Origin of the sequence: Kribbella sp. NPDC050470, from assembly GCF_044458365.1 — a bacterium.
Lineage (GTDB): Bacteria > Actinomycetota > Actinomycetes > Propionibacteriales > Kribbellaceae > Kribbella.
On record NZ_JBITHV010000003.1, the window covers coordinates 333811 to 445713 of the forward strand.

General features: G+C 69.2%; 113 protein-coding genes and 1 pseudogene (2 of these 114 cut by a window edge). 68 read left to right on the forward strand and 46 right to left on the reverse strand.

Annotated features, from left to right (window positions below; translation table 11 throughout):
• The 6 genes from kdpB to ACIBGM_RS10095 all read left to right on the forward strand — a co-directional run.
• A protein-coding gene (gene kdpB, locus ACIBGM_RS10070) for a potassium-transporting ATPase subunit KdpB (RefSeq protein ID WP_396385127.1) crosses the window boundary here: on the forward strand, positions 1–1484 show its 3' portion. It extends 595 nt beyond the left edge of the window; 1484 of the gene's 2079 nt are visible here — the last part of the coding sequence; its start codon lies off the left edge, out of view; the stop codon is at positions 1482–1484.
• A gap of 13 nt (positions 1485–1497) precedes the next feature.
• On the forward strand, positions 1498–2076 hold the full coding sequence (gene kdpC, locus ACIBGM_RS10075; protein ID WP_396385128.1) for a potassium-transporting ATPase subunit KdpC: 579 nt from the start codon (positions 1498–1500) through the stop codon (positions 2074–2076).
• 12 nt (positions 2077–2088) lie between these two features.
• The gene (locus ACIBGM_RS10080) at positions 2089–4668 is read left to right on the forward strand and encodes a DUF4118 domain-containing protein (protein WP_396385129.1); all 2580 of its coding nucleotides are present in this window, start codon (positions 2089–2091) and stop codon (positions 4666–4668) included.
• Positions 4665–5342, forward strand: coding sequence for a response regulator (locus ACIBGM_RS10085; protein WP_396385130.1), 678 nt, complete (start codon positions 4665–4667; stop codon positions 5340–5342). The genes ACIBGM_RS10080 and ACIBGM_RS10085 overlap by 4 nt, the downstream gene beginning before the upstream one ends.
• 561 nt (positions 5343–5903) lie before the next feature.
• Positions 5904–6746 carry a hypothetical protein gene (locus ACIBGM_RS10090; protein ID WP_396385131.1) on the forward strand — a complete coding sequence of 281 codons (843 nt, stop codon included), beginning with the start codon at positions 5904–5906 and terminating at the stop codon, positions 6744–6746.
• A 118-nt stretch (positions 6747–6864) separates the two neighbouring features.
• Positions 6865–8076: an SGNH/GDSL hydrolase family protein gene (locus ACIBGM_RS10095; protein ID WP_396385133.1), complete on the forward strand. Its 1212-nt coding sequence runs from the start codon at positions 6865–6867 to the stop codon at positions 8074–8076.
• Here ACIBGM_RS10095 and ACIBGM_RS10100 read toward each other — a convergent pair.
• The 3 genes from ACIBGM_RS10100 to ACIBGM_RS10110 form a co-directional block, all read right to left on the reverse strand.
• On the reverse strand, positions 8073–9485 hold the full coding sequence (locus ACIBGM_RS10100; RefSeq protein ID WP_396385135.1) for an aromatic amino acid lyase: 1413 nt from the start codon (positions 9483–9485) through the stop codon (positions 8073–8075). The genes ACIBGM_RS10095 and ACIBGM_RS10100 overlap by 4 nt on opposite strands.
• Before the next feature lie 158 nt (positions 9486–9643).
• Entirely contained in the window at positions 9644–9889 is a 246-nt protein-coding gene (locus ACIBGM_RS10105; protein WP_360514656.1) for a type B 50S ribosomal protein L31, read from the reverse strand.
• The gene (locus ACIBGM_RS10110; RefSeq protein ID WP_396385137.1) at positions 9886–10992 is read right to left on the reverse strand and encodes a CobW family GTP-binding protein; all 1107 of its coding nucleotides are present in this window, start codon (positions 10990–10992) and stop codon (positions 9886–9888) included. Before ACIBGM_RS10110 ends, ACIBGM_RS10105 begins: the two co-directional genes overlap by 4 nt.
• A 73-nt stretch (positions 10993–11065) precedes the next feature.
• On the opposite strand from ACIBGM_RS10110, the gene rpmG reads away from it, so the two are divergent.
• Together rpmG and rpsN are read left to right on the forward strand one after the other, a co-directional pair.
• On the forward strand, positions 11066–11233 hold the full coding sequence (gene rpmG / locus ACIBGM_RS10115) for a 50S ribosomal protein L33 (RefSeq protein WP_360449989.1): 168 nt from the start codon (positions 11066–11068) through the stop codon (positions 11231–11233).
• Positions 11233–11538, forward strand: coding sequence for a 30S ribosomal protein S14 (gene rpsN / locus ACIBGM_RS10120; RefSeq protein WP_360514662.1), 306 nt, complete (start codon positions 11233–11235; stop codon positions 11536–11538). The genes rpmG and rpsN overlap by 1 nt, the downstream gene beginning before the upstream one ends.
• 93 nt (positions 11539–11631) lie before the next feature.
• Here the strand turns inward: rpsN and ACIBGM_RS10125 are convergent, their stop codons facing one another.
• From ACIBGM_RS10125 to ACIBGM_RS10140, 4 genes are all read right to left on the reverse strand, one after another.
• A complete protein-coding gene (locus ACIBGM_RS10125) occupies positions 11632–13047 on the reverse strand; it encodes a carboxylesterase family protein (protein WP_360515117.1) in 1416 nt (471 codons plus the stop codon).
• Between the two features lie 257 nt (positions 13048–13304).
• Positions 13305–14063, reverse strand: a complete 759-nt coding sequence (locus tag ACIBGM_RS10130; RefSeq protein ID WP_360514665.1) for an IclR family transcriptional regulator — start codon at positions 14061–14063, stop codon at positions 13305–13307.
• Positions 14064–14086: 23 nt separating this feature from the next.
• Positions 14087–14281 (reverse strand): hypothetical protein, encoded by a 195-nt coding sequence (locus ACIBGM_RS10135; RefSeq protein ID WP_360514668.1) that lies wholly within the window; start codon positions 14279–14281, stop codon positions 14087–14089.
• A complete protein-coding gene (locus ACIBGM_RS10140; RefSeq protein WP_360514671.1) occupies positions 14278–15174 on the reverse strand; it encodes a GNAT family N-acetyltransferase in 897 nt (298 codons plus the stop codon). The genes ACIBGM_RS10135 and ACIBGM_RS10140 overlap by 4 nt, the downstream gene beginning before the upstream one ends.
• Positions 15175–15279: 105 nt before the next feature.
• Here ACIBGM_RS10140 and hutH point away from each other — a divergent pair, with 105 nt between their 5' ends.
• From hutH to hutI, 9 genes are all read left to right on the forward strand, one after another.
• A complete protein-coding gene (gene hutH, locus ACIBGM_RS10145; RefSeq protein ID WP_360514674.1) occupies positions 15280–16827 on the forward strand; it encodes a histidine ammonia-lyase in 1548 nt (515 codons plus the stop codon).
• Between the two features lie 16 nt (positions 16828–16843).
• Entirely contained in the window at positions 16844–18499 is a 1656-nt protein-coding gene (gene hutU, locus ACIBGM_RS10150; RefSeq protein ID WP_360514681.1) for a urocanate hydratase, read from the forward strand.
• A gap of 128 nt (positions 18500–18627) precedes the next feature.
• Entirely contained in the window at positions 18628–19626 is a 999-nt protein-coding gene (locus tag ACIBGM_RS10155; RefSeq protein WP_360514684.1) for an ATP-binding cassette domain-containing protein, read from the forward strand.
• A complete protein-coding gene (locus ACIBGM_RS10160) occupies positions 19623–20282 on the forward strand; it encodes an ABC transporter permease (protein WP_360514687.1) in 660 nt (219 codons plus the stop codon). Before ACIBGM_RS10155 ends, ACIBGM_RS10160 begins: the two co-directional genes overlap by 4 nt.
• 1 nt (position 20283) lies before the next feature.
• Positions 20284–20934 (forward strand): ABC transporter permease, encoded by a 651-nt coding sequence (locus ACIBGM_RS10165; protein WP_360514690.1) that lies wholly within the window; start codon positions 20284–20286, stop codon positions 20932–20934.
• A gap of 97 nt (positions 20935–21031) precedes the next feature.
• Complete coding sequence (locus ACIBGM_RS10170) at positions 21032–21964, forward strand: ABC transporter substrate-binding protein (protein WP_360514693.1); 933 nt, start codon at positions 21032–21034, stop codon at positions 21962–21964.
• A complete protein-coding gene (locus ACIBGM_RS10175) occupies positions 21961–23148 on the forward strand; it encodes an allantoate amidohydrolase (protein ID WP_360514696.1) in 1188 nt (395 codons plus the stop codon). The genes ACIBGM_RS10170 and ACIBGM_RS10175 overlap by 4 nt, the downstream gene beginning before the upstream one ends.
• Positions 23145–24455 carry a formimidoylglutamate deiminase gene (locus ACIBGM_RS10180; RefSeq protein WP_360514699.1) on the forward strand — a complete coding sequence of 437 codons (1311 nt, stop codon included), beginning with the start codon at positions 23145–23147 and terminating at the stop codon, positions 24453–24455. The genes ACIBGM_RS10175 and ACIBGM_RS10180 overlap by 4 nt, the downstream gene beginning before the upstream one ends.
• Positions 24452–25615, forward strand: a complete 1164-nt coding sequence (gene hutI / locus ACIBGM_RS10185) for an imidazolonepropionase (protein WP_360514702.1) — start codon at positions 24452–24454, stop codon at positions 25613–25615. Before ACIBGM_RS10180 ends, hutI begins: the two co-directional genes overlap by 4 nt.
• 19 nt (positions 25616–25634) lie before the next feature.
• On the opposite strand, the gene ACIBGM_RS10190 is transcribed toward hutI, so the two are convergent.
• From ACIBGM_RS10190 to ACIBGM_RS10200, 3 genes are all read right to left on the reverse strand, one after another.
• Positions 25635–26549 (reverse strand): DUF559 domain-containing protein, encoded by a 915-nt coding sequence (locus tag ACIBGM_RS10190; protein ID WP_360514705.1) that lies wholly within the window; start codon positions 26547–26549, stop codon positions 25635–25637.
• Between the two features lie 145 nt (positions 26550–26694).
• Positions 26695–27126 (reverse strand): phosphoribosyltransferase, encoded by a 432-nt coding sequence (locus tag ACIBGM_RS10195; protein WP_360515120.1) that lies wholly within the window; start codon positions 27124–27126, stop codon positions 26695–26697.
• Between the two features lie 145 nt (positions 27127–27271).
• Positions 27272–27745 (reverse strand): GNAT family N-acetyltransferase, encoded by a 474-nt coding sequence (locus ACIBGM_RS10200; protein ID WP_360514708.1) that lies wholly within the window; start codon positions 27743–27745, stop codon positions 27272–27274.
• A gap of 232 nt (positions 27746–27977) precedes the next feature.
• Between ACIBGM_RS10200 and dnaK the strand changes: the two genes are divergently transcribed.
• The 6 genes from dnaK to clpB all read left to right on the forward strand — a co-directional run bounded on the left by dnaK (position 27978) and on the right by clpB (position 35844).
• On the forward strand, positions 27978–29843 hold the full coding sequence (gene dnaK / locus ACIBGM_RS10205; protein WP_360514711.1) for a molecular chaperone DnaK: 1866 nt from the start codon (positions 27978–27980) through the stop codon (positions 29841–29843).
• Entirely contained in the window at positions 29840–30553 is a 714-nt protein-coding gene (gene grpE, locus ACIBGM_RS10210; RefSeq protein ID WP_360514715.1) for a nucleotide exchange factor GrpE, read from the forward strand. Before dnaK ends, grpE begins: the two co-directional genes overlap by 4 nt.
• Before the next feature lie 27 nt (positions 30554–30580).
• Positions 30581–31753 carry a molecular chaperone DnaJ gene (gene dnaJ, locus ACIBGM_RS10215; RefSeq protein WP_360514718.1) on the forward strand — a complete coding sequence of 391 codons (1173 nt, stop codon included), beginning with the start codon at positions 30581–30583 and terminating at the stop codon, positions 31751–31753.
• Complete coding sequence (locus tag ACIBGM_RS10220) at positions 31753–32208, forward strand: heat shock protein transcriptional repressor HspR (RefSeq protein ID WP_360514720.1); 456 nt, start codon at positions 31753–31755, stop codon at positions 32206–32208. The genes dnaJ and ACIBGM_RS10220 overlap by 1 nt, the downstream gene beginning before the upstream one ends.
• A gap of 251 nt (positions 32209–32459) precedes the next feature.
• Positions 32460–33008 (forward strand): GNAT family N-acetyltransferase, encoded by a 549-nt coding sequence (locus ACIBGM_RS10225; RefSeq protein ID WP_360514723.1) that lies wholly within the window; start codon positions 32460–32462, stop codon positions 33006–33008.
• A 253-nt stretch (positions 33009–33261) separates the two neighbouring features.
• Positions 33262–35844: an ATP-dependent chaperone ClpB gene (clpB, locus tag ACIBGM_RS10230; protein ID WP_360514726.1), complete on the forward strand. Its 2583-nt coding sequence runs from the start codon at positions 33262–33264 to the stop codon at positions 35842–35844.
• Positions 35845–35959: 115 nt separating this feature from the next.
• Here clpB and ACIBGM_RS10235 read toward each other — a convergent pair whose 3' ends face one another.
• A complete protein-coding gene (locus ACIBGM_RS10235; protein WP_360514729.1) occupies positions 35960–36847 on the reverse strand; it encodes a hypothetical protein in 888 nt (295 codons plus the stop codon).
• 142 nt (positions 36848–36989) lie between these two features.
• Positions 36990–37493, reverse strand: a complete 504-nt coding sequence (locus tag ACIBGM_RS10240) for a hypothetical protein (RefSeq protein ID WP_360514732.1) — start codon at positions 37491–37493, stop codon at positions 36990–36992.
• Positions 37494–38134: 641 nt separating this feature from the next.
• On the opposite strand from ACIBGM_RS10240, the gene ACIBGM_RS10245 reads away from it, so the two are divergent.
• The gene (locus tag ACIBGM_RS10245; RefSeq protein WP_360514735.1) at positions 38135–38644 is read left to right on the forward strand and encodes a hypothetical protein; all 510 of its coding nucleotides are present in this window, start codon (positions 38135–38137) and stop codon (positions 38642–38644) included.
• Between the two features lie 226 nt (positions 38645–38870).
• Positions 38871–39308 carry a hypothetical protein gene (locus ACIBGM_RS10250; RefSeq protein WP_360514738.1) on the forward strand — a complete coding sequence of 146 codons (438 nt, stop codon included), beginning with the start codon at positions 38871–38873 and terminating at the stop codon, positions 39306–39308.
• A gap of 133 nt (positions 39309–39441) precedes the next feature.
• On the opposite strand, the gene ACIBGM_RS10255 is transcribed toward ACIBGM_RS10250, so the two are convergent.
• The 3 genes from ACIBGM_RS10255 to ACIBGM_RS10265 all read right to left on the reverse strand — a co-directional run bounded on the left by ACIBGM_RS10255 (position 39442) and on the right by ACIBGM_RS10265 (position 43375).
• Positions 39442–40593 carry a pyridoxal phosphate-dependent aminotransferase gene (locus ACIBGM_RS10255; protein WP_360514741.1) on the reverse strand — a complete coding sequence of 384 codons (1152 nt, stop codon included), beginning with the start codon at positions 40591–40593 and terminating at the stop codon, positions 39442–39444.
• Between the two features lie 24 nt (positions 40594–40617).
• The gene (locus ACIBGM_RS10260) at positions 40618–42576 is read right to left on the reverse strand and encodes a glycosyl hydrolase family 28-related protein (protein WP_396385143.1); all 1959 of its coding nucleotides are present in this window, start codon (positions 42574–42576) and stop codon (positions 40618–40620) included.
• A 97-nt stretch (positions 42577–42673) separates the two neighbouring features.
• Positions 42674–43375: an FCD domain-containing protein gene (locus ACIBGM_RS10265; RefSeq protein WP_360514747.1), complete on the reverse strand. Its 702-nt coding sequence runs from the start codon at positions 43373–43375 to the stop codon at positions 42674–42676.
• Between the two features lie 197 nt (positions 43376–43572).
• Between ACIBGM_RS10265 and ACIBGM_RS10270 the strand changes: the two genes are divergently transcribed.
• From ACIBGM_RS10270 to ACIBGM_RS10280, 3 genes are read left to right on the forward strand one after another with little or no spacing between them, the layout of a single operon-like run.
• Positions 43573–44886, forward strand: coding sequence for a sugar ABC transporter substrate-binding protein (locus tag ACIBGM_RS10270; protein WP_360514750.1), 1314 nt, complete (start codon positions 43573–43575; stop codon positions 44884–44886).
• Between the two features lie 4 nt (positions 44887–44890).
• Entirely contained in the window at positions 44891–45841 is a 951-nt protein-coding gene (locus ACIBGM_RS10275) for a sugar ABC transporter permease (RefSeq protein ID WP_360514753.1), read from the forward strand.
• Positions 45838–46674 (forward strand): carbohydrate ABC transporter permease, encoded by an 837-nt coding sequence (locus tag ACIBGM_RS10280; protein ID WP_360514756.1) that lies wholly within the window; start codon positions 45838–45840, stop codon positions 46672–46674. Before ACIBGM_RS10275 ends, ACIBGM_RS10280 begins: the two co-directional genes overlap by 4 nt.
• On the opposite strand, the gene ACIBGM_RS10285 is transcribed toward ACIBGM_RS10280, so the two are convergent.
• Positions 46632–47303 carry a pyrimidine 5'-nucleotidase gene (locus ACIBGM_RS10285; RefSeq protein ID WP_360514759.1) on the reverse strand — a complete coding sequence of 224 codons (672 nt, stop codon included), beginning with the start codon at positions 47301–47303 and terminating at the stop codon, positions 46632–46634. The genes ACIBGM_RS10280 and ACIBGM_RS10285 overlap by 43 nt on opposite strands.
• Positions 47304–47357: 54 nt before the next feature.
• On the opposite strand from ACIBGM_RS10285, the gene ACIBGM_RS10290 reads away from it, so the two are divergent.
• The gene (locus tag ACIBGM_RS10290; RefSeq protein WP_360514762.1) at positions 47358–48146 is read left to right on the forward strand and encodes an SDR family oxidoreductase; all 789 of its coding nucleotides are present in this window, start codon (positions 47358–47360) and stop codon (positions 48144–48146) included.
• Here ACIBGM_RS10290 and ACIBGM_RS10295 read toward each other — a convergent pair.
• Entirely contained in the window at positions 48119–48715 is a 597-nt protein-coding gene (locus ACIBGM_RS10295) for a helix-turn-helix domain-containing protein (protein ID WP_360514765.1), read from the reverse strand. The two genes, ACIBGM_RS10290 and ACIBGM_RS10295, sit on opposite strands and share 28 nt — an antisense overlap.
• A 70-nt stretch (positions 48716–48785) precedes the next feature.
• On the opposite strand from ACIBGM_RS10295, the gene ACIBGM_RS10300 reads away from it, so the two are divergent.
• On the forward strand, positions 48786–49466 hold the full coding sequence (locus ACIBGM_RS10300) for an NAD(P)H-binding protein (protein WP_360514768.1): 681 nt from the start codon (positions 48786–48788) through the stop codon (positions 49464–49466).
• A 43-nt stretch (positions 49467–49509) separates the two neighbouring features.
• Here ACIBGM_RS10300 and ACIBGM_RS10305 read toward each other — a convergent pair whose 3' ends face one another.
• From ACIBGM_RS10305 to ACIBGM_RS10315, 3 genes are read right to left on the reverse strand one after another with little or no spacing between them, the layout of a single operon-like run.
• Positions 49510–49830 (reverse strand): hypothetical protein, encoded by a 321-nt coding sequence (locus ACIBGM_RS10305; protein ID WP_360514771.1) that lies wholly within the window; start codon positions 49828–49830, stop codon positions 49510–49512.
• Positions 49831–49879: 49 nt separating this feature from the next.
• On the reverse strand, positions 49880–50773 hold the full coding sequence (locus tag ACIBGM_RS10310; RefSeq protein ID WP_360514774.1) for a LysR family transcriptional regulator: 894 nt from the start codon (positions 50771–50773) through the stop codon (positions 49880–49882).
• Positions 50730–50987 carry a hypothetical protein gene (locus tag ACIBGM_RS10315; RefSeq protein ID WP_360514777.1) on the reverse strand — a complete coding sequence of 86 codons (258 nt, stop codon included), beginning with the start codon at positions 50985–50987 and terminating at the stop codon, positions 50730–50732. The genes ACIBGM_RS10310 and ACIBGM_RS10315 overlap by 44 nt, the downstream gene beginning before the upstream one ends.
• A gap of 99 nt (positions 50988–51086) precedes the next feature.
• On the opposite strand from ACIBGM_RS10315, the gene ACIBGM_RS10320 reads away from it, so the two are divergent.
• Positions 51087–51980, forward strand: a complete 894-nt coding sequence (locus ACIBGM_RS10320; RefSeq protein ID WP_360514780.1) for a LysR family transcriptional regulator — start codon at positions 51087–51089, stop codon at positions 51978–51980.
• Positions 51981–51997: 17 nt separating this feature from the next.
• On the opposite strand, the gene ACIBGM_RS10325 is transcribed toward ACIBGM_RS10320, so the two are convergent.
• From ACIBGM_RS10325 to ACIBGM_RS10335, 3 genes are all read right to left on the reverse strand, one after another.
• Positions 51998–52822, reverse strand: a complete 825-nt coding sequence (locus ACIBGM_RS10325) for an aldo/keto reductase (protein ID WP_360514783.1) — start codon at positions 52820–52822, stop codon at positions 51998–52000.
• Positions 52823–52884: 62 nt separating this feature from the next.
• Positions 52885–53970 carry a winged helix DNA-binding domain-containing protein gene (locus ACIBGM_RS10330; protein ID WP_396385145.1) on the reverse strand — a complete coding sequence of 362 codons (1086 nt, stop codon included), beginning with the start codon at positions 53968–53970 and terminating at the stop codon, positions 52885–52887.
• A 31-nt stretch (positions 53971–54001) separates the two neighbouring features.
• Positions 54002–54562 (reverse strand): hypothetical protein, encoded by a 561-nt coding sequence (locus tag ACIBGM_RS10335; RefSeq protein WP_360514789.1) that lies wholly within the window; start codon positions 54560–54562, stop codon positions 54002–54004.
• A gap of 135 nt (positions 54563–54697) precedes the next feature.
• Here ACIBGM_RS10335 and ACIBGM_RS10340 point away from each other — a divergent pair, with 135 nt between their 5' ends.
• Both ACIBGM_RS10340 and ACIBGM_RS10345 read left to right on the forward strand, forming a co-directional pair.
• Positions 54698–55249, forward strand: a complete 552-nt coding sequence (locus ACIBGM_RS10340; RefSeq protein WP_360514792.1) for a hypothetical protein — start codon at positions 54698–54700, stop codon at positions 55247–55249.
• A gap of 48 nt (positions 55250–55297) precedes the next feature.
• Positions 55298–56263, forward strand: coding sequence for a hypothetical protein (locus ACIBGM_RS10345; RefSeq protein ID WP_396385147.1), 966 nt, complete (start codon positions 55298–55300; stop codon positions 56261–56263).
• 3 nt (positions 56264–56266) lie between these two features.
• Here ACIBGM_RS10345 and ACIBGM_RS10350 read toward each other — a convergent pair whose 3' ends face one another.
• Complete coding sequence (locus ACIBGM_RS10350; RefSeq protein ID WP_360514798.1) at positions 56267–57451, reverse strand: glycine C-acetyltransferase; 1185 nt, start codon at positions 57449–57451, stop codon at positions 56267–56269.
• Complete coding sequence (gene tdh, locus ACIBGM_RS10355; protein ID WP_360514801.1) at positions 57451–58500, reverse strand: L-threonine 3-dehydrogenase; 1050 nt, start codon at positions 58498–58500, stop codon at positions 57451–57453. The genes ACIBGM_RS10350 and tdh overlap by 1 nt, the downstream gene beginning before the upstream one ends.
• Positions 58501–58723: 223 nt before the next feature.
• Here tdh and pyrE point away from each other — a divergent pair, with 223 nt between their 5' ends.
• The 6 genes from pyrE (at position 58724) to ACIBGM_RS10385 (ending at position 65859) form a co-directional block, all read left to right on the forward strand.
• Entirely contained in the window at positions 58724–59266 is a 543-nt protein-coding gene (gene pyrE, locus ACIBGM_RS10360; protein ID WP_396385148.1) for an orotate phosphoribosyltransferase, read from the forward strand.
• Positions 59266–59982 (forward strand): hypothetical protein, encoded by a 717-nt coding sequence (locus tag ACIBGM_RS10365; protein ID WP_396385150.1) that lies wholly within the window; start codon positions 59266–59268, stop codon positions 59980–59982. Before pyrE ends, ACIBGM_RS10365 begins: the two co-directional genes overlap by 1 nt.
• A gap of 91 nt (positions 59983–60073) precedes the next feature.
• Entirely contained in the window at positions 60074–60919 is an 846-nt protein-coding gene (locus tag ACIBGM_RS10370) for a LemA family protein (protein WP_396385151.1), read from the forward strand.
• Positions 60920–61134: 215 nt separating this feature from the next.
• Positions 61135–64119, forward strand: a complete 2985-nt coding sequence (locus ACIBGM_RS10375; protein ID WP_360514813.1) for a BTAD domain-containing putative transcriptional regulator — start codon at positions 61135–61137, stop codon at positions 64117–64119.
• Between the two features lie 114 nt (positions 64120–64233).
• A complete protein-coding gene (locus tag ACIBGM_RS10380) occupies positions 64234–64611 on the forward strand; it encodes a hypothetical protein (protein ID WP_396385152.1) in 378 nt (125 codons plus the stop codon).
• 21 nt (positions 64612–64632) lie between these two features.
• Positions 64633–65859, forward strand: a complete 1227-nt coding sequence (locus ACIBGM_RS10385; RefSeq protein WP_360514819.1) for a hypothetical protein — start codon at positions 64633–64635, stop codon at positions 65857–65859.
• Here ACIBGM_RS10385 and ACIBGM_RS10390 read toward each other — a convergent pair.
• Positions 65849–66544, reverse strand: coding sequence for a VTT domain-containing protein (locus ACIBGM_RS10390; protein ID WP_360514822.1), 696 nt, complete (start codon positions 66542–66544; stop codon positions 65849–65851). The two genes, ACIBGM_RS10385 and ACIBGM_RS10390, sit on opposite strands and share 11 nt — an antisense overlap.
• A gap of 105 nt (positions 66545–66649) precedes the next feature.
• On the opposite strand from ACIBGM_RS10390, the gene ACIBGM_RS10395 reads away from it, so the two are divergent.
• Together ACIBGM_RS10395 and ACIBGM_RS10400 are read left to right on the forward strand one after the other, a co-directional pair.
• Positions 66650–67270 carry a TrmH family RNA methyltransferase gene (locus tag ACIBGM_RS10395; RefSeq protein WP_360514825.1) on the forward strand — a complete coding sequence of 207 codons (621 nt, stop codon included), beginning with the start codon at positions 66650–66652 and terminating at the stop codon, positions 67268–67270.
• Positions 67271–67399: 129 nt separating this feature from the next.
• The gene (locus ACIBGM_RS10400) at positions 67400–67588 is read left to right on the forward strand and encodes a hypothetical protein (RefSeq protein WP_360514828.1); all 189 of its coding nucleotides are present in this window, start codon (positions 67400–67402) and stop codon (positions 67586–67588) included.
• On the opposite strand, the gene ACIBGM_RS10405 is transcribed toward ACIBGM_RS10400, so the two are convergent.
• The 6 genes from ACIBGM_RS10405 to ACIBGM_RS10430 are packed head-to-tail and all read right to left on the reverse strand — an operon-like array spanning position 67577 to position 73992.
• Complete coding sequence (locus tag ACIBGM_RS10405) at positions 67577–69316, reverse strand: FAD-dependent oxidoreductase (RefSeq protein WP_396385153.1); 1740 nt, start codon at positions 69314–69316, stop codon at positions 67577–67579. The two genes, ACIBGM_RS10400 and ACIBGM_RS10405, sit on opposite strands and share 12 nt — an antisense overlap.
• Complete coding sequence (locus ACIBGM_RS10410; RefSeq protein ID WP_396385154.1) at positions 69313–70197, reverse strand: intradiol ring-cleavage dioxygenase; 885 nt, start codon at positions 70195–70197, stop codon at positions 69313–69315. The genes ACIBGM_RS10405 and ACIBGM_RS10410 overlap by 4 nt, the downstream gene beginning before the upstream one ends.
• On the reverse strand, positions 70194–71384 hold the full coding sequence (locus ACIBGM_RS10415) for a thiolase family protein (protein WP_396385155.1): 1191 nt from the start codon (positions 71382–71384) through the stop codon (positions 70194–70196). The genes ACIBGM_RS10410 and ACIBGM_RS10415 overlap by 4 nt, the downstream gene beginning before the upstream one ends.
• Complete coding sequence (locus ACIBGM_RS10420; protein WP_396385157.1) at positions 71381–72421, reverse strand: maleylacetate reductase; 1041 nt, start codon at positions 72419–72421, stop codon at positions 71381–71383. The genes ACIBGM_RS10415 and ACIBGM_RS10420 overlap by 4 nt, the downstream gene beginning before the upstream one ends.
• Complete coding sequence (locus tag ACIBGM_RS10425; RefSeq protein WP_396385159.1) at positions 72414–73169, reverse strand: CoA-transferase subunit beta; 756 nt, start codon at positions 73167–73169, stop codon at positions 72414–72416. Before ACIBGM_RS10425 ends, ACIBGM_RS10420 begins: the two co-directional genes overlap by 8 nt.
• Positions 73162–73992, reverse strand: coding sequence for a CoA transferase subunit A (locus ACIBGM_RS10430; protein WP_396385160.1), 831 nt, complete (start codon positions 73990–73992; stop codon positions 73162–73164). Before ACIBGM_RS10430 ends, ACIBGM_RS10425 begins: the two co-directional genes overlap by 8 nt.
• 61 nt (positions 73993–74053) lie before the next feature.
• Here ACIBGM_RS10430 and ACIBGM_RS10435 point away from each other — a divergent pair, with 61 nt between their 5' ends.
• A complete protein-coding gene (locus ACIBGM_RS10435) occupies positions 74054–74836 on the forward strand; it encodes an IclR family transcriptional regulator C-terminal domain-containing protein (protein WP_396385161.1) in 783 nt (260 codons plus the stop codon).
• Positions 74837–74947: 111 nt separating this feature from the next.
• On the opposite strand, the gene ACIBGM_RS10440 is transcribed toward ACIBGM_RS10435, so the two are convergent.
• Both ACIBGM_RS10440 and ACIBGM_RS10445 read right to left on the reverse strand, forming a co-directional pair.
• Entirely contained in the window at positions 74948–75430 is a 483-nt protein-coding gene (locus ACIBGM_RS10440; RefSeq protein ID WP_396385162.1) for a VOC family protein, read from the reverse strand.
• A gap of 63 nt (positions 75431–75493) precedes the next feature.
• Positions 75494–76513: an SIS domain-containing protein gene (locus tag ACIBGM_RS10445; RefSeq protein WP_360514856.1), complete on the reverse strand. Its 1020-nt coding sequence runs from the start codon at positions 76511–76513 to the stop codon at positions 75494–75496.
• Positions 76514–76652: 139 nt separating this feature from the next.
• Between ACIBGM_RS10445 and ACIBGM_RS10450 the strand changes: the two genes are divergently transcribed.
• The 3 genes from ACIBGM_RS10450 (at position 76653) to ACIBGM_RS10460 (ending at position 79119) form a co-directional block, all read left to right on the forward strand.
• Positions 76653–77375, forward strand: a complete 723-nt coding sequence (locus tag ACIBGM_RS10450; RefSeq protein WP_360514859.1) for a GntR family transcriptional regulator — start codon at positions 76653–76655, stop codon at positions 77373–77375.
• A 192-nt stretch (positions 77376–77567) separates the two neighbouring features.
• Positions 77568–78593: a class II fructose-bisphosphate aldolase gene (gene fbaA, locus ACIBGM_RS10455; protein ID WP_396385163.1), complete on the forward strand. Its 1026-nt coding sequence runs from the start codon at positions 77568–77570 to the stop codon at positions 78591–78593.
• 79 nt (positions 78594–78672) lie between these two features.
• A complete protein-coding gene (locus ACIBGM_RS10460; protein WP_396385164.1) occupies positions 78673–79119 on the forward strand; it encodes a hypothetical protein in 447 nt (148 codons plus the stop codon).
• Positions 79120–79139: 20 nt separating this feature from the next.
• Here the strand turns inward: ACIBGM_RS10460 and ACIBGM_RS10465 are convergent, their stop codons facing one another.
• On the reverse strand, positions 79140–80126 hold the full coding sequence (locus ACIBGM_RS10465) for a type IV toxin-antitoxin system AbiEi family antitoxin domain-containing protein (protein WP_396385165.1): 987 nt from the start codon (positions 80124–80126) through the stop codon (positions 79140–79142).
• A 95-nt stretch (positions 80127–80221) separates the two neighbouring features.
• Positions 80222–80665 carry an HNH endonuclease gene (locus tag ACIBGM_RS10470; protein ID WP_360514871.1) on the reverse strand — a complete coding sequence of 148 codons (444 nt, stop codon included), beginning with the start codon at positions 80663–80665 and terminating at the stop codon, positions 80222–80224.
• A gap of 144 nt (positions 80666–80809) precedes the next feature.
• Here ACIBGM_RS10470 and ACIBGM_RS10475 point away from each other — a divergent pair, with 144 nt between their 5' ends.
• From ACIBGM_RS10475 to ACIBGM_RS10485, 3 genes are all read left to right on the forward strand, one after another.
• Positions 80810–81217 (forward strand): DUF3151 domain-containing protein, encoded by a 408-nt coding sequence (locus ACIBGM_RS10475; RefSeq protein WP_360514874.1) that lies wholly within the window; start codon positions 80810–80812, stop codon positions 81215–81217.
• Positions 81218–81259: 42 nt separating this feature from the next.
• Entirely contained in the window at positions 81260–82006 is a 747-nt protein-coding gene (locus ACIBGM_RS10480; RefSeq protein ID WP_396385166.1) for a 2-phosphosulfolactate phosphatase, read from the forward strand.
• Between the two features lie 151 nt (positions 82007–82157).
• Positions 82158–83363, forward strand: a complete 1206-nt coding sequence (locus ACIBGM_RS10485) for an MFS transporter (protein ID WP_396385167.1) — start codon at positions 82158–82160, stop codon at positions 83361–83363.
• Here the strand turns inward: ACIBGM_RS10485 and ACIBGM_RS10490 are convergent.
• Positions 83350–84168, reverse strand: coding sequence for a helix-turn-helix transcriptional regulator (locus ACIBGM_RS10490; RefSeq protein ID WP_360514883.1), 819 nt, complete (start codon positions 84166–84168; stop codon positions 83350–83352). The two genes, ACIBGM_RS10485 and ACIBGM_RS10490, sit on opposite strands and share 14 nt — an antisense overlap.
• 57 nt (positions 84169–84225) lie before the next feature.
• Here ACIBGM_RS10490 and ACIBGM_RS10495 point away from each other — a divergent pair, with 57 nt between their 5' ends.
• Positions 84226–84726 (forward strand): VOC family protein, encoded by a 501-nt coding sequence (locus ACIBGM_RS10495; protein ID WP_360514886.1) that lies wholly within the window; start codon positions 84226–84228, stop codon positions 84724–84726.
• 382 nt (positions 84727–85108) lie between these two features.
• Entirely contained in the window at positions 85109–86389 is a 1281-nt protein-coding gene (locus tag ACIBGM_RS10500) for an adenylosuccinate synthase (RefSeq protein WP_396385168.1), read from the forward strand.
• Between the two features lie 6 nt (positions 86390–86395).
• Here ACIBGM_RS10500 and ACIBGM_RS10505 read toward each other — a convergent pair whose 3' ends face one another.
• Positions 86396–88435, reverse strand: coding sequence for a serine/threonine-protein kinase (locus ACIBGM_RS10505; RefSeq protein WP_396385170.1), 2040 nt, complete (start codon positions 88433–88435; stop codon positions 86396–86398).
• 116 nt (positions 88436–88551) lie between these two features.
• Between ACIBGM_RS10505 and ACIBGM_RS10510 the strand changes: the two genes are divergently transcribed.
• Entirely contained in the window at positions 88552–88872 is a 321-nt protein-coding gene (locus ACIBGM_RS10510) for a DUF1330 domain-containing protein (RefSeq protein ID WP_360514894.1), read from the forward strand.
• A 77-nt stretch (positions 88873–88949) separates the two neighbouring features.
• Complete coding sequence (locus ACIBGM_RS10515; RefSeq protein ID WP_396385171.1) at positions 88950–89552, forward strand: DJ-1/PfpI family protein; 603 nt, start codon at positions 88950–88952, stop codon at positions 89550–89552.
• Here ACIBGM_RS10515 and ACIBGM_RS10520 read toward each other — a convergent pair.
• Complete coding sequence (locus ACIBGM_RS10520; RefSeq protein WP_396385172.1) at positions 89528–90448, reverse strand: SAM-dependent methyltransferase; 921 nt, start codon at positions 90446–90448, stop codon at positions 89528–89530. The genes ACIBGM_RS10515 and ACIBGM_RS10520 overlap by 25 nt on opposite strands.
• Before the next feature lie 52 nt (positions 90449–90500).
• Positions 90501–91202 (reverse strand): SDR family oxidoreductase, encoded by a 702-nt coding sequence (locus tag ACIBGM_RS10525; RefSeq protein WP_396385174.1) that lies wholly within the window; start codon positions 91200–91202, stop codon positions 90501–90503.
• Positions 91203–91293: 91 nt separating this feature from the next.
• Between ACIBGM_RS10525 and ACIBGM_RS10530 the strand changes: the two genes are divergently transcribed.
• The gene (locus ACIBGM_RS10530; protein WP_360514906.1) at positions 91294–91884 is read left to right on the forward strand and encodes a TetR/AcrR family transcriptional regulator; all 591 of its coding nucleotides are present in this window, start codon (positions 91294–91296) and stop codon (positions 91882–91884) included.
• Between the two features lie 44 nt (positions 91885–91928).
• Here ACIBGM_RS10530 and ACIBGM_RS10535 read toward each other — a convergent pair.
• Positions 91929–92129, reverse strand: a pseudogene (locus tag ACIBGM_RS10535) (glycoside hydrolase family 88 protein); the annotation flags it as partial.
• Between ACIBGM_RS10535 and ACIBGM_RS10540 the strand changes: the two are divergent.
• Together ACIBGM_RS10540 and ACIBGM_RS10545 are read left to right on the forward strand one after the other, a co-directional pair.
• The gene (locus ACIBGM_RS10540) at positions 92077–92397 is read left to right on the forward strand and encodes a hypothetical protein (RefSeq protein ID WP_396385397.1); all 321 of its coding nucleotides are present in this window, start codon (positions 92077–92079) and stop codon (positions 92395–92397) included. The pseudogene ACIBGM_RS10535 and the gene ACIBGM_RS10540 overlap by 53 nt on opposite strands.
• A 246-nt stretch (positions 92398–92643) precedes the next feature.
• Complete coding sequence (locus ACIBGM_RS10545; RefSeq protein ID WP_396385175.1) at positions 92644–93747, forward strand: alginate lyase family protein; 1104 nt, start codon at positions 92644–92646, stop codon at positions 93745–93747.
• Between the two features lie 45 nt (positions 93748–93792).
• On the opposite strand, the gene ACIBGM_RS10550 is transcribed toward ACIBGM_RS10545, so the two are convergent.
• Complete coding sequence (locus tag ACIBGM_RS10550) at positions 93793–94611, reverse strand: siderophore-interacting protein (protein WP_396385177.1); 819 nt, start codon at positions 94609–94611, stop codon at positions 93793–93795.
• A 145-nt stretch (positions 94612–94756) separates the two neighbouring features.
• Here ACIBGM_RS10550 and ACIBGM_RS10555 point away from each other — a divergent pair, with 145 nt between their 5' ends.
• From ACIBGM_RS10555 to ACIBGM_RS10565, 3 genes are read left to right on the forward strand one after another with little or no spacing between them, the layout of a single operon-like run.
• Positions 94757–95827 (forward strand): FecCD family ABC transporter permease, encoded by a 1071-nt coding sequence (locus tag ACIBGM_RS10555; protein ID WP_396385178.1) that lies wholly within the window; start codon positions 94757–94759, stop codon positions 95825–95827.
• Positions 95824–96867, forward strand: coding sequence for an iron chelate uptake ABC transporter family permease subunit (locus tag ACIBGM_RS10560; RefSeq protein WP_360514918.1), 1044 nt, complete (start codon positions 95824–95826; stop codon positions 96865–96867). The genes ACIBGM_RS10555 and ACIBGM_RS10560 overlap by 4 nt, the downstream gene beginning before the upstream one ends.
• A 3-nt stretch (positions 96868–96870) precedes the next feature.
• Positions 96871–97866, forward strand: a complete 996-nt coding sequence (locus ACIBGM_RS10565) for an ABC transporter ATP-binding protein (RefSeq protein ID WP_396385179.1) — start codon at positions 96871–96873, stop codon at positions 97864–97866.
• Positions 97867–97913: 47 nt separating this feature from the next.
• On the opposite strand, the gene ACIBGM_RS10570 is transcribed toward ACIBGM_RS10565, so the two are convergent.
• The 3 genes from ACIBGM_RS10570 to ACIBGM_RS10580 form a co-directional block, all read right to left on the reverse strand.
• Positions 97914–98528, reverse strand: a complete 615-nt coding sequence (locus ACIBGM_RS10570) for a hypothetical protein (RefSeq protein WP_396385180.1) — start codon at positions 98526–98528, stop codon at positions 97914–97916.
• 184 nt (positions 98529–98712) lie between these two features.
• Positions 98713–99084 (reverse strand): FKBP-type peptidyl-prolyl cis-trans isomerase, encoded by a 372-nt coding sequence (locus ACIBGM_RS10575; protein ID WP_360514927.1) that lies wholly within the window; start codon positions 99082–99084, stop codon positions 98713–98715.
• Between the two features lie 376 nt (positions 99085–99460).
• Positions 99461–100306: an SMP-30/gluconolactonase/LRE family protein gene (locus ACIBGM_RS10580; protein WP_396385181.1), complete on the reverse strand. Its 846-nt coding sequence runs from the start codon at positions 100304–100306 to the stop codon at positions 99461–99463.
• 78 nt (positions 100307–100384) lie between these two features.
• Here ACIBGM_RS10580 and purD point away from each other — a divergent pair, with 78 nt between their 5' ends.
• The 7 genes from purD to ACIBGM_RS10615 are packed head-to-tail and all read left to right on the forward strand — an operon-like array spanning position 100385 to position 105730.
• Positions 100385–101662: a phosphoribosylamine--glycine ligase gene (gene purD, locus ACIBGM_RS10585; RefSeq protein ID WP_360514932.1), complete on the forward strand. Its 1278-nt coding sequence runs from the start codon at positions 100385–100387 to the stop codon at positions 101660–101662.
• Between the two features lie 7 nt (positions 101663–101669).
• Positions 101670–102422, forward strand: a complete 753-nt coding sequence (locus tag ACIBGM_RS10590) for a class I SAM-dependent methyltransferase (RefSeq protein WP_396385183.1) — start codon at positions 101670–101672, stop codon at positions 102420–102422.
• Between the two features lie 36 nt (positions 102423–102458).
• Positions 102459–102953 carry a SigE family RNA polymerase sigma factor gene (locus tag ACIBGM_RS10595; protein ID WP_396385184.1) on the forward strand — a complete coding sequence of 165 codons (495 nt, stop codon included), beginning with the start codon at positions 102459–102461 and terminating at the stop codon, positions 102951–102953.
• The gene (locus tag ACIBGM_RS10600) at positions 102946–103494 is read left to right on the forward strand and encodes a hypothetical protein (RefSeq protein WP_396385185.1); all 549 of its coding nucleotides are present in this window, start codon (positions 102946–102948) and stop codon (positions 103492–103494) included. The genes ACIBGM_RS10595 and ACIBGM_RS10600 overlap by 8 nt, the downstream gene beginning before the upstream one ends.
• A gap of 12 nt (positions 103495–103506) precedes the next feature.
• Positions 103507–104952 (forward strand): adenylosuccinate lyase, encoded by a 1446-nt coding sequence (gene purB, locus ACIBGM_RS10605; protein ID WP_396385186.1) that lies wholly within the window; start codon positions 103507–103509, stop codon positions 104950–104952.
• 3 nt (positions 104953–104955) lie between these two features.
• On the forward strand, positions 104956–105312 hold the full coding sequence (locus ACIBGM_RS10610) for a hypothetical protein (protein WP_396385187.1): 357 nt from the start codon (positions 104956–104958) through the stop codon (positions 105310–105312).
• A 1-nt stretch (position 105313) separates the two neighbouring features.
• Positions 105314–105730 (forward strand): hypothetical protein, encoded by a 417-nt coding sequence (locus ACIBGM_RS10615; RefSeq protein WP_360514950.1) that lies wholly within the window; start codon positions 105314–105316, stop codon positions 105728–105730.
• Here ACIBGM_RS10615 and ACIBGM_RS10620 read toward each other — a convergent pair.
• Positions 105689–107092 (reverse strand): FAD-dependent oxidoreductase, encoded by a 1404-nt coding sequence (locus tag ACIBGM_RS10620; RefSeq protein WP_396385188.1) that lies wholly within the window; start codon positions 107090–107092, stop codon positions 105689–105691. The two genes, ACIBGM_RS10615 and ACIBGM_RS10620, sit on opposite strands and share 42 nt — an antisense overlap.
• A 144-nt stretch (positions 107093–107236) precedes the next feature.
• Here ACIBGM_RS10620 and ACIBGM_RS10625 point away from each other — a divergent pair, with 144 nt between their 5' ends.
• The 3 genes from ACIBGM_RS10625 to ACIBGM_RS10635 form a co-directional block, all read left to right on the forward strand.
• Entirely contained in the window at positions 107237–108469 is a 1233-nt protein-coding gene (locus ACIBGM_RS10625) for a glycosyltransferase (protein ID WP_396385190.1), read from the forward strand.
• Position 108470: 1 nt separating this feature from the next.
• Positions 108471–110534, forward strand: coding sequence for a glycosyltransferase family 39 protein (locus tag ACIBGM_RS10630; protein WP_396385191.1), 2064 nt, complete (start codon positions 108471–108473; stop codon positions 110532–110534).
• Between the two features lie 1147 nt (positions 110535–111681).
• Positions 111682–111903, forward strand: the 5' portion of a protein-coding gene (locus ACIBGM_RS10635) for a hypothetical protein (RefSeq protein WP_360514962.1). It continues 201 nt past the right edge of the window; only the first 222 of its 423 coding nucleotides appear in the window; it begins with the start codon at positions 111682–111684; its stop codon lies off the right edge, out of view.

Here is a 111903-nt window from a genome sequence, read left to right on the forward strand (position 1 = left end):
CCGGCGAGAGCTTCATCGACCGGATGATCGCCCTGGTCGAGGGCGCGTCGAGGCAGAAGACGCCGAACGAGATCGCGCTGAACATCCTGCTGGCCAGCCTGACGATCGTCTTCATGATCGCCACGGTGACGCTGCCGACGTTCGCGAACTACGCCCGCACCGACCTGAGCATCGTGATCCTGGTGGCCCTGCTGGTCTGCCTGATCCCGACCACGATCGGCGCGCTGCTGTCCGCGATCGGCATCGCCGGGATGGACCGGCTGGTGCAGCGCAACGTGCTGGCGATGTCGGGCCGGGCGGTCGAGGCCGCGGGTGACGTGAACACGCTGCTGCTGGACAAGACCGGCACCATCACGCTGGGCAACCGGCAGGCGTCGGAGTTCATCCCGGTCGACGGCGTGACCGACACCGAGCTCGCGGACGCTGCCCAGCTGTCGAGCCTGGCCGACGAGACGCCGGAGGGCCGGTCGATCGTCGTACTGGCGAAGAACGGGTACGGACTGCGTGAGCGGCACACCGGAGAGTTGCCGCACGCAACGTTCGTGGAGTTCACCGCGCAGACCCGGATGAGCGGCGTGGACGTGGACGGCCGGCAGGTCCGCAAGGGCGCGGCCGGTGCGGTGAACGCCTGGATCCACGGTCACGGCGGGACCACCGACCCGAAGCTCGGCGAGATCGTCGACGGCATTTCGGCCTGCGGCGGAACCCCGCTGGTCGTCGCCGAGGCGATCGGCGGTACGGCGCGCGCGCTCGGCGTGATCCACCTCAAGGACGTGGTCAAGGAAGGCATGCGGGAGCGGTTCGACCAGATGCGCGCAATGGGCATCCGGACCGTGATGATCACCGGCGACAACGCGCTCACCGCGAAGGCGATCGCCGAGGAGGCCGGCGTCGACGACTTCCTGGCCGAGGCGACGCCCGAGGACAAGATGGCGCTGATCAAGAAGGAGCAGGAGGGCGGCCGGCTGGTCGCGATGACCGGCGACGGCACCAACGACGCGCCGGCGCTGGCCCAGGCCGACGTCGGGGTGGCGATGAACACCGGCACGTCGGCCGCGAAGGAGGCCGGCAACATGGTCGACCTCGACTCGAACCCGACCAAGCTGATCGAGATCGTCGAGATCGGCAAGCAGTTGCTGATCACCCGGGGTTCGCTGACCACGTTCTCGATCGCGAACGACGTGGCCAAGTACTTCGCGATCCTGCCGGCGTTGTTCGCGGCGGCGTACCCGGGCCTGGACAAGCTGAACATCATGGGACTGCACTCGCCGGAGTCGGCGATCGTGTCCGCGATCGTGTTCAACGCGCTCGTCATCGTGGCGCTGGTGCCGTTGGCGCTGCGCGGGGTCCGGTACAAGCCGTCCTCGGCGTCGTCGATGCTGCGGCGCAACCTGCTGGTGTACGGCGTCGGTGGCCTGATCACCCCGTTCATCGGCATCAAGCTCCTCGACCTGGTGATCTCGCTGATCCCCGGTCTCCGCTGAAAGGTAGTTGTTCATGGCAAGCAATCTGCCCGGCTCGGTCCGGCAGTTCGGGGTCGCCGTACGGGCCCTGCTGTTCTTCACCGTTGCCCTCGGCATCATCTATCCGCTGGTGATGACCGGGGCGGCGCAGGCGCTGTTCCACGGGAACGCCAACGGCTCGATCGTCCAGGTCGACGGCAAGGACACCGCATCGGACCTGATCGGGCAGGCCTATGGCAAGGAGTGGTTCCAGACCCGTCCGTCCGCTGTGGACTACAACGCGATGGGAAGCGCGGCCTCGCAGTACGGGCCGAACAACCCTGAGCTGCTGAAACTGATCGACCAGCGGCGCCAGGAGATCGCGACGCTGAACGGTGTCGACCCGTCTCAGGTGCCGCCGGACGCGGTCACGGCGAGTGGCAGCGGCCTCGATCCACACATCAGCCCGGCGTACGCCGCTCTGCAGGTGAACCGGGTCGCGCGGGAGCGTGGGTTGCCGGTGGCCACGGTCGAGAAGCTCGTGCAGGACAACACGGAGGGTCGCACCCTCGGCTTCCTCGGTGAGCCCCGGGTGAACGTGGTCAAGCTCAACAACGCGCTGGCCGCACTCTGAGAGCATGGACATATGAGCAGTAGCGGCCGTGGGCATCTGCGGATCTACTTGGGTGCCGCGCCCGGCGTCGGGAAGACTTACAAGATGCTGGGCGAGGGCCAGCGGCGGCGCGACCGCGGCACCGACGTCGTGGTCGGGTTCGTGGAGACGCACGGCCGGGTGCACACCGCCGAGATGATCGAGGGCCTGGAGGTGGTGCCGCGGCGGATCATCGATTACCGCGGCGCCAGCTTCACCGAGATGGACGTGGACGCCGTACTGGCCCGGCGTCCGGAGGTGGCGCTGGTCGACGAGCTGGCCCACACCAACGTGCCGGGCAGCCGGAACGAGAAGCGCTGGCAGGACATCGAGGAGCTGCTGGCCGCCGGGATCGACGTGATCTCGGCGGTCAACATCCAGCACCTGGAGTCGATCAACGACGTGGTCGAGAAGATCACCGGCGTACCGCAGCAGGAGAAGGTGCCGGACCGGGTGGTCCGCGCGGCCGACCAGATCGAGCTCGTCGACATGACCCCGGAGGCGTTGCGCCGGCGGATGGCGCACGGCAACGTCTACGCGGCGGACAAGGTGGACGCTGCCCTGGGCAACTACTTCCGGGTCGGCAACCTGTCCGCTTTGCGCGAACTCGCGCTGCTCTGGCTCGCCGACCGGGTGGACGCGGGCCTGCAGCAATACCGTGCCCAACATGACATCGACTCGACCTGGGAAGCCAGGGAGCGGGTGGTGGTCGCCCTCACCGGCGGCCCCGAGGGCGAGACACTGATCCGGCGTGCCGCCCGCATCGCCGCCAGGTCCTCCGGTGGAGACCTGCTCGCAGTCCACGTCGCCCGCTCCGACGGTCTGACCGGCGCCAACCCGAAGCGCCTCGCCGAACAGCGCAACCTGGTCGAGAGCATCGGCGGCACGTACCACCAGGTCGTCGGGGACGACGTACCCGCGGCCCTGCTGACCTTCGCCCGGGCCGAGAACGCCACCCAGCTGGTGCTGGGCGGCAGCCGGCGCTCGCGGTTCAGCTCGCTGCTCACCGGGCCCGGGATCGGGGTCAGCACGATCCGCGACTCCGGCGACATCGACGTACACATCGTCACTCACTCGCAGATGGGCCGCGGCCGGTTGCCGCGGCTGCACGGCAGTCTGTCCCGGCGGCGCAGGATCCAGGGCTTCGTCCTCTCCGTCGTACTGCCGCCAGTCCTCGCGCTGCTGCTCGGGCTAGGCGGCGACACCCTGAACCTGACCAGCAACGTGCTGGCGTTCCTGCTGGCGGTCGTCGTGGTCGCCCTCGTCGGCGGGATGTGGCCGGCGATGGTCACCGCGGTCGGTGGTTCGCTGGTCCTGAACTACTTCTTCACTCCGCCGACGCGGACGTTCACGATCGCTGAGCTGAACAATGCGCTCGCGCTGGTGATCTTCGTGCTCGTCGCGGCGATGGTGAGCTCGGTCGTGGACCGGGCAGCCAGACGGACCAGACAGGCCGCCCGAGCGGCGGCCGAGTCGGAGACGTTGGCGACCCTGGCCGGGTCTGTGCTGCGGGGCGAGACCGCGCTGCCTGCCCTCCTCGAGCGGGTCCGCGAAGCCTTCGGGATGACCGGGGCGTGCCTGATGGAGCGGGTGGACGACGACGAGCTGACCGAGGTCTGGCGGCCGTTGGCGACGGCCGGCACCATGACCTGCGGCCGCCCGGAGGACGGCGACGCGGAGATCCCGGCACGCGAGAATCTCGTCCTGGTTCTGCAGGGGCATCGGCTGGCCGCAGACGAGCGCCGCCTGGTCGGTGCGTTCGCTGCGCACGCTGCCGCGCTGGTGGACAAGGCCCGGCTGAGCGAGGCCGCCGCCGAGGCCAAACCGCTCGCTGAGGCAGACAGGCTCCGTACGGCGTTGCTCCGCGCCGTCGGCCATGATCTTCGGTCACCACTCGCTTCGGCGAAGGCGTCGGTGACCAGCCTGCGCAGTGACGACGTCGAGTGGAGTGAGTCGGAGCGCGCCGAGCTCCTGGAGACCGCGGACGAGTCGCTGGACCGGCTGACGCGTCTGGTGGACAACTTGCTCGACCTGAGTCGCCTGCAGGCCGGCGTACTCCCCGTCTTCACTCGGCCGATGGCGCTGGACGAGGTGATGCCCGGCGCACTCGCGGAGCTCGGCGACGACGGCGACAAGGTGACGGTGGACATCCCGCACACGCTGCCGCTGGTCGAAGCCGACCCGGCGTTGCTCGAGCGAGTGATCGTGAACCTGCTCGGGAACGCGCTGCGCTACTCGCCTGCGGGGCGTCCGCCGTTGCTGACCGGGAGCGCGCTCGGCGACACCGTGGAGATCCGGGTGATCGATCGCGGTCCAGGGATCCCGCGCGAGCACCGGGACCGGGTGTTCGCGCCGTTCCAGCGGCTCGGCGACACCGACAACACCGTCGGCGTCGGCCTCGGCCTCGCGCTCGCCCGCGGTCTCGCCGAGGCGATGAGCGGGACTCTGCAGCCGGAGGACACGCCCGGCGGCGGGTTGACCATGGTGGTTGCGATCCCGACCGCAACCCTGCGCCCGGCCGACGCGCCGGTGCCGGGCGCCCGCGAACGCTCTGCGCCGGAGGTGCATGAATGACCCGCGTCCTGGTGGTCGATGACGAACCACAGATCGTGCGGGCGTTGCAGATCAATCTGCGGGCCCGGGGGTACGAGGTGCATCTGGCCGGCTCGGGTACGGCGGCGTTGAAGGTCGCGGCGCAGCACCCGCCGGAACTCGTGATCCTCGACCTCGGGCTGCCGGACTTCGACGGAGTCGACGTGATCCGCGGCCTGCGCGGCTGGACCGAGGCGCCGATCCTGGTGCTGTCCGGCCGAACCGACCAGACGGACAAGGTCGAGGCGCTGGACGCCGGCGCCGACGACTACGTGACCAAGCCGTTCGGGATCGACGAGCTGCTGGCCCGGATGCGTGCCGTACTGCGCCGCAGCAATCCCTCCCAGGACCAGCCGGTCGTCACAGTCGGCGGCGCGTCGGTCGACCTGGCCGCCAAGCGGGTCACGCTCGGGAACGGCGAGGACATCCGGCTCACTCCCACCGAATGGCACCTGCTCGAGGTCCTGGTCCGGCACCCGGGCAAGCTGATGTCCCAACGGCAACTCCTCACGGAGGTCTGGGGCCCGGGCTACGAAACCGCCAGCGGCAACCTCCGCTTCTACATGGGCCAACTCCGCCGCAAACTCGAGCCGGACCCGGCCCGCCCCAAACACCTCCTCACCGAACCAGGCATGGGCTACCGCTTCGAACCGTGAACGTGGTGTGAGCCCACGCGTGCTTCGCGGTCGCTCCTGCGTCGCGCCCGCTGCGCGCGCTCCCTCCCGCCCCCGGCTTGACGCCGTGCATTCTTTGCCCGGCTGCCGCCGGGCGGTTTGCGGGATGCCGCCCGCGGTTGACGGCGTGCTTTGGTGGGGTGGGGCGGACTGCGGTGCGTGGTGGTGTGGTGTGGAGGCGCTGGAGAGGTGTGGTTGGTGGGACCGGCCGCGATTGGGGTGCGGATGGTGTGAGCGCACGCATGCTGTCGGCCGGGGTGAGAGTCGACGTGGCTACAGCCGGGGGTCTGCGGAGGGACTGGGGAGCTTGCACAGGTTGTTTCGTGTGTAAGTCCACGGCAGGGTGGGCAAGCCCCCGAGAGCTGCCCCGAGAGTTGCGCCGGCTGGCCTTGCTCCGGTAGCGGAACGGCTTCGGGCGTTGGGGGTGATCGGGACTCCCTGTCGAGCAGGAGGAAGCCCGTCCCCGGCGGAGGCGGCGGGCGAGGGGGCGGGGTTGTCTGTTTTGTTCAAGAGATTGGGGGTGGGGTGCGTCAAGGTGGGGGTATGGACATCTTGGGTGCGGGACGGGATTTCGTACGGCGGGAAGGGCGGCTGCTCGAGGGGCGGGTGTTCGCGACGGTCTTCGAGGGGGCCAACTCGGCTGGGGTTGTGGACGCGTTGCGCGGCTACCGGAACGTGGATGGTGGGTTCGGGCACGGGCTCGAGCCGGACAAGCGGTGTCCGGACAGTCTGCCGCTGGACGTGCAGGTTGCGTTCGAGACGATGCTGACGGCCGGGGCGCGTGACGAGGAGATGATCCGGCGGGCCGTCGACTGGCTGCAGTCGATCGCGACGCCCGATGGTGCGGTCCCGCTCTGCGGCCCGGCTGTCGAGGGCTACCCGCGGGCCGAGCACATCAGCGAGTGGACCTACGAGCCGAGCCTCAACCCGACGGCCGGCCTGGTCGGGCAGCTCTACCGGTTCGGCTTCGAGCACCCGTGGCGGGACAAGGCCGCCGCCTGGTGTGCCGCCGAGCTCGCGAAGGGCTTCCCGGAGGATGCCCACTCGATGCATGTCTCGATGGAGTTCCTCGAGCACACGGACGACGTCGACCTCGACAAGATCCGCGACTGGCTGCCCAAGCTCAACTGGTACCGCGCCGACGCCGCGGATCCGACGTACGGCGTCACCCCGCTGCACTTCGCCCCGACCCCGGACAGCTTCTGGCGGCCGCTCTTCGACGACGCCCAGATCGAGGCCCACCTCGACCGCCTGATCGCCGACCAGCAGCCGGACGGCGGCTGGGCCCTGACCTGGGAACCTCCGAGTCAGGCCGCCACCCTCGAGTACCGAGGCGTCGTCACCATCGCCGCCCTCCGCACTCTGAAGGCGTACGGCCGACTCTGAAAGGATGTGCGTTCGGCTCTGAAGATCGACCGCTCACCGATGACCGGTTGCGAGTGAGTGGCGACTCTGGGTGAGATCGAAGGGAACACCCCGTTTCCGCCCAGACGAAGGTGGTCTCATGCGTCGTCTCAAACAGCTCGTCGCCGCTCTGGCGCTGCTCGCGATCCCGCTCACTCCCACCGCCTCGGCCTCGCTGTCACCCGACTGGATCGGCAGCTGGGCCGTCGCCGTCACTCCACCGGGTACGTCGGGTCTCTCGGCGACCGGTGTCACCAACACGACCCTGCGGCAAGTGGCTCACCTGAGCGTCGGTGGCTCGGAGCTCCGGCTGCGGTTGTCGAACGTCTACGGCACATCCCCGCTCGTCGTCGGCAAGGTGACGCTGACGCCGCGTGGTGACGACCTCGCCGGTACGCCGACGGTCCAGCCGGCCAAGCTGGTCCCGGTGCTGTTCGGCGGCCAGCCGTCGGTGACGATCCCGGCAGGTGCTGAGTGGGTGTCCGACCCGGTGCGCGTCGCCGTACCTGATGACACCGACCTGGTGATCAGTACGTACTTCCCCGGTCCGACGGGCCCGCTGACCCAGCACCCGGCCGGGTACGCGACGGGTTTTCTGGCCACCGGTGACCAGACCGGCGGCGACGGGTCGCAGTACCAGGCGATCTCCGGGATGGCCCGCTACATCATCGAAGGTGTCGACGTGCGGAGCCGAGTGCGCGGCTCGGTCGTGCTGTTCGGCGACTCGATCACTGACGGCGTGGTGTCGCCGATCGACCAGAACCTGCGGTACCCGGACCAGTTGGCCGACCGGTTGCTGGCCCAGCCGGCGCACCACGAGCTCGGCATCCTCAACGCCGGGATCAGCGGCAACCGCCTGCTCAACAACGCCGGTACGGCGGGGGACTCGACGCTGGCGCGGTTCGACCGGGACGTGCTCGGGCAGGCCGGCGTGCAGACCGTCGTACTGCTCGAGGGCATCAACGACATCGGTGGCAGCCGCGGCGCGGTCGAGCCGGCGGCGTTGATCGCGGTGCACCGGCAGTTCGTCGAGCGGGCGCGCCAGGCCGGGCTGAAGGTGATCGGCGCGACGCTGACGCCGTACGAGGGCGCCGGCTACTACACACCCGAGGGGGAGGCGGACCGGCAGGCGCTCAACCACTGGATCCGGACGTCCGGTGAGTACGACGCCGTCGTCGACTTCGACAAGGCGGTCCGCGACCCGGCCGCGCCGTCCAAGATGCTGCCGGCGTACGACGTCGGCGACCACCTGCATCCGAACGCCGAAGGCTTCAAGGCAATGGCTCAGGCGTTCAACCTGAAGGAGCTCTAGCCCGCTTCGGCGGGATGCTCGACCTGGCGATCGCCCCACTGCGTGAGCAGGCCGCGGGCGATCTCCAGGTCCTCCCGCAGCGATCGGTCGGTGAGATCATCCGGCAATGCGGCCAGCGCGTCGGCCAACCACGGTCCGACCGCGGCTGGCGCAAGATCGTCAGGCGTCCAGCCTGCAAGGCGAATCGCCCGTACGGCGGTGACCAGCTCACTGGCCAGCACTTCACGAAGTGCGTCGAGGAGTTGAGCCGTCAGTACGGCGGCTTGTGGCGCGAAGCTGGCGTGGTGCTCGGCTCCGCGGGACAGTGTCGCCGTACCGAGAGTCGCGGGCTGCGCCGCCGAACGGACCGCGGCCAGCGCGTCGTGGGCGACGTACTCGATCATCATCACGCCCGAGCTCGCCTCCGCACCGCTGGCCAGGAACCGGCTCAGCCCGGTGAACTCGGGGTCGACCAGGTTCGCGACTCGGGACGTCGACAAGGTCGCGACGCTGTGCAGGCTCAGCCGGAGCGAGTCGAGGGCGAGTGCGATCGGCATCGCGTGCCAGTTGCCGTTGTGGAGCACGGTGTCGCCGGCCACCAACGGGTTCTCGGCGGAGGCGTTGATGTCGATCCGGAGACTGTTGCCGAGAGCATCCACATGGTCGACGGCCGGTCCGAGGACCTGCGCGAACGCTCGGAGCCCGAACGGATCCTGGACCCGGGCGGGTGTGATCGGCAGGCCGTCGAGCAGCCCGCGCATCCGGCGTGCGACCCGGACCTGGCCTGGCTGCGGGCGGGCTTCGTGCACGCGGACGTCGTACACCTCGGCGTTGCCGCGCAGGGCGACGTGCGACAGGGCGCCGACCAGCGGTACGACGTTGATCAGCGTGGCGGCCTCGACGTACGCGAGGCAACACTCGGCCAGGGTGAGCGCGTTGCTGGAGAGCAGGGGGAGTGCGCTGGTCCCGTCGACGACCGCGCCGAGCGCGAGGCCGAGCTCGGCGAGCGGCCCGAGATCGCCGGTCCCGATTGCGCCGCCGCGGTGCAGGTCGGGCAGTTCGTCGTCGTTGAGCAGCGCGACGATCGCGTCGGCGACCTCAGGCTCCAGGCCGGATCCGCCGGACGCAAGCTGGTTGACCCGGATGAGCAGCCCGAGCCGGACCACATCCTTCGGGTACGACGTCGTACCGGTGGTGGAGTGCGATCCAAGCAACCGCGCGCCGTGCTCGGGGTCGGAGGTCAGCACGTCGCGGTTGGCGCCGACCCCGGTGGTCCGCCCGTACACGGGCCGCCGCTGAGCGACCTCGGCCACCGCCAGCGCCGACTCGTGCATCCGCTTCCGCGCGACGTCACTCAACCGCACCGCAGTCCGCCGCTGCCCGAGCGCCACGGCCTCCAACGGGGTCAGTCCAGCCCCGAGAATCTCCACCGGCTCCACAGTCCTCAGTGTGAGCCGCCGCACCCCTCCCGGGCAGCAACCTGGCTGAGGTCGCCGTCTCGGATCCGAGACGCTGCGAGAGTCCGGACATGAAACAGGGACCTCGGACAGCTGGTCAGCTGTCCGAGGTCCCTGAAAGGTGTCCGGGGTTACGCCTTGCCGTAGCGCTTCTTGAACTTCTCGACCCGGCCCTGGGTGTCCATCACGCGCTGCTGGCCCGTGTAGAACGGGTGCGTCGCGGCCGAGATCTCGACGTCGACGACCGGGTAGGTGTTCCCGTCGTGCCACACGATGGTCTCGTTGCTCTCGCGCGTCGAACCGGTGAGGAAGCTGAAGTCGCCGGACTTGTCCCGGAAGACGACCCGGCGGTAGTCGGGGTGGATGTCCTTCTTCATGCTGCAGTACTTCCTTCCAGATAAGGGGCGAACGGGTCGGTCAGCGGGTGGACCGCTTCGTCCGCACGCAGGACACAACCATCGAGGCGCTCGCGTAATTCCCGGACGTCCAGCCCGACCCCGGTGATGGACAGGTACGACGCCCGGTCGCCGTGATCGGGGTGCCACTCGAGGGCCGACCTGGCCTGGTGCTGCTGCCCGACCCCGGCCCAGCGGTCGGCCGGGAGGTCGGCCAGCCATGGACCGAGCACGCCGATCGAGATGTTGGTGCCGAAGCTGTCCCAGCTCAGCCGGTTGCGGTGCTGGGTCGCGATCCACACCGTCCCGCGGCCCCGCGCCGTACCGGCGACGAGCTCCTCCAGGGCGTCGTAGAGCCGCTCCGGGTGGAAAGGCCGGTCCGCCTGCCAGACCAACGTCCGGACCGGGCCGCTCTCGGTGGTCGCGCAGATCGAGCCGGGCTCGGTCCAGGTCTCGGCAGCGTCCGGATCGTGCAGCCGTACGCCGAGAAGCCCGGCCGGGGTGGTCCGGACCAGAAGCTGTGGATTGATCGCCTGGGTCAGCGCCCGGACGGTCTCGTCGTCGCTGCTCAGCACGGCGGCGTTCGCGTACTCGAGTTGGCGGGCGACCACCTCGGCCATCGCGCGGCCGTCCTCGGCGGCGGTCGGGATCCCGCGACCCTGGATCAGCTGGTCGCCGGTGAGGTCGTCGATCACGCTGCCGGTGTCGACCGTGGTCACGACCGCGTCCACCCGGAGCTCGCCGCCGCCGTCGCGGGCGATCTCCTCGGCGATCGCCTGCGTGTCCCCGGCGCCGGGCACCGACACGATCGCGGCGTCGTACCGCTCGACCGCCGCGATGCTCACCAGCAGGGCGACCAGGGAGCCGCGCATCGCGCAGGACACGCACGGGTGGCTCATCCGGATCACCTCGCGGTCGATCACGCCGCCGGCGGTCCGGGCGATCCGTACGACGGACCCGTCGGCCAGGCCGCTGACGTCGTACTCGACCAGTACTCCGCGTGAGCCGGCTGCGGCCAGCAGGTTGCCGGCCACCGCGCCGCGGAACCGCTCGTCGATCCCCGTGAGCAAGGTCACCGGCAGCATCCATACTCCCTTATTGAAAATGATTACCAGTACAACGTACACTGTGGATCGCAGTTGAGGAAAGGAACCCAGCATGGCCAAGCGCAACGACCTCCGCCCGATCGTCAAGCTCCGCAGCACGGCGGGCACCGGCTTCACCTACGTAACGCGCAAGAACCGGCGGAACAATCCCGACCGCCTGGTGATGCGCAAGTACGACCCCGCCGTCCGGCAGCACGTGGACTTCCGCGAAGAGCGCTGATGGCGAAGACCAGCAAGATCGCCAAGAACGAGCAGCGCAAGCGGACCGTCGCCCGGTACGCCGCGCGCCGCGCCGAGCTGAAGCGGATCATCGCCGACCCGCGGTCGTCCTTCGAGGACCGCGGCGCGGCCCAGCTCAAGCTGCAGCAGCTGCCGCGGGATGCGAGCCCGATCCGGGTGCGCAACCGCGACGTCGCCGACGGCCGTCCTCGGGGGTACCTGCGGAAGGCGGGCATCTCCCGAGTCCGTTTCCGCGCGATGGCCCATCGCGGCGAGCTCCCGGGCATCACCAAGTCTTCCTGGTAGTGCCCGCCCCGCGACGTGGATGCCGCGGCCTGGGCGTACGACGGCCCTCCCCGAAGTCAGGTGGCTTCGCGGAGGGCCGTCGTACGTTGTCGATCACTGCCAGAAGCGGATCCGGTGGTCGGCGACGAAGTCGGTCCGGGTGGTGCCGGTCGGAGTGAGGGACTGGACGGTCCGGTCGCCCGGGCGGGTGCGCGGCCAGGGGGTGGTGCCGGTGCGGGCGAAGTCGGCCCAGGTGGTGATGAGTTGGTCGGCGTACTCCTGCTGCGGCGGCTCGAGGACGGCCAGGTCGAAGAAGTAGGCGACGTCACTCAGGTGGTGCGAGCCGACGGGCCAGGTCGGCTTGGGCGCCCCGGCGTACCAGGGCGCCTCGCCGGCGAACTCAACCGCGTACGTCGGCATGCGTGTCGACAGGATGCGGTTGGTCCTAGCGGCGGGGGTGGACCAGTGCGAGTCGGTCATGACGGTCGCGAGGGCACGGCCGGCGGGGCGGACGTCGGCGTACTCGGCCAGGATCTTGTCTGCCTTGGCACCGAAGGTTTCGCGTACGGCGGTTTCGTACTCCGCCTGCGTGATCGGCTGGGCGAAGACCTCTTGAGCGCCGTACCGACCGGACTCCTCGTCGTGGTTGACTGCGTGCAAGACCGGGACGTTGTTGACCATCTTCTTGGCCGGGTGGTGCGGGAGGACACGCCCACCGAGCACCGGACCGAACTCGTCGTCCGCGGTCGCTGCGAGCAGTTCTTCTGCGGGGATTGCTCTCATGCAGGCCGCAGTGGTGCAGCCCAGCTCGGTCGCGAGGTTGCTGCTGTAGTGGTTCGCGACTGATCGCGGTCTGGGTGCCGCGTAGTTGATGGCGGAGTACTCCTGTGCGCAGGGTCCGCTCTGGATGATCGCCCGATCGAAGAGCCCGGCCGCGGTCGGGGAGGCCAGGTGGTCGCAGACGCTGTAGGCGCCGGCCGACTCACCCATCACGGTCACGTTCCGCGGATCACCGCCAAAGGCCTGGGCGTTCCGCCGGACCCAGCGGAGTGCGGCCTGCTGGTCCTCCAGCCCGTAGTTGCCCGAGTCCTCGCCGAGCAGCGGACTGGCGAGAAACCCGAACGCGCCCAGCCGGTATTGCACCTGCACCACGACAACCTCACCGCGGCCGGCGAACCTGTCGGGCCCGTACACGCTGTTGGCACCGTTGGTGAAGCTGCCCCCATGAATCCAGACGACGACCGGCCGCTTCTTCCCGTCGCTCCTCGGCGTCGTCACGTCCAGATACAGGCAGTCCTCATTTGTGCTCGCCATGCCAACCGGATGCTCAGGCTGCGCACAGCTGTCTGCGTGCTCCGTCGCGTCGCGTATCCCCTCCCAGGGCCTGGCCGGCCGCGGCGACCGCCACCGCTCCGGAGGCGCCGCGTACGGAATCCCCCGAAAGGTCCGCACATCCTCCTGGACCATCCCCCGAACCAACCCACCTTCCGTCCGCACAACCTCCCCACCACCGGCCGCCGCAGGCACCATCCCCACAGCCCCGACCCCAACAGCCCCAACCAACGCAACCACACCACGCACCACGGTCTCCTCCTAGACGTCCGGCAGACCTCAACCCTTCCGCCCAACCGCCCCCCACACAGTCACCCCACGTCCCCACCCGAGGTGGTGCTAGCCCCACTCAGTTGCCGTGACGCCCCCGAGCCCGCCGCGACGACCGCGTCCCGCCACGACGTGTCCACGCTCCGGCAGCAGGACCGCGGGCTGGCCCGACCACGCGCGGGGGACTACCCGTGGAGCCGCCGGGTCAGCGCGGTGGCGGCCTGGCGGGTTTTGTGGGCGAGGAGGCGGCGGTCGGTGGGTGGTACGACGTCGGTGCGGAAGGTGATGCTGATGGCGGCGACGGGGTGGCCGGCGTGGTCGACGGCTGCGCTGGCGACCGAGGAGAAGCCGGGGCTGATGAAGGAGTCCTCGAGCGCGAAGCCCTGGCGCTTCTCGTCGGCCAGCAGGCGCCGCAGTTGGGTGAGCGTCTGCGGTCCCAGGTCCGTCCGCCGTACGAAACTCTCCGGGTTGGGGAACAACGCCCGTACCTGAGCCGCCGGCAGCTCGGCGAGCAGCGCGCGCCCCGACGCGGTCAGCGTCGCGGGGAGGCGTACGCCGACATCCGTCACGAGCGTCACCGGCCGCGGCGGCTGCTCCTTCAGCAGGTAGACGAGCTCCCGCCCGTGCAGTACGCCGAGATGCGCAGTCTGACCCACCTCAGCCACCAACTGAACGAGCAACGGCCGAGCCAACCGCTCCAGCGGATCATGCCGCAGGTACGCCGACCCGATCTCGAACGCCGCCACGCCGAGCCCGTACCGCTTCTCCTCGGGCAGGTGCACCACGAAGCCCTCATCGATCATTGCTCGCAGCAAGTGGTACGTCGACGAGCGCGGCAGGCCGACCGCGGAGGCGATGCGCTCCATCGGCACCGGTCCGGGCTGGGTGGCCAGGAACGTCAGGACCCGCAGCGTGCGGGTCGAGGCGGGAACGTTGCCGCTCACAACGGCAGCGTAACCGCGAAGTCTCAGATTCCGGACGATTCCCGGGACTTGGCGCGGCTGCGGCGCAGCCACTGCCGGACTCCCTCGCCGGCCAGCGCGACCCCGAACAGGCTGCCGGTGATCGCCCAGTCGATGTCCTGGTCGTCGCCGGACGTGAGGATCCCGACCACCACCGCGAGGACGCCGAAGAACGTGAGGGACAGAACGATTCGAGTCACAGGGCCTTCTCCGCGGTCCAGGCGCTCGACGACACTTCGTAGCCGAGCCAGGTGTTCACTGCGAGCATCGGGGCGTTCCCCGCGTCGTTGCCGGTGTACGCAACGACGAAGCCCGCGTCCCGGGCCCGCGCCAGCGCGGCCGACTTCACCACTTTCGCCAGCCCGCGGCCGCGCGCGGACGAAACGGTGCCGGTCAGGTTCGACCAGATCACCTTCCGGTCCGGGTCGGCCGTCGTGGTGACGAACGACAGCACGGTGTCGCCGTCGAGCACGGCGAAGCTGAGATCGCGCCGGAGATCCGGGTGTCCCCAGTCGACGGCCAGCCATTCGTCGTACGGCAGCGAGAACGACAGCCCGCTCGGATCGCCGCCGGTGACCGCGACGACCGCCTGCCACAGTGCCCGCGGATCGACCTGGTCGTAGTCGGCCAGGCGCAGCCCGGCAGGTAGGGCGGCCGGCGGCGGTACGGCGCTCAGATCGGCTCGGGACTGGGACATCCGGCGGCCGATGGTGAACCCTCTCCGGGTCGCGAACTGCTTCGACTCGGCCTCGTCCGCGACGACGACCAGCAACGCGACCGCGCCCGCCTTCACCGCTTCGGCACCGACCGCCTCGGCCAGCGCGCTGCCGATGCCGCGCCTTCGCGCCGCCGGCGGGACCTGTACGGCGATCCGGACCCGTGGGCCTCGTTCGTCCGGGTCGGGCAGGTAGACGGTCCCGAAACCGGCCACGTCCCGGCCGTCCACTGCGACCAGGACCACCTGGCTCTTGCCGGTTCGCAGTTGCGCCTCGATCCCGCGGGCCGTCTTGACCAGTTGCGGCATCGTGGCTGCCCAGACTTGGGCGATCCCCACCGCGTCCTCCGGCCGGGCCGGCCGGATCTCGAACACCATTCCTTCACTCTATGTGTCGGGCGGTCCATCGACGTGTCTCAGATCCGAGACAGAAAGTGCCTGGCGCTGCTGTCGGTTGTCCGTGTAGCGCGGTGCAATGATCGGGTGGATGAGCAGAACGAGATAGTCGTCGGCGTCGGGCCGCTGACCGCGGCCGACGTCGTGGCGGTGGCACGGCACGGCGCCCGGGTGCGGATCGGCGACCAGGCGCTCGAGGAGATCGCGAAGTCGCGGGCCGCGATCGAGGCCCTGGCGCACGCGGACACCCCGCACTACGGGGTCTCGACCGGTTTCGGCGCTCTCGCGACCCGGCACATCGCGCCGGAGTTGCGGGCGCAGTTGCAGCGCAGCCTGGTCCGGTCGCACGCGGCCGGCTCCGGGCCCGAGGTGGAGACCGAGGTCGTCCGCGCCCTCGCCTTGCTCCGGCTGTCGACGCTCGCGACCGGCCGAACCGGCGTGAAGGTCGAGACGGCCCAGGCGTACGCCGGTCTCCTCAACGCCAACCTGACTCCGGTGGTGCACGAGTACGGCAGCCTCGGCTGTTCCGGTGACCTCGCGCCGCTGTCGCACGTCGCGCTCGCGGTGATGGGTGAGGGTTTCGTACGCGATGCCGAAGGCAACCTTCTGGATGCCGGCGACGCATTGCGGACCCACGGCCTGACTCCCGTCGTACTCGCGGAGAAGGAAGGGCTCGCGCTGATCAACGGCACCGACGGCATGCTCGGCATGCTGGTGCTCGCGCTGGCCGACCTCGACCGGCTGTTCAAGACCGCCGACCTCGCCGCCGCGATGAGCGTCGAGGCGCAGCTCGGCACCGACCGGGTGTTCGCCGACGACCTGCAGGCGCTCCGGCCGCATCCCGGCCAGCGTTCGTCCGCGGCGAACCTGCGCGCGATCCTCGCGGACAGCGCGATCGTCGCGAGCCACCGCGGTCCCGAGTGCAACCGGGTCCAGGACGCCTACTCGCTGCGTTGTTCGCCGCAGGTGCACGGCGCCGCTCGCGACACCGCGGCGCACGCGGCCACGGTCGCCGACCACGAGCTCGCCGCCGCGATCGACAACCCGGTCGTGCTTCCGGACGGCCGGGTCGAGTCGAACGGCAACTTCCACGGTGCTCCGGTCGGTTACGTGCTCGACTTCCTCGCGATCGCCGTCGCGGACCTGGCCAGCATCAGCGAACGCCGTACCGACCGCTTCCTCGACGTCGCCCGGAACCACGGGCTGAACGCGTTCCTGGCCGACGACCCCGGGGTCGACAGCGGTCACATGATCGCGCAGTACACGCAGGCCGCGATCGTGTCCGAGCTCAAGCGGCTCGCCGTACCGGCCAGCGTGGACTCCATCCCGAGCAGCGCGATGCAGGAGGACCACGTCTCGATGGGCTGGTCGGCCGCACGCAAGCTGCGCAAGGCGATCGACGGGCTGCAGCGCGTCCTCGCCGTCGAGATCCTGACCGCCGCGCGGGCGCTCGACCTGCGCGCGCCGCTCACCCCGGCGCCGGCCACCGCCGCCGTCCGGACCGCCCTCCGGGAGTACGTCGAGGGGCCGGGCACCGACCGGCACCTGGCCCCCGAGATCGAGCACTCCGTCCGCCTTGTTGCTGACGGCACCTATATCCACGCGACCGAGGCCGTCACCGGCCCGCTCTCCTAGAAAGGCTGGATCACCCATGTCCGGACCCCGTCCTGTGCGCGCACCCCGCGGCACCACCCTGACCGCCCGCGGCTGGCAGCAGGAGGCCGCGCTGCGGATGCTGCAGAACAACCTCGACCCCGAGGTCGCCGAGCACCCCGACGAACTGGTCGTGTACGGCGGTTCCGGCAAGGCGGCCCGGGACTGGAACTCCTTCGACGCGATGGTGCGGACCCTGACCACGCTGAAGGACGACGAGACCATGCTGGTGCAGTCCGGCCGCCCGGTCGGCGTGATGCAGACGCACGAGTGGGCGCCGCGGGTGCTGATCGCGAACTCGAACCTGGTCGGCGACTGGGCCACCTGGGAGGAGTTCCGCAAGCTGGAGGCGATGGGCCTCACGATGTACGGCCAGATGACGGCCGGCTCGTGGATCTACATCGGCACCCAGGGCATCCTGCAGGGCACCTACGAGACGTTCGGCGCGGTGGCCGAGAAGAAGTTCGGCGGCTCGTTGGCCGGCACCATCACGCTGACCGCCGGGCTCGGCGGGATGGGCGGCGCCCAGCCGCTGGCGGTGACGATGAACGACGGTGTGGCGATCTGCATCGACGTCGACTCCTCGCGAATCGACCGGCGGATCGAGCACCGGTACCTCGACGTCCGGGCCGGCTCGCTGGAGGAGGCGCTGCGGCTGGCCGAGGAGGCCAAGAAGGCCCGGCGGCCGCTGTCGATCGGTGTCCTGGGCAACGCTGCCGTGATCGTGCCGGAGCTGCTGGAACTGGGCGCCCCGATCGACATCGTCACCGACCAGACCTCGGCGCACGACCCGCTGATGTACCTGCCGGTCGGGATCGAGTTCGACGACTGGGCGACCGCACGGGAGAAGGACCCGGCCGGATTCACCGAGCGCGCACAGGCCTCGATGGCCCGGCACGTCGCCGCGATGGTCGGCTTCCAGGACGCGGGCGCCGAGGTGTTCGACTACGGCAACTCGATCCGCGACGAGGCCCGCAAGGCCGGGTACTCGCGCGCGTTCGAGTTCCCGGGCTTCGTGCCGGCGTACATCCGGCCCTTGTTCTGCGAGGGAAAGGGCCCGTTCCGGTGGGCGGCGCTGTCCGGCAACCCGGCCGACATCGCCAGGACCGACCAGGCCATCCTCGACCTGTTCCCGGACAACGAGCACCTGACCCGGTGGATCAAGATGGCCGGCGAGCGGGTCGCGTACCAGGGGCTGCCGGCCCGGATCTGCTGGCTCGGCCAGGGTGAGCGGGACAAGGCCGGGGTCCGGTTCAACGAGATGGTCGCGGCCGGCGAGCTCGAGGCGCCGATCGTGATCGGCCGGGACCACCTGGACACCGGCAGCGTCGCGTCGCCGTACCGGGAGACCGAGGGAATGCTGGACGGCTCGGACGCGATCGCGGACTGGCCGTTGCTGAACGCGATGGTGAACGTGGCCAGCGGCGCGTCGTGGGTGTCGATCCACCACGGCGGCGGCGTCGGCATCGGCCGGTCCATCCACGCCGGCCAGGTATCGGTTGCCGATGGCACCGAGTTGGCCCGGCAGAAGCTGGAGCGGGTGCTCACCAACGACCCGGCGATGGGTGTCATCCGGCACGTCGACGCCGGGTACGACAAGGCAGCAGAGGTTGCGGCCGAACGGGGAGTCAGAGTTCCGATGCAGGAGGTCTGATCGCAGAGTGCGACCGTGACATTGTCTATTGTTACGGTGCACTTTCCCGGGAATGAGAATCGCGTGGCTTCGGTCTCTCGTTCCGCTAGGGTCGATCGGGCGACCGACGACGAGCGCGAAGGGGCGCCATGATCGAGTTCGAGGACGTCACCAAGCAGTATCCGGACGGCACCGTCGCCGTCGACAAGCTGTCCCTGCAGATCCCGAGCGGTCAGATCACCGTGTTCGTCGGGCCTTCGGGCTGTGGCAAGACCACGTCGTTGCGGATGATCAACCGCACCATCGAGCGCACCAGCGGAACGATCTCGATCGACGGCGAGGACATCAAGGGCAAGGACCCGGTGACGCTGCGGCGCGGGATCGGGTACGTGATCCAGCACGCCGGGCTGTTCCCGCACAAGACGGTCGTGGACAACATCGCCACCGTGCCCAAGCTGCTCGGCTGGGACAAGCGCAAGACCCGCGCCACCGCGATGGAGCTGCTCGAGCGGGTCGGCCTGGACGTGAAGCTGGCCGAGCGGTACCCGGCCCAGTTGTCTGGTGGCCAGCAGCAACGAGTCGGCGTTGCGCGGGCGCTGGCGGCCGACCCGGCGATCATGCTGATGGACGAGCCGTTCAGCGCCGTCGACCCGATCGTCCGCCACCAGTTGCAGGAGGAGCTGCTCCGCCTGCAACGCGACATCGGCAAGACGATCGTGTTCGTCACCCACGACATCGACGAGGCGATCAAGCTCGGCGACAACGTCGCGGTACTGCGGGTCGGCGGCAAGCTGGCCCAGTTCGCGCCGCCGTCCGACCTGCTTGCGAACCCGGTCGACGACTTCGTCCGCGGCTTCGTCGGGCAGGACCGCGGCTACCGCGCGCTCACCTTCGTCCAGCCCGACGAGCTGCCGCTCAAGCCGTTGCCGCCGGATCTCGTGCTGGACGACGACAACAAGCCGGTCGGCTGGCGGAACGATCACGAGATCCAGCCGATCGGCGCCGTCTTCCAGCGGGGTGACTCGTTGCGTGCCGCGCTGGACGCCGTACTGACCTCGCCGAGCGGCTGGGGCGTCTGCGTCGACGCCGCCGGCAGGGCAGTCGGAGTCGTCGACCAGTCGATCGTCGCAGAGGCACTCCGATCATGACCTGGGTGGCCGACAACCTCGACCTGATCTGGGAACAGCTGCGCGAGCACATCTACCTGGCGATCATTCCGGTCGTTCTCGGACTGCTGATCTCGCTGCCGCTCGGCTACGTGGCGACCCGCTTCTCCTGGCTGGCAAACCCGTTGATCGCGTTCGGCGGCGTGCTGTACTCACTGCCCTCGATCGCGCTGTTCATCGTGTTGCCGGCGATCCTCGGCACCAAAGTGCTGTCCCCGGTCAACATCGTCGTGGCGCTGACCATCTATACGGTCTCGCTGCTGATCCGGAACGTGATCGACGGATTGCGCTCAGTGCCACCCGACGTCCGGCAGTCCGCGATCGCGGTCGGCTACGGCTCCCTGCACCGACTCGTCGCGGTCGATCTGCCGATCGCGGTACCGGTGATCTTCGCGGGACTGCGCGTCGTCACCGTCGCGAACATCTCGATGGTGAGCGTCGGCGCGGTGATCGGGATCGGCGGACTGGGTGAGTTGTTCACCTTGGGTTTCCAGCGGGACTTCCTCACTCCGGTCGTGGTGGGCGTGGTGCTCTCGCTGCTGCTGGCGCTGCTCGCAGACCTGATCCTCGTCGGTCTGCAGCGGATCCTCACACCGTGGTCCCGCGTGATCGCCGCACCGCCGGTGGAGGTGGCCTGACATGTGGGAATACCTGAGCGACCCCTTCAACTGGTCCGGTCCGGAAGGGATCTGGGCCCGGATCCTCGAGCACATCTGGTACACGTTTGCCGCTCTCGGGCTGTCCGCGGCGATCGCGTTGCCGGTGGGGCTGCGGATCGGCCACACCCGGCGCGGGGCCTTCCTGGCGATCAACCTGGGCAACGCGGCCCGGGCGCTACCGAGCCTCGGACTGCTGATGATCGCGGTGCTGCTGACCGACCAGATCGGCTTCCTGCCGGTCCTGATCGCGCTGGTCGCGCTCGGAATCCCGCCGATCCTGGCCTCGACGTACGCCGGTCTGTCCGGTGTCGATCCGGCCACGATCGACGCCGCCCGGGGGATGGGCATGACCGGACGCGAGATCCTGACCAAGGTGGAGATCCCGATCGCGATGCCGCTGATCATCTCCGGCCTGCGCGGCGCGACGCTGCAGATCGTCTCGACCGCGACGATCGCCGCGCTCGTGTCCCTCGGCGGCCTCGGTCGCTACGTGGTCGACGGGCTGAAGCTCCGCGACTTCCCGCAGATGTTCACCGGCGCCCTGCTGGTCGCCCTGCTCGCCATCCTGCTCGACGTGATGTTCGCCCTTTTCGGCCGGGTCGCCGTGTCCGACGGGCTCAAGACCGACTGAACTGTCCGACGTACCTGATGAACTTGCCGAAGATCATCCGCCCCATCGAAACATCCGCCGGCAGCGGCCGGTGGCTGACGAGACACTGGAGGCTCTCGTGTTGAGATCCACGCTCATCCGTACTGCGATCGCCGGGGTGGCCGTGCTCGGCCTGGCCGGCTGTGGGGGTGGGGGCGATCAGCTGGGCGACAGCGACGCGGGTTCCTCGCCCGCGCCGGAGAAGGTCACCAGCCTCACCGTCGGGTCCGCCGACTTCTCCGAGAGCCAGCTGCTCGCGGAGATCTACGGCCAGGCGCTGGCAGCGAAGGGCATCGAGGTCAAGCAGAAGCCGAACATCGGCAACCGCGAGACCTACATGGCCGCGATCAAGGACGGCTCGGTCGACCTGCTGCCGGAGTACACCGGCGCCGCGCTGCACTACTTCAAGACCGACGCCACCGAGACCGAGGACCAGGCGACGTACGACGCCCTGAAGGCGTCCCTGCCGTCCGGGCTGGAGGTGCTGGAGAAGTCGCCGGCCGCCGACGAGGACACCATCGTGGTGACCAAGGCGACCGCGGACAAGTACAGCCTGAAGTCGCTCGGCGACCTGAAGGACGTCGCCAAGGACATGGCCGCGGGCGGTAGCTCCGAGTTCAAGGTGCGCGACGCCGGGCTGAAGGGCCTGAAGGAGAAGTACGGCGTCGAGTTCGGCAAGGAGTACAAGACGCTGGACGCCGGTGGTCCGCTGAGCCTGAAGGCGCTGCTGGACGACCAGATCCAGGTGTCGAACTTCTTCACCACCCAGGCGCTGATCAAGGACAACAACCTGGTCCAGCTGGAGGACCCGGAGAACATCCTGCCGCCGAACAACATCGTTCCGCTGATCCGCACCGACCACAAGTCGGACGACGTCGCGGCCGCGCTGAACGCGGTCTCGGCCAAGCTGACCACGGAGGCGCTGACCGACATGGTGAAGCGGATCGACGTCGGCAAGGAGTCGCCGAACGCGGTCGCCAAGGACTGGCTGTCGAAGAACCCGCTGTCTTGAGCTTCGAATCCCTGTGGGCGTCCCAGTCCGCCATCGGCCGCAGCCCCGACACCGGCGGCTACCACCGAGGCGGCTGGACCCCCACCGAACGCGAGGCGACGCACTGGTTCACCGACCAGTGCGCCGCCCGCAACCTGACCCTCGAATCGGACGGCATCGGCAACCTCATCGCGTGGTGGGGTCCCCCTGGTGAGTCTGGCGTGGTGACCGGGAGTCACCTCGACTCGGTGATCGATGGGGGTGCTTTTGATGGGCCGTTGGGGGTTGTGAGCGCGCTTGCTGCTGTTGATCGGTTGCGGGCTGAGGGGTTTGTGCCTTCGGTGCCGATCGGGGTGGGTGCGTTCGTGGAGGAAGAAGGGTCGCGGTTCGGGATGCCTTGTCTGGGGTCCCGGGTGGCGGCGGGAGTGTTGCCGCCGGAGCGCGCACTGGCGTTGACGGATCGGGCCGGGGTGACGTTGGCGGCAGCGTTGGAGGAGGCGGGGATTGATCCGGCAGGAGTCGGGCCGTCGCCGTTGCTGCAGAAGATGGGAACGTTCGTCGAGTTGCACGTCGAGCAGGGGCGCGGGCTGACCGCTCCGGTCGGGGTGGCGAGCTCGATCTGGCCGCACGGGCGGTACCGGTTCACGTTCGGCGGTGAGGCCAACCACGCCGGCACCACGCTGATGGAGGACCGGCACGACCCGATGCTCACCTATGCGATGACCGCGCTGGCCGCCAACAAACAGGCCCGCCTGGCCGGAGCCCGCGCGACCTTCGGCCGGCTCTCCGTCGAGCCCAACGGCACCAACGCCGTACCGTCGCAGGTCACCGCCTGGCTCGACGCCCGGGCCGCCGACCAGGCCACTCTGGAGTCGTTGCTCGCGGCAATCACCAAGCAAGCGACGGAAAGAGCAGAACGAGACGGTACGACGCTCGAGGTCGTCCCCGAGTCCGTGTCGCCGATCGTCGACTTCCCGGCCGGTCTGCGCGACCGCCTCGTCGACGTACTCGACGGCGCCCCCGTCCTGCCGACCGGCGCCGGCCACGACGCCGGCGTGTTCTCGGCCGCCGGGATCCCGACCGCGATGCTGTTCGTGCGCAACCCGACCGGCATCTCGCACTCGCCGGCCGAGCACGCCGAGATGGACGACTGCCTGGCCGGCGTGGACGCGCTGGCCGCCGTACTGAAGGATCTCGCGAAGTGACGTCGTACTGGTGCTCGCGCGCCCTGCTGCCGTCCGGGGTCGCCGAGCGGGTGCTGGTGACGATCGCCGACGGACGCTTCACCGCGGTCGAGGCCGACGCGGACCCGGGCGACGCGATCCGGCTGAACGGACTCGTGCTGCCCGGCCTCGCGAACTGCCACAGCCACGCCTTCCACCGCGCCCTGCGCGGCCGCACGCAGACCGAGCGCGGCACGTTCTGGACCTGGCGCGAGCAGATGTACGCCGTCGCGTCGATGCTCACCCCCGAGTCGTACTACCGCCTCGCCCGCGCCGTGTACGGCGAGATGGTGCTGGCCGGGATCACCGCCGTCGGCGAGTTCCACTACCTGCACCACGCTCCGGGCGGACGCCACTACGACGACCCGAACGCCATGGGTACGGCGCTGATCGCCGCCGCCCGCGACACCGGCCTTCGGATCACCCTGCTGGACACGTGTTACGTCGCCGGCGGGATCGACCAGCCGCTCAACTCCATCCAGCAACGCTTCAGCGACGGCGACGCCGCAGCCTGGGCCTCCCGGGTCTCGCTGCTGGCCGGCGCCGACGACGTAGTAATCGGTACGGCGGCGCACTCGATCCGAGGTGTGCCGCACGAGCAACTCGGCGCAGTCGCCGCCGCCCTGCCCGACGCACCCCTGCACATCCACCTGTCCGAGCAAGTCGGCGAGAACGCTGCCTGCCTGGACGCCTACGGTCGTACGCCGGCCCAGGTCCTCGACGAGACCGGCTTCCTCAGCGGCCGGACGAGCGCTGTCCACGCGACCCACCTCACCGACGTCGATGTGGGTCTGCTCGGCAACTCGGCGACGTACTCGTGCTTCTGCCCGACCACCGAGCGCGACCTTGCCGACGGCATCGGACCGTCGTCGGCGTTGCGTGACGCCGGGTCGCCGTTGACGCTCGGGTCGGACAGCCACGCGGTGATCGACCTGTTCGAGGAGATGCGCGCGGTGGAGCTCGACGAGCGGCTCGCCTCCCACGAGCGCGGCCACTGGTCCGCCGCCGAGCTCCTCAAGGCGGCGACTGCCGACGGGCACCGGTCGCTCGGCTTCGAGGACGCGGGGGTGATCGAGGTCGGCGCTCGGGCGGACCTGGTCGCCGTACGGCTGGACAGCGTGCGTACGGCGGGGACCGGAAACACTGTGGAGACAGCCGTTTTCGCCGCCTCGGCGGCTGATGTGACCGACGTCGTGGTGGGTGGACGCCAGATAGTTGCGCAGGGCAATCACCTGAAGCTGGACGTGGCCGGTGAGCTGGCGGCGGCGATCGAGGCGGTGACCGAATGAGCTCGCTGCTGCTGACCGGTATCGGTTCGCTGGTGACCAACGACCCGGCGCGGGGCGACCTGCTCGGCGAGGTGCGGGACGCGGCGCTGGTGGTCGAGGGCGGCAAGGTCGCTTGGGTGGGTGCTCGGCGCGAGGCTCCGGCCGCCGATCAGGCTGTCGACCTGGGTGGCCGGGCGGTGATCCCGGGCTTCGTCGACTCGCACGCGCACCTGGTGTTCGCCGGCGACCGGGCCGAGGAGTTCGCCGCCCGGATGACCGGTACGCCGTACTCCGCGGGCGGGATCCGGACGACGGTCGCGGCGACCCGGCAGGCCACGGACGAGGTGCTGACCGCCAACGTGGCGCGGCTGGTGACCGAGATGCGCCGGCAGGGCACGACGACGGTCGAGATCAAGTCGGGCTACGGGCTGACGGTCGCCGACGAGGCGCGCGGGTTGCAGATCGCCGGTCAGTTCACCGACGAGACCACTTATCTGGGGGCACACGTCGTACCGGCTGAGTACGCCGAGGATCCGGCCGGCTACGTGTCACTCGTGACCGGGCCGATGCTCGAGGCAACGGCGCAGTACGCGAAGTGGGTCGACGTGTTCGTCGAGCGCGGCGCCTTCGACGGCGACCAGGCGCGGGCGATCCTGACCGCGGGACAGGCGAAAGGCTTGCAGGCTCGGGTCCACGCCAACCAGCTCGGCGAGGGTCCGGGAGTCCAGTTGGCCTGCGAGGTTGGCGCCGCGGCCGCGGACCATTGCACTTACCTCACCGACGCCGACATCGACGGCCTCGCCTCGACCGGGGTCGTCGCGGGGCTGCTTCCGGCGGTCGAGTTCTCCACGCGGTCGCCGTACCCGGATGCTCGGCGGTTGATCGACGCCGGAGTGACCGTAGCCCTGGCCACCGACTGCAACCCGGGCTCCGGCTACTCCTCGTCCTTGCCCTTCTGCATCGCCTTGGCCGTCCGCGAGATGCACATGACCCCAGCCGAGGCCGTCTGGTCCGCAACCGCCGGCGGCGCCGCCTCCCTCCGCCGCACCGACATCGGCCACCTGACCCCCGGCGCCCGCGCCGACCTAGCCGTCCTCGACGCCCCCTCCTACATCCACCTCGCCTACCGCCCGGGCGTCCCGCTCGTAACCCAGACGATCGTGGGCGGGCGGCTGGGGTGAGGGCCGGATCTCCAGGCCATCACAATCGTCGCAGCAGTCGCCCACGCCGACTCACGCCGGCTGTCTTTCGTGAATTGTGATGGCCTGGAGATCCGGCCACTGCCCGCCGAACCACCTCCACCACCCACGGAGGGTCGAACATCACGTCCTCCCACGAGAAGCGGAGCAGACGCCAGCCGCGGACGGTGAGGTTCACGTGCCGGCGGCAGTCACGGGTGAGCGCCTGCCGCGTGCCGTGATGGGCGAAGCTGTCCGCCTCCAGAGCAATCAGCAGCTCGCGGTGGCCGAGATCGATCCGGGCGGAGAAGCGGTCGTCCTGAACGACGACCTGAGGCTCGAAGCCTTCGATGCCCGCCTCGATCAGGAGGGAACGGAGGGCGGACTCCAACGCCGACTCCGCCCGGCCGTCGGCGGCGGCCGCGACTCGGCGGGCGCGCCGGGAGCCAGGACCGCTGAGCTCAGCCGCCGCGACCATCAGCTGGGAGCGATCCACGGCGCCATGCCGCAGCGCCGAGTCCGCGACGGTGACGGCTGCGGCGAACTCGAGAGTGCGTGCGCAGTCCAGCACCGTTCGGAGCTTGCCGGTGCACCAGCCGTCGGATGGGACGTCGTCCGCCCAATGCAGGTCACAGTCGATCGGGCTCAGTCGGCGGTGCTGACCGCGCGGAACGGTGATCTGGGGCTTGTTCGGCAACTCGAGCGCCGCGAAGCCGTGCAGTACGGCGGCGCTCAGGTGTGACACCACCCCACCCTGGGCACGTGCGGCGGCCAGCGGATCCGCATCCGGCGGAATGGCGTAGACGCCCTTGGCGATCCGCCGGATCGCGCCGTCGGCCAGAGCTCCCCGGATGGCACGACCCGAGACGACGGCGCGAAGCTCCGCGAACGTCGCCGTACCCGCGCGCCGGTGCAGTACGTCGAGGACCTCGGACATGCCGAGATGATGGCCGAAGCCGGGCCGGATCCGCCGAGCGTCATCCACAGGCGGACCGCCAGGCCATCACAACGCAGCATCCGCGCGAGAGTTTGCGCTTGGCTGCGGTGGCCGCTGGTCAATGTGATGGCCTGGCGGTCCGGGGCTACAACCGCCGTACGTCGAGTAGGGCGCGTAGGGGGAGGTCGTGGCGTAGGTGGGGGTTGGTTAGGGCGTCGACTATGCAGGCGGCGCCGATCCAGTGGGCACCGCAGTCTTGGATGAGGGCGCGGGCTACCAGTGCGGTGGCGCCGGTGTCTGCCCAGTCGTCGACCATCAGGACGTGGTCGCCGGACTTGACCAGGCCGTGGCGGAAGCCGAACACGACGTGTCGGTCCTGGTAGTCCGGGCCGGTCGTCCGCTGTATCCAGCGATCGCTGTCCGTTGCCGGGCCGCAGTCCTTCCGGATCTCGACGAAGCCGACTCCCAGTGCGGCCGCCGTCAGCGCGCCGAGCATCGACCCGCGTGACACCGGACCGACCACGACCGTCGGAGTGACGTCGTACAGGCGGGCCAGCGCAGGGCCCAGATCACGCAGTACCTCAGCGTCGCGCCACCAGCCGGTGACGTCGGCGTAGCTGCTTCAGACGCTGCGATCCGTCCGCCAGACGAAGGTCTCGCGCAACCGCTCCTGGATGGTCATGGCTCCAGGGTGACCGGTCCTCGACGGCCCCGCACCCGATTTAGTCGGTGGCGAGCTCCTTCGAGCAGAGCGCCGTGGTGGTCCCGTCGGGGCGGCGGAGCTTGCCGACCTCGACGAAGTCGCGACCGGCGTGGAAGGCGAGGCCGGCGATGTCCGGCGGGTCGGACCTGATGCCGCACACCAGCCGGTCGAACGGCCTGGCGGACCGCTCGACCGCGCGGTAGACGGCGGTCGCGATACCGGTACGGCGGTGCTGCTCGGCGACCACGATCCGGTCCAGGTGCAGGAAGCGGTCGGCGTACGTCTCGGTGAACCACTGGAACTCGAGGCCGTCGTGCGCGGACCCGGGGGCGAAGGTCAGGACGAACCCGGCCACCTCGCCGTCGAGGTCGATCACGGCGGCGTGTGCGGCGATCAGCCGCAGCCAGTCCAGGCGGTCCGGACCGAGAGGCTCGACCAGGCCCTCCGCGGCGGCGTTCAGGGCGAGAACCGCGGTGTCGTCAGCGGAGGTCATGGGGCGGAGCTTCACGGTTACACCCTCCCACGGAAAGCCTTTGCCGCGGCAGGGGTCGCCCTGGGCACACCCTGGCCTGGACCCCGAAATCAGGGGGTCGAGGTTGGGAATGGCCCGGCCGTATGCCATGTTGAGTCAGGTGTACTCAAGTTTGTTCAGTCACGGATTTGAAACCCGGGCGGCAGAACGGCAACATTGAGTCCGCATCACTCAACTTCGTGGAGGTAAGCACATGGCCCGCGCGGTCGGTATCGATCTCGGTACGACGAACTCCGTCATCGCCGTACTGGAAGGTGGCGAGCCCACCGTCATCCCCAACGCCGAGGGAGCGCGCACGACGCCCTCGGTGGTGGCCTTCGCCAAGAACGGCGAGGTCCTGGTCGGCGAGGTGGCAAAGCGCCAGGCCACCACGAACGTCGACCGCACCATCCGCTCCGTCAAGCGCCATATGGGCGAGAACTGGAGCGTGGACATCGACGGTAAGAAGTTCTCCGCGCAGCAGATCAGCGCCTTCGTGCTGCAGAAGCTGAAGCGGGACGCCGAGGCGTACCTCGGGGAGCAGGTCACCGACGCGGTCATCACCACGCCGGCGTACTTCACCGACGCCCAGCGCCAGGCGACCAAGGAAGCCGGTGAGATCGCCGGCCTGAAGGTGCACCGGATCGTCAACGAGCCGACCGCGGCCGCGCTCGCGTACGGCTTGGACAAAGGTCACGAGCAGACCATCCTGGTCTTCGACCTCGGTGGTGGCACGTTCGATGTGTCCCTGCTGGAGATCGGCGACGGCGTCTTCGAGGTGAAGGCGACCAGCGGTGACAACCACCTCGGCGGTGACGACTGGGACAGCCGGATCGTCCAGTGGCTGGTGACGCAGTTCAAGAACAAGAACGGCACCGATCTGTCCGGTGACAAAATGGCCATGCAGCGGCTCACCGAGGCCGCCGAGAAGGCCAAGATCGAGTTGTCGGCCGCGGCCGAGACGACCATCCACCTGCCGTACCTGAGCCTGACCGAGTCCGGCCCGCTGCACCTGGAGGAGAAGCTCTCCCGGGCCGAGTTCCAGAAGATGACCAACGACCTGCTGGAGCGCGCCCGCGCCCCGTTCAAGGCCGTCATCAAGGACGCCGGCATCGACGTGGCGAAGATCGACCACGTCATCCTGGTCGGCGGCTCGACCCGGATGCCCGCGGTGGCCGACCTGGTCAAGGAGCTGACCGGCGGCAAGGACGCGTTCAAGGGCGTGAACCCGGACGAGGTCGTCGCGGTCGGGGCCTCCCTGCAGGCCGGTGTGCTGAAGGGTGAGGTCAAGGACGTCCTGCTGCTCGACGTGACCCCGCTGAGCCTCGGCATCGAGACCAAGGGCGGCGTGTTCACCAAGATCATCGAGCGCAACACCACGATCCCGACCAAGGGCTCGGAGATCTTCACCACGGCCGAGGACAACCAGCCGTCGGTGATGATCCAGGTCTACCAGGGCGAGCGCGAGATGGCCCGGGACAACAAGTCGCTGGGCAACTTCGAGCTGACCGGCCTGCCGCCGGCGCCGCGGAACGTGCCGCAGATCGAGGTCACCTTCGACATCGACGCGAACGGCATCGTGCACGTGAACGCCAAGGACCTGGCCACCGGCAAGGAGCAGCGGATGACCGTCACCGGCGGTTCCGCGCTGCCGAAGGACGACATCGACCGGATGGTCCGCGACGCCGAGCAGTACGCCGAGGAGGACCACAAGCGCCGGGAGGCGGTCGAGAACCGCAACCAGGCCGAGAGCCTCGTCTACCAGACCGAGAAGTTCCTGTCCGAGAACGAGGACAAGGTCCCCGACGACGTCAAGACCGAGGTCAAGGACGGCGTCGCCGAGCTGAAGAAGGCGCTCGAGGGTGACGACGCCGAGGTGATCAAGGCCGCCTCGGAGAAGCTCGCCCAGTCCAGCCAGAAGATGGGCGCGGCGATGTACGCGAACGCCCAGGCCGCCGGCTCCGGCTCCGCCGACGAGAGCACCTCGACCTCCGACAGCTCCACGAGCAACGACGACGACGTGGTCGACGCCGAGATCGTGGACGAGGACCGGCCGCAGGACAAGACGGAGGACAAGTGACGGATCGACCGACTGGCAGCGAGTTCGGCGACGGTGACCCCGTCGTCCGGGACAAGCGCCGGCTCGACCCGGACACCGGCGAGCTGCGGAAGCCGTCCCTGTCGGACGCTCCCGCGGCCGGCGCCGCACCGGGCATGCCGGGCACCCCGGGCGCGCAGCCGCCGAGGGACCCGTCGGACCTGATCGGCCCGTCCGCGCAGGAGGCTCTGCTGACCGAGGCGCTGGCCGAGCGTACGGCGGACCTGCAGCGGCTGCAGGCCGAGTACGTCAACTACAAGCGCCGGGTGGACCGCGACCGGGAGGCGTCCCGGGAGCTCGTGATCGGCTCGGTGCTGACCGAGCTGCTCGGGATCCTGGACGACATCGGCCGGGCCCGCGAGGCGGGTGAGCTGGAGGGCGCCTTCAAGGCGGTCTCGGAGTCGCTCGAGCGGGTCACCGAGAAGCTCGGCTTGGTGAAGTACGGCGAGAAGGGCGACCCCTTCGACCCGCGCATCCACGAGGCCCTGCTGCACAACTACTCCGACGAGGTGGACGGCCCGACCGCGACGATGGTCATGCAGCCGGGGTACCGGCTCGGCGAGCGGGTCCTGCGTCCGGCCCGGGTGGCCGTCTCGGAGCCGACCGAGCAGCTCCCGGCCGACGCTGCGCAGGACGGCGTACCGGTGGAGAACACAGATGACGACAAGTCCGCAGACACGTCTGCGGAGTGAGCGACACGACGGGAGGGGAGGCGTCGGATGAGCACGAAGGACTGGCTCGAGAAGGACTTCTACAAGGTTCTCGGCGTCTCCAAGACCGCCGAGGCCGACGAGATCAAGAAGGCCTATCGCAAGCTGGCGCGCAAGTACCACCCGGACTCCAACGCCGGTGACGCGACCGCGGAGGCCAAGTTCAAGGAGGTCTCCGAGGCATACGACGTCGTCGGCGACGCCAAAAAGCGCAAGGAGTACGACGAGGCGCGCCGGCTGTTCGGCAGCGGCGGCTTCCGGATGCCGGGCAGCGGTGGTTCGGGCGGCGGGTTCAACTTCGACGTCGGCGACCTGTTCAACCGCAGTGGCTCCGGCGGCGGGGCCGGTGGCGGCCTGGGCGACATCCTGGGCGGCATGTTCGGCGGTGGTGGCCGGACCACGACCACCACGTCGACGGCCCGCCCGCGGCGCGGCGCGGACATCGAGACCGAGGCGACGATCGAGTTCGCCGAGGCCGTGAACGGTGTCACCGTGGCGCTCCGGATGACCAGCGACGCGCCGTGCAAGACCTGCCGTGGCACCGGCGCGAAGTACGGGACGGTGCCCAAGGTCTGCCTGAAGTGCGAGGGCACGGGCATGCAGACCTCGGTCCAGGGCGGCGTGTTCGCCATGACCGAGCCGTGCACCGAGTGCAAGGGCCGCGGCCTGGTCGTCGACGAGCCGTGCGAGACCTGCCACGGCTCCGGCCGCGGCCAGTCGAGCAAGACCATGCAGGTCCGCATCCCGGCGGGCGTGCAGGACGGTCAGCGGATCCGGCTGAAGGGCAAGGGCGCGGCCGGCGAACGAGGTGGCCCCGCGGGCGACCTCTACGTCACCGTGCACGTGAAGCCGCACCGGATCTTCGGCCGTCAGGGCGAGCACCTGACGCTGAACGTCCCGGTGAGCTTCACCGAGGCCGCGCTGGGCGCCGAGATCAAGGTGCCGACCCTGGACGGCCTGCCCGTCACGGTCCGGATCCCCGCCGGTACGGCGAACGGCAGCAAGCTGCGCGTCCGTGGCAAGGGATCGGTCCGGCGGGACGGCACCAAGGGCGACCTGCTGCTCACCCTCGATGTGCAGGTTCCGCACGAGCTGAGCGACGAGCAGCGCGCCAAGCTGCAGGAGTTCAGCTCCGCGTCGGACCAGCCTGACCTGCGGGCCGGGTTGTTCGGGAGCTCGTGATGGGCATCCCGTTCAGCCAGGTGCCGACCTGGGACGACCGCACCCCGATCTACGTGATCTCGGTGGCGGCCCAGCTGGCCGGCATGCACCCGCAGACGTTGCGCCAGTACGACCGGCTCGGATTGGTCACGCCGAGCCGGGCGTCCGGCCGCGGCCGGCGGTACTCGGCGTACGACGTGGCGAAGCTGAGGTACGTGCAGCACCTGTCCCAGGAAGAGGGTGTGAACCTGGCGGGAATTCGGCACATCCTCGCGCTACAGTCCGAAGTGGAGGATCTGCGCAAGCGGGTCAACCAGCTGCTGGCAGAAGTCCAGCGCGGTGTCGGCGCGTCCCGGCAGACGACCGGAAGCCGGGTGTTCTCGGCCGGTCCGGCCGGCGACGTGATCGCCATGGGCCGGCAGCAGACCACGACACGCTGGATCAGGACCCAGCCCTTGGAGCTGGGCCCCCGCTGAGAAAGCCTGGGCTCAGGCAGTTGTGCTGAGCTCACCGAAACCAGGGTTCGGACTTTTCGAGCCCATGAATCCGGAGGCGTCCGACTCCCCCTTCGGAGCCTCCGGTCAGTGGAGACGTCGTCCCCCCGATGTCTCCACCGCCGAAGGCGCGCCCTCCCCCCGGGCGCCCTTCGGCCCCCGCAGGGTGGTCCTCCCCCGGACCGCCCTGCGGTTCTCTCGTCTGGCCACACTCGCCGACCTACTCTGGCAGGGTGACGCTCACCCTGCAGACGGACCGGTTGCTGATCCGGGACTGGGAAGAAGACGACGCACAAGCCGCGCTCGAGATCTACGGCTCTCCTGACGTGGCCCCCTGGCTCTCACCGGCCATCGACCAGGTCACCGATTCGGCCACGATGCGCGCGATCCTGCAGGCCTGGATCGAGGCCCAGCCGAACTTCGTCCCGCCGGCCGGCCGCTGGGCGGTCTCCCGCCGCGAGGACGGCGAGGTCGTCGGTGGCCTGCTGATCCGGCTGCTCCCGCCGTACGAGGAGGACCTCGAGATCGGCTGGCAACTGCGGCCCAGTGCCTGGGGCAACGGATACGCGACCGAGGCCAGCCATGCGCTGATGCGCTGGGCGTTCAAGGAGGGCGACGTGGACGAGATGTTCGCGGTCGCCCGGCCGAACAACAAGCGCGCGATCGCCACCGCCGGCCGACTGGGTATGGAGTGGGTCGGGGAGACGGACAAGTACTACGACCTGACGCTGCAGGTGTACCGGATCCGGGCCTCGGAGTTCACCGAAAAAGTGAGCGGTTGACTACCAGGGTGGTTGGCTGAAGGATACCTGCGACGCCGCTGTATCTCCGGCGTAACTCACTGGGACGCGGGCGCGTACCAGTACTGACAGTCTGTGACGGCTGGGGCAGCTCGACGCCGCCCCAGCCGTTCTGTTTGTCCAGGTGAACCCTGAGATCTCCCCAGGATTTTCCAAAGTTGAGTGGAATGGACTCAAGTTTGGATAGGTTGTACCCAGTGATTGCTGTTGGCTGAGCTTGAAAGGCTGGAACCAGATGGACGTTCAGCGGTTGACGACGCTGGCCCGGGAGACCCTGTCGGTCGCGATCCGTCAGACCTCCGCGGCGGGCAACCCGACCGTGGAGCCCATTCACCTACTGTCCGCGCTGCTCGCGCAGCCGGAGGGGACCACCGTCGGCCTGCTCGAGGCGGCCGGCGCCGACGTCGACGCCGTACGCCGGCGGACCGCCGAGTTCCTGCGCCGGCTGCCTAAGGCGAGCGGCGGCAGCGTGCAGGCGCCGAGCCTGTCGCCGAAGACCACCGACGTGCTGAACCAGGCGGAGCAGCGGGCCCTCGGGCTCGGGGACGAGTACGTCTCCACCGAGCACCTGCTGATCTCGCTCGCGACCGTCGAGGGCAACGCGAAGACCGCGCTCGGCGTGACCGCCGACGCGCTGCTGCAGTCGTTCGACAAGATGCGCGGCAACCGCCGGATCACCTCCCCGGAGGCCGAGGGCACCACCAAGACCCTCGAGAAGTACGGCGTCGACCTGACCGAGCGGGCCAAGGACGGCAAGCTCGACCCGGTGATCGGCCGGGACTCCGAGATCCGGCGGGTGGTCCAGGTGCTGTCCCGTCGTACCAAGAACAACCCGGTTCTGATCGGTGAGCCCGGCGTCGGCAAGACCGCCGTCGTCGAGGGGCTGGCCCAGCGGATCGTGGCCGGTGACGTGCCCGAGTCGCTGCGCGGCCGGCGGCTGATCAGCCTCGACCTCGGCGCGATGGTCGCTGGCGCGAAGTACCGCGGTGAGTTCGAGGAGCGGCTGAAGGCCGTGCTGACCGAGATCAAGGAGTCGGACGGCCAGGTCATCACGTTCATCGACGAGCTGCACACCGTCGTCGGCGCCGGCGCCACCGGTGACAGCTCGATGGACGCGGGCAACATGCTGAAGCCGATGCTGGCCCGCGGCGAGCTGCGGATGATCGGCGCGACCACTCTGGACGAGTACCGGACCCGCATCGAGAAGGACCCGGCGCTGGAGCGCCGCTTCCAGCAGGTGTTCGTCGGCGAGCCGTCGGTCGAGGACTCGATCGCCATCCTGCGCGGCCTGAAGGAGCGCTACGAGGCGCACCACAAGGTCGCCATCTCCGACAGCGCGCTGGTCGCCGCCGCGTCGCTGTCCCACCGCTACATCACCGGTCGCCAGCTGCCGGACAAGGCGATCGACCTGGTCGACGAGGCCGCGTCCCGGCTGCGGATGGAGATCGACTCGTCCCCGGTCGAGATCGACTCGCTGCGCCGTACCGTCGACCGGCTGAAGATGGAGGAGCTCGCGCTGTCCCGCGAGGAGGACCCGTCCAGCCAGGAGCGGCTCGAGCGACTGCGCGCCGATCTGGCCGACCGCGAGGAGGAGCTGCGCGCGCTGGAGGCCCGCTGGGAGCGGGAGAAGTCCGGCCTGAATCGGGTCGGTGAGATCAAGGAGCGGATCGACGAGTTGCGCGGCCAGGCCGAGCGCGCCCAGCGCGACGGCGACCTGGAGACCGCGGCCCGGATCCTGTACGGCGAGATCCCGCAGCTCACCAAGGAGCTGGAGGCGGCCGACGCCGAGCCGGAGGTCACCGAGGGTCCCGACGCGATGGTCAACGAGGAGGTCGGCCCGACCGAGATCGCCGAGGTGATCGCGATGTGGACCGGTATCCCGACCGGCCGGCTGCTCGAGGGCGAGACCGGCAAGCTGCTCCGGATGGAGGACGAGCTGGGTCGCCGGCTGATCGGCCAGCGCGAGGCGGTCAAGGCTGTCAGTGACGCCGTACGCCGGGCTCGCGCCGGGATCTCCGACCCGGACCGGCCGACCGGCAGCTTCCTGTTCCTCGGCCCGACCGGTGTCGGCAAGACCGAGCTGGCGAAGGCTCTCGCGGACTTCCTGTTCGACGACGAGCGCGCCATGGTCCGCATCGACATGTCCGAGTACGGCGAGAAGCACAGCGTCTCGCGGCTCGTCGGCGCCCCGCCCGGCTACGTCGGGTACGAGGAGGGTGGCCAGCTGACCGAGGCCGTCCGGCGGCGCCCGTACTCGGTGATCCTGCTCGACGAGGTGGAGAAGGCGCACCCCGAGGTCTTCGACATCCTGCTGCAGGTGCTGGACGACGGGCGGCTGACCGACGGCCAGGGTCGTACGGTCGACTTCCGCAACGTGATCCTGATCCTGACCAGCAACCTCGGCTCGGCGTACCTGGCCGATATGGCGCTGGACGACAAGGTGAAGCGGGACCAGGTGATGGCGGTCGTGCGGCAGTCGTTCAAGCCGGAGTTCATCAACCGGCTGGACGAGATCGTGCTGTTCGACGCGCTGGGCAGCGAGGAGCTGACCCAGATCGTCGCCCTGCAGATCACCGCGCTGCAGCGCCGGCTGACCGACCGCCGGATCACGCTCGACGTCGAGGACGGCGCGATGGAGTGGCTCGCGATGACCGGCTACGACCCGGTCTACGGTGCCCGGCCCCTCCGCCGCCTCGTGCAGTCCGCGATCGGCGACGAACTGGCCCGCGGCCTGCTGGCCGGCGAGATCCGGGACGGCGACACCGTCCAGGTGATTCTCAACGAGGCCAAGGACGCTCTCGAGGTAGCCCGCGCCTGACACCGTCGGCAGGCGCAGCCGGGCCCGGTTCCCCGACCGGGCCCGGCCGTTGCGTTCTGAGATTCCGGGACGACCGAGCTACAGTACGAGTGGATCGTTCGCGGGCACGGGGATCTCAGCGCGTGTGCGTGGCGATGAAAGCGCCGACGGCACGCCGTAGGGTCGGATCGCCGTCCTGGCCGATCAGGGCGACACCGTGCAAAGCGCCGGGCACGATGTGGAGCGCTTTCTGCGATTTGGTTGCCGCATGCAACAGTCTTCCGGCCGTGCCGAACTCACCGTCGTCTGCTGCTGCGCCATAGAGCACCGGCACGCGGAGCATGCCTGCCGCGGTGCGGGCGTCGATACCGTTGTACTCCGCCGGGGAAGACAGGCTGACCACTGCGGCGACGCGGGGTGTGGTGATGGCAGCGGCGGCCAGTGACGCGTTCGCGCCCATCGAGGCGCCGACGAGGACGACCGCGGCCGCACCCTGCTTGCGTAGATAGCCTGCAGCCGCCGAGACGGACAGACCGAGCGGATTGGCTTGCACGCCTTCGTACTGCACGTAGCCAGATGTCGTCAGGTCGAGGTCGAGTACGAGGTAGCCGGCGCGGGCCAGTTCTCGGGCGTAGGGAAGCCACTGGCACAGGTCCCCGTCGGATTGATGGACAAGGACCACACCGCGCCGCCCACCACCCAGCAAGGCAGCGGTGAGCTGTGCGCCGGAACTCGTTGGAATGACTACGCGGCGTGCCCGGTCGGACGGCTGCAGGCACGCGGCACCGACGGCGGGCAGTGGTGATGGTGGGACCGTCGCCGTGGGCTGACCGCTCGGTGTGATCGGACCGAGCGGTTTGACAGAGGGACTGGGCGAATCGTACGTCGCAGTTGGCGACGGGACCGATGTCGGCGCCGCCGATGGCTCGACCGACTCGCTCGTTTCCGCGTCAGCGCTGCAGCCGGTCAGCCCCACCACAAGGGCCATGAGCAGGCCCAGCGCGGCGACCCGTTTCTGTGACATGGCCCCGAATATAGGGCTGGCACCGGTCAACAACGCGCGTCATCGCGGACAGCACGGCGAGGAAACGGCGAACTGTCCCGGACGCGCGGGATCAGAGCCCAGCGCGACGTGCTCTCCGTCGCGCTGGGCATCGCGCATGCGTTCAGCAGCCGGGCTCCGCAGGGATCAGCAGCGATCCCTCCGCTGGTGCTTCGAAGAACGTGCCCATCAGCACGGTCACCCCGCCAGTGCGGTTGAACGCGGTGTGAACGTGACCGTGGCCGAGGTCGACGAACGCGGTCCCCGCGGGGTACGGACGCTCGACGCAGTCTTCCGAATCGACGTAGACCAGCTCCCCCGCGACGACGTTGACGATCACGGGACCGTAGTGAGTGTGCCAGGGGAACCTCGCACCAGGCTGGATGGTGAACTTCGCTGTCACGGTCCGCGATGGATCCTTCAGGTTCACGACCTTGGTCGACTGGCCGGACAGCTTCACCTTGAACTTCAGATCTACGTTGTCCGTGAATACCGACCGCGGACTCAGGATCTCCGTCGCGATCGGCGGTGGTGGTTCCTGCGCCGCCGACGGCTGCAGGAGGCTTGCGGTGGCCAGCAGCAGAGCGATCAGGCCCGCCCCCACCATGGATAGTCGCTTCTTGCTCATCTGTGCTCCCCTCTCCGATCGGGGAGGGCGCAGCCGACGGCCGACGTGTCCCCCCGGATCGCTTGTGAGCATGGCGAATCCTGCTTCGACGGCACCACCAGCGCGGGGGATTGTCAAGGACGCGGGGCGGTCGCGCGGACGTATCAGCCGGATCGATCAATGTACTCAGCGGAGTGTGCTCAGGTGCTCAACGCTGCGTCGAAGGACTCGGAGCAAGCTTGCCCCGAGCAACGTCAAGTCGCTGGCGTGGGCCAGAACGCAAGAGACTGTTCGACTGTGATCCGTCGCCTTGCGAGCTGGAGCGGTTCTTGTCCGTAGAAGACGCGGACGTGGAGCCTGATGCCGAGGCGTAGCCCTCGAGCGAGTGCCGCACGGCGTTCGTGCAGCTACAGCACGTGCTGACGTTCCTCCGTCAACGGATCGGCTCCAAGCAGCGCGACAGGCCTGGGCCCGACATCAGTTGGCTGTAGGTCCGGTTGCCCCTGCGGCCCGCGTCCCCGGCGCGGGGCTGACCGCCGATGACCTGCGCAGCTCGGGGGCCTTCCCCACTCGACATCCGGGTCGTCACCGCGTTCTGAGTGGTGAGGTTTGGCCGATCTGCGAGGATCGGAGTTGATCTGGTGGAAGGAACTCTTCGAGGCATGACCGAGCAGCAGGGCAACAACGCCGGCGACGACCGCCCCGGTCCGTACCAGGGCGTCTTCGGCACACCCGGAGGTCCGCCCGCTCCCGGACCGCAGCCGTCGTACGGCGCTGGACAGAGTCCTTACGCTCAGCAACCAGGCCCGCCGAAGCAGGTGACCATCGCCTCGGTGATCTCGCTGGGCCTCGGTGCCCTGTGCGTCCTCCTTGGCGGCCTGACGCTCACCTCCGCAGGCGAGCAGGTCGCCGAGGTCGTCGCCGGCTCCAAGGACGCGAAGGGCCTGGTCGTCGCGGTCATCCTGGTCTGCGCGGTCGCGTACATCCTCCCGGCCGTCTACATCCGCAAACGCCGCGCTTGGGCGCGCTACATGCTCATCGCCGTCGCCGCGACCGGCATCGCCGGCGGCCTGATGGCCCTTCCCAACAGCATCCTCGGCCTCGCCATCCACGCGACGCTGCTGGTCCTGATGCTCCAGCAACCCACCAAGCTCTGGTTCCACCACCGCTGACCGAAGGACTGCACTCCGTGGAGATCTGGATCAACCCCGCCTGCTCGAAATGCCGAGCCGCCACCAAGGCCCTCGACGAAGCCGGCGTCGCGTCACCGCCGACGACAACACCACAGCAATAGCCAGAGACCCCCAAACCCTCGCCCACTTCCTGCCGAAGTAGCAGAAACCCCACGCCCCGAACCATCTGCCCCGTCAACCCTGTGGATGGACGAAGGCGCAATCGATGAGCGCCGTACGGCTCCACTGGGTGGCTGAGTCCGCCAAGCGGAGGGATCTGATCGCCGAGACCGTCGCCGGGCTGGGGGTCGTGGCCATCGTCGTGGTCGGCTCGCCTGTGCACCGGCTGAAGCAGGAGCGTGCCAGGCGTTGCTGCCTCGAGCGTCTGTTCTACGAGCTGGATCAGCTTGGCGTCAGCGAGATCTGCCTCGAGTCGCGTGCGCCGTCACAGGACAATCGGGATCGCAGCCTGGTCGACAGTGCCCGCGACAAGAGCCTGTTGTCGAGGGGAACCTCGGTCGAGTTCGCGCGACCACTGCAGGAACCGATGCTCTGGCTGCCGGATGCGGTCGCAGGCGCCGTGACGGCGGCCAACCTTGGGGAGCCGAGGTGGCTGCTGGCGTTGTCCGAGATGGTCGTCGTCCATCACATCGCGGTCCGCTAGAAAGCGCGAAAGCTGGGCCCCATCATCCGGTGGGAATCCCAGCTTCACTTCTCGCCAAGCAGCACCTGGCGAGCTACCGCAAGTATGCCACAAGCAACCGGCGGCTGTCCTGCGCCATCCACACACCGGGCCGTCAGAGTTTTTGGAGGCGGGTTAGGGCTTCTTGGAGGATTTCGGGTTGTTTGCAGAAGGCCCAGCGGACCAGGGGGCGGCCGGAGGCGGTGTTGTCGTAGAAGACCTGGTGGGGGATGGCTACGACACCGGTGCGTTCGGGGAGCATGCGGCAGAAGTCGATGCCGTCGGTGTGGCCGAGGGGGCGGATGTCGGTGGTGACGAAGTAGGTGCCTTGCGGGCGGTGGACGCCGAAGCCGAGCTCCTCGAGGCCGTCGCAGAGCAGGTCGCGGCGGGACTGCAGGTCGGCGCGCAGGCCGTCGAAATACTCGTTGCCTAGGGCAAGCGCACCGGCGACGGCGGGCTGGAACGGCGCGCCGGAGGTGAAGGTGAGGAACTGCTTGGCAGTGGTCACTGCGGTCACCACGTCGGGGCTCGCGGTGACCCAGCCGATCTTCCAGCCGGTGACGGCGAACGTCTTGCCGGCGCTGCTGATCGACACGGTGCGTTCGGCCATTCCGTCGTACGACGCCAGCGGGCGGTGCTGGAGTCCGTCGTACGCGAGGTGTTCGTAGACCTCGTCGGTGATGACCACCAGGTCGTGCTCGATCGCGATGCTGCTGATGCCGCGCAGTTCGTCGTCGGTGAGGACGGTGCCGGTCGGGTTGTGCGGCGAGTTGATCAGCAGGACCTTCGTACGCGCGGTGACCGCGGCCCGCAGCTCGTCGAGGTCGAGGCGGAAGTCCGGCGCGCGCAGCGTGACCGGGACGCGGCGGCCGCCGGCGAAGGCGATGCCGGCGGCGTAGGAGTCGTAGTACGGCTCGAGAGCGATCACCTCGTCACCCGGCTCGACGTACGCGAGCAGCGCGGCGGCGACGGCCTCGGTCGCGCCCGTGGTCACCAGGATCTGCGTGTCAGGGTCGTACGACAGGTCGTAGAACCGCTTCTGGTGATCGGCGATCGCTTGCCGCAACGCCGGTACGCCGCGGCCCGGCGGGTACTGGTTCGCGCCGGCCCGGATCGCGCTGATCGCGTCCTCGAGCAGCGAGTCGGGCCCGTCCCGGTCCGGAAACCCCTGCCCGAGGTTGACCGAGTTCGTCGCCACCGCCCGGGCCGACATCTCCGCAAAGATCGTCGTCCCGAGCCCCGTCAACCGCTGAGCGTGTCCGCGCATGCCCCCGACACTAGCGCGACACCATCAGTTCCAGGGAGCAGGCGGCGGGGGCGGTACGACGGCCGGACGGTCCTCGCACCAGGTCGCGCCGGTCCAGCCGCCGTCGTTGCCAGACAGCAGGCGTACCTCGAACTCGGGCGTGCCGTCGAACTGGAACGTGCCGCAGTTGTTGACGAACGGCGCGCCGACGTTGCGGGCGTCGACGTTCTCGAAGGTCGCCCAGCCGCCGACCCGGGCGTTGACCACGTTGGTCCCGGTGCCGTCCACCTTGATGTTGCTCACCGCAACGTTCTCGATCGCGTAGGTGTCCTTCACCGGCCAGTCGACGACGAACAGCATCGCGTTGTACGTCGAGTCCAGGAACGCGCTGTCCCGGATCTCGATCCGCCCGGACATCGTGGACTGCAGCGCGTACAGCCAGATCGCGCCGAGACCGAGGTCCCAGTTCAGGTCCCGCGGTCCGCCGCGCACGGTGGTGTTGCGGGCGAACGTCAGCGTCCCCTCGAACGGCGTCGAGTTGAACCGCGAGCCCGCATGCAGAGTGGAGCCCTCGCGGATCGGATCGGCGACGAGATTGTCGGTGACGGCGTTGTCGCGACCGCCGTAGATGGCGATGTTGTTCGCCAGGACCGGCGTCTGGACGGTGTTGTGGTCGTAGACGTTGTCGTGGTTGACCAGGCCGTCCGGGTTGGCCTCCGACCACATCGCGAGCCCGTCGTCCCCGCTGTTGCGGACGAAGTTGTTCGTCGCCCGGACGTTCGAGACGCCGAGGTGCAGGTTCATCCCGTCGGCGATCGCGTCGGTGATGATGTTGTTCCGGATCAGCAGCCCGTCCATCGGGCCGTCCAGCCAGATGCCGACCTTGGTGCGGTGCAGGTAGAGGCCTTCGATGACCGAGCCACCGCCGATGGCGCCGCCGATCCCGTTCACCTGGTCGGTGTCGATCCGTTCCCGGATGTCGCTCTCGATCGCGAAGTCGGCCAGGTGGACGCGGGTGCTGCCGCCGTCCGCGGCGTACTTGCCGTAGAAGCCGGGTGCGCTGTGCACCGACTTGTCCGGCGCGGGCTCGGGCAGCGGCAGGACCTTGCCCCTGATGATCGTCCACCAGTTGCCGGCGCCGCGGACGGTCACCTGGTCGACCACGATGTGCCGGTTGACCTGGTACGTGCCCGGCGGGATGAACACCGACCACCCGATCTTCTTGGCCGCGGCGATCGTCCGCTCGATCGCGGGCGCGGCGTCGCGCCGCCCGGTCGGGTCGGCGCCGAACCACTGCACCGACAGCGACTTCCGCGGTTGGTGCTTCGGTGCGCCGACCAGTTCGAAGTCGGCGAGGTCGAGCACGTACCAGGCGGCGGGCGTGTTCCGCGGTACGGCGAACCGGACCCGGTCGCCGGCCTGGTAGGTCCGGCCGAGCAGCAGGCGTTGCTCGTCGTAGAAGTGGTTCGGCCGGAACGGCTTCGCGACCGGGTCCGGCTCGGGCTTCCACCAGCCGGGGATCGGGTCGACGTTCGGGTCGTTCGAGAACGGATACATGCCGTACAGCCAGGCGTACTCCGATGTCAGCGTCATCGTCTGCCGGTGCTTGCCGTTCACGGTCACGTCGAGCGGAGCCTGGATCCCGCCGCCGGCGGGCGCGTCCGGGATGCTGTAGCGCAGGGTCAAGGCGTTGGCCGGCTCGGTCAGCGTGAACTCGACGTACTGCGTCGAGGTCAGTCGTACGGCGGTCCGTCCGGAAGCCTCGGCGGGGAGCGTGTAGGCCTCGCGACTCGGGCCGAGCTTCTCGCCGGTGTGGAAGGCGTTCTCGGCTTCCTGCTCGACGAAGGCGGCGTCCGCGCCGCGACCGGCGACCAAGGCGGGATCGAGTCCGGCGCGGGTGATCCGTGGGGCCGGGCGACTTGCCTCAGCGGGGGTGACGAGAACGGCTCCGAGCAAGGCGGTGGTCAGGACGACGGCGACGGCACGTAGGCGTGATCGGGACATTGGCGGATCCCCTCCAGACGAACAACCGGCGCCTGGAGGTTATGCAGAGGGACAGCACTGCGCAAGATCTCGACAGTCTTGAGAAAATTCGTGCCAGTCAGCTCGTGGGTTCGACCTGTGGTTCGGGGCGGAGGGCTCGGAGCCAGAGCTCGGTCTGGGCGATGTGGGCGGAGGCGGCGGTGGCTGCGGCCGCCGGGTCCCGACGGGCGATGGCGGCCAGGATCGCGCGGTGGCCGCGGTCGCTGGTCTGCTTGATCGCGTCGAAGTCCGCGCCCGGCTCGAAGATGCGGTAGTGGCCGCCGCGACCCCGGATCACGCCGGTCAGGGCGGTGACGGTCGGGTTGCCGCCGGCCGTGCAGATCGCGCCGTGGAACTCGGCATCCAGGATCTGGATCTCGGTGGCGTCCGTGGTCGCCTCCAGCTTGTCCAGGATGTCGCTCAGTCGCCGTTCCAGGTCCGGGTCCTGGCGGGCGGCGGCCGCCGCGGTGGCGTGCGCCTCGAGCACTCGCCGTACCTCCATCAGCTCGAGCACGCCCTCGAGCGGGATCAGCTCGACCGAGAGTGAGAACCGGCTGATGATCTCGGCCGGGTCGAGCGCCGACACGTACGTCCCGGAGCCGTGCCGGGACTCGATCACGCCGAGCGCGGCCAGCGACCGGACCGCCTCGCGCAGCGAGCTGCGGGACACGCCGAGGTGGTCGCACAGCTCGGGCTCCGGCGGGAACTTGGCGCCCGGCCCGAGCTCGCCGGACGCGATCATCTGGCGCAGGCCGGCCAGGGCCTTGTCCGTGGCTGCCATCTGCCACCTCCTCGGGTCTCCACCTAAAAGAGTAAGTCCTCAGACCACTCGTGGTCACATTCTCGCCAACATCTTGTCGTTCCCGCGTGCCGGTCGCTAGGGTGCAGGAACGGTCGACCGATTCATCAGATGTCAGGCCAAAATCATCTGATGCCCTCCAGTCATCCCCTGGCCCACATCCCCTGAGGAGACGTGCCATGCCCCACCGGCCACGCACGATGTTCGCACCGCTCGCCGCCGCGGCGACGGCCGCCGCGCTGCTGCTCACCGCCTGCGGTCCCGGCCCCGCCGAGAAGGCCGACGGCCAGGTCACGCTGCAGATGGTCGAGAGCCTGACCAACCCGACCCGGACCACGCTGCTGAAGAAGCTGATCGCCGACTTCGAGGCGAAGAACTCCGGGATCAAGGTGCAGCTGATCTCGCCGCCGACCAACCAGGCGGACCAAAAGATCCAGCAGATGCTGCAGTCCGGCAAGGGTGTCGACGTACTCGAGGTGCGGGACACCACGGTCGGGCCGTTCTCGACCAACAAGTGGATCTACGACATGGCGCCCGACCTGAAGGGCTGGGACGGCCTGCAGGCACTCACCCCGAACGCGCTCAAGGTCGCCCAGGAGGGCGGCAAGTCGTACATGGTCCCGTACGGCTTCTACGGCCTGTCGCTGTTCTACCGCAAGGACCTGGTCCAGCAGGCCGGGTTCGGCGGCGCGCCGAAGAGCTGGGCCGAGCTGGTCGAGCAGGCGAAGAAGATCAACAACCCGTCCAAGAACGTCTACGGGTACTCGTTCCGCGGTGGCCTCGGCGCCGGCGGCAACGCGATCGCGGTCATCTCCGGCTACGTGATCGACGACATCAACCGGGACAACGCGTTCAAGCTGACCAACGGCAAGACGATCTTCTCGTCGCCGAAGGCGGTCGACGCGCTCAACCTGTACGTCGACCTGTTCAAGAACGCTGCCCCGCCGTCCTCGGTCAGCTGGGGCTACCCGGAGATGGTGCAGGGCTTCACCTCCGGTACGACGGGCTTCCTGCTGCAGGACCCCGAAGTCATTGCGACCGTCAAGCAGTCCAAGACGATCAAAGAAGACCAGTGGGGTACGGCGCCGCTGCCCGTCGGACCGACCGGGAAGGCGGCTCAACCGCTGGCGAACGCAGGCTGGGGTGTCGCGCAGGGCAGCACGCACAAGAAGGAGGCGGTCGAACTGGTGAAGTTCCTGACCTCCGGCGACTCCGCGATGACGTTCTCGAAGGAGAACAGCCTGGTGCCGATCCTGAAGTCGGCGGCCGACGACCCGTTCTTCAAGGACGGCCCATGGGCGTCGTACGTGGCGATGAACGAGTCGCCGGACACCTACGTCGTGGTGACGCAGCCGCGCGGCGTGCCGTGGTCGACGGAGTGGGGCAACAAGGCCGATGCCGACGTACAGAAGCTGATCACCGGGAAGGCCCAGCCGGCCGAGATCCTGAAGAGCTGGGACGAGTACTGGACGAAGAAGTGGGCCGGGAACTGAGCAGATGGCTTTGACGGAAACTGACCGGCCGGCTGTGCAGCCACCCGCGACCAGGCGGCCGGTCAGCAGGAAGCGGTTCACCGGGCGGACCGCGCTGGTGCTGTTCGCCTTCATGCTGCCCGCGCTGGTGTTCGTCGGGTTGTTCACCTACTACCCGCTGCTGAGCGGGATCCAGATGGCGTTCCGGAACTACAACCTGAACGACCTTTCGGACACGTCGTGGGTCGGCCTGGACAACTTCCGGACGCTGCTGGACGACGAGATGTTCCGCGGCACGGTGCAGAACTCAGTCGTCTGGGTGGTCGGCTCGCTGGTCCCGCAGTTCCTGATCGGCTTCACGATGGCGCTCTGGCTGCGCCGGAAGTTCCGGTTCCGCGGGACGTACCAGGCGCTGGTGTTCTTCCCGTGGGCGGTGTCCGGGTTCCTGATCGGCATCCTGTTCCGCTGGATGTTCAACGGCGAGTTCGGCGTGGTCAACGACCTGCTGATGAAGACGCACCTGATCGACACCCCGGTGCCGTGGCTGGCCGACGCCCGGTACGCGATGTTCGCGGTCATCGTCGCGAACGTCTGGTACGGCGTGACGTTCTTCGCGATCATGATCCTCGCGGCCCTGCAGTCGGTGCCGGAGGAGTTGTACGAGGCGGCCGCGATCGACGGCGCCGGCAAGGTCCGGACGCTGTTCAGCATCACCATTCCGTCGATCCGGACGACGCTGGCGCTGACCGTGCTGCTGCGGGTGATCTGGATCTTCAACTCACCCGAGCTGATCTTCGGCATGACCGGCGGCGGCCCCGCGAACGAGACGCACATCGTGACGTCGTACATGATCCAGGTGACCCAGGAGGGTGACTACGGACGCGCCTCGGCGATGGGCGTGATGGTCGTGTTCGTGCTGCTGCTGTTCGCCGTCTTCTACCTGATGGCGATCCGGCCCAGGAAGGCACTCAGATGATCCGCTCCGAAACCCTGGCCGGCCGGATCGTGAAGTTCGGCGGGCTCGGGATCTGCCTGCTCTTCACGGTGTTCCCGCTGTACTGGATCCTGATCACGTCGTTCAAGGACCCGGGCACGATCTTCGCCTACCCGTTGAGGTACTGGCCGAGCGCCTGGTCGCTGGAGAACTACCGCGGCCTGTTCGGCACGTCGAACTTCGGGGTCTTCGTCGGCAACAGCCTGATCGTGTCCACGGTCGCCGCCGCGCTGGCCACGGTGGTCTCACTGCTGTCGGCGTACGTGCTGGCGCGGTTCGAGTTCGTCTCCAAGGGCGCGGTGATGGGCGCGTTCCTGGTGACGCAGATGATCCCCGGGTTCATCGCGCTCGGCTCGCTCTACATCCTGATGACCCGGATGTACCTGGTCGACAACCGCTGGGGCCTGGTCCTGGTGTACGTCGCGATGTCGATCCCGCTGTGCACCGTGATGCTGCGCGGGTTCTTCGAGAACGTGCCGGCCTCGCTGGAGGAGGCCGCGATGGTAGACGGGTGCTCGCGGCTGTCCGCGTTGTTCCGGGTGCTGGTGCCGGTGATGACGCCGGGGATCGCGGCGTCGTACATCTTCAACTTCGTGAACTGCTGGAACGAGCTGTTCCTGTCGGTGACGCTGCTGAACAGCGACAGCAACAAGACGATCCCGGCGGCGCTGAACGGGTTCATCAGCAGTTACAACATCGACTGGGGCTCGATGTCGGCGGCCGCCGTACTGAGCATCGTGCCGACGATGATCCTGTTCGCCGTCGCCAGCCGCTACATCGTGGAGGGCCTGACCGCGGGCGCCGTCAAGGAGTGAAGGAAGGCCGCCAACTCGCTGACCCGCCAGTGCCGCGGGCTGATCTCCTCGTACGGCGTACCGACCGCACCGTCGACCAGGATCGTCGCCATGCCCCGGGCCCGCGGAACCTCGAGGTTGACCGGGAGATCGTCGAACATGGCGGCGCGCCCCGGATCGACGGTGAAGCGGGCCAGAAAGGCGTCGAAGCTCTCCTCGTACGGCTTCGGGATCAGGTCGCCGGCGAGGATGTCGAATATGCCGTCGAAGCAGGCGGTCAGGCCGAGCTGCCGGAGCGCCTGCTCGGCGTGGTACGACGAGCCGTTCGTGTAGACGTACCGGCGTCCCGGGAGCGCGCTGAGCGCCTTGGCGAGGGTCGGGTCCGGGCTGAGCACGGTGTAGTCGATCCGCCGCTCGAAGCTGAGGAACTCGTGCGGGTCGATGTCCCGCGTCGTCATCGCGCCGCGCAGCGACGTGCCGTACTGCGCGACCAGCTCGGCCTGGATCCGCCGGGCGCCGGCCACGTCGGTGCCGTAGAACTCGGCCACCGACGACAGGATGCCGTGCGTGACCTGCTCGGCCAGCGCCGAGCCCGCCGGGTAGAGCGTGTTGTCGAGATCCAGCACCCAGGTGTCGATGTCCGCCAGCACCCGTCCAGAGTAGTGACAGACTGGGAACTGTCATCGACGGGAGGATGCGAGAACGTGGCGACTGCGCTCATCACCGGGCCGGCGACCGGGATCGGCCGGGCGTTCGCGGACAAGCTGGCGCTGGAGGGCTACGACCTGGTGCTGGTGTCGCGGGACGAGGCGCGGCTGAAGGAGACGGCCTCCGAGCTCACCCGGCTGCACGGCGTCGCCTGCGAGGTGCTGCCGGCCGACCTCACCGACCCGGACGACCTGGCCAAGGTGGAGGAGCGGTTCCGGTCCGGGCCGATCGAGGTGCTGGTCAACAACGCCGGGTTCGGGCAGAAGAAGCCGTTCTGGGCGAACCCCGTCGAGGTCGAGGAGAAGCAGTTCGACCTGCTGGTCCGGGTGGTGCTGCGGCTGACGCATGCCGCCGTACTGCCGATGATCGAGCGCGGGTCGGGTGCGGTGATCAACGTGTCGTCGATCGCCGGGTTCCTGCAGCGGGGCAGTTACAACGCGCACAAGGCGTGGGTGACGACGTTCTCCGCCGGGCTGGCGACCGAGCTGCACTCGAAGGGTGTCGCGGTGATGGCGCTGTGCCCGGGGCTGGTGCACACCGAGTTCCACGACCGGATGGGGATGGACAAGTCGGTCATCCCGTCGTTCATGTGGCTGGACGCGGCCGACATGGTCGACGCCGCCTGGCAGGACCTGATGCGCGGCAAGGCGATCTCGATCCCGACCCGCCGCTACAAACTCCTCACCGTCGCGGCCCGCTACGTCCCCCGCACCCTCATCGCCCGCATCTCCACCGTAGGCCTCGACGGCCGCCGCCGTTATCTTGCCGGACGGAGGGACTCGTAGAGGGTCTTGGCGAGGGCGGTTGCGAAGGTGTCGAGCTCGGCCTCGGTCGGGTTGGCGCCGGTGAAGTTGATCTCGAAGCCGCGTTGGAAGCAGGAGCCGAAGAGCAATGCCGCGGCGGCTGAGAGGTCGGCGGTACGGCGGACGCGGCCGAGCTTCTGCTCCGCTCGGAGATAGGCGACCAGGCCCTCCTGCGCCTTGTGCGGACCGGCGTTCAGCTCGTGCATCCGGACCCGGTGGGTGGCGAGCAGGTCCCGGGAGGAGAACAGCGAGACCATGATCGGGAAGCTCTCCGCGTAGAAGTCGATCGCGGTGCGGGCCAGCAGGGTCAGGTTGCTGCGCACCGTGCCGCTGCCGGCGCTGGTGATGAGTGCCATCAGCGACTCCGCCAGATCGGGAAGCCGTTCGTTGAACACTGCGAGCACGATCGCGGTCTTGTCGGCGAAGTGCTTGTAGAGCGCAGCCTCGGAGTAGCCCGCGACCTGCGCGATCGACTTGGTCGTCGCGCGCGCGTAGCCCTGCGTCCGCATCACCTCCGCGGCCGCGTCCAGGATGTCGTCCCTGGTGCCCACCGGACCTCCTCTCGCCTGCAGGCAGCCTACCTTGACAGGTTGGTGAGTGTTCACTAACCATGGTTAGTGAGTGTTTACTAACCTGGAGGCGGAGACGATGAAACTCGTGGTGTTCGGGGCGTCGGGCCGGATCGGAACCGAGTTGGTGCGGCAGGCGCTGGCGGCTGGGCATGAGGTGACTGCGGTCGTGCGGGAAGGCTCGACGGTCGACGTGCAGGTGCCGGCGGGGGTTGGAGCGCACGGCGGTGCGCTCGAGGTGGTGAGTGCGGAGGTGATGGACCCGGCCGCCATCGCTTCGGTGATCTCCGGGCAGGACGCCGTACTGTCGGCGCTGGGGCCGCGTGGGCGTGGGCCGACGACTGTCTGTGCGGACGGGACCCGCAGCATGGTCGAGGCGATGGGTCAGACCGGCGTACGGCGTTTGCTCGTGGTCAGCGCCGCCGCGATCCACACCACCGGAGACGATCCGTTCACGAAGTACGTCGTGAAGCCGATCCTCGGCCGGGTCCTGAAGGACTCGCTCACCGACTCCCGGCGGATGGAGGAGCTGGTCCAGCCGGCCGACCTGGACTGGACGATCGTGTGCCCGCCCCGGCTGACCAACGCCGCGCCGAAGGGCCGGATCCGCAGCAACACCGAAGGCACCGTCCGCGGCGGCTTCAGCATGACCCGCGCCGACGTCGCCACCTACCTCCTGCAGGCCGTCGCCGACGAGTCGGTGATCCGCCGCACGGTGGTGATCGCCAACTGAGTTCCAACCAACTCGGCCCTGGCCGGGCAGTCGACGGTGAGGGTCACGACGACGCCGCCGTCGGCGGAGCGGTCGCTTCCGGAGCCGGCGGAGACGCCGTCCGCGGTGCCGAAGCGGCGAAGATCGTCGCGACGATCAAGTCCTGCAAGGCGCTCGATCCCGCGCCGACGCACGCCCGCGAGCTGACCGAGAACCGGACGCTGCCGGTCGGCGACGCGACCGTCATCCTGCGCTGGTACGACTGCCCGCTCCCGTCCGACCCGGGCAGCGAGCCGGGCGGCTTCCCGTACGCCGTCACCCGCGACGGCGCCGTCGTCTCGGTGCTCGCCTTCCGCGAGATGGGCGACGGGGTGAAGGCGTCCAACTTCGAGAAGCTGGCCCGTACGGCGGCCGACCGGCTCAGCTGAGCCGGATCACAGCTTCTCGGCGACCTCGGTCAGTACGGCGAGAGTCGCGGTGACGAGCGGGTGATCGGCCCGGCTCGAGCGCACGGCGGCGTAGACGCGGCGGGTGGGCACGGGCTCGGTCAACGGCCGGACGACCGCCTGCGCAGGGACGGCGAGCCGGGGGACGAGGGAGACGCCACCCCCGGCCGCGACCAGGGCGGCGACGGCGCGGAAGTCGTCGGACTGATGGACGACGCGAGGCTGGAAGCCGGCCTGTTCGCAGGCCAGCAGGACGACATCGCGGATCGGGTTGCCGGGCGACGGCATCACCCAGTCGTCCCCGGCGAGCATCGGCAACTCGATCACGTCGGCCGCGGCAGCCGGGTGGGACGGCGGCAGTACGGCGACGAACGGCTCGGCGTACAAGGGGATCCGGACCAGGCGCTGGTCGTCCGCGCGGGGGGAACCGCGGTGCTCGACGGCGATGGCGATGTCCGCGTCGCCGTCGAGCAGCTGGGTGACGCCCTGGTGGCCTTCGGCATCGCGGACGACGAGGTCGAGGCCGGGGTTGGTCTCGCGCAGGCGGGCCAGGGTGGGCGCGACCAGCAAGGTGATCGCCGTCGCGAACGCGGTGACCCGGACCTCGCCGGTCGCGCCGTTCGCGTGCAGCCGCATCGCCTCCTCGGCCCGCTCGACCTCCGCGAGGATCGTGTCCGTGTGGGCGAGCAGCAGGCGCCCGGCCGAGGTGATCGCGACGCGTCGGCCGCGGCGTTCGAGCAGTTCCTGGCCGACCTCGGTCTCCAGGGCTGCCAGTTGCTGCGAGACCGCCGAGGGCGTCAGGTGCAGCACCTCGGCGGCCGCGGTCACGGTGCCGTGATCAGCAAGCGCGCGCAGCACCCGCAACCTTCGAACCTCGATCACGAAGCTCAGCTTCGCACAGCTCGTGATCGGCACCGGTCACCAGCGCCAGCGTGGGACGCGGCTGCACGGCCCGGCCCCGCAGCGCACGCCGTACGGCGCGGATCGGGTGCCGGCGCGGACGCTGCGGCGCCTGCGGGATCACCGGGGCGTTCGGGAACGCCGAGTGGGTCTCTTCGTGGATGGTCTTGAGCACGTTGTAGGGGACGTAGATCACGGTGTTTCCTTTCGTCCCTTCGACGGTAAGAACTCACTCCTTCATGCGTCCAATGAAATCTGCTCGCAGAGTTGATGTGTCTGGTGCATGATCGGAGGTATGGAACTCCGCCAGCTCAGATCGTTCGTGGTGGTGGCCGAGGAGATGAACGTCGGCCGGGCCGCCGTACGGCTGCACCTGACCCAGCCGTCACTCAGCCGGCAGATCGCCGCGCTGGAACGGGATCTGGGCGTCGAGTTGTTCGCCCGGGTCAAGCGCCGGTTCGTGCTGACCGCGGCCGGCGAGAGTTTCCTGGCCGATGCGCAGGACCTGCTCCGGCGGTCCGACGAGGCGGTGCGGACCGCGCAGCGGACGCAGCGGGGTGAGCTGGGGACCTTGCGCCTGCGGTTCGTGCAGTCGGCGACGTTCGAGGTGCTGCCGCGGTTGCTGGGCACGTTCCGGCAGGCGTACCCGGAGGTCGTGCTGGATCTGGAGAGCGTGACGACGATCCGGCAGACCGAGGCGTTGCGGGACGGCCGGATCGACGTCGGGCTGATGCGTCCGACGACCCCGGAAGGTGCCCGGGCCACGGCCGGGAGGATGGACGGCCTGCTGACGCGGGTGGTGTCGAACGACTCGCTGGTCGCCGTACTTCCGGCAAGACATCGGCTGGTACGGCGGAAGCGGATCCGGCTCGCGGAGCTCGCGGAGGACCCGTTCGTCTTCTACACCCGGTTGAGCGGACCCGTCGTCCACGACTCGATCGTCGGCTACTGCCGCGCGGCCGGGTTCACTCCGCGGATCGAGCAGGAGGCGGCCGACGTGCAGACGATCGTGTCGCTGGTGGCTGCCGGACTCGGGGTCTCGCTGCTGATCGGACCGACCCCGCCGTCGAACCCGGACGCGGTCGTCTACCGCGAGTTGTCCGACGACCTACCACCCTGGCAACTGTCCATCGCCTGGTCGCCGGACAACCGTTCCCCGGTCCTGGCCCGCTTCCTGGAGCTGGCCTAGCTCGCCTCGGGCACGCCTCAGCCGAAGGTGTCCGGGTCGCCGCCGGTGCGGACGCCGGTCTCGAGGTCGGCGATCGCGGCCATGTCGTCGTTGTCGAGCTGGAAGTCGAAGACCTCGAAGTTCTCCTGGATCCGGCTCGGCGTCTTCGACTTCGGGATCACCACGTTGCCGAGCTGCAGGTGCCAGCGGATGACGACCTGGGCCGGCGTCTTGCCGTGCTTGTCGGCCAGCGTCTTCAGGGCCGGCTGACCGAGCAACTCGCCCTGCGCGAGCGGGCTCCAGGCCTGCGTGACGATGTCGTTCTCCGCGTTGAACGCGCGTAGCTCGTCCTGCGGCAGCGCCGGGTGCAGCTCGATCTGGTTCACCGCCGGCCGGATCGTGGTCTCCTCGAACAGCCGCCGCAGCGCCGGCTCGTGGAAGTTCGACACCCCGATCGCGCGGATCCGCTTGTCGGCGTACAGCTGCTCGAACGCCTTCCAGGTGTCGACGTACTTGTCCTTCTTCAGCGACTGCCAGTGGATCAGGTACAGGTCGACGTACTCGAGGCCGAGCCGCTCCAGGCTCTTGTCGAACGCCGCCAGGGTGGTGTCGTAGCCCTGGTCGCTGTTCCACAGCTTGGTGGTGATGAAGAGGTCGTCGCGGGGCAGGCCGGACGCGGCGATCGCCCGCCCGACGCCGGCCTCGTTGCCGTAGATCGCGGCCGTGTCGATGTGCCGGTAGCCGGTCTCGAACGCGGCGGACACGACGTCGGTGACGAGATCGTCCTCGATCTGCCAGACCCCCAGGCCCAGCTGCGGGATCTCGACGCCGTTGTCCAGGGTGGTGGTGGGGACTGTGCTCATCTGTCCATTCCACCGGGCCGAGGGGTTCCGGCCCAGTCATCCGACGTGTGACAACTACCTCATCAACCGGCCGTAACCACCTCATGGGTCTTCGCATCCGGCTCCAGGAACCGCAGCAGCCCTGCTCCCTCGCGCTCCAGCTCGGCCAGCGTCTTCTTCGTCGTCCGCCCGAACGGCGTGAGCGTGAGAGTCGCCACACCACGCTTCGCCACGGCCGTCCACAGGCCCGCGACCAGGCCGTCCACGGTGTACGTCGCCTTGACCCGGAGGTTCTTGGTGAACACCGCCGGCTTGTGCTCGTCGGCGATGATCCGCTCCCGCTTGGCGTGCGCGAGCAGCAGGTTGTCGAACTCCGGGAGGAACCGGACCGGCGCCGGCGTGTCGGGATCCGGCCGCGGCCCGTCCGGTACGTCGTACAGCGTCTTGCCGGCCTCGTCGGTGAACTCCTCGAGCTCGAGGCCGTCGAACAAGGGCTTCGCCTTCGGCAGGCCGGACCAGGTCTGGAAGTCCGCGGGTGTCGCCGGGCCGAACGCCTCCAGGTAGCGGACGACGAGCTCCTCCGCCTCGGGCTTCGGGTGCAGCTTCCCGCCGATCCACTCCTCGGCCGGGGTGAAGCGCGCGTTCGCCGGCCAGCTCCAGCGGGTGCCGGTCGGGTGGATCACCAGCGGCACCATCATCCGGGTGCAGAACCCGAGCGCCCGCTCGTTCACCGCCGGGAACTCCTTCTGCAGGGCGTCCCGGACCTCGGTGAACGTCAGCGGCTCCCTGGCCAGCAACTTCCGCGCGGCCTTCACGACCTTGTCCGGCTCGAGCCCTTCGCCGCGCTCCTTGAGCATCTTCAACCCCGCCTCGAGCACCGGCGCCAGGGTGGTCCTGAACCGCAGGTAGTCCTCGGCGGTCACCAGATGCAGCGTGCCGCGGAACAACGTCGCTCGCACCACTGAGCGATCCTCGACCGCCCGATCCAGGTCCTCCTCGGCGAACCCGTCGACCCGGGACCACAACCCGACGTACGGATGCTTGGGCTCCTGCCCCTGCATCCCCACCAGCCGCCCGACAGCCTCGGCCGCGGACACGTCGGACCGCTCCGCCAACAGCTGCCGCGCAAGCGTCGCCCGATTGACTGCCTTCGCACTCAGAACCGCCATGCAGGAATCCTGCCCGGCAGCACCGACAAAGTCAGCTGTAGTCCTTCTCGTCGTACTTCGGCAGGCCGAGGAGCCGGCGGATCTCGGCGGCCGGCGCCTTGCCGCTCTCCGCAGAGGCGAGCTTCACGTTGCGGGCCATCTCCGAGAGGCTGTCCGCCGCCGCCACCCGCAGCCAGTGCGGCCGGGCGGCTGCGTCGGCACGCGCGAGCGCCTGGATCTGGGCCGACACCTTGGTCGGCCAAGCGATCGACCGCAGCGCCTTGGACTCCGCGAGATTCGCCGCCGCAACAGCCCGCGCCCGCGCCTGCAGCGTCGCCACCGACGCCCCACTGTTGGCGGCCTTCTCGAACCGCTCCAACGCCACGTTGTACGGCCGAGTCACCGCCAGGTACCGCTCTCCTGCCGCGGCGACCGTCAACCGTGCAGGCTTGGCCGTCGCCGGCGGAGTACTCGCCACCGGAGCACTCGGCACCGCAGTAGGCGTCACCACACTCGGCGCGCTCGACGACGTAGCCGCAACTGGCTGGTCCTCACCACAGCCCGCGACGCACAACAACACCACAACCCCAGCAGCAACCAGCACCCGACGCATGACGCTCCCTCACCCGGACGAACCGGGATCACCTTAGACGGAGCGTCCGAATATCGCCCCAGGTGGATGAGGCCGGGGCGCGGCCGAGGTGCGATGTTCGTTCGGACAGGACGAGCCGACAAGGGGGAAACTCAGATGGCGATCGACACATTTATCGCCTACGTCGGGGTCTACGACGATCTGCGCGACGCGGAAGCGGACTACGAGGTCGTCAAGAAGCTGCACACCGATGCCGGACTGATCGACGCGTACGACGCGGCCGTCATCGAGCGACGTGATGACGGCAAGGTGAAGATCGCCCGCAAGCACGAGACACCCACCCGGGCCGGAGGGGTGCTCGGCGGTGGCGTAGGGCTGGCGACCGGGTTGGTCGTGGCGCTGTTCCCGTTCGCAGCGATCGGCGGTGGGCTGCTCGCGGCCACGACGGCCGGCGGTGCGGTCCTGGGGTCGGTGGCAGGCCATGCGGCGGCGGGCATGAGCCGCGGCGACCTCAAGGAGCTCGGCGAGCATCTCGACGCCGGCCAAGCGGGGCTCGTGGTCGTCGGCGTCTCGGACATGGGCGCCAAGGTCGAGCGGGCGATGAAGCGTGCGAAGAAGACCGAGGCGAAGCAACTGAAGGCCGACACCGCCGAGATCGAGCGCGACGCCCGCGCCGCGGGCGGCGACGGCAGTGAAGACGGCAAGTAGTACGCGCCAGAGGGTGACCAGGGAACGGAGGCCGTTCCGGTGCCGCTGATGGTGCGAGCAGCTGGTCTGGCGGTGGCCGTCCTGCTGCTCGGCTCCTGCGGAGACACCGGATCGGCCGACCGGCCGGCTCCGACGTCGACGCGATCGGTGGCGTCGCCGACGGCGACGCTCCCGGATCCCACCCGCTCACCGGACCGCGAGGAGACGGCCACCGCCGAACCCACCCGCACCCGGTCGCCCGAACGCGAGGAGACCACGGCCACCTCCGAACCGGAACGCGAGGAGACCACGACCACTTCCGAGCCGGAGCGCACCCGGTCGCCGGAACGCGAGGAGACCACGGCCACCTCCGAACCGGAGTCCCCGCGGTCTTCGGTACCCCAGGCAGCCCCCTCGCCGACCCAGCCGGCGCCACCACCGAGCCGCACCGAGGCGGCCCCGTCGCCGACGCAGCCTGCGCAGGAACCGACCTCGGATCCCGAGCAGACGATCGCTCCAACTGAGGCGGAAACCCCGGCAGGCCCGCCGCCGACCAGTTCGCCGTCGGTCCAGCCCACGTCGGCCGAGGCGGACGGCACGCCCACCTGGTTGTGGTGGACGCTGGGGGCGATCCTGGTCGCACTCGCCGTCGGCATTCCGCTTCTCGTCAGGGCGAGCCACCGCCGGGACTGGCGGGCCGACCTCGCGTCCGCCGAGGAAGAGGTGGCGTGGTTCGCGCGCGTGCTCATCCCGGAACTCCGCTCGCAGCCGTCGCCCGAAGAAGCCGCCGGCGGCTGGAACATCACGGAGAGCCGGATCACAGCGCTCGAGGATCGACTGACCGCTCTGGAGCCGACGGCCCCGGACGAGTCCGCGCAACAACGGGCGCTCGCCCTGCGCGACGCCGTACGTGCGGCACGGGCCGATATCCGGCGCCTGCTGGAATCCGGTAGCCCGGACACGATCGGCCAGGACCTGGACGCGGTTGCGGCCCAGCTCGAGCAGGTCCTCGGCGTACCGGACCCGTTGGCGTGACGTCTACCCGGCGAGCGCCGCGCGGGCCTCGATGAAGGCGGCGATGGCGCGCTCGACGTCTTCGGTGGAGTGGGCGGCCGAGAGCTGGACGCGGATCCGGGCCTTGCCGTGCGGTACGACGGGGTAGGAGAAGCCGATCACGTAGACGCCGAGCTCCAGCAGCTTGTCAGCCAGGCGGCCGGCTTCGGCGGCGTCGCCGATCATGACGGGGGAGATGGGGTGGTCGCCGGGGAGTACGTCGAAGCCGGCTTCGGTCATCTTGGTGCGGAACAGCTTGGTGTTGGCGGTGAGCTTGTCGCGCAGGTCGCTGGAACCGCCGATGAGCTCGAGGGCCTTCAGGGACGCGGCGGTCACCGACGGGGCCAGGGAGTTCGAGAACAGGTAGGGGCGGGAGCGCTGGCGGAGCAGCTCGACGATCTCGCGGCGGCCGGAGACGTAGCCGCCGGAGGCGCCGCCGAGGGCCTTGCCGAGGGTTCCGGTGATGACGTCGACGCGGTCCTTGACGCCGAAGAGCGACGGGGTGCCGGCGCCGTCGGGGCCGACGAAGCCGACCGCGTGCGAGTCGTCGACCATGACCAGGGCGTCGTACCGTTCGGCCAGGTCGCAGATCTCGTCGAGCGGGGCGACGTACCCGTCCATCGAGAAGACGCCGTCGGTGGCGATCAGCCGGTAGCGGGCGTCGGCGGCGTCCTTGAGCTGGGCCTCAAGGTCGGCCATGTCGCGGTTCTTGTAGCGGTAGCGCTTCGCCTTGGACAGCCGGATGCCGTCGATGATGCTGGCGTGGTTCAGCTCGTCGGAGATGACCGCGTCCTCGGCGCCGAGCAGCGTTTCGAACAGGCCGCCGTTGGCGTCGAAGCAGGAGCTGTAGAGGATCGTGTCCTCACTGCCGAGGAAGTTGCTCAGGGCACCTTCCAGGTCCTTGTGGATCTGCTGCGTGCCGCAGATGAACCGCACCGACGCCATCCCGAAGCCCCACTGGTCCAGGGCGGCCCGGGCAGCCGCGATCACCTCGGGGTGGTCGGCCAGCCCGAGGTAGTTGTTCGCGCAGAAGTTCAGTACCTCATTGCCGGTGGCAACGGAGATCAGCGACTGCTGCGGTGACGTGATCACCCGCTCGGACTTGTACAGCCCGGCGTCCCGGATCTCGCCGATGGTCGTCGTCAGGTCGTCCCGCATCCGCCCGAACATCAGTGCTTCTCCTCCAACGTGTCGCGAGTCCAGTCCATGATCACCTTGCCGCACTGCCCCTGCCGGGCGACCTCGAAGGCGTGCTCGAAGTCGCCGTACCCGAACCGGTGGGTGATCACCGGGGTCAGGTCCAGGCCGCGTTCCAGCATCACCGACATCGAGTACCAGGTCTCGAACATCTCCCGGCCGTAGATGCCCTTGATGGTCAGCATGTTGAGCACCACCGTGCTCCAGTCGATCGCGATCTCGTCCGACGGCAGCCCGAGCATCGCGATCCGGCCGCCGTGCGTCATGTTCGCGAGCATGTCCCGCAGCGCGGCCGGCTGCCCGGACATCTCCATCCCGACGTCGAACCCCTCCCGCATGCCGAGGGCCTGCTGCGCGTCGGCGATCGACTCCTCGCCGACGTTGACCGCGCGGGTGACGCCGATCTTGCGGGCCAGGTCCAGCCGGTACTCCGACAGGTCGGTGATCACCACGTTGCGCGCGCCGGCGTGCAGCGCGACCGCGGCGGCCATCACGCCGATCGGCCCGGCGCCGGTGATCAGCACGTCCTCGCCGACCAGCGGGAACGACAGTGCGGTGTGTACGGCGTTGCCGAACGGGTCGAAGATCGCGGCGACATCCAGATCGACCGGGTCCTTGTGCACCCATGCGTTGCTCGCGGGCAGAGCGACGTACTCGGCGAAGGCGCCTGGGATGTGCACACCGAGGCCGCGGGTCTTGATGCACAGGTGGCGGCGGCCGGCCCGGCAGTTGCGGCAGCGGCCGCAGACCAGGTGACCCTCGCCGCTCACCAGGTCACCGATAGCGACGTCGCGGACACCGACGCCGATCTCGACCACCTCGCCGACGAACTCGTGCCCGGTCACCATCGGCACCGGCACGTTCTTCTGCGCCCAGTGGTCCCAGCTCTGGATGTGCAGGTCGGTGCCGCACAACCCGGTGCGGAGCACCTTGATCAGCACCTCGTCGGCCTCGATCTTGGGCTCGGGCACGTCCTGCAACCACAGGCCGGGCTTGGCCTCGGCCTTCACGAGTGCCTTCACGGCACACCTCCACCTTCGACGATCGTCCACATCGTCGTCCCGGGCAACCACCGGCGTCCATCGACACGTCGTACACAGCCTTTGCAGTTCAACTGCATACTTGTCGCCATGCGGGGAGTCATGCGGGGACTGTTCCACTCTCCGGACAGATCAGTTGCTTTCGGTCACTTGGTGAACGTGAGCAAGAAGGCCTGAACTGTCCCGTGATCTAGGCTTGTGCGCCATGAGCTACGACCGGGACGCGCTGCTGGAGCAGGTGAAATCCAAGGCCGTCGTGCACGGCAAGGTGACCTTGGCGTCGGGGAAGGAAGCCGACTACTACGTCGACCTGCGCCGGATCACGCTGGACGCCGCCGCGGCCCCGCTGATCGGCCCGGCGATGCTCGAGCTGACCAACGATCTCGAGTACGACGCAGTCGGCGGACTGACCCTCGGCGCCGACCCGGTCGCGATGTCGATGCTGCACGCGGCCGCCCAGACGGTCCGTCGCCTGGACGCGTTCGTCGTACGCAAGGCCGAGAAGACGCACGGTCTGCAGCGGCGGATCGAAGGCCCGGACGTGAAGGGCCGCCGGGTCCTCGCGGTCGAGGACACCTCCACCACCGGCGGCTCGGTGCTGACCGCGGTCGAGGCGCTGCGGGAGGCCGGCGCCGAGGTGGTCGCGGTCGCGGTGATCGTGGACCGGGCGACCGGGGCGCAGGAGAGGGTGGAGTCGGAAGGCCTGGAGTACCGCTCGGTGTTCGGCCTCGAGGACCTGGGTCTCTGATGGAGCTCAACCCGGTCGTGATGGTCCTGATCGCCGTCGTGGTCGGCGCCGGGATCTTCTACTTCAACTACATGGCGGCGAAGAAACGCCGCGAGCAGTTCGCCGCGTTCGCCGGCCAGAACGGCTGGTCGTACGTGCCGGCCAACAACGGGCTGGCCAACCAGTGGGCGGGCACGCCGTTCCAGGCCGGTGACAACCGGCGCGCGACGAACGTGCTGTCCGGCGCCTTCAACGGGCACCAGATGGTTGCCTTCGACTACAGCTACCAGACCCACACCAGGAACTCGAAGGGCCATCGCCGTACGACGACGCACAAGTTCGGCGTCGTCGTGCTCCAGCTGCCCGGTGTGCTGCCGCACCTGGAGGTCACCCACGAGGGGATCTTCGGCGGGGCGGTGGCGAACGCGTTCGGGTTCCGCGACATCCAGTTCGAGAGCGACCAGTTCAACCGGGCGTTCCGGGTGAAGGCGGACGACGAGCGGTTCGGGCACGCGGTGGTGACACCGCGGATGATGGAGCTGCTGCTGGCCCGCGGCGAGATCGGCTGGCGGGTGGAGGGCAACTCCCTGGTCGGCTGGGACCAGGGCGCGCACAACCCGGCCGAGGTGATGAACCGGCTGTCGCTGCTGCAGCAGGTTCTCGAGCAGGTCCCGCCGTACGTCTGGCGCGACTACGCAGGCGTCGACCCGCGCGCTCCGCAGCCGCCGCAGACATAGAGGGCGTCTGAGAACCCTGCGACGCCCTCTTCCTGACACGGATCAGCCGTAGAGTCGCTCCTGAGCATCGCCAACACTCGGGAGCAGGGGAATGCTGACCTTCGTCATCATCGCGATCGTTGCGGTCGTCGTGATTGTGGGACTCGCGCTGATCGTGTCGTACAACCGGTTCGTCAAGCAGCGGAACCTGATCCAGGAGTCCTGGCGGCAGATCGACGTCGAGCTGCACCGGCGCTACGACCTGATCCCGAACCTGGTCGAGACGGTCCGGGCGTACGCCGCGCACGAGCGGCACGTGTTCGAGGAGGTCGCCCGGCTGCGCACCCAGGCGGTGAACGTGCAGGGCGCCCCGCCGGAGCAGCGGGCTGCGGCGGAGAGCGAGCTGTCCGGTGCGCTGCGTCAGCTGATGGTCTCGGTCGAGGCCTACCCGCAGCTGCAGTCGAACCAGAACTTCCTCAACCTGCAGCGCGAGCTGACCGACACCGAGGACCGGATCGCGGCCGGCCGGCGGTTCTTCAACGCCAACGTGGGCGACTACAACACCCGGGTCGAGGCGTTCCCGTCGAACCTGATCGCGAACGGCTTCAAGTTCGAGAAGGCCGGCTACTTCGAGGTCACGGACGAGCAGGTCCGATCGGTCCCGCAGGTCTCGTTCGGCACCATCGGCTCGGTCGCCGGTGAGCAGGCGCCGCCGCAGATGCAGCCGGGGCCGCAGTCGTCCGGCCAGATCCACCCGCAGATTCCGGGTGACCAGGGCAACTACCAGGGGCAGCCGCAGTTCCCGGGCTACGAGCAGCCGGGCCAGCCGCCGTACCAGAGCCAGCCGGGTCAGTACCAGGGCCAGCCGGGGTACCAGGGCCAGCCACCGGTGGGCGGCCCGCCTGCGGGTTCCCCCGCGCCGCAGGACGGACAGCCGCCGTTCACCGGTGACCGGTAGGCACCGGTTCCCCGTGGTCCGGGTCCCCCGAACCCGAACTCTCGCCCAGTGCCAGACCCGGGAGCGACGGCGGTCAGTCGTCACACCCGGGCCTGCCCTCCCCCCGGTACCTGTGTCAACAGTGCCGCAGTGAGATACATCCGGCGTACATCGGCCTTTCCGGCGGGTACGGCGGGATGCCAAAATGGGCCGGTTCGAGCGGAGAGGGCAGGCGAGTGGACAGTCTGAGGTACGGAATCCTCGGACCTCTGCGCCTCGTCCACGTCCAGGGCCAGCCGCTCCGGGCGGCCAAGCCGCGGCAACTGCTGGCAACGTTGCTGCTGCACCCTAACCGGTTCGTCTCGACCGATCTGATCGCCGACGCGCTCTGGGAGAACACTCCGCCGCGCTCGGCGACGGCGAACATCCGCACCTACGTCCGGGCGCTGCGTGGTGTCCTGCAGGATGCCGGGCTGCCCGCGCCGATCGACACGTCGGCCGCCGGCTACAGCATCGAGGTCGGTGTCGACGAGCTCGACGCCAGCCTGTTCGAGTCGCTGCTGGCCGAGGGCGGTCACCTCCGCGACGCCGGTGAGGGCCGCCAGGCCATGCAGGTGCTGTCGCGGGCCTACGCGCTCTGGCGTGGCCGTCCACTCGAGGACCTGTCGATTCCGGCCGCGTGGGAGGGCTCGCTGGCCCGTCTGGAGGCGCAGCACCGCGGTCTGGTCGACTCGCTCCTGGATCTGCGCCTGGAGCTTGGCGACGCGAGTGGTGCGGCCGTCCTGCTCAGCGCACGCCTCACAGACGACCCGTATGACGAGCAACTCTGGCGGCGACTCGTCGACGCGCTCCTGGCCGCAGGACGGGTCGGTGAAGCGCGGGCGGCGTACGCCAAGGCTCTGCAGACTCTCGCGGACGAGCTCGACATCAAGCCCGGTCCGGAGCTCGAGGCCGCCGGTGCCCGCGCCCAGAACGGCCGCTCCGCCAACTGGCCCAACCCCGGCATCCCAGCCGCGCGTACGACGGAACGCGGCCAGCCGGACGCCACACAGCCAGGCCCGATGGCGGCGCCGGAGCTGACCGACCCGCAGCGACCGCCGAGTCAGCTCCCGCTCGACCTGCCCGACTTCAGTGGTCGCCAGGACCAGCTGGACCAGCTGCGCGACCTGGTCTGTGGCCGTGACCCGGTCCGTCCGCCGATTGCGGTCATCTCTGGTGCTCCCGGGACCGGGAAGACCTCGTTGGCCGTTCGGCTCGGCCATCTGGTCCGGGAGTACTTCCCGGACGGGCAGATCTACCTGGACATGCACGGCGCGACGCAGCCGCGGGATCCGGCGGCAGCGCTCACCGATCTGCTGCTCAGCCTCAACCTGCCCGATTACGCGATCCCCACCGACCCCGAGCGGCGGTCGGCGATGCTGCGGTCCGAGCTGGCCAGCCGCCGGGTGCTGATCATCCTCGACGACGTTGCCACGGCGAGTCAGGTGACGCCGCTGATGCCCGGTACCGGCGCGTCCGCGGTCGTCGTCACCAGCCGGAACCGGCTGATGGACCTGGCCGGTGCGGACAGCATGCCGCTGGACACGTTCGACGACGCCGAGGCGGCCGCGCTGCTCGACCTGGTGGCCGGCGCCGGCCGCGTCGACCGGACGTCGCCCGCGGCCGAGGAGATCCTGGCTGCCTGCGCGAACCTGCCGCTGGCGATCCGGATCGTCGGCAGCCGGCTGGCTCAGCGACCGGACCTGAGTCCGCGTGAGCTGGCCCGGCGGTTGCGCGACGAGACGTCCCGGCTCGACGAGCTCAGCATCGGCGAGCTCGCCGTACGGACCAGTGCGGATCTCAGCTACGACGCGCTGAACCCGGGGGAGGCCCGGCTCTACCGGCTGATCGGCCACTTCGCGGTCGGGGTGTTCTCGGCTCGTGCGCTCGAGGCGGTCGCGTCGGAGGCCGCCGTACGGCGCAGTCTGGACCGGCTGATCGAGGTCAACCTGGTCCGGATCAGCTCGGTCGACCACCGCGGTACGGCGCGCTACCGGGTCCACGACCTGCTCCGGCTGCACGCGATCGGGGTCGGTGACGAGGAGCAGAAGGCGCAGGCAGTCCGGGACGTCACGACCGTGCTGGACGCGATCCTGAACAAGATCCGCCGGGCCAACGCCGCGCTCGCCTTCGTGTACTTCGGCGTCCTGGAGCACACCGGGCCGGTGACCGGACCGGACCCGTCGCCGTTCACCGAGACCGACGCGATCGCGTGGTTCGACAGCGAGCGCAGCACGTTCGTGCCGGCGATCCGGGCGGCCGCGCAGAACGGGTTGCACGACCAGGCGTGGCGGATCGCCTCGGCATGGGCGCCGTACCTGGACATGCGGGCCGGCTTCGACGACTGGAACGGGTCGCACCAGCAGGGTCTGCTCAGCGCGAGCGCCTGCGGGGACCGGCGAGGCGAGTCGATCATGCACCGCAACCTCGGCCAGCTCGCGCTGTACCAGGACGACTGGGACACCGCCTGGCAACACCTCGATAGGGCCGCGCAGCTGTCCACCGAGGTCGGCGACCGGCTCGGCGAGGGCATCGCGAAGGTCGGCCTCGGGACCTGGCTGCGCGAACGCGGCCGGCGGGACGAAGCGCTCACGCAGTACGAGAGCGCGGTCGAGGCGTTCGTCGAGGTCGGCAACGCGAACGCCGAAGCCCTGGCCCGGACCGCGATCGCGAACATCTGGCTGGCCCGCGACGACACCGTGACGGCCGGGCGCTACCTGGCCCAGGCTTTCCTGATCGCCGTACGACGGGTCGACAGCCACCGCGAGGCCAAGGTACGGCGTCGGATCGCGGCAGTGCGGGCGCGCCAGGGCAAGTACGACGAGGCCGTCCGGCAACTGCGGGTGGCGCTGAAGATCTTCAACGGCATGGGCGACGACCACTGCGCCGCGTACACCCGGGCCGACCTCGGGCAGACGCTCATGGAACGCGGTGAGGTGGCGGCCGCGCGGAAGATGCTGCTCGACTCGATCGACATCGGGCATCGGCTCGGCGACCGCAGCGTCGAGGGCCAGGCGGCGCAGCACCTCGGGCAGCTGTACCTGTCCACGGGCAACCTCGACGCAGCCCGCCGTACGCTCGACCGGGCCGCACGGGTCTGGCAGCAGGCCGGCAACGACATCCGCGCCGCCGAGTGCCGGCGCGAGCTCGCCACCTTCGACACCACAACCGCGGCCGGCTGAATGTACGGCGGGTGTATCCCCGTCGACCAGGATCTGTCCCACCACGGCAACACAGGCCGGCGGGTTCGGGGGCGCGGGGGAAGGAACTTGGCTATGGCCTGGGGGGAGGTTGTCGTGGAACGGCGGGTGGCGAACCCGCGGGACACCGAGGCCGCACTGAACTGGCAGCTGGAGCGGGTGGGATCGACGGCCTGGCAGGACTGGCCGCTCAAGTTCCAGCGGATGGCCTTCGGCTACGCCCAGGACAGCGGCTGGCACGATCCCGCCGACGCGGTGCGCTGGCTCGGCCACCATGCCCTCCTCGAAGAGGGCGCGGCGCCACGGGGGGCGCTGGTCTGGTACCAGGCGGCAGACCGGATCCGAGTGGCCTGCTCACTCGACTCCGGCCAGGTGGTAGGCCCCCTCCTCCGCCCCGCAGTCGAAGTAGCCCTCTTGACCACCCTCACCACCGACTGGGTCTGGTCCCACCCCCACTTCCCCTTCGCGCACTGACAGCCCTGATAATTGCGCCTCGTGGGAGACATCGAGACGGCCGGTTCTGCTCCGGTTCAGCCGATCCGGCACGGGACGCGACTGTGGTTGCGGCATCGGTTCTCGGCCTCGTGGGGCTGGGCGCGACTGCTGCTGGCGAAGAACTGGGCGGTGATGGCCGGTACGGCGTTGTCGTTGGCCGGTGTGCTTGCGCTGGGCGTCGACAGCCTCGGGACCGGCGTGATCGCGATCGTGCTGGCCGTGCTGGGTCTGATCCCGCTGGTCAGCGACTGGATCGACGTACGCAAGGAGCTCAACGACCTGTACACGATCGACCAGCCGATTCCGGACGTCGTCCTGCAAGGTGACTGGCAGCTGGTCCGTTGTTCGCAGGGTCGCGTGGTCACCAGCCCGTCGGTCGACCGCAGCCTGGACCGGCCGGTCGTGCTCGATCCGCGGCAGTACTCGCTTCCGCCCGACCTGGCGGCGATCAAGCCGGCCGTGATCGCGCTGGCCCGGTCCCAGCGGTCGCGTACGGCGGCTCCGCCGTTCGACGGACTGAACATCGGCCTCGGCGAGGATCCCGATCCGGCCGGCGGCGCCGTCCACCTGCAGCCGGTCCGGTACTTCGACATGATGGCGTCGAACTACCTGGCCGGGCACCAGTGGATGAGCCGGCGGCTCGGGCGGTCCGTCGCGGACATCACCCGGCACCTGATCGCCGACGACGGCCGGCTGATCCCGCTGACCGCGACGGAGCTCGGCAACCAGGTCGGTGTCTCCACGGTCGCGCTGACCTCGGACGGCTGGATGGTGCTGGTGCACCAGGGCGTCGGGTCGCGATCGTCCGCGGGCCTGGTCGCCCCGAGCGGTTCCGGGAGCCTGGAGCCGCTGGACGTCGAGGGTCGCGATCGGCTGACCGACGTTGTGGCGGCCGGGATGGAGCGCGAGCTGCGCGAGGAGCTCGGCCTGGTCAGCGCTGCCATGCGCGAGGTGCCCATCGAGACCACGGTGCTCGGGTACGGGCGCTGGCTGGAGAAGGGCGCGAAGCCCGAGTTCTACGGCGTCTCGCGGATCCAGGCTCAGCTGAGGGAGCTCGACGTACGGATCGACGTGTCCGAGCGGCAGTTCGTCAGCAAGCACGCCCGGATCAGGCCGGACGACGTCCAGCGGCTACTGGCCGGAGAGCCGTTCGAGGCGCTTGGCCAGGGAGTGCCGTCGGTGCCGCTGGAGTTGTGTCTGGCGCGGTGGCGCGAGATCACTCGCTGACGTTGTTCGCCGCGTGCTTGGGGGCGTCGGCGGCCGGCTCGGCGGGGGCGTTGCGGGCGCGGCGCTTGGCGAGGAACCACTCGACGAACATCGGGACCACGGAGACCAGGACGATCAGCAGGATCGCCGACTCGAGGTGCTCGTGGATGAACTTGACCTGGCCGAGGGCGTGGCCGAGCAGGGTCAGGCCGGTGGCCCAGAGGACGGCGCCGACGCCGGTCCAGACGAAGAACTTCCGCGGGTCCATCTTGCCGGCGCCGGCCACGACCGTGATGAAGGTGCGCACGATCGGGACGAACCGGGCCAGCACCAGCGCCCGCGGGCCGTACTTCTCGAAGAACGCGTGCGTCTCCTCGATGTACTTCGGCTTCAGGAACCGCGCGTTCGGGTTGGTGAACAGCGTGGTGCCGAGCACCCGGCCGATGTAGTAGCCGGACACGTTGCCGAGGAAGGCCGCGACGGTCAGGATCACGCAGGCCAGCCACAGCGGCACGTCGATCGTGCCGTGCGCGATGAACAGGCCGACGGCGAACAGCAGCGAGTCACCGGGCAGGATCGGGAACAGCAACCCGCACTCGATGAACACGACCGCAGCCGTGCCCCAGAGGGACCAGTCACCCAGCCAGGTCAGCAGGTACTCCGGGTCCATCCAGTTCGGCATCAGCATCGCGACAAGAGAAAGCACGCGGACAGGGTAGCGTCCCAACCTGTGCATGAGCTTCCTGGAGACTCAAAGCGGGACCTGATCGGTGCAGACGACCGGGGCGGTGGGGCGGGGAAGGTATCCGACATGGTCGGCCCGAACGAGGTCGGCGTGGGCCCGTGGCAGGGCGATCTGCCTGACGATCCACGGTTCGACCCGGAACTGCTCGCACACGGCGATCGACGGAACGTGGTCGACAAGTACCGGTACTGGACGCTCGAGGCGATCGTCGCGGACCTGGACACGCAGCGGAATCCGTTCCACGTCGCGATCGAGAACTGGCAGCACGACCTGAACATCGGCTCGGTCGTCCGGACTGCGAACGCCTTCCTGGCCGCCGAGGTCCATATTGTCGGCAACCGCAAGTGGAACCGCCGCGGCGCGATGGTCACCGACCGCTACCAGCACGTCAGGCACCACCCGCGCCTCGGGGACCTCGCGTCGTACGCCGCCGAGCATCGGCTGCCCGTGATCGGCATCGACAACCTGCCCGGCTCGGTCCCGCTGGAGACCTACGAGCTCCCGGCGGCCTGCATCCTGCTGTTCGGCCAGGAAGGCCCGGGGCTGACGGACGAGGCGCACGCGATCTGCAGCGCCGTACTGTCCATCGCCCAGTTCGGCTCCACCCGCTCCATCAATGCCAGTGCCGCCGCCGCGATCGCCCTGCACGCCTGGATCCGCCGCCACACCTTCGACCAGAAGCCGTAACCCCGGCGGCTCGTTCCACGTTGTTGAGGTGGAAGTGAGGCTTCTCGACCAAAGTCAGCCCCAACTCGGGCGGGGCGGCGTGCATCGTGCATGCCGTACTGGGTTTGTGACGGGAAAAGGGGGTAGTTGATGAGTTCTCTGTGGGACGAACTGATCCATGAGCTCGGGACCGTGCGCGCCCTGAGCGCAGCGGCGCTGGAGGCGCGCACGGAAACCTCGCGGGTGGCCCTGATCACCCTGCTCGACGCCGAGACCGCCGAGATCGCGGCGATCCTCGACCGAATCCTCCGGGAGGCCCAAGCAACCTCAGCGGCCTAGGCCGCCTAGCAGTGTGTTCATCACCTGTTCGAGTACGTCGGTGGCGTCCTCGGGGAGGTCGAACGCGCGGTAGGCGATGTGCGCGTCCGGGCGGACCAGGAGACAGCCCTCGTCCGGGATCTCCCGCGCCCGGGCCCAGTCGCCGTACAGGTCGTCCAACTCGTGACCCGGGCCGACCACGAACGGCTCGATCGGTACGCCGAGGCGCTCCGAGACGGACTGTGCCGCTTTCACCCACGCGCCGCCGCCGATCCCGGTGAGCAGCGTGAACCGGCCCTTGCCGACGACGTCGAGGGTGCTCACGGTCTCCGAGCCGCGGGTCAGCCAGCAGTGCGGAATCCGGGCGCCCGGCCAGGTCGTCGGGTGGTAGTACAGCTCCGGATCACGCTCGTACGACGGTTCCGCCGTACCGTCGGCGATCACCGCAGCCGACCGATACCGCTGGCCGAGCTCGACCCCGTGGGCGTTGAACTCGTAGTCCTTCAGCTCGATCGCCGTCCGCAGCTCATCGCGCTGGGCGGCGCCCTCCGGGGTGTCGTCCTTGCGAGACTCGATCGTCCGCCCGGCCGGCGCGTCCGGCGTCATCCCGAGGGCCCGGAAGATCTGGCCGAACTGGGTGCGGCTCTTGTTCGCCCGCTCCACGATCTGCCGGGCGATCGGCACGCGTTCCTCGTCGTACGTCGTCAGCAGGCCCGGTGAGGCGTGCCCCTTGAGCACCAGCGAGAGCTTCCAGGCCAGGTTGTACGCGTCCTGGATCGAGGTGTTCGAGCCGAGGCCGTTGCTCGGCGGGTGCCGGTGGATCGCGTCACCCATGCAGAACACCCGGCCGACCGTCGCCTGCTCGGCGTACATGTGGTTGACGCTCCAGACCGACGTGCTCTTCAGCTTCACGTCGATGGTGTCGTCGCCGACCAGGTTGTGCACGATCTCGGTCGCCATCGCTTCGTCGACCACGGGCGCCGGCTGGTTGATGTCGTACCCCCAGACGATCAGCCACTCGTTCCACGGCCGGACCATCCGGATCAGCCCGGCGCCGATCCCGCCGATCTGCGCGCCCGGTTGCAGCACCCAGTACAGGACGCTCGGGCGATGGGCGACGTACCTGGACAGGTCGGCCTCGAAGACGATGTTCATCGAGCCCTCGATGTCCATCGCGCCGGCCATCGGCAGGCCGACGTCCTGCGCCACCTTGCTCCGGCCACCGTCCGCGCCGATCAGGTACTTGGCGCGGATCTGGTACGTCGTGTCGCTCAGCCGATCGCGGACCGTCGCAGTGACACCGTCGTCGTCCTGCTCGAGGCTCAGATACTCCGTGTTGAATCGCAGTCGGGCTCCCCGGCTGGCCGCAGTACTGAGCAGAATCGGCTCGAACAGCGTCTGCGGCAGGTCGCAGGGGAGCGTCGGACTCGCCTCGGTGTAGTCGGCCAGCCGGCGCGGATGCGTGCCCCAGGTGCGGATCCGGCCGATCTCCTCGCCGGCGAGGCTGGTGCAGAACGCGGTCTGACCCATCAGCGCGTGCTCGGTGCCGTTGTCCATCACCTGGTCCTCGATGCCCATGTCCCGCATCAGCTCGATCGTGCGCTGGTTGGTGATGTGCGCGCGCGGCGTGTTGGCGGTCCAGCCGTACCGGGTGAGGACGACGTTGTCGACGCCGTACGTGGACAGGAACAGCGACGCGGCGCCGCCGGCCGGGCCACTGCCGACGATCAGGACATCCGTGGTGATCACTGCGTCTCCTCGGTGGTGGCGAGCACCAAGTCGTAGTGGACGGTGAAGTAGGGCTCGTCGGGGGTCGTGCCGTCCGGCGCGGGGGAGCCGGCCGGGTGCTCGGTGAAGTCGGCGATCAGCGAGTCCTTGACGCCGAACACGGCGTCGTTCGCGAGGTACTCGTCACCGGCCGCAAACACGTGGGTGATCAGCCGGGCGTACCCGGGGGCGGTGACCATGAAGTGGATGTGGGCCGGCCGCATCGGCCCGCGGCCGCCGGCCCGGAGCAGCTCGCCGACCGGGCCGTCGTCCGGGATCGGGTAGGCGACCGGCTTCACCGCCCAGAACGCGTAGTTGCCGTCGGCATCGGTCGCCAGGTGGCCGCGGTTCTGCGGTCCGTCGAGGTCCTTCTGGACGTCGTAGAAGCCTTCCTCGTCGGCCTGCCAGGTCTCCACCTTCGCCTTGGCGACCGGCTCGCCCTTGGTGTTCAGGACGCGCCCACTCACCAGGCAGGGCTGTCCGGGGGCGCCGTTCGCGATGTCGCCGCCGAGCTCGACCTCCGGCGATCCCTCGACGAAGAAAGGCCCGAACACGGTCGACTGGGTGGCCTCCGGCGGCTTGCGGTTCTCCAGGCCGACGGTCAGCATCGACAACCCGAGTACGTCGGCCAGCAGCACGAACTCCTGTCTGGTGCCGGTCGAGATCTGGCCGGTCCGGGTGAGGAAGTCGATCGCGGTGAAGTACTCCTCCTCGGTCAGCTCCACCTCCCGGGCGAACGCGTGCAGGTGCCGCACGAGCGCGCTCATCACGGTCTTGGTGCGCGGATCGACGCTCTGGTCGAAGCTCGCGACCACCGCCTCGGTCAGGTCGTCGCCTTGCAGGTCCATCTGGTTGCTCCTCATGCTTCGATCACCATCGCCAGGCCCTGGCCGACGCCGATGCACAGCGTGGCCAGGCCGAAGCCACCGCCGCGGCGGACCAACTCGTGCGCGAGGGTGGTGAGAATGCGGGTGCCGGAACTGCCGAGCGGATGGCCGAGAGCGATCGCTCCGCCGTTCACGTTCACCTTGGTGCGGTCCAGCTCGGGCCATTGCTGCAGGCACGCAAGGCTCTGGGCCGCATAGGCCTCGTTGAGCTCGACCAGCGTCAGGTCGTCCCAGCCGATGCCTGCTTTCCGCAGAGCCTTGTTGGACGCCTCGACCGGCCCGATCCCGAAGTACTGCGGATCGACCGCGTGGACCGCCCTGCTGACGATCCGCGCCATCGGCGTGATGCCGAGCCGGTCAGCTGTTTGCCGACTGCCGATCAGCACAGCCGATGCGCCGTCGTTCAACGTCGAGGCGTTGCCGGCAGTCACGGTGCCATCGGGTCGGAACGCCGGCTTGAGTCTGGCCATCGTCTCGGGGGTGCCGCCGTCGCGGATCGACTCGTCCCTGGTCAGCGGCGGTCCGGCCACGTCAAGGCGGTCCCAGGGCACGAGCTCGGCCTCGAAGGTCCCGGCGGCCCACGCTTTGGCGGCCTTCTCGTGACTCTCGAGCGCGAAGACGTCCTGCGCTTCGCGGGTGATGTTGTGCTTCTCCGCCAACCGCTCGGTCGCTTCGCCGAGCGAGATCGTCCAGTCCTTCGGCATCTTCGGGTTGACCAGTCGCCAGCCGAGCGACGTCGACTCGGCCGTCAGACTGCCGTGCGGGTACGCGCGGTCCGGCTTCGGCAGCACCCAGGGCGCTCGGCTCATCGACTCCACGCCGCCGCCGATCACCAGGTCGGCGTCGTCCGTCTCGATCGCCCGGGCCGCCTGGATCGCCGCTTCGAGTCCGGAGCCGCAGAGGCGGTTGACCGTCGTACCGGGAACGGAGGTGGGGAAGCCGGCGAGCAGCGCGGCCATGCGCGCGACGTCACGGTTCTCCTCGCCGGCGCCGTTCGCGTTGCCGAGGAAGATGTCGTCCAGCTCTTGCGGGTCGAGCTGCTTGCGGGCCGCGAGCTCCTTGAGGGTGGCGGCGGCGAGGTCGTCGGGGCGGGCGGACGCGAGGGCGCCGCCGAGCTTGCCGACCGGGGTGCGGACCGCGTCCAGGATGTAGGCGGATCTCATCTGACTGCTCCTTCAGGCCTGGTGCCCTCCCAGGCGCGGGTGACGATGTCGTCGGCGTCGAAGGCCTTGGTGGCATCCTGTGCCTGGTCCTGGGTGAGGCCGAGCTGCTTCAGGCTGGTCGGGATACCGGCCTCGGCGAACAGGTCGAACAGGCCAGTGGCCAGATCGCTTGTCTGCAAGGCCTCTTCCAGTCGGGCTTTCGCCCTGGGGACGGTCGGCGCCTTGGCTCTGGTGACCTGGGGGAGGACTACCGCGTGGGTCTCGGCGTGCGGAAGGTTGAAGGTGCCGCCGAGGTAGTGACAGAGCTTGTGGTGGAGGTCCGAGCCCGAGTTCGCGAACGCCTGGCCGGCCAGGCAGGCGCCGTACAGGAGGTTGCTTCGGGCCTCGACGTCGGTTGGTTCCTGGAGGACTGCTCGCAGTCCGGTGCTGAGTGCGCGGGCTGCTTCGACCGCGAGCGTCTCTGTGATCGGGTCGGCCTTCGGCGTCCAGACCGCCTCGACGCAGTGGGCGAGCGCGTTGGCTGTGCTCGCGGCCGTGACGTTCTTCGGTAGGTGCAGAGTGAGGACGGGGTCGTAGACGACGGTGCGTGGCAGCACCTTCGGATCCATGCCGGTGGTTTTGCCTGCGCTCGACGTCAGTCCCCAGACCGGCGTCATCTCCGACCCTGCATAGGTCGTCGGAACTGCCAGGATCGGTGCTCCGGTGGCCAACGCGATCGCCTTGGCCAGCCCGATCGCCGATCCGCCGCCGATCGCGACAACCCCGTCGGCGTTGACCTCTCGTGCTTTGGCGCGGGCGTTCTCGGCGACCTCGGTCGGCACGTGCTGCGTCACCCCGTCGATCCGGCCGGCGAAGCGGTCCTTCAGCTCGACCTCGACCACGTCCGCCGCGTCCCGCGCCGACCGGGTGGCGATCAGCAACACTCGCCGTACCGCGAGCGTCTCGACCTCAGCGGCCACTCGATCGAGCGCTCCGGCGCCGAGGACCACTCGCCCTGGCACGAACGTGTGCTCAAACCCATCCGCCGTCTCAGGCATCGAGGTCCTCCCGGTTGCGGAGCCGGCGCAGGGCGGCCAACTCGACGTCGGTCGGGGGATCGACCTGTTTGATGCTGTCGGCAACCTTGAGCGGCCAGCCGGTCGCGGCGCGGGCCTGCTCGACGGTCACCCCCGGATGCAGCCTGGTGAGCGTGAGCTCGTTGGTCTCCGGATCCGGTTCGAGTACGCCGTGATCGGTGATGACCAGCGTGGGACCGGCACCGGGCGCCTGCCGCTCGCGCCCGGTCGGCCCGTAGCCGACGGACGTCACGAAGTCGACCTGCTCGACGAACGTCCGCGGCGACTGCTTCACGATCACGATCACCCGCCCGGCCGCGGCCGCGATCTCCGGCGCACCACCCGCGCCCGGCAGCCGGGTCTTGGGGTTCTCGTGCGCGCCGATCACGGTCGTGTTGATGTTCCCGAACCGGTCGATCTGCGCCGCCCCGAGGAATCCGACGTCGATCCGCCCGGCGCCGACCCAGTAGTTGAACATTTCGGGCACGGACACCACCGCGGTCGCCGTCGCCGCCAGATCGTCGTCCCCGATCGACAACGGCAACCGCCGCGGCTTCGCATCGATGGCACCCGACTCGTACACCAGCCGGCAGCTGGGCGCATGCGTCCGCCGAGCCAGGTTCGCCGCGAGGTTGGGCGGCCCGACCCCCACCAGGCAGACGTCGCCGTCCAGCAACTCCCGCGCAGCCGCCACGTTCATCATGTCGGCGCTGTCCCAGCTGTCAGGCATTTGCAACCACCTCCTGCGCGGCCGGAAGTCCATTGGCCCGCGCCCACTCCAGGAACGCCGTACGGTCCCGGGAGATCCCGTCCCACTGCTGATAGAAGTCGTTGTCGCGAACGGAGTACCCGGCGGCGTACGACGGCCAGGCTCCACCCGGTACGACGCTGACGGCCGACAGCACCCAGTTCGGCAGCACGACCGCGCCGGTGTGCTCCGGGAACTCGGCCACGACCTCTTCGACGGTGACGATTGCCCGCTTCGCCGCCAGTACGGCCTCACGCTGGACGCCGGTGATGCCCCAGAGCATGACGTTGCCGTCGCGGTCCGCCAGCTGCGCGTGGATGACGGCGACGTCGGGGTTCACCGCCTTCACCGCGGCCAGTTCCTCACCCGTGAACGGGCAGGTGACCCGGCTGATGATGTCCCGCTGCTCCTCCAGATCCGTCCCGCGGTATCCGCGCAGTACGGCGAACGGCAGTCGAGCCGCGCCGGCGACGTACGCGTTGGCGAGCCCGGCGTGGCTGTGCTCGTGCACGACCAGCCGGTGCGGCCAGTGCTTCTCGACCGCGTCCCGGAGTCGGTGGAGTGAGCCGACGCCCGGGTTGCCGCCGTACGAGAACACCAACTCGTCCGCGACGCCCAGCCCGATCAGCTGGTCGTAGATGAGGTCGGGCGTCATCCGGACGAGCGTCAGGTGCCGGCGGCCCTGCCGGGCGATCTCGTGGGCGGCCGCGAACGGGATCAGGTGGGTGAAGCCTTCGAGCGCCACGGTGTCGCCGTCGTGCACGTGGGCGGCGATCGCTTCGCCGAGTGGAACTGGACTTGGCATGCGCTGCTCCGCTACGATTTCGCTGAGCGAAAAATTCTTCTTTCAACGAAAAGGCTAGCCGATGGCCGGTGAGGCGTCCACAGGTACGTTCCTGCAAGGCCTGGAGCGCGGTCTTGCGGTGATCCGCGCGTTCTCGGCGGACGCGCCGTCGCTGACGCTCAGCGAGGTGGCGCGTGACGTCGGGATCACGCCGGCGACGGCGCGGCGGATCCTGCTCACGCTGGTGGAGCTCGGGTACGTCAGCAGCGACGGCCGGCGGTTCTCGCTGACGCCGCGGGTGCTCGCGCTCGGCTGGGCCTACCTGTCGTCGCTGGACTTCGGCGAGCTCGCCGGCCCATTCATGGAGGAGCTCAGCGCGACGACGCGCGAGTCCTGCTCCATCGCGACCCTCGACCTGCCGGACATCGTGTACGTCGCCCGCGTGCCGACCAGCCGCATCATGACAGTCGCGCTCGGGGTCGGTGCGCGGCTACCGGCGTACGCGACGTCGATGGGCCGGGTCCTTCTGGCCGGTCTGCCCGACGACGAGCTGACCGCCTACCTGTCGTCCGTCGAGCCCGAGCCGCTCACCGACCGCACCATCACCTCGCCCGACGAGCTGCGCGATGTCATCACGCGTGCCCGCGCTGACGGCTACGCCCTCGTCGACCAGGAGCTCGAGCTCGGCCTCCGCTCCATCGCCGCCCCCATCCACAACTCCCGCGGCCGCACCATCGCCGCCCTCAACGTCTCCGCCCATGCCTCCCGCTCCACCCCCACCTCCCTCTGCACCGAAGTCCTCCCCCACCTCCAATCCACCGCCACCCAAATCACCACCGCCCTAACCCACCGCGGCCACCTCTAACCCCCGCCACCGCCCGGCCACCCGCGGTCGTGTGGCGACCGGGTGCTGAGTACTGAAAACAGCTACCTGCAGGTGGCTGCGGGTAGCTGTCTTGAGGGGCGGGGCTGGGACTCAGCTCTTCAGGTCGGCGAGGATCTCCAGGTAGTGGGGGTTGTTCATGATCCCGATGACGTTGCCGAACGGGTCGGTGACCGAGGCCGTCCGGAAGCCGGTGTTCGCGCCTCGCTCGGTGATGCCTTCGATCAGGGTCGCGCCGAGACCGAGGAGGCGGTCGAGCGTGCCCTCGAGGTCGTCGACGTGCCAGTGGATGATCGCGCCGGCCGGCCCGTTCGCGACCGAGTGATGCGCGTACTTCGCGTCGATGATCCCGAGCTCACACTGGAAGTCCCCGAACCTCCACTCGAGGTACGCCGGGTTGTCCTGGTTCGGCACCGCGAAGTACGGCTCGATCCCCAGCACCTTCGTGTACCACTCCCGCGCGGCCCCCATGTCGGCGGCGTAGAAACTGACGGTCGCAAACCCTCGCAACATCTCGGTGGCCTTTCCTCGGTCTTCCCGGTTGATGACCACCACGATTCCAGCCAAAGTGCTCACGGAATGAGCACTTTGTCCGGCGACTTCCGGAGCCGCTAGTTATGGGCTGGGGTTGCGAGTAGGTCAGTCGGTCTGGGTGACCTTGCGGAGGCCTCGGGGGGCGTCGGGGTTGAGGCCGAGCTTGCGGGCCAGGGACTCGATGGCTCGTTGGGCGGGGATCACGAGGGCCAGCGGCGCGAGGGTCTCGGGGAGATCGGGGCCGGCCAGGTTGACGTCGCAGCGGGAGGCGAAGGTGGGGTCGCCGCCGATGCCGAGGATCTTGCTGCCCTTCTCGCGGACGATGCCGGCCAGCTCGGTCATGCCGGGCAGGGCCGGCCCTTCGCTGGCGGTGACCAGGATGGTGACGAGGTCCGCGTCGACGACCGCGATCGGGCCGTGCTTCAGGTCGGCGTACGACAGACCGCGGACCGGCTGCAGGCAGGTCTCCTCCAGCTTGAGGGCGACCTCGAGCGTGGTGCCGAACGTCAGACCTCGACCGCTGGCCAGGACGTCGTGCGCACCGGCGAGCAGGTCGGCCGCCTCCTCGACCGAGCCCTCGAGCATCTGCGAGGCGGCGTCCGGGACGCGTGCGATGTCGGCGTCCAGGGTGCCGGGCTTCTGCGCCAGCGCATCCACGGCGACGGTGATCGCCGCAAGCTGCGTGGTGTAGGTCTTGGTCGCGGGTACGGCGAGCTCCTGGCCGGCCTGGGTGATCAGCGCGACGTCCGCCGTCGACGCCAGCGGGCTGTTGCCGTCGTTCGTGATGCCGACGATCGCGGCGCCGTTGCGCTTGGCCCACTCGGCCGTGTCGACGATCTCCTGGGTCGCGCCGGACTGGCTGACCGCCACCACCAGCGAGTTCGAGAGGTCGAGGTTCGCGCCGTACAGGGTGGCCACCGAAGGGGCCGCCAGGGAGGCCTGCCGGCCGGCGTGGATCTCGGTCAGGTAGCGACCGTAGACGCCCGCGTTGTCGGACGATCCGCGGGCCACGAAGATCACGTGCCGGCGCCCGGCGGCGAGCCGGGTGATGTCGTGCCGCAGGGGCAGGACGTGCTCGAACGTGGCCGCCAGCGCGGCCGGCTGCTCGGCGATCTCGCGCGCCATCTGGGTTTCCTGGGCGGGAACAGACACCACTACGATCACTGGTCCTATCTGGTCTTAACAGGTATGCTGCGCACGATAGCAGTGAGCGGCGTCCCGGGGCACCCCCGAGACCCGCCGACGTCTGGAGGATCGAGATTCGATGGTGGCGACCAAGCGGGCCCAGGTCCGATCGGTGCTGGAACGGCTGATCGACGTCGAGCTGCACCCCGGGGACCCGATCCCTTCCGAACGCGCCCTGGTGGACAAGCTGAACGTCTCCCGGGTGACCGTGCGGCAGGCGATCAGCGACCTCGTCGAGTCCGGCGCGCTGGAACGCGTGCACGGCAAGGGGACCTTCGTCACCGGTCCCCAGGTCGACTCGCAGCTGCACCTCACCTCGTTCTCCCGGGAGATGCGGGCCCGTGGCCTGGAGCCCGGCACGGTGGTGCTGTCGGCCACCGAGATCGAGGCCTCCGACGAGACCGCGAAGGGACTGCGGGTCGCCAAGGGCACCAAAGTGATCCGGGTCGAACGCCTCCGCACCGCCGACGCGTCGCCGATGGCGTACGAGATCGGCTACTACCCGTCCGCGCTCTTCCCCGGCCTGCTCGGCCGTGAGCTCGGCACCCTGTACGACGTGTTCGCGAGCGAGTACGACGTCGTCGTCACCTCCGGCGAGCAGACCGTCCGGGCGGACAACGCCGACGGTCACGTCGCCCGGGTTCTCGGCGTGGCCAGGCGGGCACCCCTGCTGGTCCTCGAGCGCACCACCTTCGCCGGCCGCAAGGTCGTCGAACTGTCCTGGTCGGCCTACCGGGCCGACCGTTACCGGCTGCACATGGCCCTGACCCCGCGCGGCCCGCGGTCCGGGTCGTCGGCCTGAGCCGGACCCGTCGCCGTCATCGGGACGCAACGAACTGGACCGGTCCTGTTCATCAACTGGTCTGCAACCCTGCCGAATGCTCCCCGGCCACCGGGCCGGTCCGGCAGGCGGGCCGCCGGGTACGACGAGGTACCCGACGGTGATACTGGAGCTCAACCCAGAAGAACTGTGTTGTGAGGAGTACCGCGAGACATGCCTATTGCCACCCCTGAGGTCTACGCCGAGATGCTGGACAAGGCCAAGCAGAACCGCTTCGCCTTCCCGGCCATCAACGTCAGCTCCTCGCAGACGCTGATCGCCGCGATCCGCGGTTTCGCCGAGGCGGGCTCGGACGGCATCGTCCAGGTCTCCACCGGCGGCGCCGAGTACTTGTCCGGGTCCACCGTGAAGAACATGGTGACCGGTTCGGTCGCGCTGGCGGCGTACGCGCACGAGGTCGCCAAGAACTTCCCGGTGAACATCGCGCTGCACACCGACCACTGCCCGAAGGACAAGCTGGACGGCTTCGTCCGGCCGCTGCTGGAGATCTCCGCCGAGCGCGTCGCCCGCGGCGAGAACCCGCTGTTCCAGTCGCACATGTGGGACGGCTCGGCGGTGCCGCTGCAGGAGAACCTGGAGATCGCCAAGGACCTGCTGGCCAAGACGGCCGCGGCGAAGATCGTGCTGGAGATCGAGGTGGGTGTCGTCGGCGGTGAGGAGGACGGCGTCGCCAACGAGATCAACGAGAAGCTCTACACCACCGTCGAGGACGGCCTGGCCACGGTCGAGGCGCTCGGCACCGGTGAGAACGGCCGCTACATCACCGCGCTGACCTTCGGCAACGTGCACGGCGTCTACAAGCCGGGCGCGGTCAAGCTGCGGCCGGAGATCCTGAAGGAGATCCAGGACCAAGTCGGCGCGAAGGTCGGCAAGGATCGCCCGTTCGACCTCGTCTTCCACGGCGGCTCCGGCTCGACCCTGGAGGAGATCCGCGCGGCGGTCGACAACGGTGTGATCAAGATGAACGTCGACACCGACACGCAGTACGCGTTCACCCGGCCGGCCGCGGCCCACATGTTCAGCAACTACGACGGTGTGCTGAAGGTCGACGGCGAGGTCGGCAACAAGAAGGCCTACGACCCGCGCGCCTGGGGCAAGCTGGCCGAGGCCGGCATGGCCGAGCGCGTCGCCGAGGCCTGCGAGAGCCTCCGCTCCACGGGCACGTCGCTGAACGCCTGACGTTCTCGCTCGCATGCTCTGGCCTGGTGATCGGCCGCCGTGCCGATCACCAGGCTGCCGCCCGCGCAGCCGGGACCACGTGATCGGTCCGTGGGCGAAGGGTCGGTACCAGCAGGCGCCGCAGTTGATCGGCACGCTGGAACCGGAGTACGAGAAGATCGCCGCGGCGCTCGGCTGGGTGGACCAGGGGCGGGAGCTGATCGCCGCCACCGAGGCCAAGTTCGAGCAGGCGAGGACCGCGCATCCCGAGTTCGCCGGGAAGACGATCACGCTCGGCGCCCGCACGAGTGAGGGGTACGGCGCGTACGTCAGCGGCACCGGCCGGGTCACCTTCGTCGAGCTGCTCGGCTTCCGCAACAACCCGGCGGTCCAGGCGAAGGCGACCGAGGACTTCTCGGTGCCGGTCTCGCGGGAGAACCTGGGCCTGCTGAACGCCGACCTGACCGTGATGACCCCGATCGGAGTTCCCCTGTTCGCGACCGCGCTCGACTCCAACCGCTGTACTGCAGACATCTGTTCCTCCTGACTGGATCGGGAGCCCGGGACTCAGAACCGGGCGCGGGCGAGGTCGAACTGCCTGATGCCGGTACGGCGGGACGCTCGGCTGAAAACGGCCCGGACCCGGTCGACGACGAGCCGTGGATCGTCCAGGTCCTTCCAGGAGATCGAGCAGCGTTCGATCGGGTCGGGTGCAGCCGGATCAGAGACTGGCGCAGCCGGTTCTTCGTCGTCCGGCTCGGTCGCCTCACACCAGAACGGAATGCGCGGCTCGAACTCGATCACCGTGCGCTCGTCGGGGAACCACAAGGCATCCGTGACGTCGACGGCGCACGCCGTACCGCTGCAGTCGCCGTCCATCGGGTCGAGGTCGGGTGGCAAGGGTGAGGGTGCAGGGAGGCCGGCGTCGGCCAGGATGAGTCGGAGCCGGGCTTCTGCGACCGAGGCGGACTCCAGACCGGCGCGTGAGATCGCCTTGACCGCGCGTTCGTTGCCGTGGTCGGCGACTGCGCGTTTGAGCGAGCGGCTGGTGACCAAGCCGGCGTACAGAGCGGCCTCGGTCAAGACGACGGCGGGCGGGCCGGGTGCGGTCGCTGCCACCTCGACGATGGCTCGCGCGGGCGAGACCATCCGCAGCTTGTTCCAGACCTGGATGCCCGGCCCGACGGGGTCGCGGATGTGCCGGTGCACCCCGCCGACGCACCCGCCTCGCCCGTACGGCGAGGACACGTGAACGCGAGACAGGTCGAGGCCCCAGAGCGGCAGGGCATGGAGCGCCGCCGCCGATTGGTGACTGGCGAACACTGCGGGACCACCGGAGCGGAGCACGCGGTACACCTTGCGTAGGTGTAGGACCTCATCGGTGACGAGCGTGAGCGCCCGGCGCGCGGTATAGGTGCCCGGCCGGATCCGGCGCCAGCCGCCGGTCTCCAGCAGGGTGTCGATGTCCGGGTCGGGGTAGCCACACGCACGCGCATCGGCGCGGGTGAACACCCCGCCGCGGATGGTGGCCATCACGGCGAGTTGAGGGTTCATGCCTAGAAAGTGCCGTGATCAGCCCCCCGATCCGACCGCCACTTCAAAACTGTGGACAGCGGACCTGAGTGTGGGCATGAAAAAAGCCCGTCATTTCATATGACGAGCTCTGCGCGGGTTGGTACCCAGGGTTGCCAGAGGAGGGGCATGTCGGCCTCGGACGGGGTGCGGTTGCCTTTCCGCTCGTTGCAGGCAGCATGGGCGGCCACGGCATTCAGCCACTCGGTGCGGCCGCCCCTGGATCTGGGTTGGACATGGTCCATGGTGTCGGCGTTCTCCAGACCGCAGTACGCGCACCGGAACTTGTCCCGCCGTAACACTCCGTGCTTGCTGTACTTCATCCGGCCGGCCGCATAGCGCCAGTGGGTCACCACGTACCGCACCAGGCGCAGTACGCGGGGAACCGGAAAAGGGCCGATGGTCCGCTCTCCGTGCGCCTCTTCCACCACTGCGACCTCGCGGACCAGCATCCGGATGGCGTGCTGGATCGACACGGTGTGCAGCGGCTCGTACGACGCGTTCAGGACAATGACGCTCATCCGGTGCCTCCTTCCGGCCGTAGCTGGGAACCACGGCGGTTTGACGCAGGGTCTCAAGCATCCGTGGCCGGTCGGTGAACGGTCAACGGATTTCGTCAGACGGTCACGTGCCGGTACGGCTGCGTGATCGGCGAAGATGTGCTTATGGAATTGAACAATCTGCTCTCCGGTCCACCCGAGACACTACTCCCCGTCGACCCGGCCGCGGCGGAACTCGCCGCCGGGGCCGCCGCGGTGGACGTCGCGGCGAAGTTCCCGACCTCGTCCTTGGCCTGGAGTCAGCTGGCCGAGGCGGCGCTGGCGGACGGCCGCACGATCGAGGCGTACGCGTTCGCGCGGACGGGCTACCACCGCGGTCTGGACCTGCTCCGCCGCAACGGCTGGAAGGGGCACGGGCCGATCCCGTGGGAGCACGAGCCGAACCGCGGGTTCCTGCGCTGCCTGGCTGTGCTGGGCAAGGCAGCCGCCATCATCGAGGAGAAGGACGAGGCCGAGCGCTGCGCGACCTTCCTCCGGGACTCCTCCCAGACGGCCGCCGACGCGCTGAGCTGAAACCTGGTTGTGGGGCTGGGGGCTCGGCGGCAGGATCGTCGGGTGACCAGCCCCTATGCGCAGGACGGTTTCCGAGTCGGGTTCGACTGGGGGCCGGTCGGCGCCGACGTGGTCGCCGGCGCGATCGTGGCCGTCGTGGACGTCCTCTCCTTCACCACCACCGTGACGGTCGCCACCGACCTCGGCATCGACGTCTACCCGTACCGCTGGCGTGACGAGTCCGCCGTCGCCTACGCCAAGCAGTACGACGCCGCGCTCGCCGTCGGCCGGTCCGCAGCCGGCCCGGGCGACGTGAGCCTGTCGCCCGCCACCATCCGGCAAGCTCGAGGGATCAAGCGCCTCGTGCTGCCGTCACCCAACGGCTCGACGATCGCGCAGCAACTCAGCGACAGCGGCTCGACGGTCATCGCGGTCTCACTGCGCAACCGACAGGCGGCCGCCGACTGGGTCAACCGGCGTCGCGCCGACGATCCACAGCTCAAGGTGGTGGCGATCGCGGCCGGGGAGCGCTGGAAAGACGGCTCCTTGCGGCCGGCTGTCGAGGACCTCTGGGGCGCCGGCGGCTTCCTCAGCGCGCTCGGCCGAGACGGGATGTCGCCGGAAGCGAGGGCTGTCGCAGCGGCGTACGACGATGTCGCCGCAGACCTGCCGAGCCTGCTGCACGACTGCGCCGGCGGCCGCGAGCTGACGCAGTACGGCTTCCCGCAAGACGTCGCGATCGCAGCCGAGCTGGATAGCAGCAACTCGGTACCCGTGCTCGAAGCCGGTAGGATGATCGCGTCAACCTGAACGACAAGGTTTCTGCCCGTTGACATAGCCGGCAGGCGGCGAGCGTCCCCGCTTCCTGCCGAACATGGACGGTTGTAGGCGGACTCGACGGACCGGTGAAGCTGGACGCCCACGGTCGGTCCCCGCCCCTTCGGGCAGCGGAAGGTACACCGTGCCGGCACTCACCGGACGGATCAGCACGCCCACTTCCGGCTACGCGGCGGTGCTGCGTACTCCCGGGGCGTGGAAGTTCTACCTGGCGGCCGCACCGGCTCGCATAGGTCTCGCCATGACCAGTCTGGGCATCGTCTGGCTGGTCCACGGATCCACAGGCTCGTACGCCGCAGCCGGAACGGTGACCGGTGGATTCGCAGTCGCGGAGGCTGTCGCCGGTCCACAGGTCGCCCGGCTCATCGACCGCTTCGGTCAGACCCGCATGCTGCCGATCACTCTGGTGGTCCATGCGGCCGCGGTCGCCACGCTGATCGGTCTCACGCTCAGCCACGCATCCCTGTGGTCGCTGGTCGCCGCCGGCGTCCTGACAGGCGGGTCGCTGCCCCAAGTAGGCGCCCAGACAGGTGCCCGCTGGTCACATGCACTCCGCGGCACACCGCTCCTGTCGTCGGCCTTCGCACTGGAGGCCTTGGGCGTCGGTGTCGCCTTCATGGTCGGCCCAGCGCTCATCGGCACCGTCAGCGCGCTAAGCAGCCCGGTTGTCGGCACTGCATTAGCCACGAGCCTGGTGCTGGCCGGTGGCTTCGCGCTGGCGCTGCAACGCAGTACGGCGCCACCGCCGGCGAAGCGCGATCACACGAAGGACCCGGACCGCCTGCTGCGCAAGGCATTCCTGGCATTGGTTGCCACGAACATCGGGATCGGCATCTTCTTCGGCAGCATGCAGGTCGCAGTCACCGCGTACGCCGTCGACCGCGGCACACCGTCCCTCGCCGGACCGCTCTACAGCATCACCAGTCTGGTCGGCCTGGCCGCCGGATTCGCGTACGGCGCAAGGCGTTGGCGCATGCCCGCTCGCAGCCAGTTCCTGCTTGCGATGATCGCACTCAGCATCGGCACGATCCCGTTGCTGGTGGTCGAAACCCCATTCGCTGTAGGGATCGCGCTGGCACTTCCCGGCTTGGCGATCGCGCCGATCCAGACGCTGTCCGCCGTACTGGCCGAATCAGAGGTGGAGTCCGCCGTACTCACACAGGCCTTCACCTGGCTGAACTCGGGCAGCGCGGCCGGCATCGCTGTCGGCGCGGCCCTCGCCGGCCGAGTCGTCGACGCACACACCGCCCACCACGGCTATGCCGTCGCACTACTGGCCACGTTGCTCGCGACGGCGATGGCATACGTGGTGAAGGTCAGCGGTAGGTGATCTCGCGTTCGGCGGCGGCGCGGGCGGCGTACTCGGCCGGGGTCAGGCCGATCTGCTGCTTGAACTCCTTGGAGAAGTGGGCCTGGTCGAAGTACCCTAGCGCGGCGGACAACTCCGCCAGCTCGGCGACCTCGCCCTGCGCCAGTAGCTCGGCGCCGTCGTGCAGGCGGTAGCGGCGCAGCACCCACTTCGGGCCGACGCCGACGTACCGCCGGAAGAGGCGTTGCAGCGTGCGGATCGGGATGCCGAACTGCTCGGTGATCTGGTCCACCCGCGCCACCGAACGGTCCGCCGCCATCGCGGTGACGATCTCGCGGACCAGCTCGTACGACGGGTCCGGCGGCGCGAGGTGGTCGCGCAGGAACGCCTCGAACACCGCACGACGCCGTACGTCGGACTCCTCGGCGAACACCAGGTCCGCCAGCCGGTCGCCGTCCGGGAACACCGCGGTCAGCGGCAGCCTCTGGTCGCGGAAGGAAGCCACGTCGAGCCCGGTCACCGCCCCGAACCCGCCGGCCCAGAACTTCACTCCGAACACCCGGCCCCGGCCGACCAACTCGCGCTCGAACTTGCGCGTGCACACCCCGTTCACGAACCCGCCACCCGGCTGCTCGAACGTCACGTTCACGCTGGGGAACGGCAGCACCTCGGCCGTGTACGGCTCGTCCAGGTCCCACTCGACGATCCAGTACCACTCGACGAACCGGCCGACCTCCGGCCCCGCGGCCAGGCGGCTCAGCGACCGGTGCCGGGCCTGCTCCCGCGGGTGCAGGATGCCCTTCTCGCTCTCCGGCGGGATGCTCAAATCGCCTGTCGCTTTCTTACAAGACCGGTACGGCTTCGCCGCCGTTGACTAAGGGCCATGACGACGAACACGGACAGAGACACTGTAGTTCGGCCCATCCCCGACGGTTATCACTCGCTGACGCCGTACCTCGCCGTGCCGGACGGCCCGAAGGCGATCGAGTTCTACCAGGCGGTGTTCGGGGCCGAGGTGATCAGCCGGCAGGACATGCCGGACGGGCGGGTCGGGCAGGCGGAGCTGAAGTTCGGGGACTCGATGCTGCAGCTGAGCGACCAGATGCCGCAGATCGGGCTGCGGGCGCCGAACGGCGAGTGGGTGCACTCGTCGCTGGTGCACTACGTGCCTGATGTGGACGCGACGTTCGCGAAGGCGGTCGAGGCCGGGGCGACGCCGGTGGAGCAGGTGCAGACGTTCATGACCGGCGACCGGTACGGCACGGTGATCGACCCGTTCGGACACCGGTGGGCGATCCTGACGAAGGTCGAGGACGTGTCGCGCGAGGAGGCCGACCGGCGGGTGAAGGAGTGGCTGGCCTCGAACCCGCAAGACCTTCAGTAGAAGGCGTTCCTCGCTTCCGGTCTCGGCCGGAAACGAGACCATCCTCGTTCGAGAACGAGACCATCCTCGTTCGAGAACGAGGAAGCAGCCCGCCGGAACCGTCCCCTGCGGCAGTTTCGGCGGGCCGCTGACTAAGAGTGTGCACGTGATCACGCAAAATGGCAACCCGTTACGTGATGAAACACCTACTTCAAGTGATCGCTTCAGCCCTGTGGACGGTGATCGGGCGACTGGACCGGGTTCCGGTAGGCTTTGGTCGCAAGAGCCTGGATGCGTCTCCGGATGAATGTCCGGTGAACGTCTCCGGGCTTCACCGTTTCCAGCGTCTGGCTGCCGCGGCGTCGCCGACGTCGTCGGCCGGCGCGTGAAGAGGAGGGCTGAGATGCCCGCAATCGTGCTCGTCGGCGCCCAGTGGGGCGATGAGGGCAAAGGCAAGGCGACCGATCTGCTCGGCAACACGGGCGAGGTCATCGACTACGTGGTCAAGTTCAACGGCGGCAACAACGCCGGCCACACGGTCGTGATCGGGTCCGAGAAGTACGCGCTGCACCTGCTGCCCAGCGGAATCCTGACCCCGGGGGTCACCCCGGTGATCGGCAACGGGGTCGTGGTCGACCTCAGCGTGCTGTTCGAGGAGCTGGACGCGCTGCAGGCCCGTGGCGTCGACACGTCCCGGCTGGTGGTGAGTGCGAGCGCTCATCTGATCCCGCCGTACAACCGGACGCTGGACAAGGTGACCGAGCGGTTCCTCGGCAGCCGCCGGATCGGGACCACGGGACGCGGCATCGGGCCGACGTACGCGGACAAGATGAACCGGATCGGCATCCGGGTCCAGGACCTGTACGACGAGAAGATCCTCGAGCAGAAGGTGACCGGCGCGCTGGAGCAGAAGAACCAGCTGCTGGTGAAGGTCTACAACCGCCGCGCGGTCGAGATCGCCGAGGTGCTGGACGAGCTGCTCGGGTACGCCGACCGCCTCAAGCCGATGGTGGCCGACACCAGCCTGCTGCTGAACAAGGCACTCGACGACGGCAAGACCGTGCTGATGGAGGCCGGTCAGGCGACCCTCCTCGACGTCGACCACGGGACCTACCCGTTCGTCACCTCGTCGAACGCGATCTCCGCGGGCGCGTGCACCGGCTCCGGCATCCCGCCGACGCGGATCGACCGCGTGATGGCGGTCGTCAAGGCCTACACGACCCGGGTCGGCGAGGGGCCGTTCCCGACCGAGCTGCTCGACGCCGACGGTGAGTGGCTGCGGCAGCAGGGCGCAGAGTTCGGTACGACGACCGGCCGGCCACGCCGGTGTGGTTGGTACGACGCGGTCATCGCGCGGTACGCCGCCCGCGTGAACGGTGTCTCCGACTTCGTCCTCACGAAACTGGACACGCTGACTGGGCGCTCGACGATCCCGGTCTGCGTCGCGTACGACGTCGGCGGTGTTCGGCACGACGAGATGCCGATGACGCAGACCGACTTCCACCACGCTGTCCCGGTCTACGAGGAGTTCGACGGCTGGTCCGACGACATCTCGGGCTGCCGCAGCTTCGAGGACCTCCCGAAGGAGGCCCAGGCCTACGTCCGCGCCGTCGAGTCCCTCAGCGGCGCCCGCATCTCCGCCATCGGCGTAGGCCCCGAACGCACCCAAATCGTCCAGCTGTGAGCTAAGTCAGCGGCCGATGAAGGGTAGGTCTCGGATGAAGGGGGCCTGGCGGAGGTCTTCGAGGGTGGGGCGGGTGTTGATGTCGGGGGTTTCTATGGGGGTGCGGGCCCAGGTGGAGCCCTCGCCCTGGGTGGCGTTGTAGAACGCGAGGCCGCCCAGGGCCAGCAGTACGGCGGCGACGATGGCCGACAGCCAGCGCGGGCGGAACGCGTTGCGGGCCGCGATGTGGGCGCCTCGACGGAGCGAGCTTCCGCCGGGGCCCCACCACGCGAAGAAGAGTGCGGTGAGCGCCGCGCTACCGAAGCCGACCGCCGACAGCGGCTGCCAGTCGACCCCGTTGGCGACACCGACCATTCCGGTCACGATGCCTCCGACGACGACTCCGGTCAGGAGCGGCAGGATCAGGCACGGCAGGGTGATCAGGGCTGAGGTGACCAGCTGCAGCGGAGTGGAGGCCGCGGCGACCACACCGTCGGAGCGCCCAGACCGGCCGCGCATCTGGCGGCGACGCATCAGGGCGGTGCTGGAGCGGTCGACCGTACGGGCGATCACGAACAGCACGATCGCCACTAGCGAGCCGAGGCCGGGGTAGAGCGCAACGAGTCCGGTGAGCGCGATCATGAAGCCGACGACCACAGCTGTGCGCTTGCCGGTGGCGGGAGCTCGCTGCGGCTTCCCGTCGTACGGGTTGGCCTGGAAGGGGTCCCTGCGCTCCAGTGACTGAGGAGCACGCTGCTGATACGGCTCCGGCGTCGGGCTCTGGTAGCCACCGGGGTTCGGCGCAGCCGCGTAGCCGGGGGCGCCATGGTAGGGGAGCGGCATCGCAGCCGGAGCGGCCGCGTTCGGCGCCGGACTGTACGTCGCCGGATGCACCGGAGCCCCCGCCAGACCGCCAACACCACCACCGGCAGCGCCACCAGCCGCACCGCCGACCACAGCACCGCCGGCCACCGCGCCGCCAGCCGCTGCTGCAGCCGCGGCCTTGCGATTGGCAGCGGCATCGCGGAGCTTGTCCCGAATCGGCGCAAACGCGGACAGCGGCGGAATTACCGACGGCACCAGTTGCGCCACCTCCGCAGGCGACGGCTCTCCAGGCGACGCAGGCTCGGTGGACTCCTCCGGCATGACCCGAGTCATCTGCGCAGTAGGCGGACTGAGCTGAACAGTCGGCGGAGCAACCACCACCGTCGGCTTGTCACGCGGCACGAACGCATCGCGGCCCTCGGCGTACCGGTTGAGGCCGGTCATGATCTCGTCCTGCGTCGGCCGGTCCCGTCGGTCCGGAGAGAGCGCCGCGGCAAGCAGGGACTTCAGCCGCGGGTCCAGCCCGTCTAGGTCGGCCTGACCGCTGTGCACCCGGGCCAGCACGGCCTCGAACGGACCCTTGCCGAATGGCCGCCGTCCAGTGGCCGCAAACGCCACAGTCGCGGCCCAGCCCCACCAGTCCGCGGACTCCGACACCGTCTCGCCCTCGATGAGCTCCGGTGCGAGGTAACCCGGCGTACCGATCACCAGGCCGGTCTGAGTGAGTCGCAGGTCGTCAGCGGCCTGGGCGATACCGAAGTCGATCATCACCGGGCGGCCGTTGAACATCATCACGTTGCCCGGCTTGAGGTCGCGGTGGATGACGCCGGCGGTGTGGATCGCCTGCAGCGACTCCGCCAGGCAGCCGGCCACCGGCAGCCACTTGCGCGGCGTCAGTGGTCCACGGTCGTCGACCTGCTCGTCCAGTGGCCGGCCCGGGACGAACCGCGTCACCAGGTACGGCTGGTCGCCTTCCAGGTCGTGGTCGAGGATGCCTGCCACACCGGGGTGGTTCACCTTCTGCAGTGTGGTTGCTTCGCGCTGCAACCGGGCGCGTGCGATCGGGTCGTGGGCGACGTGCGGACGCAGCACCTTCAGTGCGACTTCCTGGTGCTCGGGTCCTTCGGCCAGGTAGACGACGCCCATGCCGCCCTGCCCGAGCCGCCGCACCAGCCGGTACGGCCCGACCCGCTCCTCCACCTCCTCCACCGGTGTGGAAGGAGGTCCCCCTGTGGCTGACATGCCATCTACGGTACGTCGGCAGCAGACCAATCCAGGCCTGATGACGTCAGAGGTAATCGTCTTGATGCACCGAGTGCCGGAGCCTTGTCGCATCCCGAGGAGCGAGGAGGCTCACCGTGAAGCACTACGCGATCGCCAACCTGCGCAACGTCCGCCTCGGCGCGGGCATCACCGAGTACCTCGAGCGCATCGACGCGACGCTGGCGCCGTACGACGGCCACTTCATCGTGCACGGCAATCAGCCGGAGTACATCGAGGGCATGTGGGACGGCGCCTTGATCGTGATCGAGTTCCCGGACTACGAAAGCGCCCGCGGCTGGTACGACTCACCCGCGTACCGCGAGATCCTGCACCTGCGCACCGACAACTCCGACGGCGTCGCGATGCTCGTCGAGGGCGTCGACCGGACGCATAAGGCCACCGACGTACTGGGCTGAGGTTGGTGGCCGGATCCTTGCGAAGGGCGGCCAGGCGGTCACTGGCTGGCAGCGATGCGAAACGGTTGGGTGAAGGTATGCGGATCGAGATGCTGGTGTTCGACGGGGTCGATGAGATGGATGTGATGGGTCCGTTCGAGGTGTGGAGTCACGCCTCGAAGCGGACGGAGCTCGAGCTCGCGCTGGTCGGGCTGGACGGGCCGGTCGAGGTGACCGGGCTGCATGGTCTGCAGTTCAAGGCACCGGTTGGGCTCGGTACGCCGGACGCGCTGTTCGTCCCCGGGGGCGGCTGGCTGAACCGCGCCGACAAAGGCTCGTGGGCCGAGGCGAGGCGCGGTGTGATGACCGCCCGGATCGCCGAGCTCGCGCCACAGCTCCGTTTCGTCAGCTCGGTCTGCACGGGCTCGATGCTGCTCGCCGAAGCCGGTCTGCTGAAGGGGCGAGCGGTGACCACGAATCGCAACGCCTGGTCGGAGCTCGAGGAGTTCGGCGCGGACGTGAAGACGAACCGCGTCGTCGACGACGGCGACCTGGTCACCGCCGGCGGCATCACGGCCGGCATCGACCTCGCGCTGCACGTCGTCGAGCGCGAGTTCTCCGCCGAGGTCGCGGACGGCATCGCGGCCACGATGGAGTACACCCGCGACCGCGACCTCTACCTGGTTGCTGCAGGCAACTGACGCCGGAGCAGCACCCCGCGGCTGCCGCGCTTGCGGAGCAGGGCGCCGGACAGATCCTCCAGCCGGGGCGGGACGAGCTCGATCTCCTCCTCGACCGACCACGCCGCCGGCCAGACCTGCCGCGCGAGTTCGCCCGCTTCCAGCGCCACGAACAGGTGATCGGTCGGGAACCGATCGAGCAGGCTCAGGTCCTGGCCGTAGTACAAGACCTCGATCAGCAGGTACGCCGACCCCGTGAGCCGGGCCGTGGTCGCGAGGTCCTCGAAGCTGTGTGGATGGATGCGAACGTCCCCGCTCACGTTCGAGCGCAGCCGGTCGAGGAGATCCTCGTTCGGCTCGGTCGCGTCGACGGAGTACCCATCGGCCAGCAGCCGCTGCGTCAGCGCGCCCTCGTGCGCGCCCACCTCGATCACCCGCCCCGCGGCGGGATCGAAGTGCCTCCGCAACCACCGGACCGTCGCATCCAGCCGCTCCTGCTCGTACGGCGATGCCGCGACCTCGACCGGGTCGAGTACGACGGGCGGCGTACTGACCGCCATCGTGTAGCGGACCGAGCCCTCGACGGCAGCCGTGAGGTCGAGGGCCCAGCGACCGTGCGTGGTCCGGGTGTCCGACGGGTGATGCGTCCAGACGGTGAACGGGACCGCGCCGGCCTCGCGGGCGATCGCCGCGGCCGCGGTCGCCGGTGAGAACGGCTTGTCGCTCTCGCCGGAGCTGGCCTGGAGTGCAGCGATCGCCGCGAGCCGGCCTTCGAGCGGCACGCCGGCTGGCAGCTTCAGGTAGATGCCACGCTCGGCGGCGAGCAGGTGGACCTCACGGCCATGGGCCGGATCCAGGACGGACAGGAAGTCGGTGACGGCATCTTCGGGACGGACAACGGCGAGGACGTCAATCATCCTGGTCCAGTTTACGCAACGTCCTTACCGAAGGTTGTCGAGCGTGTGTCGATCAGTTGACGAGTTGCGGGTAGGCCGCGGAGAGGTCCTGGGAGGCCAGCGCCTTGGCTCCGCGCGCGGTGTCGTCGGCCAGCACCTCGTGCGCCCCTGCCTCGATGCCGTCGAGCGCCTGCTTGGCGATGTCCTCCGGGCGAGCCTTCGGTGCGGTGACGGCGGTCGCCATGTCGGTGTCGACGTACCCCATGTGCAGGCCGGTGACGCCGATGCCGCGGTCGAGCAGCTCGAGCCGGATCGCGTTGCTCTGCAGCCAGAACGCGGCCTTCGTCGCGGCGTACGCGCCGTGCAGGGCGACCCAGGAGAGTGCCGAGTGCGCGTTCAGGATGTGGCCGCCGCCGTTACGCTCGATCACCGGGACCAGGGCGCGGGTCAGGTTGAGCGGGCCGAAGAAGTTCGACTCGAAGACGTCCCGGACGGCCTCGATCGGGGTGTCCAGGTAGGTGTCCGGTGAGCCGGCCCCGGCGTTGTTGACCAGGACGGTGACGTCCGGGACCGCGGCGACCAGGGCGTCGATCGAGGCCTGGTCGGTGATCTCCAGCGCCAGCGGCACGACGCGCGGATCGCTGCTCGGCTTGGGGTTGCGGGCGGTGGCGTAGACCTTCGCGACACCGCGGTCCAGCAGGTCGTCGACGATCGCCTTGCCGATCCCGCGCTGGCCGCCGGTGACGAGGACGACGGCGCCTTCGAGGTTGGTCATGTCAGAACTCCAAATGCGTGGAAACCGATCTGTTTCCATCAGCGTAAACCGATCGGTTTCCCAATGCAAATCCACCCGGTACTCTCGTTGCATGACCACCTCGGCGACACCCCGCGAGCGGCTCCTGGACGCCGCGGGCGAACTCTTCTACCGCGACGGCGTCGGCATCGGTGTGGACGCGCTCTGCAAGGCGGCCGGGGTGTCGAAGAAGTCGATGTACCAGCTGTTCCGCTCCAAGGACGAGCTGATCGCGGAGAGCCTGGCCAGCCGCGGACCGGCGTACCAGCGCATGCTGCACCCGGGGTCGGAGGACGACCGGCCGGCCCGCGACCGGATCCTGTCCGTGTTCGAGCGGCAGGACCGGATGGCTGCCGAGAGCAACTACCTCGGCTGCCCGATGGTGAGTACGGCGGTCGAGCTGAAGAACCCGGAACACCCGGGCTCGGTGGTCGCGCGGCACTTCAAGCAGCAGCTGACCGACTACTTCCACCGTGAGCTGGTGAAGGCGGGCGCGGATGACCCGGGCACGCTGGCGATCCAGCTGACCATCATCTTCGACGGCGTGAGCGCTCGCGCGGTGGTTCGGGCGCAGCCCCTTGGTGGAGTCGGTGTCGCCACGGCCGCTGCGCTGCTGGACGCCGCCGGTGTGCGCTCCGGCGAGCTGGCGACCCAGGCGCGCTGACACCAGACGACCGGCTTGCCGTTCGGGGAAAGGATGCCGTCCGGCAGGAACCGCTCGTCGCGGTACCAGAGCCCGCTCGACGGGATCCGCAACCGCCGCGTCCGCTTGATGTGGTCGTACAGCCGGTAGAGCTTCGTCCAGTACGACGTCTCGCCACGCAGCCGGCCGATCCGCGCGAGCGGCGGCGTCGCCATGTGCAGCGCGTCGCACCACCACCAGTCGTCGATCTTCGTGCTGTCGACCATCCGCCGCAGCGTGTCCGTTGCCGCGGTCAACTTGTTCGGCGACGGCTCGAGCCTCGTAGAGGTCGAGGTAGGTCTGGATGCAGTTGTGGTTGTCGGCGTAGCGGGTGGCCACGCCGCCGGGGATGCCGTAGTCGTGCCGCTCGGGGGCGGGGTGGCGACTGCGGTGGTGGTGACGGAGGGTAGTGCCGGGGCGGCCATGGCGGCGGTTCCGAAGGTCAGGAACTGGCGTCGTTTGATGGGACAACACCTCACTTTGTTCCACGGATGATGGGACTTCTCGGCAGGTTGTTCCGTTGTGAAATTCCTGCCCGTTGGGATATTGACCTGCTCACCGTCCGTCGTCAGACTTTCGAAAAGACCCTGCGCTAGTGGGGGAAGCGCAGGTGTTCTTACCGCCCCGAAGAACAGGACACCGCCCATGCGAAAGAAACCCCTGGTCTTGGCTGCTGCGTGCGTTGCGCTGGTTGCCGGGACCCTCAGCAGCCCTGCTGTCGCCAGTCCGAAGGCAGAGACGATGGTTCCGCAAGCGCCCGCCGTGTTCACGCACCCTGGTGTCGGCGTGAGCCGGGCGCAGCTCGACTTCGTCCGGGCCAAGGTGCAGGCCGGTGCGCAGCCGTGGACGGACGCGTTCAACCAGGCCAAGAACAGCAGTTACGGGTCGTTGAGCCGGACGCCGAAACCGCGAGCCGTCGTCGAGTGCGGTCCGTACTCGAACCCGAACCTCGGCTGCACCGACGAGCGCCAGGACGCGATCGCGGCGTACACCGACGCGGTGCTCTGGTACATCACCCGTGACGACCGCTACGCCCAGAAGGCGATCCAGCTCATGGACGCCTGGTCGGCGACGATCCAGGACCACACCAACAGCAACGCGCCGCTGCAGACCGCGTGGTCGGCGTCGTCCTGGCCGAAGGCCGCCGAGATCATCAAGCACGTGTACGGCAACTGGCCGAACTCGGGCCGGTTCGCGACCATGCTGCGCAACGTCTACCTGCCCGAGATCATCAACGGCTCCAACTCCAACGGGAACTGGGAGCTGACGATGACCGAGGCCATCCAGGGCATCGGCGTGTTCCTCGAGGACCGGGCCGTGTACGACAAGGCGATCTCGCTCTACCGGGTCCGGGTGCCGGCCTTCGTCTACCTGGAGTCGGACGGCCCGCTGCCGAAGACCAAGCCGAGCCAGAACCTGAACACCCGCGAGAAGATCATCGCCTACTGGCACGGCCAGGAGACGTTCGTGAACGGCGTGACGCAGGAGACCTGCCGCGACTTCACCCACACCGGCTACGGCATCTCGTCGATCTCGCACGTGCTGGAGACGTCCCGGATCCAGGGCATCGACCTGTACCTGGAGTTCGGTGAGCGGCTGCGGCACGCGCTCGGGTTCCAGTCCCGGTGGGAACGCAACCTCGAGCCGGTGCCGTCCTGGCTGTGCAACGGGTCGGTGAACCGCGGACTCGGACCGATCACCGAGGTCGGGTTCAACGCCCTGCACACCCGGCTCGGGATCGCGATGACGAACACCCAGGCGATCACCGAGTCGCGGCGTCCGGCCGGGAGCAACAGCCTCTTCGTGGCGTGGGAGACCCTCACGCACGCGGAGAACCCGTCCTGAGTCTCACCAGGCTGCGGCCGGGGAACTCCTCGGCCGCAGCACCGATCAGATCTGGGCTTCGCCGCGCTTCCAGTAGCCCTGGAACGAGATCGCGCTCTTCGGCATCCCGGCCGCGTTGACCAGGTGGCGCCGTACCGACTTGATCATCGAGGACTCGCCGGCCACCCAGGCGTAGTCGGCGTCGTACGGGAGAGCGGCGGCTTTGAGTGCCTCGAGCAACGAGGTCTCGCCGGTCACGACCCAGGTGACGTCGGCCGTGCCAGGGGTCGGCAGTGGGCGGGCATCGCGGATGTCGGGCACCTCGACGAACACCGTGGCGTGGATCGCGGCTGGCAGCTGTTCGAGGATCCCGGCGAGAGCGGGCAGCGCAGTCTCGTCGGCGACGAGCACCCGGCGGATGCTGGTCGCCGGCGGGACGTAGTCGACGCCGGAGTGCAGCAGGCCCTTGGTGCTGGTGGTGTCGACCGCGAACGGCAGGATCAGGCCGAGTTGGTCACCGGGCTCGGCCTCGCTGACCCACGCGGACGCGGGGCCGTTGACGCCGTGCAGGACGAACTCGATGTCGATCTCGGCGACCTCCGGACGGAGCGCCCGGACCGTGTATGTCCGCATGATGAAACGCTCGTCGGCCGGCTGCGCGCACCACTGGGTGTACCAGTCCGGGCCGACCGGGAGCTTGAGCTCACCGCCGTTAGGCGGCGCGAGTAGGACCTTGATGCGCTGGTCCGGGCCGGCCGTCACGGCCTCGGCGATCCGCGGTGCGACGAACGTCACGCGGCGCAGGTGCGGGCTGAGGTCGTCGACCGCCGCCACGGTGGCGAGCACCGAGTCGAACACGATCGGCCGCTCGAGCACAGTCGTCATGCTGTTTCTCTCCATTGAATTCGGCCCCACCCCGCCGCCCCGGTCAGGAAGCCTTGCAGGGGAGGCTCAGGTGCGGACCCGTGGACGGCCGGGTTATTCTGAGGCGTCTAGAGGTTAGCCTTACCTAAGAGGATCCCAAAGTCCAATGCCCCCGCCCACTGCTGTGGCCGAGTCCACAGGTCCCGACGCCGTTGTGCCGACGCGGCCGCGGCGGACCCGGCGGGCCACCCTCATCCTCGGGTTGTTCGGCTGCATTGCCCTGCTGGCGCTGGTGACGTTGCTCAGCATCGCGGTCGGTTCGAAGCAGATCCCGCTGTCGACCGTGTTCGATGCCCTGCGCCACTACGACGACGCGAACACCGATCACGTGATCATCCGGTCACTGCGGGTGCCGCGGACCGTGATCGGCCTGCTGGTCGGCGCGGCCCTGGGTCTGTCGGGTGCCCTGATGCAGGGCGTGACCAGGAACCCGCTGGCTGACCCGGGCATCCTCGGGGTCAACGGCGGCGCCGCGCTTTTCGTTGTCGCGGGCATCTACTGGTTCGGGATGTCGACGCTGACGTCGTACGTCTGGCTGGCTTTTGCCGGCGCCGCCGCGGCCTCGGTCGCGGTCTACATGCTCGGGTCGCTGGGCCGCGAGGGCGTGACGCCGGTGAAGCTGGCGCTGGCCGGCGCGGCGATGACGGCGATGCTCGGCTCGCTCACCACCGCGCTGCTGATCGGTGACGTCGACACGTTCGACCAGTACCGGTTCTGGGCGGTCGGATCGCTGGCCGGCCGGGGCTCGGACATCGCCATGCAGGTCGCGCCGTTCATCCTGATCGGGATCGTGCTGGCGCTGGTCTCGGGCCGGGTCCTGAACGCGCTGTCGCTCGGCGACGAGGTCGCGAAGTCGCTCGGCCAGCGGGTCGGACTGGCGCGGTTGTTCGTCGCGGTGATCGTCGTACTGCTGTGTGGCGCTGCCACCGCGGCCGCGGGACCGATCGGTTTTGTCGGGCTGACGATCCCGCACGTGGCCCGGCTGATCACCGGCCCGGACTACCGCTGGATCCTGCCGTACTCGATGCTGCTGGCGCCGATCCTGCTGCTCGCCTCCGACGTCCTCGGCCGGATCGTCGCGCAGCCCGGTGAGCTGCAGGTCGGCATCGTCACCGCGGTGATCGGCGCGCCGTTCTTCATCGCGCTGGTACGGCGCCGGAAGCTGGCGGACCTGTGACGACGACAGCCGAGGCAGTTCAGGTCATCGCCCGGGCCCGCGCGGTCCGGCAGGCTCGCTCGTTCACGGTGATCGTCGTCCTCGCCGTACTCGTGTTCGCGGTCTTCTGCGTCTCGCTGTCGCTGGGCGACTTCAAGATCCCGGTCGTCGACGTGGTGAAGACGCTGTTCGGCGGCGGCGACCGCGCGACCGAGTTCATCGTCAACCGGCTGCGATTGCCCAGGGCACTCACCGGCCTGATGGTCGGCGCCGCCCTCGGCATGTCCGGCGCGATCTTCCAGAGCATCGCCCGCAACCCGCTGGCCAGCCCCGACATCATCGGCGTCACGTACGGCGCCAGCGCGTTCGCCGTGTTCGCCATCGTCACGCTCGGCCTGACCGGCGTGGCGGTGTCGGCGTTCGCGATCGTCGGCGCGGTGCTGACCGCGTTCATCATGTACGTGCTGGCCTGGCGGCAGGGAGTGTCGAGCTACCGGCTGATCCTGATCGGGATCGGCATCGGGGCGATCGCCACCAGCATCACGTCGTACCTGCTGACCAAGGCGCGGGTCGAGATCGCCCAGCAGGCGCTGATCTGGCTGACCGGCAGCCTGAACGGCCGGGACTGGTCGAACGTCCGGTCGATGGGAATCACGCTGGCCGTGCTGACGCCGCTGATGATGTTCCTGGTCCACCAGTTGCGGATCCTGCAGCTCGGCGACGAGACGGCGTACGGGCTGGGGCTGCGGGTCGAGCTGTCCCGGCTCGGGCTGATCGTGATCGGCGTACTGCTCGCGGCCGTCGCGACCGCGGCGGCGGGACCGATCGGGTTCGTCGCGTTCGTGGCGCCACCGATCGCGCGCCGGCTGACCCGGTCGCCGGGGCCGGCGATGATCGCGTCCGCCTTGCTGGGTGCGCTGGTGGTGTCGGTGTCCGACCTGATTGCGCAGCACGCGTTCGGGGACACCCAGTTGCCGGTCGGGGTGGTGACGGGTGTGGTCGGAGCGCCGTACCTGATGTTCCTGCTGGCCCGGTCCAACCGGGTGGGGAGTGGTGGCTGAGAGATGGAGAACTCTGTGGACCACAGTTTGGCTGCTGACGGGTTGGCGGTCGGGTACGACCAGCGGGAGATCATCCACGACCTGTCGGTGCGGATCCCGACCGGGAAGATCACCGTCATCGTCGGCGCCAATGCGTGCGGCAAGTCGACCCTGCTCAAGACGCTGGCCCGGTTGCTGAAGCCGTCGCGCGGGACGGTGCTGCTGGATGGGAGGAGCATCCAGTCGATCCCGACGCGGGAGGTCGCGACGAAGCTCGGCCTGCTGCCGCAGTCGCCGACCGCGCCGGAGGGGATCACGGTCGCCGACCTGGTCGGGCGTGGTCGCTACCCGCGGACCCGGTGGATCCGGCAGTGGACCAGGACCGACGACGAGGCGGTCGCGGCCGCGATGACGTCGACCGACGTACTCTCGATCGCGGACCGGCCGATCGACGAGCTGTCCGGCGGGCAGCGGCAACGCGTCTGGATCGCGATGGCGCTCGCCCAGGAGACCGACATCCTGCTGCTGGACGAGCCGACGACGTTCCTCGACCTGACGCACCAGTTCGAGGTGCTGGACCTGCTGGTCGACCTGAACAAGTCCGACGAGCGCACCATCGTCCTGGTTCTGCACGACCTCAACCAGGCCTGCCGCTTCGGCGACCACCTGATCGCGATGAAGGACGGCGCCATCGTCTGCGAGGGCAACCCGAGCGAGGTCATCACCGAACAGGTCGTCCACGACGTCTTCGGCCTGGCCGTCAAGGTCATCCCCGACCCGGTGGCCGGCACCCCCATGGTGGTCCCCCTGGGCCGCCACACCACCCGCAGCGACCGCCCCCAGGACACCCCGCCGGCGACCTCCCGCACCGACTCCGCGCCCGCGATCGACGCTTCGGCCGGCGGTGAATCGGGTGTCAGCGGTCCGGGTGGAGGTGCTGCAGCTGCCAGCAGTGCAGTTGCGCAGGCGCTCGCGGCCAGCGCGGCAGCCAACGGCGTCTGCCGTCCCAGCGACCGCTAGACGCTCAGGTGTAGAGCCATTTGCCGTACGGCGTCCCGGGGCCGGGATCAGGTGGTTGGGCGCCGGGACTGGTAGAGGATCAGGCCGGCTAGGAGGGCGCCTAAGGTGCCCAGAGCCAGATCACCGAGGGTGTCGGTGTAGGCGGTTTGGAGCTCGGGGGAGTTGCGGATGAAGGCGAAGTACTCGCCGACCTCCCACACGACCGCGGCGGTGGCGCCGAAGCCGAGGGCTACGAAGGCGGTCAGGCCGCGGGACAGGGTCGGCGGCGCGAAGGCGATCAGGACGCCGGCGGTGAGGAGGCCCCAGAGGATGAGGTGCATGGCGTCGTCCCACCAGCTCACGGTGTCGAACAGGTTGAGCCGGTTGCCGATCAGGTCGATCAGCCACGGGAGCGTCATCAGTAGATCGGCGTGCCACGGGAACCGGGCGTGCAGTTTGCTGCGCGTCCGGCCGTACGCCCACCACCACAGCGGCAGCACCATCACGCCGAGCGGGTAGACGATCAGCCGCGCGGTCGACGCCTTGCCCTTGATCCCGCTGAGGTCCGGCCAGATCAGGGCCGACAGCAACAAGCCGAACAGCAGAACCTTCGCGGCCAGGGCGGCGTACCGGACCCAGTTGATCCGCGTGGTGGGGACCGTGGTGGCAACCATCGTCGTCATGCCTCCCAGTCAAACCGGCCGCTGGGCGAGGCGGATGAGTACAACTACGGACGAGCAGCCACGGAAAACCCCCGGCCGCGCCATTCTGACGCACCCGGGGGCAGTTGTCCCGCCTTCCCCACCCCGCTCGCCCGTCGGCCTGGGCCGCAGCGGGTGGTGGGAGAGCTGGTTGTGGTGGTGCGGGTCAGCTGACGCTGATCAGGTCGACGACGAAGATGAGGGTTTCGCCGGGCTTGATCGCGTTGCCGGCGCCGCGGTCGCCGTACCCGAGGTGCGGCGGGATGACCAGCTTGCGGCGGCCGCCGACCTTCATGCCCTGGACGCCGGTGTCCCAGCCCTGGATGACCTGGCCGACGCCGAGCTGGAAGGCCAGCGGGGCGCCCCGGTTGTACGACGCGTCGAACTCCTCGCCGGTCGAGTGCGCGACACCCACGTAGTGCACGTTCACCCGCGACCCGGCCTTGGCCTCGTCACCGTCGCCGACGGTGATGTCGGTGATCTCCAGGTCCGCCGGCGGCGGGCCCTCCGGGAAGTCGATCTCTGGCTTGTCAGTCATGCCCACCAGCTAAGCAGATCCCCCTCCCACCCCGACCCAGGACCCGTCTAACCTCGCACTTCATGCGGAAGACACTGGCCCTGCTGGTTGCCGTTGTACTCGCAGGTTCCGTGTCAAGCCGCCGAACGGCTCCACCACGGTCGAGTTCCGCCACCTGCAGAAGTGGCTCCCGCCGCACCCCTGCTCCAACCCGTACTTCACCGGTCAGACCTGCATCACGCAGTTCGAGCAGTGGTGGGACGACAACCAGCACCCGTACTCGCTCCAGCTCTCCCGCACCATCGAGATCGCCCGCAGCCTGGGCATGGCGTTCACCAACCGCACCACAGTCCCCGTCACCTGGAACGCCGACGCCCGCTACTACTGGCACTACTGATCACGGCCAGCCTGCCTTTGGGGTGGGTACGGCGTGGGTCAGCAGGCGGCCTGTGGGCGTGGAGAGGAGCCGGTCGAGGTTGGCGTCGAAGGACTCCTGCATGTGCCAGTCGGCGGTGAGCATGTAGAGCGTGCCGTCGCCCAGCGTGCAGGCGAAGCCGGCGTGCTCCAGCGGCACGGTTTCGAGGATTTCGCCGCCTTCTGCGATGCGCAGGCAGGCCGACTCGCCCTGTTCGGTCCAGCCGGGGGTCCAAATGGCGCCTGACTCGTCCATGCACATGCCGTCGCCGGGGTGGGGTGCCCAGACGCGGCGGTTGGAGAGGCTGCCGTCGTCGGCGATGTCGTACGCCGTCAGCACGCCGCCGAACGACTCCGCGATGACCAGCGTCGAGTTGTCCGGCGTGATCACCATGCCGTTGGGGAACGCGAGCTCGTCCGCCACCCGCCGTACCGCGCCGTCCGGGGTGGCGAGCAGGATGAAGCCCGGCCGTTCACCAGAGGCCGGCTCGAAGTCGCAGCCGCCGTTGACGTAGATGTTGCCGCGCCCGTCGACGACGATCTCGTTGAGGCCGCCGTACGACGACAGGTCCGCATGCGTCACCAGGTCACCAGAGGCCTCCTGTCGCAGCAGCAGCCCCTCTGGTCCCGCCACCACCAGCAGACGCCCGTCCGGCAACCAGTCGATCGAGAACGGGATCGTGGTCGGCACCCGCACCATCACCTCCCGCTTCCCGTCCGCGTCGACGGTGAGCACCTCCTGAGCGCCCCAGTTGGAGCACCAGAACCGCCCGTCGTGCCAACGTGCCGACTCTCCGATCATGAGCCCGGTCAGCAGTACCTCAGTCATCAGAACTCCTTCCGTCTTATCCACTACACGAACGGCGAATGTGTAGATCGACAGTCCGGTGCCCTAGGCTGATGGCCCGTGAAGGTTTTGGTGGTCGGCTCCGGTGGCCGGGAGCACGCGTTGGTCTGGGCGTTGGCCCAGGACTCAGAGGTCGAGCAGGTCGTGGCGGCGCCGGGCAACCCCGGTATCGCGGTGTTGCGGCCGGCCTACGACGGGCAAACGATCGTTTGCCGGCCGGTGGACATCACCGACCACGATGCGGTCGTCGCGCTGGCCAGGGAGATGGCCGCCGACCTGGTCGTGGTCGGGCCGGAGGCGCCGTTGGTGGCCGGGCTGGCCGACCCGTTGCGCGAGGCTGGGATCGCGGTCTTCGGCCCGTCCAAGGACGCTGCCCAGATCGAGGGCTCGAAGGCGTTCGCCAAGGACGTGATGGCTGCCGCGAGTGTGCCGACCGGCCGGGCCTACGTGTGTACGACGCCCGAGGAAGCCGCCGAGGCGATCGACGCGTTCGGGCCGCCGTACGTGGTCAAGGACGACGGTCTCGCGGCTGGCAAGGGTGTCGTCGTCACCTCCGACCGGGACGAGGCGCTCGCGCACGCTGCCGGGTGTGAGCAGGTGCTGATCGAGGAGTTCCTGGACGGCCCGGAGGTGTCGCTGTTCGCGATCACCGACGGTACGACGGTGCTGCCGATGCAGCCGGCGCAGGACTTCAAGCGCCTTGCGGACAACGACGAAGGCCCGAACACCGGCGGCATGGGCGCCTACACACCGTTGCCCTGGGCACCGGAAGACCTGGTCGAGGAGATCACCGAGAAGGTGCTCCAGCCGACCGTCGACGAGCTGCGGCGCCGCGGCATGCCGTTCAGCGGCCTGCTGTACGCCGGTCTGGCGCTGACGTCGCGCGGTGTCCGGGTGATCGAGTTCAACGCCCGCTTCGGCGACCCGGAGACGCAGGCGCTGCTGCCGTTGCTGAAGACCCCGCTGGGCGGCCTGCTGTACGCCGCCGCGACCGGCAAGCTCGCCGATCACGAGCGGCTGGGCTGGAAGAACGCCGCCGCGGTGACGGTCGTGGTCGCCGCGAAGAAGTACCCGGCCAGCCCGCGCAAGGGCGACGTGATCGCCGGCATCGACCAGGCCGAGGTGGACGACGTCCGCGTCTTCCACGCCGGTACGGCGGTCGAGGACGACGAGCTCGTCACGTCGGGCGGCCGCGTGCTGGCCGTCAGCGCCACCGGCAAGGACCTCGACGAGGCCCGCCAGCGCGCCTATGCGGCCGTCGGCCAGATCCGCATCAAGGGCTCCCAGCACCGCACCGACATCGCCCTCAAAGCCTCCCGCGGCGAGGTCACCGTCTAGGAGGAACATGGCGTCGTTCGAGGAACTCGTCGCCGAGGGTGACGCGGTCCCGACCGAAGGCTGGGACTTCAGCTGGTTCGACGGACGGGCGACCGAAGAGCGTCCGTCTTGGGGCTACCAGCGCCTGATGGGCGAGCGGATGGCCGCGGCCGAGGCCGCCTTGGACATCCAGACCGGTGGCGGGGAAGTCCTGGCCGGGGTGCCACGCCGTGCGCCGCTCTGTGTCGCCACCGAGGCCTGGCCGCCCAACATCGCGAAGGCGACCGCGCTGCTGCATCCACTGGGCACGGTCGTCGTCGCCGATCCCGAAGAACCGCCGCTCCCGTTCGCTGACGGCGCGTTCGACCTGGTGGTCAGCAGGCACCCGGTCAGGTCCTACTTCGACGAGATCGCCCGGGTGCTCCGCCCAGGCGGCACGTACTTCGCTCAGCACATCGGACACCGCACCGTCGTCGAGCTCACCGAGTACTTCCTCGGCCCGCAGCCCGACACCGACGGTCCACGTCCGGAGCGCGAGCGGGTCCAGGCGGAAGCAGCGGGGCTGGAAATCGTCGACGTACGCTCGGAACGGCTCCGCATGGAGTTCTACGACATCGCCGCCGTCGTCCACTTCCTCCGCAAGGTCATCTGGATCGTCCCCGGCTTCACGTCCGCGGCCTACCTCCCCCGCCTCCGCGAGCTCCACGACCAGATCCAGTCCGACGGACCCTTCGTCACCCACAGCACCCGAACCCTCTTCGAGGCCCGCAAACCGATCTGACGGAACCGCGGCCGCCGTCCCGGTGTGTACTGAGGTATGGGGACGGCCGACAGCGACGCACTGCGGGAGTTCTACTCCGCGCAGCAGCCTCGGTTGGTCGGCGTGATCTCGTTGCTGACCGGGTCGCGCGCCGAGGCCGAGGACATCGTCCAGGAGGCGTTCGTCCGGCTGGTGCCACGCTGGGCCAAGGTCTCTCGGTACGACGCACCAGAGGCCTGGGTGCGCCTGGTCGCCGTACGGCTGGCTGCCAATCGGCACCGGGACCGCAACCGGCTCAGCGGGCTGTTCCACCGGCTACCGCGCGAGCACGCCGAGCCTGATCCGGCGGAGCGGTACGGCGGCGACCTGGAGCAGACGCTGGCCGGCCTGCCGATGCCGACGAGACAGGTCGTTGTCCTCTACTACGTGTGTGATCTGAGCGTCGCGCAGGTGGCTGACACCCTCGGGATCGCCGAGGGCACCGTGAAGTCGCGGCTGGCCCGGGGCCGGGAGGCGCTGAGCGCGACGTTGAGGAGTGAGGACCATGCCTGATCTGAAGCAGGAGCTCCAGGTGCTCGCCGACCGCCGGTCCGCCGAGTCGAGTGCGGACTTCGACCGAGTGCTCGCCACGGCTGCCGCCAGGCGGCGTCGGCGGGGGTGGTCCGCGGTGGCGGCCGCGGTTGTCGGGGCGGTGGTCGTCGCCGGGGTGGTGCCGTGGGATCGGACCGAGAAGGTGGCCGAGAATCCTCCGAGTCATCCGGGTGGGGTCACCATCACGCCGGCCACTGCACGCCCCGGGCAGCGGCTTGCACTGACCTTTCCCGCAGAGCCGTCGCGTGGTCTCGGATTCGACCTGGCGCCGGCGGCCGAGCCTACGCGCGTTCTCTACTACCTGGGGTCGGATCGCATCGGTGGCACGCCCTCGTGGGTGCCTGCCGCCGGACGTGACGGGATCGGCGGGCCGGAACCTGGCATCGGCGGACCCGGCCCTGATCATGTCGTCGTGCCGGATACCACCCCGGACGGCACGTATCTGCTCTGTACGGCGAATGGACTCGAGCGGGTCTGTGGACTGCTGACCGTGAGGCGTTGAGGTTCTGGGAGAATGGGCGTCGTGTCGAGCTCGAGCAAGCCCCGGATTCCCAACGTTCTCGCGTCGCGTTACGCCAGTCTGTCGATGGCTCAGCTGTGGTCGCCGGAGCACAAGATCGTGCTCGAGCGGCGACTCTGGGTGGCGGTGCTGAAGGCTCAGAAGGAGCTCGGCGTCGCGGTGCCGGACGGGGTGGTCGAGGACTACGAGCGGGTGGTCGACCAGGTCGACCTCGAGTCGATCGCGGCCCGCGAGCGGGTCACCCGGCACGACGTGAAGGCGCGGATCGAGGAGTTCAGCGCGCTCGCCGGGCACGAGCACATCCACAAGGGCATGACCAGCCGCGACCTGACCGAGAACGTCGAGCAGCTGCAGATCCGGGCCGGCCTCGAGCTCGTCCGCGATCGCGCCGTCGCCACCGCCGTACGGCTGGGCCAGAAGGCGGCCGACCACGCGGCGCTCGTGCTGACCGGGCGCTCGCACAACGTCGCGGCGCAGGCGACCACGCTGGGCAAGCGGTTCGCGTCGGCTGCGGACGAGCTGCTGGTCGCGATCGCCCGGATCGAGGAGCTGATCGAGCGGTACCCGTTGCGTGGCATCAAGGGCCCTGTCGGTACGTCGCAGGACATGCTGGACCTGTTCGGCGGCGACCCGGCCAAGCTGGCGGAGCTGGAGAGCGGGATCGCCGAGCACCTCGGGTTCAGCCGGACGCTGACTAGCGTCGGCCAGGTGTACCCGCGGTCGCTCGACTACGACGTCGTCTCGGCGCTGGTCCAGCTCGCGGCGGGGCCGTCGAGCCTGGCGACCACGATCCGGCTGATGGCCGGGCACGAGCTCGTCACCGAGGGGTTCAAGGAGGGCCAGGTCGGGTCCTCGGCGATGCCGCACAAAATGAACACCCGGTCGTGCGAGCGGGTGAACGGCCTCGCGGTGATCCTCCGCGGGTACGCCTCGATGGCCGGCGAGCTGGCCGGCAACCAGTGGAACGAGGGCGACGTCTTCTGCTCCGTCGTACGAAGGGTCGCGCTGCCGGACGCGTTCTTCGCGCTGGACGGGCTGTTCGAGACCTTCCTCACCGTGCTGGACGAGTTCGGGGTCTACCCGGCCGTGGTCAGCCGGGAGCTGGAGCGGTACCTGCCGTTCCTGACCACGACCAAGGTGCTGATGGCCGCGGTCAAGAACGGCGTCGGCCGGGAGACCGCGCACGAGGTGATCAAGGAGCACGCGGTCGCCACCGCCCTCGACCTGCGCAAGGGCCTGGCGGCGAACGACCTGTTCCACCGGCTCGGGTCGGACGGCCGGCTCGGCCTCACCGAGGAGCAGATCGTCGGCATCGTCGGCGAGCCGCTGTCCTTCACCGGCGCGGCCGTCGACCAGGTGAACACTGTGGTCGCGAGGATCGACGAGCTCGCCAAGCGCCACCCCGAGGCCGCCGCCTACACCCCGGGTGACATCCTCTAGTCCGTGTTCGAACCGCTGACCTGGGCGCTGGTCGCCCTCTCGCTGGTCGCGATGGTGTTCGCCATCGTGCTGGCTGCGCGCGACAAGCGGATCAACTGGACGCTGCTGGCGATTCTCGGCGTCATCGAGGTCGGGCTGGTGGCGCAGCTCGTGATCGGCATCGTCCAGTTGGCCGGCACCGACCGGGACGTCTCCGGTGTCTTCTTCGTCGGCTACCTGATCGGCGGGCTGATCGTGCTGCCGCTGGGCGCGCTGTGGGCGTTGGCGGAGAGCAGTCGCTGGGGCGCGGGCGCGTTGGCGTTCGCCTGCCTGGTGATCCCGGTGGTCGAACAGCGCCTGCACGTGATCTGGACCACCTGACATGACCGACGCAGCGGCGACCAGGCACGGCCCGGGCCGGATCCTGATCCTGGTGTACGGCGTTTTCGCGCTGTCGGCGACCGCCCGGGCCGGCGTGCAGATCGCCACCCAGTTCGACGAGGCCCCGATCGCGTACGTCCTGTCGGCCGTTGCCGCGGTCATCTACTGTGCCGCGACCTTCGCGTTGGCCAAGGCGACCAAGGTGTCCCGCCGGGTCGCGCTGGTCGCGATCCTGATCGAGCTCGTCGGCGTGATCGCGGTCGGCGCGTTCAGCTACGCCGTACCGGAGGACTTCCCGGACGCGACGGTGTGGTCGCACTTCGGCCAGGGGTACGGCTTCGTCCCGCTGGTCCTTCCCGTGCTCGGACTGCTGTGGCTACGCCGTACTCGGGAGCAGCTTCCAGCGAAGAGCGCGTAGCAGCGTTTGCGGGCGGGCCAGTGCGCTCGGGTGGTCGAGCATCGTCGTCACCCGGTTGAACTGGACGTTGACGTGCGGGTCGCCGGCCGCGGCCTGGAAGACCAGGCCCGAGATCGCCTTCACCAGGCGATAACCGCGTGGGTACGGCCCGTGGACGTGCGGTAGCGCGAGATCGGCGAACGTCGACACCTGCCAGGCCGCGTCGACCACGACCCGTACGTCGTCGAAGTACGCGCGAGCGGGTTCGTCGAGCGACGGATCGGATCGCAGGTACGCCGAAAGGCATGAGGCATGGAGGGCCGCCGACGTCATCCCTTGCCCGTAGACCGGGTTGAACGACGCCACCGCGTCCCCGGCGACGATCAGGCCGGCCGGGATGCGCTCCAACTGGTCGTAGTCGCGGCGCCGGCTGTCGGCCTGGTGGTAGGTCACCACTTCGCCGATCAGCTCGCCGTGGTCGGCGATCTGCCCGAACGCGGGCGGGAAGTCGTCCCGGCAGCGCTTCCGGAAGTCCTCGAGGTCGCGGGTCGGCCGGTCGTCGGCGTACCCGGCCACGAGCACCAGCCAGCGGTCGCCCTCGACCGCCAGGACGCCACCCTGCCGCGGCGGCTGGCCGCTGCCGGGCTGGTTCTGGGCGATCGAGATCCCGATGTCGGAGATGTCCGGGTCCTGCTTGAACAGCGCGCTCGCGTAGTTGAGCTTGATCGGCATCCGCCGCATCGGCGGCTGCGGCCAGCCGGCGGCCTTCAGCCAGTCGCTCAGCCGGCTCGACCGTCCGGTCGCGTCGACGATCAGGTCGGCAGATTCGGTGACGAGTTCTGCTCCCTCGCCGGTCGGCTGATACCGGACCGCGCCGGCCCGGTCGCCGGTGAACTCGATGCCGTCGGCCCGTCCGTGCACGAGCTTGATGTTGCCGATCGCAAGCGTCCGGCGCCGTACCAGGGACTCCAGGAACGGCCGGGTGCTCACCAGGGAGATGCCGAGCGAGCCGCCCGGGGGCAGCGGGCGGAGGTCGCCGTTCACGTAGTTCCGGATCGCCTCCGGGGCCGGATTCGTCGCGCCGGCCGCGAGCGCCTCGGCGGTGAAGTCCGGGAACCAGCGGTCGAGTTGGGTGTTGCCCGCCGGCAGCAGCGCGTGCACCTGACTTCCCTGCGGTACGCCGGGCCGCGGTGAGGTGGACGCCTCGGTCGGGTCCCGCTCGATCACCAGCACCTCGTCGGCGTGGTCGCTGAGCACCCGCGCGGCCATCAGGCCGGCCATGCTCGCGCCGAGCACGATCGCGCGCTTCATCAGCACTCTGGCGTCCGACGGCCGCTCGGCGGTGGCGATCCGGGCGAAACGTTGAGCAGCGGACACGGCCATGACCGACCCCCAGAGCAGTGATGACGGAGCCTCAACTCTATTTCGGAGCACGGCGGTCCGCGGATGGGCGCATGTCGCCGACTCCCAGGAAACTGCCAGGCCGGCGCAGGGGCCGGCTCAGGTTCGCCGGACAGCATCAGTGGCATGCAGATTTCAGGTCATCCTCGGGTCGAGATCGTCGTACCCGTCAAGAACGAGGAAAACGACCTCGGTCCGAACATCAGGCGGCTGCGTGAGTTCCTGGACACCGCCTTCCCGTTTCCGGCCGAGGTCTGCATCGCGGACAACGGAAGCACCGACGCGACCTATGAGATCGGCGCCCTGCTGGCCCTGGAGCTGGACGGGGTCCGGATCGTCCGGCTCGAGCAGTCCGGCCGCGGCCGCGCGCTGAAGAAGGTCTGGTCCGAGAGCACCGCCGACGTGCTCGCCTACATGGACGTCGACCTGTCCACCAACCTGAACGCGTTGCTGCCGTTGGTGGCGCCGCTGTTCGCCGGCCACAGTGACGTTGCCATCGGCACCCGGTTGTCGAACGGATCCCGGGTGGTCCGGCGGCCGAAACGGGAGTTCATCTCCCGGTCGTACAACTTGTTGCTGCGGGCAACCTTGAGCGCGCACTTCTCCGATGCCCAGTGCGGGTTCAAGGCGATCCGCGCCGACGTGGCGCAGCAGTTGCTGCCGCTGACCGAGGACACCAGTTGGTTCTTCGACACCGAGCTTCTGGTGCTGGCCGAGAAGGCCGGGCTGCGGATCCACGAGGTGCCGGTGGACTGGGTGGACGACCTCGACTCACGGGTCGCGATCGCCAGGACGGTCGGCGAGGATCTGCGGGGGATCTCGCGGCTGATGCGGACTCTCGGCCGCGGCCAGGTCGACCTCGAGCCGGTCCGCCAGGCGTTCGGCCGGCCCCGGATCCTGGATCCCCGGACCGCGCTGGCCGCGCGAGTGCTGCGGTTCTGCGCGATCGGGGTGCTGAGCACGGCGGCGTACGCACTGCTCTATCTCGTGCTGCGGCAGGGCATGCCGGCCCAGGTGGCGAATGTGCTCGCGCTGCTGATCACAGCCGTCGGCAACACCGCGCTCAACCGCCGGGTCACTTTCGGCGTGCGCGGCGTGGAGAACCGCTGGCGGCATCAGCTCCGCGGACTCGTCACCTTCGGCATCGGGTGGACGCTGACGGCGTCCTCGCTGTGGCTGCTGCACACCGCGGTGGCCGGACCGCACCAGGCGGTGGAGATCACAGTTCTCACCCTCGCGAACCTGGCCGCGACCGTGGTCCGGTTCAGCCTCTTCCAGACGTGGGTCTTCGACGACGACGCACCCACCTTGCCAACCTTCGAACCGCCGGCGGTTCTCGACCAGACCCGGAGCAACTGACATGGCCACGATCACCAATCCCGTCGAGGCGACATCGCGCCGGGCCGGACCACGTGCGGTCAGCACGACGTACTCCATCGGCCGGGACAGGATCCTGTACGGCGGCCTGCTCGTCCTGACCGCGATCGCCTACCTCTGGGGGCTGTCCAAGAACGGCTACGCCAACGAGTACTACGCGGCCGCGGTGCAGGCCGGCTCGACGAGTTGGAAGGCCTGGTTCTTCGGGTCGCTCGACGCATCCAGCTTCATCACCGTCGACAAGACACCGGCGTCGCTGTGGGTGATGGGCTTGTCCGGGCGGATCTTCGGCTTCGGCATCTGGAGCATGTTGATCCCACAGGCGCTGATGGGCGTCGCGAGCGTCGGCTTCGTCTATGTGTCGGTACGGCGTTGGTTCTCGGCCAACGCGGCCCTGCTGGCCGGCGCAATCCTTGCGCTGACGCCGGTCGCCGTACTGATGTTCCGGTTCAACAACCCGGACGCGCTGCTGATCCTGCTGCTCTGCGCCGGTGCGTGGGCGGTGACCCGGGCGATCGACTCGGAGAAGCACGCTGCCCGGTGGATGATGCTGGCGGGCGCATTCGTGGGCTTCGGGTTCCTGACGAAGATGCTGCAGGCGTTCCTGATTCTGCCGGCGTTCGGCCTGGCGTACCTGATCGCCGGGAAGCCGGCGCTCGGGAAGCGGATCGTGCACAGTGTGCTGGCGTTGGTCTCGCTGATCGTGAGCGCCGGTTGGTGGATCGCGATCGTCGAGTTGATGCCGGCGTCGGCTCGGCCGTACATCGGTGGGTCGCAGAACAACAGCATTCTCGAGCTGACGTTGGGGTACAACGGGCTCGGGCGGTTGAACGGGAACGAGACCGGGTCGGTCGGCGGCGGCACCGGCGGCGCGGGGTGGGGTGGCGCGACCGGGCTGCAGCGGCTGTTCGGTGGTGAGTTCGCTTCGCAGATCGCGTGGTTGCTGCCGGCGGCGCTGCTTGCGACGATCGTGCTGATCGTTGCTTCGGGCAAGGCTGCGCGGACGGACAAGACGCGGGCGTTCGCCGTACTGTGGGGTGGTTGGCTGGTTGTGACCGGGCTGACGTTCAGCTACATGCAGGGGATCATCCACAGCTACTACATGATCGCGCTGGCGCCGGCGATCGGGGCGCTGGTCGGGGCCGCGATGTCGGTGCTGTGGCGGCGGCGGTCGGAATGGTTGCCGCGAGCAACTCTTGCGGGTGGGGCGTTGCTGACCGGTGGGTGGGGGTTCGCCCTCCTGAACGAGACGCCTTCGTGGCATCCGTGGTTGCGATGGCTCGTGCTGCTGACCGGCGTACTCGGGGCGGGTCTGGTGATGATCCTGCCGGAGCTGGGACTTCACCGTACGGCGGCTCGGCGGGCCGGGCTTTTCGCGGCGACGCTGCTCGCGGTGAGCGCGCTGGCCGGACCGACGGCGTACTCGGTCAACACGATCAACACGGCCCACGCCGGCGCACTACCGTCGGCCGGCCCGTCTAGTGGCGGCATGGGCAGCGGCCCTGGCGGCGGCATGGGCAGGATGGGCACACCCCCTGGTCAGAACGGCAACGGCTTCGGCGGCCCCGGGAACGGGACGACCGGCAACGGGGCGACCGGGGTGCCGGGGACGACCGGGGTGCCGGGAACGACGGGGAACGGGAATGGCGGTACTGGTCGTGGGACCGGTGGGGTCGGTGGGTTCCTCGGCGGGGGCGGGATCAGTGGAGTGTCAAGCGAGCTGATCACGCTGCTGCAGAACGGCGCCAACGGGTACACCTGGGCAGCCGCAGCAGTCACCGCGAACGGCGCCGCGCCCCTGCAGATCGCCTCCGGCGAACCCATCATGGCGATCGGCGGCTTCAACGGCACCGACCCGGCGCCATCCCTGGCGGAGTTCAAGGAACTGGTTGCCCAAGGCAAGATCCACTACTTCATCGGCGGAGGCGGCGGCTTCGGCGGCGGCCGCAACGGCACCTCCAACGAGATCGCCACCTGGGTAGCCGAAACCTTCCAGTCCCAAACCGTAGGCAACACCACCATCTACGACCTCACCACCACCAGCTGAACCGGAGCAGTCACCATGACCCAAGACCCCAACCCCCCAACCCCCAACAACCCCACCCACCGCTTCACCCACCACCCAACACCCCCCACACCCAGCACCCACCAGCCTGTCTCCGCACCAAGCACCCATCCGGCTGTCTCCGCACCAAGCACCCGCCCGGGTACGCCGGGCCCGAGCATGGAGCCCGGTACGTCGGCTACTCCCGGGCCGCACCTGGTCGGGCCGGGACGGCCGGGCGGGTCAGTTGGGGCGCCGGCGTCGGGCACTGCGAACACGCCCGGCCCGCAGTCGGTTGGCCCGGGCGTGCCTGGCGCGTCTGCCGGAGCGCAGACGCCGGGTCCCGGCGTACGGCCTGGCGCGCAGGGTGCTGCGGGCCCGCACCTGGCTGGACCGGCGCTCCCCGGCGCATCAGCCGCCGGAGCGCAGACCCCGGCCACCGAGGCGCAGTACCAAGCCGTCCGCACCGCCAACACATCCGGCGCCGACGACACGGCCGCCCTCCCCAGCACGTCGGCTGCCGAAGCAGCCGGCGCGCCAAACACACCAGCCTCGGGGGCCGCCGCGGGCGGTGCGGGGGCGTACGGCGGGGTGTATGGGGCTCCGGGGGTTGGGGAGCAGGGGGATGGGATGGGCGGGAATCGGCCTAGCAATCTGGTGTTGGCTGGGGCGGGGGGTTTGTTGGCTGTGTTGGCGTTTCTTGGGGGTGCTGCGGTTGGGCATGCGTGGGATGGGTTCGATAGTCAGCAGAATCAGTTTGGTGGGCCTGGTGGAGGTGGGCGACAGTTCCCTGGGCAGCAAGGGCAGCAAGGGCAGGCGCCTGGGCAGGGGACCTTCCCGGGACAAGGGCAGCAGGGGCAAGGACAGGGAACCGTGCCCGGGCAGGGGACTCAGCCTGGGAACGGTACTGGTGACGGCTCGGGGCAGGCGCAGACGAGCTGAGCTGGAACGAGCAGCCTGGTCGGGCGCGTGAGGGCGGACACCCTGGCCTGCCAGGTGAACCGCCCCCGGCCGGGCCTCGCAGGGTGCCGGTGGGGGTGGTGGTCCGGCCCAACTGGGAGGGGCTTTCGGTTGGGTCGGGTGGCGTGACTGTGGGTTGCGACACGCGGGGACGGTTGGGGGTGGGGGGTGGTGGGGTAAGGATCGGGAGGTGGAATGGTCGAACGTCACCTGGTTCCTGACCGCCCTGGGTGCGGTCGTCGTACTGCTGACGCGCGTCCGCCTCGGCGGAACCGTTGTCGATGGCACCGGTCATGGCGCCGGCCGGCACGGCTACCCCGCCGTCCTGCTGCGCCTGCACACGGTTGTCGGCGTGTTCACGCTGCTCGGCTGGGTCGTTGCCTTGGTCACCGGTCGGCAGGCGATCGCGCTG

Excerpts from the sequence above, each read along its gene's own strand:
- kdpC (WP_396385128.1), top strand. The coding sequence starts at position 1,498 with ATGGCAAGCAATCTGCCCGGCTCGGTCCGGCAGTTCGGGGTCGCCGTA.
- ACIBGM_RS10080 (WP_396385129.1), top strand. The coding sequence starts at position 2,089 with ATGAGCAGTAGCGGCCGTGGGCATCTGCGGATCTACTTGGGTGCCGCG.
- ACIBGM_RS10085 (WP_396385130.1), top strand. The coding sequence starts at position 4,665 with ATGACCCGCGTCCTGGTGGTCGATGACGAACCACAGATCGTGCGGGCG.
- ACIBGM_RS10090 (WP_396385131.1), top strand. The coding sequence starts at position 5,904 with ATGGACATCTTGGGTGCGGGACGGGATTTCGTACGGCGGGAAGGGCGG.
- ACIBGM_RS10095 (WP_396385133.1), top strand. The coding sequence starts at position 6,865 with ATGCGTCGTCTCAAACAGCTCGTCGCCGCTCTGGCGCTGCTCGCGATC.
- ACIBGM_RS10105 (WP_360514656.1), bottom strand. The coding sequence starts at position 9,889 with ATGAAGAAGGACATCCACCCCGACTACCGCCGGGTCGTCTTCCGGGAC.
- ACIBGM_RS10110 (WP_396385137.1), bottom strand. The coding sequence starts at position 10,992 with ATGCTGCCGGTGACCTTGCTCACGGGGATCGACGAGCGGTTCCGCGGC.
- rpmG (WP_360449989.1), top strand. The coding sequence starts at position 11,066 with ATGGCCAAGCGCAACGACCTCCGCCCGATCGTCAAGCTCCGCAGCACG.
- rpsN (WP_360514662.1), top strand. The coding sequence starts at position 11,233 with ATGGCGAAGACCAGCAAGATCGCCAAGAACGAGCAGCGCAAGCGGACC.
- ACIBGM_RS10125 (WP_360515117.1), bottom strand. The coding sequence starts at position 13,047 with ATGGTGCCTGCGGCGGCCGGTGGTGGGGAGGTTGTGCGGACGGAAGGT.
- ACIBGM_RS10140 (WP_360514671.1), bottom strand. The coding sequence starts at position 15,174 with ATGGTGTTCGAGATCCGGCCGGCCCGGCCGGAGGACGCGGTGGGGATC.
- hutU (WP_360514681.1), top strand. The coding sequence starts at position 16,844 with ATGTCCGGACCCCGTCCTGTGCGCGCACCCCGCGGCACCACCCTGACC.
- ACIBGM_RS10155 (WP_360514684.1), top strand. The coding sequence starts at position 18,628 with ATGATCGAGTTCGAGGACGTCACCAAGCAGTATCCGGACGGCACCGTC.
- ACIBGM_RS10160 (WP_360514687.1), top strand. The coding sequence starts at position 19,623 with ATGACCTGGGTGGCCGACAACCTCGACCTGATCTGGGAACAGCTGCGC.
- ACIBGM_RS10165 (WP_360514690.1), top strand. The coding sequence starts at position 20,284 with ATGTGGGAATACCTGAGCGACCCCTTCAACTGGTCCGGTCCGGAAGGG.
- hutI (WP_360514702.1), top strand. The coding sequence starts at position 24,452 with ATGAGCTCGCTGCTGCTGACCGGTATCGGTTCGCTGGTGACCAACGAC.
- ACIBGM_RS10190 (WP_360514705.1), bottom strand. The coding sequence starts at position 26,549 with ATGTCCGAGGTCCTCGACGTACTGCACCGGCGCGCGGGTACGGCGACG.
- ACIBGM_RS10200 (WP_360514708.1), bottom strand. The coding sequence starts at position 27,745 with ATGACCTCCGCTGACGACACCGCGGTTCTCGCCCTGAACGCCGCCGCG.
- dnaK (WP_360514711.1), top strand. The coding sequence starts at position 27,978 with ATGGCCCGCGCGGTCGGTATCGATCTCGGTACGACGAACTCCGTCATC.
- dnaJ (WP_360514718.1), top strand. The coding sequence starts at position 30,581 with ATGAGCACGAAGGACTGGCTCGAGAAGGACTTCTACAAGGTTCTCGGC.
- ACIBGM_RS10220 (WP_360514720.1), top strand. The coding sequence starts at position 31,753 with ATGGGCATCCCGTTCAGCCAGGTGCCGACCTGGGACGACCGCACCCCG.
- clpB (WP_360514726.1), top strand. The coding sequence starts at position 33,262 with ATGGACGTTCAGCGGTTGACGACGCTGGCCCGGGAGACCCTGTCGGTC.
- ACIBGM_RS10235 (WP_360514729.1), bottom strand. The coding sequence starts at position 36,847 with ATGTCACAGAAACGGGTCGCCGCGCTGGGCCTGCTCATGGCCCTTGTG.
- ACIBGM_RS10240 (WP_360514732.1), bottom strand. The coding sequence starts at position 37,493 with ATGAGCAAGAAGCGACTATCCATGGTGGGGGCGGGCCTGATCGCTCTG.
- ACIBGM_RS10245 (WP_360514735.1), top strand. The coding sequence starts at position 38,135 with ATGACCGAGCAGCAGGGCAACAACGCCGGCGACGACCGCCCCGGTCCG.
- ACIBGM_RS10250 (WP_360514738.1), top strand. The coding sequence starts at position 38,871 with ATGAGCGCCGTACGGCTCCACTGGGTGGCTGAGTCCGCCAAGCGGAGG.
- ACIBGM_RS10255 (WP_360514741.1), bottom strand. The coding sequence starts at position 40,593 with ATGCGCGGACACGCTCAGCGGTTGACGGGGCTCGGGACGACGATCTTT.
- ACIBGM_RS10260 (WP_396385143.1), bottom strand. The coding sequence starts at position 42,576 with ATGTCCCGATCACGCCTACGTGCCGTCGCCGTCGTCCTGACCACCGCC.
- ACIBGM_RS10265 (WP_360514747.1), bottom strand. The coding sequence starts at position 43,375 with ATGGCAGCCACGGACAAGGCCCTGGCCGGCCTGCGCCAGATGATCGCG.
- ACIBGM_RS10270 (WP_360514750.1), top strand. The coding sequence starts at position 43,573 with ATGCCCCACCGGCCACGCACGATGTTCGCACCGCTCGCCGCCGCGGCG.
- ACIBGM_RS10275 (WP_360514753.1), top strand. The coding sequence starts at position 44,891 with ATGGCTTTGACGGAAACTGACCGGCCGGCTGTGCAGCCACCCGCGACC.
- ACIBGM_RS10280 (WP_360514756.1), top strand. The coding sequence starts at position 45,838 with ATGATCCGCTCCGAAACCCTGGCCGGCCGGATCGTGAAGTTCGGCGGG.
- ACIBGM_RS10320 (WP_360514780.1), top strand. The coding sequence starts at position 51,087 with ATGGAACTCCGCCAGCTCAGATCGTTCGTGGTGGTGGCCGAGGAGATG.
- ACIBGM_RS10325 (WP_360514783.1), bottom strand. The coding sequence starts at position 52,822 with ATGAGCACAGTCCCCACCACCACCCTGGACAACGGCGTCGAGATCCCG.
- ACIBGM_RS10330 (WP_396385145.1), bottom strand. The coding sequence starts at position 53,970 with ATGGCGGTTCTGAGTGCGAAGGCAGTCAATCGGGCGACGCTTGCGCGG.
- ACIBGM_RS10335 (WP_360514789.1), bottom strand. The coding sequence starts at position 54,562 with ATGCGTCGGGTGCTGGTTGCTGCTGGGGTTGTGGTGTTGTTGTGCGTC.
- ACIBGM_RS10340 (WP_360514792.1), top strand. The coding sequence starts at position 54,698 with ATGGCGATCGACACATTTATCGCCTACGTCGGGGTCTACGACGATCTG.
- ACIBGM_RS10345 (WP_396385147.1), top strand. The coding sequence starts at position 55,298 with ATGGTGCGAGCAGCTGGTCTGGCGGTGGCCGTCCTGCTGCTCGGCTCC.
- ACIBGM_RS10350 (WP_360514798.1), bottom strand. The coding sequence starts at position 57,451 with ATGTTCGGGCGGATGCGGGACGACCTGACGACGACCATCGGCGAGATC.
- pyrE (WP_396385148.1), top strand. The coding sequence starts at position 58,724 with ATGAGCTACGACCGGGACGCGCTGCTGGAGCAGGTGAAATCCAAGGCC.
- ACIBGM_RS10365 (WP_396385150.1), top strand. The coding sequence starts at position 59,266 with ATGGAGCTCAACCCGGTCGTGATGGTCCTGATCGCCGTCGTGGTCGGC.
- ACIBGM_RS10370 (WP_396385151.1), top strand. The coding sequence starts at position 60,074 with ATGCTGACCTTCGTCATCATCGCGATCGTTGCGGTCGTCGTGATTGTG.
- ACIBGM_RS10395 (WP_360514825.1), top strand. The coding sequence starts at position 66,650 with ATGGTCGGCCCGAACGAGGTCGGCGTGGGCCCGTGGCAGGGCGATCTG.
- ACIBGM_RS10400 (WP_360514828.1), top strand. The coding sequence starts at position 67,400 with ATGAGTTCTCTGTGGGACGAACTGATCCATGAGCTCGGGACCGTGCGC.
- ACIBGM_RS10410 (WP_396385154.1), bottom strand. The coding sequence starts at position 70,197 with ATGAGGAGCAACCAGATGGACCTGCAAGGCGACGACCTGACCGAGGCG.
- ACIBGM_RS10415 (WP_396385155.1), bottom strand. The coding sequence starts at position 71,384 with ATGAGATCCGCCTACATCCTGGACGCGGTCCGCACCCCGGTCGGCAAG.
- ACIBGM_RS10420 (WP_396385157.1), bottom strand. The coding sequence starts at position 72,421 with ATGCCTGAGACGGCGGATGGGTTTGAGCACACGTTCGTGCCAGGGCGA.
- ACIBGM_RS10425 (WP_396385159.1), bottom strand. The coding sequence starts at position 73,169 with ATGCCTGACAGCTGGGACAGCGCCGACATGATGAACGTGGCGGCTGCG.
- ACIBGM_RS10430 (WP_396385160.1), bottom strand. The coding sequence starts at position 73,992 with ATGCCAAGTCCAGTTCCACTCGGCGAAGCGATCGCCGCCCACGTGCAC.
- ACIBGM_RS10435 (WP_396385161.1), top strand. The coding sequence starts at position 74,054 with ATGGCCGGTGAGGCGTCCACAGGTACGTTCCTGCAAGGCCTGGAGCGC.
- ACIBGM_RS10445 (WP_360514856.1), bottom strand. The coding sequence starts at position 76,513 with ATGGCGCGCGAGATCGCCGAGCAGCCGGCCGCGCTGGCGGCCACGTTC.
- ACIBGM_RS10450 (WP_360514859.1), top strand. The coding sequence starts at position 76,653 with ATGGTGGCGACCAAGCGGGCCCAGGTCCGATCGGTGCTGGAACGGCTG.
- fbaA (WP_396385163.1), top strand. The coding sequence starts at position 77,568 with ATGCCTATTGCCACCCCTGAGGTCTACGCCGAGATGCTGGACAAGGCC.
- ACIBGM_RS10465 (WP_396385165.1), bottom strand. The coding sequence starts at position 80,126 with ATGAACCCTCAACTCGCCGTGATGGCCACCATCCGCGGCGGGGTGTTC.
- ACIBGM_RS10470 (WP_360514871.1), bottom strand. The coding sequence starts at position 80,665 with ATGAGCGTCATTGTCCTGAACGCGTCGTACGAGCCGCTGCACACCGTG.
- ACIBGM_RS10475 (WP_360514874.1), top strand. The coding sequence starts at position 80,810 with ATGGAATTGAACAATCTGCTCTCCGGTCCACCCGAGACACTACTCCCC.
- ACIBGM_RS10495 (WP_360514886.1), top strand. The coding sequence starts at position 84,226 with ATGACGACGAACACGGACAGAGACACTGTAGTTCGGCCCATCCCCGAC.
- ACIBGM_RS10500 (WP_396385168.1), top strand. The coding sequence starts at position 85,109 with ATGCCCGCAATCGTGCTCGTCGGCGCCCAGTGGGGCGATGAGGGCAAA.
- ACIBGM_RS10505 (WP_396385170.1), bottom strand. The coding sequence starts at position 88,435 with ATGTCAGCCACAGGGGGACCTCCTTCCACACCGGTGGAGGAGGTGGAG.
- ACIBGM_RS10515 (WP_396385171.1), top strand. The coding sequence starts at position 88,950 with ATGCGGATCGAGATGCTGGTGTTCGACGGGGTCGATGAGATGGATGTG.
- ACIBGM_RS10520 (WP_396385172.1), bottom strand. The coding sequence starts at position 90,448 with ATGATTGACGTCCTCGCCGTTGTCCGTCCCGAAGATGCCGTCACCGAC.
- ACIBGM_RS10525 (WP_396385174.1), bottom strand. The coding sequence starts at position 91,202 with ATGACCAACCTCGAAGGCGCCGTCGTCCTCGTCACCGGCGGCCAGCGC.
- ACIBGM_RS10530 (WP_360514906.1), top strand. The coding sequence starts at position 91,294 with ATGACCACCTCGGCGACACCCCGCGAGCGGCTCCTGGACGCCGCGGGC.
- ACIBGM_RS10540 (WP_396385397.1), top strand. The coding sequence starts at position 92,077 with ATGTGCAGCGCGTCGCACCACCACCAGTCGTCGATCTTCGTGCTGTCG.
- ACIBGM_RS10545 (WP_396385175.1), top strand. The coding sequence starts at position 92,644 with ATGGTTCCGCAAGCGCCCGCCGTGTTCACGCACCCTGGTGTCGGCGTG.
- ACIBGM_RS10550 (WP_396385177.1), bottom strand. The coding sequence starts at position 94,611 with ATGACGACTGTGCTCGAGCGGCCGATCGTGTTCGACTCGGTGCTCGCC.
- ACIBGM_RS10555 (WP_396385178.1), top strand. The coding sequence starts at position 94,757 with ATGCCCCCGCCCACTGCTGTGGCCGAGTCCACAGGTCCCGACGCCGTT.
- ACIBGM_RS10565 (WP_396385179.1), top strand. The coding sequence starts at position 96,871 with ATGGAGAACTCTGTGGACCACAGTTTGGCTGCTGACGGGTTGGCGGTC.
- ACIBGM_RS10570 (WP_396385180.1), bottom strand. The coding sequence starts at position 98,528 with ATGACGACGATGGTTGCCACCACGGTCCCCACCACGCGGATCAACTGG.
- ACIBGM_RS10575 (WP_360514927.1), bottom strand. The coding sequence starts at position 99,084 with ATGACTGACAAGCCAGAGATCGACTTCCCGGAGGGCCCGCCGCCGGCG.
- ACIBGM_RS10580 (WP_396385181.1), bottom strand. The coding sequence starts at position 100,306 with ATGACTGAGGTACTGCTGACCGGGCTCATGATCGGAGAGTCGGCACGT.
- ACIBGM_RS10590 (WP_396385183.1), top strand. The coding sequence starts at position 101,670 with ATGGCGTCGTTCGAGGAACTCGTCGCCGAGGGTGACGCGGTCCCGACC.
- ACIBGM_RS10595 (WP_396385184.1), top strand. The coding sequence starts at position 102,459 with ATGGGGACGGCCGACAGCGACGCACTGCGGGAGTTCTACTCCGCGCAG.
- ACIBGM_RS10600 (WP_396385185.1), top strand. The coding sequence starts at position 102,946 with ATGCCTGATCTGAAGCAGGAGCTCCAGGTGCTCGCCGACCGCCGGTCC.
- purB (WP_396385186.1), top strand. The coding sequence starts at position 103,507 with ATGGGCGTCGTGTCGAGCTCGAGCAAGCCCCGGATTCCCAACGTTCTC.
- ACIBGM_RS10615 (WP_360514950.1), top strand. The coding sequence starts at position 105,314 with ATGACCGACGCAGCGGCGACCAGGCACGGCCCGGGCCGGATCCTGATC.
- ACIBGM_RS10620 (WP_396385188.1), bottom strand. The coding sequence starts at position 107,092 with ATGGCCGTGTCCGCTGCTCAACGTTTCGCCCGGATCGCCACCGCCGAG.
- ACIBGM_RS10625 (WP_396385190.1), top strand. The coding sequence starts at position 107,237 with ATGCAGATTTCAGGTCATCCTCGGGTCGAGATCGTCGTACCCGTCAAG.
- ACIBGM_RS10630 (WP_396385191.1), top strand. The coding sequence starts at position 108,471 with ATGGCCACGATCACCAATCCCGTCGAGGCGACATCGCGCCGGGCCGGA.